Raw genomic sequence first — 115,343 nt, 5'->3', positions numbered from 1 at the left:
CTGTATCGCTGGTCTGGGTCGGGTTCCCCATGATTATGACAAGCGCGGTAACTGGTGCTGCAATCGTCGGCGGACTCGGCTTTTGGACAGGTATGCTGTCCATCCTGATCGGCAACCTGATCTTGTTCGGCTATGTAGGAGTTCTAGCCATGCTGTCTGCCAATAAAGGCTACAACTTCTCGCTGCAATCCGCGATCACCTTCGGCAGCAAAGGGGCACGTATCGTTTCCGGCTTGCTCTCTACTCTTGTTATCGGCTGGTTCGCGGTGCAAACCGGACTCACCGGCAGCAGCATGCATGAAGCATTTGGTACGAACGCTCTGGTTATTACACTCATCGCCGGCACCTTGTACATTGTTCTCACTCTTTTTGGCGTCAAAGCCCTCACTTATATCGGTGCTGTTTCCGCACCTTTCTTCTTTATCATTGGACTCTGGGCCGTCTACGATGCGGCTGCCGCCAGCGGCGTATCCTCCATTACCAGCTTCGAAGGTACAGGAGCGATCAGTATGGGAATCGCCATAACCATGGTTATCTCACTGTTCATCGATTCTGGAACGATGGCTGCTGACTTTAATAGGTGGTCCAAAAATAAAAAGCAGGCACTGGCCGCTACGTTTACTGCTTTTCCTCTAGCCTGCATGATCGCTATGGTATTTGGCGGACTTATCGCAGCAGCAGCCAGTCAGAATTCGGATCTATTCCAATACATCGCCAGCAAAGGCGGCGCTATTGCTCTAATCTCTATTCTTCTTCTATTCCTTAATCTAGGAAGTGTATGTGCTCATTGCTTATACAACGGTGCAGTAGGCTGGTCCAGTCTGACCGGACGCAAAATGCGGGAAACCGCCATCGTTCTCGGCGTCATCGGCACTATTTTTGCTGTATCAGGGGCTTGGAATCACTTCGCTGACTGGCTTAATCTATTAGGCATTATCGTCCCACCTATCGGCGCTGTCATTATCTGTGACCAGCTGTTCCTGCGTAAAGGAGCAGATATCAGCGAGTCAGTACGTATTCCTGCCTTTGCTGCCTGGATTATCGGTGCACTAATTGGTCTTGCCGTCGAGCAGTTCGCCCCCTTCTTATCAACAGCCTTTGTATCCATGCTTGCAGGAGGAGCCGCTTATCTTCTGATCTCACTAAATACAGCCAAAGCCTCTGCAGTCAGCAGCTCGGGTGCAAGCAGATCCTGATTCACTTCAACTCTCTCTTTCGATAGCTCCAGAAGAAATGAGGAATAGCTATGACTTACCCGACGATCCCCCTGCTTGAAGATGCAGAATTCACTTGTGCCGATATTCTTGAGCTCTCCCATCTGAAGGGAATTCGACTCCGTGCGGGTGCGGACGGACTTCACCATCCGATTACCCGGGTCAATGTGATGGAAGTACCCGATATTACGGATTGGGTAAAAGCTGGCGAGTTCCTAATGACAACCGGCTACCCATTTCGGGATAACCCCTCCATGCTCACAGATATGATTCCACAGCTCGTCAACAAGGGTGTTGCCGCATTAGGGGTAAAGACTAAGCGCTTCCTAGATGATATACCCGAGGAGACATTAAAGCTTGGGGACGAGTATAACCTCCCTATCTTTGAGTTGCCGCCACATACCGTGTTCTCTGATGTGCAGCGGGAGACGATGGAAAGAGTGTTAGCACAGGAAACCAAGATGCTCATTAAACTCAACAACTATGTCCAGCAAATGTCCAAGCTCGTGTTGAATGGCAGCTCACTGCATGAGCTGATCGCTTACCTTGAAAGCATACTCCATAGACCTACGGTGCTGTTTGATGAAAGCAGACGGATGTATAGCTCAGACACGGCAGACGAAATGGCAGCAAATTCAGATATGGAGCCGTACACGTTCTGGATGAAGCAGCTTGAGTCTTTAACCAGCGCTTCCCGGGCGGACGCACAAGAAGCTCCCGTCCGATTAACGCCGGTTCATGGCAGCGGGAATAACCATTCCGCTTCTGTGCTGCTTACAGCAGAGAAACATGTTCCGCACTCAGAGCTCGATACTCTTATTCTTGAAAGAGCAGGCATGCTGATTGGCATGGAGCTCTCTACGATTCGCATGCGCGAAGAAATAGAGTACAAATATTTGGATCAATTTCTTCAGGACTGGCTTCTGGGTCGCATCCCACTAGAGTCGGACATCCGAATGCGAGCGGAAGCCAGCGGAATCATATTCCCGCCTTCCCAGAAGTTATCTGTTATATTAGCCCGTCCGCTAGGCAGCCATCCAGGTGAAGAGCAGCTGAAGCAGGCGGTCATGAAACTTCGGACTGCTGTTCGTTCCGAGGGACGCGGCAGAGATACCGTTGACATTCAAGCCGTGGTCATCCGCAATGAACTTCTGTTTATCGTCCCAGAATCATCAGAAGCTATTGCTGTACGACTTGTAACAGGCGAAATCAGTCGTTTGTTCCAAGGACATAACGACCCTCCATTTTCCCTATGTATCGGGAAGCCCGTATCATCGCTGGAGCTTATTCACGAGAGCTACAAAGAAGTCATTAAGATCGCCTTCATCTCAAGGCTTGTTGGAATTGATAAGCCAAGTGTCAGCATGGAGGAGCTCGGAATTTATCGCTTGTTGTATCTGCTATCCGATGAGAAGGATGCCTGCCTTTTTCGGGATACATATATCGCACCTTTGATAGAGTATGACAGCAAGCATTCTGCGTCTCTGCTTCTTACTGCCAGAACGTATCTGGAGCACAATATGAATGCCAAAAAAACAGCCGCGGCGCTCTACACACACTACAATACGATTACGCACCGGCTTGAACGAATAAAGGAGCTACTGAACATCGATTTTGATCATGCGGATGACCGGCTTCAACTGGAGATCGCGATTAAACTTCATTTCATGCGGCAGGATTAATAGAGAATATGATGATCAATCAGCTAACGGAATCAGACAACAGCAATGTATTTTTCACAGAAAGGAACGGGCGAACAATGCAATTAAACAAATACGGAGTTTCTAATGACGTTATTCCAGAGAGATTAACGATTTCTGGATTACAGCAATTATATAAAGACCAAGCCTTGACACCACGGGAAATTATGGAGACCATCACTTTACGTGCTGAGGAAGACCGTGACATGAATATATGGATTGTCCCGCCTTCCATGGAGCGTATTGCACCTTATCTAGAGAGACTCGAAACGATGGATAAGGAAGAATACCCGCTCTGGGGTATTCCCTTTGCTGTCAAAGATAATATTGATGTAAACGGGTATCCTACGACAGCCGCATGTCCTGACTTTGCCTATACGCCTTCCGAACATGCTGCCGTTGTCCAGAAGCTGATTGATGCTGGCGCAGTCCCTGTCGGCAAAACAAATCTGGACCAGTTTGCCACAGGACTTGTCGGAACACGGAGTCCGTATGGTGACACGCATAATGCCTATAGACCGGAGCTGATCAGCGGAGGTTCAAGCTCCGGCTCCCCCGTTGCGGTAGCACGCGGTCAGGCTGCTTTTGCCTTAGGGACGGATACAGCTGGCTCCGGCAGGGTTCCTGCCGCACTTAACCGGCTGGTCGGCTGGAAGCCAAGCCTTGGCGCATGGTCCCTCCGGGGTGTTGTACCTGCGTCGGCAAGTTTGGATTGTGTTACCGTATTTACACACCGGCTGCAAGAGGCTCTTCTAATCGATGAAGTTGTACGATCTGCCGATGAGAAGGACCATTGGTCTCGATCGATCCCAATGCAGTCCTCAGCTGCACCCCTTAAGCTCCTCATTCCCGATCAGAAAGATTTATTCTACGGTCCTTTTGAAAAGGAGTACAAAGAAGCATGGGGACAAGCGAAGAACCGGCTCGCAGCACTCGGAATCCCAGTAGAACCCACAAACACCGACCTATTTATGGAAGCAGCAAAACTGCTGTATGACGATGCCTTGGTTGCTGAGCGCTGGGCAGGTCTTGGTCCATTTATTGAAGCGCATCCCGGCAGCACCTTTCCTGTAACGGAAAAAGTTCTGCGTTCCGGGGCAGGAGATGCCTATAGTGCGAGCTCCGTATTCCAGGCCATGCACCGGCTGCAAAGCTACAAACGGCAGGCTGCCGTTCTTTTGGAAAATGCGATCCTCGTTATGCCAACCTGCGGAGGAACATGGCGGCGTGAAGACGTAGCCCGGAATCCGATTGCAGCAAACAGGGATATGGGACGATATACCAATCACTGTAATCTGCTTGATTTATGCGCTGCTGCAGTGCCGGCTGACGATGCGGCAGACCTTCTTCCTTTTGGTATTACGTTCTTCGCCCTGTCAGGACAAGAGCACCTCATTGTTAATACAGCGGCCAAATTTGAAAGCCAGACAGAGGAACCTATTGAGCATCTCCGTTCTCCCCTGACAAAAGAAGAAAGCCTTCCTGATAACTCCGGAACTACACAAGTTGCCGTATGCGGACTTCACATGAGGGGATATCCACTGGAAGTGCAAATGCAATCCGCGGGTGCAAAATTCATAAAAGAGGCACGGACCGCACCAAAGTATCAGCTAGTAAAGCTGAATACATCACCGGCTAAGCCCGGTCTGATCAAAGTGAATGAAGGAGGCGCCTCTATTCAGCTGGAAGTATGGGAAATACCGCTTGAAGCCTTTGGTGAATTTACGGCATCCATCCCTGCTCCCCTTGGTATTGGAAAGATCGAACTGGAGGACGGGACTGAAGTGCCAGGATTTATCTGCGAGGTTTATGCAGCAGAGGGTGCAGAAAATATCACCGAAGCCGGGGGCTGGCGAAAGGCGGTCCCTCTCCCATAAAGTGTTTCTTCTATTGTAAATTGACAATGAGCCCTACAACGATGAAGTTGTAGGGCTGTCTGTAGTTTTTATCACTTACTTTGTCATCGCAACAAACTCTTCAAAGGCATCCGCTTCCTCCACAAAAGGATTATGGTTGCTATATTCAAACGTTCGGAAGACGGAGCCTGGAATTAGATCTGCAATTTCCACACCATACTCGTAGGGACACTGTGCATCGTGGAGACCTGCATAAATATAGTAAGGGATCGAGAGCTCGCTTAATCGCTCACGAACGTCATAATTTCGGCAATCGACTTGTATAAAATAGTTCAAGCGAGCACCCACTGTTCTCCCACTATTCGGTATCTTTAAAGACTCTCTCAGTTTCTCTTCACGATAGTATGACATCATTGCCCATTCAAAACCAAGCGCTTGTCTTTGGTCCTGGGTCGTTTCAGGTGAATTTAAGGCGTTCATAATCTCACTAATGCGTCTAAAATTCATATTACCTTTACAGTAAATACTCTTTGGATTCTGTATGTACTCCTTACTTGCACACGTACCGCCAGCAATGATCTTCGTCAACGCTGCCGGATATTCAATAGCATAAGTTAACGCCAGCATCCCACCAGTTGAATGACCTGCAAAACCCCAGCGCTCTATTTGAAGTGATTTACGAATTGCTTCCAGATCTTTAATACTCTCAAGCATTCCATATTCACTTTTTACTTTTGCTCGATCTGAGCCCCCACAGCCTTTAAGATTCACTAAGTATACGCTGTAATGACTGGTGAAAGGATTGGCAAATGTATTTCCTCGCTCATCATATGCACTATACAAATGAGTGACGCACAATGCTGATCCCTTGCCCTTTTTAAAATATTCAAAGTATCCTCTCTCCGTTTGAATACTGCACTTCTCCCAATTCATATACGCCTGTCCCTCCTTGATTAAGAGTCGCTGCCATATCCTCTCCAAGCCTGATCTAAATCAATATATATATAGTAGAGAGTAAATTGAAGCCAAATCGCAACAATAGGAGTAGTATTGAAACTAGTTTCATTTGATATAATGCTAGTAAGAAGAAGAGGGAAGGAACAATGCTCATGTTTAATCAAATTGATGCTCTTCGAACAGAAGTGGACAAGAAACGTCCCATCGACCCAAAGCTGATGAGTACCATCGCTCAGAAATTTCGTGAAGAGTGGACTTATCATACGAATGCAATTGAAGGAAATACTTTTACTTATCGTGAAACAGCATTCTTCTTAAGAGAAGGACTGACGGTCAAGGGGAAATCTTTAAGAGAGCATCTTGAAATAATAAACCATGCGGAAGCAATTGATTATCTTCACGAAGCCATTCAACAGAGAGATTTAACAGAGCGGATTATTAAAGATTTTCATGCCATTCTTTTTCAGGGAGTGAGAGATATTGACTTTTCTCCTGGTGACTACAAAAAGATGGATAATCATGTGCTCACGATTTCGGGGAATATCCATCAATATGTTCCTGCAGTCCAAGTACCTTATGAAATGGAACGCCTAATACAATGGTACACCGAAAATTCAGACATGCATCCCGTGAAGCTTGCATCATTACTTCATCATAAGCTCACAGCGATCCATCCATTTACAGATGGTAACGGGAGAGTCAGTCGGCTTGCGATGAACTTTGTGTTGCTAAAGCATGGTTATCCTCCTGCCATCATTCGTAATGAAAAGCGCCAAGATTATTACTCCGCACTGGAGCAGGCAGATAACGGGGAACTAGAACCCTTAATTGATCTCATCTCTGCTGAAGTTAAGTCTAATCTAGAACTAATGCTATCTGTCACTTAAACCTCACTTATACCATCTAGCAAAGGAGCGATACTTATGAAATATACATACCTCGGACGCAGCGGCATGCAGGTCTCTCTTCTCGGTCTTGGCACTAACTCCTTCGGCAAAAGAGCAGATGAACAGACTTCAGCCCGCATTCTTCATCATGCGATCGACAGCGGAATTAACTTTATCGACACCGCCAACATCTACGCCGGAACAGAATCCGAGCGCATTATCGGTCAAGCGCTAAAAGGAAAAAGAGACCAGGTTGTGCTCACGACCAAGGCCGGACTCGTCGCCAGAAATGACGCTCCGAATGGACGCGGTTCTTCCCGTTATCATCTGCAGCAGGAGCTGGAGAACAGCCTGAAGCGGCTGCAAACCGACTATGTGGATCTGTATCAGATTCATACATTCGATCCGAATACACCGCTGGAAGAAACACTGCGAACACTCGATGACATGGTTCGTGCAGGCAAGGTGCGCTATATCGGTGCCTCCAACTATGCGGCTTGGGAGCTGATGAAGGCACTCGGCATCAGCGATCTGAGAGGCTATGAGCGTTTTGTCTCCAATCAGGTTAGCTATTCACTGGCAGACCGAACGCCGGAGCGCGAGCTCGTTCCCATGTGCCTGGACCAAGGTGTCGGCATCATTCCTTATTTCCCACTAGCCGGCGGCATTCTTACTGGAAAATATACAGAGAAGTCCTCTGCTCCCGCCGGCTCCCGGGCAGAAACAGATCCGAATTTCAAGCGATTCTTGGAGGATCATAATGTAACACTTGGACAGCAGGTAGCTGAGCTTGCCGCGGAGACCGGACATGCTCCAAGTGCATTGTCCATTGCCTGGCTCATGAACCAGCCTGCTGTATCCACCGTCATCGTCGGCGCAACTCGTACGGAGCAGCTGGATGACAACTTGAGAAGTCTCGACATCGAGATCAATACCGAGCTCGCAGAGAAGCTGGGTGAGATCAGCGAGCGATTTATCTATTCGAAACCTTTTGCCACCTACCGCATAGAATAATACAAAGGCTGGACCTTAAGCTTTACGCCCCCCGTAAGCTCATCGTCCAGCCTTCCTTATGTCTGCTTGCTCCCCAGCCTCACCGCTTGAAGCTTCAATAACGCTCAGCTTCACTCTCCACGTTCTGTGTCCATGCCTCCGAGCTGGCGATATTCATGCGGAGATACGCCCTCCAGCTCTTTAAATACACGGGAGAACTGCTTGCTGTTCTCAAAGCCCACCGCGAGGCTGATCTCCGCCATTTTCATGGTAGATTTGTTAAGCAGCAGCTCCTTGGCCCGCTGGATACGTACCTTTTTGAGATAAGACACAAAGTTGTCTCCCGTATATGCCTTGAACGCCTCGCTGAAATACGAATAATTAAGCGATACATGATTGCTGACCATCGCCATATTCAGAGGACGCTCGTAATGCTCCTGTATATAACGGATCGCCTCTTTCATATCCGCATGCTCACTATGCGCCAGCCGTATACGGGACACATAATCATTTACGCTGACCAGCAGGTATTCCAGCTTTCTGTAATACTCGTTAAAGCTCTGGAAATTGTTCAGGCTGCCGACCAGCCTATACATCTTCAGTACTTCCACCGAGGACTCCCCGTATTTCCTAAACACCTCATCGAACACATTCTCATTGATTAACCCGCTTACCTTCTCAAGATAAGTCATATCCATCTGCTTCAGATGATCCAGTTCAAAAATAGAGGCGAGCAGCCTCTTCATCTCATCCACCCTATCCGTTCCCAGCATATTTCCGAGCTTCCGCAGGCTGCCATACGGCAGTGGAGGATTCATCCGATTCGTGAGCGTTGCATCATATTCGATATAATAAGCGCTTGGATGCAAGAACGTATATCTCAGCGCAGCCTGTGCCTCAAGATATTGCTCCCGAACCTGTGCCAGATCGCTCTGCTCCGTGCTGATTCCGATCCGAAATCCGTTCCATCCCTTCTGTTCTGCCTGTCTCGCCAGTGCCTGATACCAGTCTGCGGTATTTCCTGCGAGAATAAGCCTTCCTTCTATATCCGTGAGGACAAGCTCTGGCCGAACATCCATCGAATGACTAAGCCGTTCGACCAGACGCTGAATTTCCCCTGTAGGCATAACGGACCCATCTACATATCTGCACAGCACCATCGCGACAGCATAAGAGCTTGCTGGTATAATATGAGCTGCCTGCTGGAGTTCTTCTTCCATCACAGGCCCTCTGCCAAATAGAAGCTGCCTTAAACAATTCTTGCGCTGCTCCATCTGCAGCTCATTTTTTTCCTGAGTTCGTTCCAGATTCGCGGCTTCTAATTCGCTCAGTTCCTTATCCACCCGATTCAGCATATCAAACAGCTCGGTTCGCTGAATCGGCTTCAGCAAATAATCCTTCACCTTGTACCGGATCGCCGTCTTCGCATATTCAAAATCATCATAGCCGCTCAGCAGCACGACGGCCGGCCTTCTTCCTCCCGGCTCCCGATCCAGCTCTTCCAGCAGCCGGATGCCATCGAGTACAGGCATGCGGATATCGGTTAATATCAGATCTGCACGAGATGCACGGTTCATCTCAAGCGCCATTTGTCCATTCGAGGCCAGTTCAATATGATAGGCTGATGGATATTGCCGCTCAATCATCGTTTTAAGTCCCAGGCGAATATTCTTCTCATCATCCACGATTATGAGTTTCCTCACCTTCATCTCCCCCTGTCATGACCACTGTTGGCAAAGTAATGGTAACGATCGTACCCACACCCTGTGTACTATGGAGCATCAGACCGTATTGTGCTCCAAAAAAAAGCTGAATCCGCTGATGCACATTCATCAGCCCAATCCCAGCAGATCGATCCGATCGGCTGACCTCGTTCACTGCACTCGAAGCAGGAGCTTCTCCTGAATTCACCTTCTCGCAGCTTGAGCTGTGGAGCTGATTCCTTAGCAGCTTCAGCTCTTCCTCCGCCATGCCCGTTCCGTTATCCTGGATCCAGATTTGGCATTTGCCGCGGACTGCCTCTGCCCGGATGATAATCGTCTTATCCTTGGATCCGGTCACCTCGGCTTCCTCATACCAGCCATGCTTGACGCTGTTCTCCACAATGGGCTGAAGCGACATCTTCAGCACTTCGGCTTCCAGCATTACATTCGGTACATCTACAATCAGCGTAATCGGTGTATCGAACCGGATATTCATGACTTCAATATAATTTCGGATATGCCTCAGCTCATCTCTCAGCTTCACATAATCCCCTGACCATTTAAAGTTATATCGCATCATCCCCCCAAGTGAGGTGAGTGAATCCGCAATTTCCCGCTGATCCTCCATCTCGGCCAGCATTCGGATATTCTCCAGCGTATTGTACAGAAAATGAGAGTCAATCTGATTATGGAGTGTTCTGAGCTCGGCTTCCTTGGACATCGCTTCTTTACGGACAGCCACAGCGACCAGCTCGTTAATCTTGTTCATCAGCTTATTGAAATGAAAAGCCAGCTCGCCAATCTCCCCGCCGCCCCGGATGACGACTCCTGTATACAGCTCGCCCCGGCGTGCCTTTTTCATCGCATCCGTAAGTCTGACGAGATTCTTCAGAATGAAGGAGTTCAGTACATAAGCAATAATTGTAAAGATCACAATAAACAAAATATTGATCCCGATCGTCGTGTTACGGATCTTGGATATTTGGGCCAGCACGTCCTCCATGGACAGCACATTCAGCAAATGGGCGTTCAATCCCTCTAGCGGGACGCTCAGAAAAATATAGGATTTGCCCGCCTCCTTATACTCCATCTGCCAAGGTTCGCCATCAGACAACGCTTGGAATTTAGCCTGAATCGCCTGCTCCATCATGGGAGCATTGCTGAGCAGTGACTGTTTCGCGCGCGAGAAGATCTCTCCTTCCTCATCAACCAGAAACAGCTGGGACTGCTCATCCTGGACCGTAAAGGTTCGGGGTGAGAATTCCGAGAGCAGCATATCAACCTGAATAATACCGGAATGCTCTCCACTAATGACACTGATCTCACGCAGCAAAGATACCTTCGGCTCCTGCTCTACCGTTCGTTTAATAAGATCTCGGTCGGTGTGCTGAAAGGACCACATCTGCAGATCGCCAAGACCATACGTATCCTTGTACCAGATCTCGTCCTTGATTCGTCGTTCATTGTAAATAATCGGCCATATTTCATAGGCATACGGATTGTCCGTGAACAGATGCAAATGCTCGATGTTCGGATTGTTGAACTGGATTCTTGTCAGATTTACAAAAGCGCTCATATTAAAATCGACCAGCTCTCCCAGAGGAGGCTCTGTCTTCCTCGTTAAATAATTCAGCACCTCTTTGTCTGAAACAGCAAGCTGCGCCGAACGCTCCATGGACTCAATCTGGTTCATGATATGCAGCTTCTCCATATCGAGAATATAGGCACTCTTGTCTACCGCATCCTTCATATAAGTCTCATTAATCGCACGAAAAGAAACGATGGATACGAGCAGGCTCGGCACCAGTATTATGGCAATATACGCTGCAATCAGACGACTCTGCAGGGATCGGTGCTCCCACCAGGAGACAAAGCCCTGCACCAGATTGCTTCCTCTTCTCATCACAATAAATCCATCCCATTTCTGCTTGTATTTGCAGGTAAAAGCTCGAAAAACCCGCAGTCTGCGGGTCATTCGAACCATCTCATTACATATTTATACAGCTAGTCTGGACTTGTCAGCCTATTTCAAGAACTCAGCCAGCTTCGTAACGTTCTCTTCGTATTTCTTCTGCTGGAAGGCCAGAACCTCGGCAAGTCCTTCCTTCTCGCGCTTCTCTTGATATTCCGTCCAGACGGAATCAAACTCTGCTTCGGATTCTGCCATCAGGAGCTTCGGCAGCGTCTTGCCCCACAGCTGAGCAAGCTTCGTATTAATAATCCCTTCCGGCGAGTTCCCTGTCGGATTGAGCAATTCAAACTCGGAAGCGCTTACTGTTTTGCCCTTGGTCCAATCTTCCATTTGTTTGAACGGCTCAACGGACGGCGGAGTCCACTGTGCAGTAATATTCGTGTTCATCAGCATCCAGAAGGTAAATGAAGCACCGTACTCTTTGTCGAAGGCGGAACGATCCTTATTCAGCAGTTCTAAGGCTTCCGGCTTAAACTGATCCTTGCCGTCAATCGTATCGTAGGTGACACCTTTCTCACCTAGGTAGAGATCCTTGTTGCCTTCTTCACTGTTCAAGTAGCTCAGGAAGCGGATCGCACGTGCCTTATCCTTTACATTCTTGGAGATCAATGTCACCGTCCAGCCTGAAATTCCCGGTCCATCCAAGGTCGGTGTATCCAAGTTGGTGTTGGATGGTCCATCTACCGCGATGTATACAGAATTTGGATCGTTTGCATACAGCGTATTTTGCTGGGCAGCAAGGTCACTGCGCTGATAAATCATAGCAAAGTATCTTCCTTGAGCAATTTTCTCTTCCATCTGCGGACGTTTATCGATGAAGATATCCTTGGATAACAGCCCTTTTTCATTTGCCGTACGCAAGGTCTTAAGCCATCTCACATACTCAGGATCCGTTGCCCGGTCGTAGAGCTTGCCGTCCTTCTCCTTCGGAATCGCAAGGAGATTCTGAATATAACCTTCGAGAGAGTAGTTGCCGTTCTCTGTAAATTCATGCATACCGAGTGGAATGAGCGGCTGACCATTTACATCAGGGAACTTCTCTTTGGCCGCCTCAAGTGCGGCAAGGAAGCCTTCCGGAGTTCGCATATCCGGACTGCCGATCGCTTCATACATGTCTTTTCTCACGAGAAAGACCTGGTTAGATACATAAGTGTCACCATACTGCTCATAATCCTTCGGTGAGGAAGAAGCATTCGGATAAGCATATACTTTACCGTCCGGCTGTGTATACCAGGACAGCTTTGCTGCATCCGATGCAGTAAAGAAGTATGGATCATATTCTTCTGCGAGCTCATTCAGCGGAAGCACCAGCCCTCCGTCAATCATCTTCTGAACGGCATCGTCGCCTTTATCGAGCGTAATGAAATCCGGGAGTTTACCGGATGCTATTAAAGTATTCATTTTCTCGCTTTCATTTCCTGCTGGTACGATAAAATTAAGACTGACACCTGTTTTTTCTGTAATATATTTCGTGGTAGGATCTACGCCCCACTGGTTTGGAAACCAGGAGAAATTCAAGTACCAATCAAATGTAATCGGTGAAGTATCCACCTTCCAACCCGGATCATCCTTCGTCAGCTGAACCGCTGGCGTCTCTGTGTCCGGTGTCTCTGTATCGGTCTCTTCTGCTCCTCCCGAGGAAGAACATGCCGTGGTAAAGATAAGTACGAGTGAAGCCAGTAGAATCAGAACTCTTTTCATGCCCCATGTTTGGTTCATGCATTTTACCCCTTTTCGGCTTATTTGTATACCGTTCCTATACTGTGCGTTACGCTTAACCCTTGATTGATCCGATCATCATCCCCTTTACGAAGTACTTTTGCAGAAATGGATATACGAACACAATCGGAAGCGTCGTGACGACCATGGTCGCCAGTTTAATCGACTGTGAAGTCACCGTCTTGGTTGCTGCCGTTCCCTGCACAGCCGCCACCATCTGATTAGAGCTCGACTGGGCAACGACGCGGTACAGATAAGTCTGTATCGGCTGCAGATCGGTATTATTGATATAGATCATCCCGGTAAAATAATCATTCCACTGATAAACGCCATGAAAGAGAGAAATCGTCGCGATGACAGGCAGGGATACCGGGAGCACAATTCTCAGGAAGATCGACCAGTCATTGGCACCATCAATACGTGCAGCTTCCTCCAGTCCTTCGGGAATTTCCCGGAAGAAGGTCATAAAGATAATGAGATCGAAGAAGCTGAACATCACAGGGATGATGTAGACGAGAAAATTGTCCAGCAAATGCAAATCCCGAATGAGCAGGAAGGTCGGAATGAGTCCTCCCCCGAAGAATAAAGTGACGGTACCCATCAGAATATACAGCTTGCCTCCGATCAAATCTCTGCGGGAGAAGGCATAAGCCACCATCGCGGTAAAAAAGACGTGCACGGCAGTACCAACCACCGTCTTCGCAACGGTAATGCCCATTGCGGTCATAATGCCGGGGCTATCGAACACCGCCTTGAAATTATCAAGACTGAACTCACGAGGCCACCAGTAAATCCCGCCGCGCATGGCATCCGTTCCATCGTTGAAGGCATTTACAAGAACATACCAGATGGGATACATCGTCAGAAAACAAACAATGAGCATAATCAGGGTATTAATCGTATCAAAAGCGAACTCCCCTTTGGTTCTGCGATTAAGCGTCCACAAGGCTATAGACCCCTCCTTTCTCCTTAATAAAGGGATGTTCCGTTAATCTTCTTCGATACCTTGTTAGCAAGCAGCAGCAGAATGAGCGCAATGACCGATTTGATCAAGCCGACTGCCGTCGAATAAGAATAACGCCCGGACAAAATCCCGGTCTGGTACACATAGTAGTCGATGACATTACTTGCACTGTCGTTCAGGGAGTTGCGCAGTACGAGAATCTGGTCAAAGTTAGAATTCAGCACACCGCTCACCGCGAGAATAAACAGAATTGTAATCGTTGATTTGATGGAAGGCAGCGTAACGTACCACATCTTCTGGAATCGTCCAGCGCCATCTATCGTTGCTGCCTCATACATTTCAGGTGATACGCTGGATATAGCTGCCAGATAGATAATTGCAGACCAGCCAAGCTCCTTCCATATATCAGAGGCAATAATGATCGACCAGAAATATTTGGGCTCGGCCAGATAGCTGATCGGCTCTTCAATGATATTCAGTGCCATCAAAATGTTATTGATTATCCCGATATCCGACAGCCATGTCGCGAGGATCCCTCCAAGAACAACCCATGATAGAAAGTGAGGCAGGTAGGAGATCGTCTGCACCGTGCGTTTGAATTTAATGCTTCTCAGCTCATTGAGGAACAAGGCGAACAGGATCGGAAGCGGAAAACCGATGATGAGCTTGAGCAAGCTCATCCCGAGCGTGTTTCGAATCACATTGCCGAGACTATCATCATCCAGGAACTCTCTAAAGTGCTCCAGCCCTACCCAGGGCGCTTCGGATATGGAGCCGATAATGTCGTACTCCTTGAATGCGATAATAATGCCGTACATCGGGATGTAGTTGAATATGAACATCCAGGCTACACCAAGCAGAGCCATTGTCTGTATGTGCTTCTGTCTAAGGAATTTCTTTCCCAGCTGGAGTGCTGCTGAAGCTCGGGGAGCCTTGGCATTCTTAGCAGAAACGGATGGTGCTTGGCGAGGTTCCATGTCCATAGAGGAGCCCCCTTCATTTTGTAATATTCATGTGTAAGCACTTACATTTGATAAATACATCATACTTTCAATTCAAGAGGTTGATAAGGTGTCAAATTTCGTTTTTGGTGCTCATTTTTCGGGTTGATCATCAACACGTACCATGTTATGTTTATTAGAAAAATTTTCTAGGAGGGGCTGCTATGAGCAACACCAAGTTCAATCCGATTCTGCTCAATTTCCCGGACAGTGTAGATAGTGAAAGGCTGATCATTCGTGCACCGAGACCGGGTGACGGTACGCTAACGAACCAGGCCGTTAAAGAAAGCCTCGCCGAGCTGGCACCATGGATGCCTTGGGCCCAGACGGCCCCGACGATAGAGGAATCCGAAACACAGATCAGACAGTCCGCAATTCGCTTCGCAGAGCGCACGGATCTGCAGCTCCTGCTGTTTAAGAGGGATACCGGCAGTCTCATCGGCAGCAGCGGACTGCACCGGATCAACTGGGAGACCCGGAAGTTCGAGATCGGCTACTGGGTTCACAGCGCCTATGCCGGACAAGGCTATATTACGGAAGCGGTGCATGCCGTTACCCAGTTTGCAGTGAAGGAGTTCGGTGCGAACCGAATTGAGATCCGCTGTGATGCCCGGAATACGAACAGCGCTAATGTAGCCAAACGCGCAGGGTTTGTACTGGAAGGGACACTTCGGGGAGACAGCATTGGGGTAGACGGCACGATTCGTGATACCTGTGTGTTCTCGAAGGTTCGGGGGCAAGAGTTTTAAGATAATAATGAATGGTTCACATTCAAAGAACCTTACAATAAACAGGCCGGGTCACTTTACAGCGACCCGGCCTGTTTTACTGAAATTTGTCATCATCTAAATGCTAAAAAGAGAGGAGCGTCAGCTCCCCTCTGCATGCAGCAGGCTTCGAGCCTGGTTGTTCGAGGTTGGAATTTCAATAATTACACCTGTTCCTTTTCCTACTTCACTTTCAATGTGTATGGTTCCTTGGTGATTCTGGATAATCTTATAGCTGACCATGAGACCCAGACCCGTTCCCTTATCCTTCGTTGAGTAGAACGGTTCTCCAATTCGAGCCAGCTTGGCTTCCGGTATACCTGCACCGTTATCCACGAAAGAGATTACGATATTGCCATTATCGTTCAACTTGACGGCAATATTAATTTTCCCGCCGCCCGGCATGGCTTCAATCGCATTTTTCAAGACATTAATGAATACCTGCTTCAGCTGATTCTCCACACACATGACTTTGAGATTCTGTTCATACATTACAGTGATCTCCACATTATTCATGATGGCCTGTGTCTCCAGCAGCATGATGACATCCTGAATGATCGGTTCCAGCTCATGCTCTGTGAACTCTACGGCCTGAGGCTTCGCGAGCACAAGCAGCTCGCTTACAATCTGCTCAATCCGGTTGAGTTCGGTCAGCATAATTTCGATGTAGGCATTCCCATCCTCTTTTTTAGAGAGCAGCTTGGTGAAGCCTTTCAAGGCAGTCAGCGGATTACGGATTTCATGGGCAATGCCGGCTGCAAGCTGTCCTACCGCCGAGAGCATTTCCGTCTTGCGCAGCATCTCCTCCGCATTTTTGCGTTCGCTGATGTCCTCGGATAACTTCACGAAGTGAATAATTTGGCCCTGCTTATCTGTAATCGGAATGATCTTGACCGATTCCCAGAATTCCTCTCCGTTCTTGCGGTAGCTTAAGATTTCCCCTTTCCATGTTTCACCGTCCAGAGAAGTCTTGAACACATCCTTCATTGAAAAATCACTATAGCTGTAGCAGCCTAGATCATGACCCTTCGCTTCCTGCAAAGAGTACCCTGTCACTTCGGTGAACTTCGGATTCGCATATTCAATCTTACCTACGACATCGGTAATGATCGTCATGCTCGGACTCTGTTCAATGGCGTAAGAGAGCTTCGTCAGTTCTTCATTCACAGCCTTTAAATCTGTAATATTGACAAAAGTAAGCACGACACCGCTGGTGAAGTTATCCTCTGTCCGATAAGGCAATATTCTCATGCTGTACCAGGTGCCGTCTGTGCTTTGAATTTCCTTCTCCAGAGGCTCTAATGTCTTCAGCACATGCTGCGCATCATCCACAAGTCTCTCATATCGAAAGTGATGTGAAATATGCTGAATAGGACGTCCATAGTCCACATCCATCAGATTAATCTCCTTCGTAATGGCAGGCGTAAATCGCCGGATACACATTCGCTTGTCCAGGAAAATGGTACCGATTCGGGTGCTCCCCAGGAAATTATTCATATCATTGTTGACATCCGTAAGCTCTTGGATCTTGAATTGAAACTCGGTATTCACCGTTACCAGCTCTTCATTAACCGATTGCAGCTCTTCGTTTGCACTCTGCAGCTCCTCATTTGCAGCCACCAGCTCTTCATTAGTAGCCTGCAGCTCCTCATTGGAAGTCTCGAGCTCCTCTACCGTCGCCTGCAGCGTTTCCTCGGATCGCTGCAGCTCCTGCTCCAGCTCAAAGATACGCATCTTCAGTGTATTATCAATATGCACAGGCTCCATGACGACATCTTCAGCCTGCTTTAAATGCTGCGGATCCTCAAACAGGAGCAGTACATATTTCTCGTATGCCTTGTTCTTTCGCGAAAAAGGACGGATATGCAGATCGATCAAACGGTCCCCCTGGTTCGTCTGGATACGGAGTGCAGGGTATACCACATTTTGCATTGAATCACGCACCTTCTGAATTCCAGTGGATACGGTCACCGCGACATTCTGATCAATCATTTTGTACAGATTCCAACTGGGTTTACCTTGAGACAGCACTAAATACTCATTTATGGCTCCAACCAAATGAATCACATCATTATGATGATTAACGACCATCCCGGGGGAGATATGCTCCTCTGCAAGCATGGTATACAGATCGCCAGATCGTTTAACATGGACCTGTTCTCTTGGCTGAACCGCAGCTGCGGCTGTTCTTCGATAGGAATGCTGGCTGGAGCTTCTTTCTTCCATAGAGAAAGACTGAGCTTCGGATTCGGGATCAGAGGACATTTTACCACTCTTGTGACAGAAGATATTCCATCTCCGGTCAAAGGCATCGAATTGATTCGCAAATCTCCCCAATGTTTCACTCGGACCCAGGAAGAGAAAGCCCTCCGGATTAAGTGCAAAATGAAATAACGATAACACCTTCACTTGCATCTCCGGCTGCAAATAAATGAGCATATTCCGGCAAGTAACCATATCTAAATTACGGAAAGGCGGGTCTTTAATAATATTTTGAGGCGCAAAAATAATCATCTTTCGAATATCCTTGCTCACATGGAACATATCATCATCTTTGATAAAGAACCGCTCAACATCCTCTTCCGACAAATGATGAATGTTGCTCTCCGAGTATATCCCTTGACTCGCATACTCTATGGATTCCTTGTCCAGATCAGTTGCAAAAATCTTTATATTATAATCATCGTCCAGCTGCTCCTCGTACTTCTTGAGAAGGATAGCCATAGAGTAAGCCTCTTCTCCAGTTGAACATCCAGCCACCCATACCCTGATTTCCTTAGAATAGCTCTTCTTCTCAAAGATACGGGGCAGCACCTGGTCATAAATAATTTGAAAGGCCTCTGCATCCCGGAAAAAGTTCGTAACGCCTATAAGCAGATCCTTTCTTAACGAAGTAAGCTCATCCCGATGCTCTTCAAGATAGGTCATGTACTCCTGAATGGAGCTGACATTGTTCATCGTCATCCGGCGTTCAATCCGGCGCAGCACACTGTTTCGCTTGTAATATGTGAAGTCAATGCCGCTCTCTTCTTTTATTTTCTCAAAAATCAGTTGAATAAATTGCTCCGTACTCATTCTTTCCTGCTCTCCTACAAGCGGGTATACTCCAAATGTGCGTATATGCTGGAGAAGCTTCTCCGACATGTCCTTGGGATTTAATATATCATCGACCTTGCCGGTCATTTTGGCAGAGCTTGGCATGCCGTCAAATTTGGCTGACTGCCTGTCCTGGACGATGACAAGACCACCTGCTTTTTTAATTTCTATGACGCCCTTGGAGCCGTCAGTTCCGGTCCCGGACAGAATAACACCAACAGCTCTGTTGCCGTATTCGGCAGCCAGAGAGACGAAGAAATCATCAATGGACAAATGAATAGCGGATTGCTTAACTGCGTCTGCCGGCTGCAATCTACCATTCCTGATGGTCATCGTCTTACGAGGAGGAATCAAGTAGACATGATTAGGCAGGATCTCCATTTCATGCTCTGCGACCCGTATGGGCATCGTCGTATACTTTGACAAAATCTCTGACATTAAGCTCTTGTAGTCCGGCGATAAATGCTGGACCACGACAAAGGACATGCCCGAATCCGGAAGCATATGATCAAAAAACACTTCTAATGCTTCAAGTCCGCCTGCAGAAGCACCAATGCCTACTACACATACCGGAGAGGAGGATTCCAATTGCTTGTGATCCCCCCCTTCATTCATCGAGATGTTCCAAGACTCTCGTTCCATGCGCTTACTCCCCTTCCATGTCCTTTCATAAGTTACGTTGTTTACGAACTGTTACGGACTATTCAATACCGGGCTCAAGCTGGGCGATTGCTGCGATCAGACAATAGCGATAGAAATCTAATGTAGGTTCGTCCAGATCTTCAAGCAAATAAAGAGACTCGGAGATATAACGAAAGTTATCTGTTAAGTGACGTGTTTGCATCCCATGAATGACAAGTATCCCGTTTAGCCATACGGCATAATCAATAAATAAGTTAGGATTACGCAGTGCAGATGCGGTATGAAGATGCTTCATATGATGGAGATTATCTTCTCTGCATTTCATGATTCCCTGTTCCCCATATCTATCCGCCAGCTCAGGCGCATTTGCATAGATCTTTGAAATGACCTCAGCTACAAGATGTTCATAGTAACGTGTTCCATCAGTCATCAATCATCACCTTATTATTTGATTAAACCGGAAGAATTTGATGTAATTAATTAGAAGTGTCATTATTCTCATATAAACGACGATATCTATCAGTATATCAGTGAGTCCCTCCATCATATAGGATATTTTTGAATATGGGTCAATTTCGACAAAAGCTTCTACCAGTCCCTTTCTTTCTCGCTAGTTCTTTCTATTCATTTATACTAAAATGAGTTACATTATACCCAATATCCGAAGAAGGTGTCATGTCATGCATATGGAAGCAGAACAATTTGCAGAAAATATGTTGCAAGGAAACACAGAGACTTGCTGGGAAAACTTACTTCAACATGTCGAGTCCGGCCGAAACAGTCTCTTCATATTTGAACAATTGCTTGCACCCGCCATGCGTTACGTGGGTTCCTTATGGGAAACGAATCAGATTACTGTAGCTGATGAACATCTAGCTTCTGGGGTATGTGACGTTCTCCTGTCCAGATATGCAGCACTCAAAAAAAAGCCTGTCACCCATGGATACCGTGCTATGCTGCTATGTGTGAAGGGTGAAGCTCATTATTTCGGGCTTAAGATGGTGAATACCATGTTCGAAGAGAACGGGTTCGATACACGCTTCTACGGACCTAATCTGCCCTTGGAATATGCGACTCTAAGCGCACTCAGCTGGAAGCCGGATGTTGTTGCTCTATCCGTCTCAATCGTCTATCATCTGCCAGCCTTGCTGGAGTACGTTGAAGCTTTTGAGAAGCTCATCCCCCAGCCTGTCATAATGATTGGCGGTCGCATCATTGAAAAATACAGTGTCCATGAGGCTGTAGATGGCAGAGCGGTCTTTCTGTCCGATATCTACGAGCTTGAGCAGTGGATCATGTCTTACAACAGATCCAATCAGCAGCAGTACGTGAGGTGAGTCTTCTTCTTGAATCTATCCAATCCATCTAATATCCCCGTCCCTTATATCGTGATCGACGCAGAGCTGAGCATCCTTTCCTGCTCCGACTCGGCGTCACATATATACGAGCAAGCAGTACATTTCACAGATTGGCTGGACGAAGGTTCCATCAGCAAAGCTAAACATTACATTTCACCCGTTCACTCTGGCACAAGAGTCGAACTCATTATGAACACGAGGAAGCAGCCCTTCTCCCTATACGATATTTATCAGCAGTGGGATGAGCAAGGCAACGGGCATCTCATCTGTATAGAACAGCTCCAGAACATACAGCTCCTATCCGACAAGCTTCAGCTTCTTCATGAGGACCTGCAGCAGCTCCCATCTCCTATCCATCAGGAGGCGGACAGACCGCAGGCATCCAAGACCAGAAGGCGATCTGCCAGAGAGCGGGAGCTCCGATCCACGCTGGAAACGATCCGCGATCTGGTCGACATGCTCTACCCCAGCTTAATTGAGATCGATCGGACCATCTATGCTGACATTATCAAGAACCAGATTGAGGAGGCACTCGCTGAGCCAGCAGCAGACAATGTACACCCTATTTCCAGCAAATTCAATGATGACCGTCCGCGAAGCAAGAATTGATCAATAGAAATAGCGATGTCATATGTCAGATCTACCTGCCGGTACCGCTGCTGAAGCGGTCCGGTTTTTTTGTATGATCAACGATTTTGCCTTGTTTTTCGCTTGCCGTCTTACTTTTACTCCTTCCGTTAGAGGGTAATAAAGTGTAAACCACTCTAACGCAAAAGGAGGAAGGCGCATGAAGAAGCAGTTAAGTGTCATTCTATCGGTGACTGCCGCACTTGCATTAACTTCATGCGGGAATGATCCGACATACCGTCAGACTGGAAGCAGCAGTACCGTTGAGGAACAGATCATGGTTAGTCAGAGCCCTACATTATCTGTTAAAGAACAGAAACGTACAGGTTCAGATTATGAAGGTAAGCCGCAGCATATAACACAGACGCAGGAAGTGGATGCCACGGACATTCGTTCTATACGGATGGCAGAAGGTTTTGAGGGTAATATTTTCGTCAAGATGGAACCGAATGCAGATCGCATCACCGCTACACTTAACATTGAGCATGGGTCACAGGAGGAGCAGCCACTGCTGTTCGTTAACACGGTGGATCAGACCTTGACCACGGGAATTCGATATCCGGAAGGAACGACGAGTGAGCAATTGAATCATACTAGCGGCAATGCAGCAGTTCAAAAGAGTGCGACACTCTCCATTATTGTGCCTGAGAAGCTGTATGAAGAAATGTCACTCACGACGAAGAGCGGCTACATCACCGTGGAGCGAATGAACGCTGCATTCATGCAGGCAAAGACCGGAGCAGGAAATCTAGATATGAAGCAGGTCAATGCCGAGGAGCTGGACGGTGAGACAGGAGCCGGTGATGTGTTCTTCAAGATCAGCGAGCCGAAGCATTATCAATTCATGGCCAAGACTGGGAGCGGCAAGGTCGAATTGCTGGGGGAGGTTTACGAGGATGACGGCCGCATGATCGCCAAGGGAAACGGCTTTAATGAAGCCCAATTAGTAACAAGCAGAGGGAATGTGAGGGTCTATGAGTAAACTGAGATTTGCAGTTAATGTATAGAAGCCTGGAGCGGTTAAATCCAGGCTTCTTACTGTTGAGTTCTCCCGCTATATTAGCGTTATTTATTTTCTATGTACGCTTCAATTTAACTACACTTTTTGTCGATTCTATTCATTTGCAGCGGCTATTACATCATTAGAGTCTATCCTCAAGCTGTCTGATGCGTTCCTCCAGCATACCTATACGTCGGTTCATTCGGTAAAATAACGGAGTTACTCCGACTATAACAATCAACAGTATGACAACGAGCACTTCCATCGCACCCCTCCAGTGAACAGTTTATTCACTTCTTCTTCCGATTAACCAGATAGAGTCCTAATGCACAGATGATGATCGCTGTGATGGACAGCATAACGTTGCTTGACGACATATCGGTGATGAGCAAGCCCAAGATGGCGATAAGGATCAGCACCGAATACATCATATTAATAATTGCCTTCATTAAACTCCTCTCCTCCTGTTCTAAGGTAATTTCTTACAAGTCATAAAAAGCACTAAGCTATGTATAGATTTTGGACGATATATTTAAAGATTGAATCCATTTCATTGCTGCATAGAACGATGAATGTGATTTGGCCGATAATGTTTATCTTAACATTTTTACAAGATACCAGGCCATTATTGGAGCAATATTCTTTTGTGAAAAGATAAACATCCAACTCTATTTTTCTATTACAGGAGGAACATGAATGACGCAAGATTTACTCGAACTTCACAAAAGAAACGGTCTGCTGGTATTACTGCTGTGGATATGCACCATCCTTGGTATCGTATCGACAATCGATTCGCTGGATGGGGTATTGTCAATCGCCTATCCAGCCTTTCCTGTTTGTTTATTAAGCACCTTCCTGTATTGGAAAAAGCTCTTCATACCGCAAATTAGATACTTAATGGTAATCGGTATTAACATTATCAGCTTCTCGATTATGTCGATGGGTTCAGCTGTGACCAATTCTCTCGTATTATACTTGGGACTGTCCTTCTGCTCCCTCTATATGGATCGATTTATTATGATTGTCAATGGAATCATTGGGCTGGCCTTGTTGAATTATTTTGCCGCTACTGCCTATATCAATGTGGATGTCATCAGCCTTAACACATTCTATATCGTCGTTCTCCTGACCTTAATTGGACAGAGTACGGTCGGAACCCGAATGCTGAAAAATATGGACGTCAGCATGAAAGAGGCGAACGATGCCAAAGAACGGGTTGAAGTGCTCATTAATGAAGCAAGAACAGTCTCTACGACGCTGAATACATCAGGCACAGAACTGAATGAAAATGCCGTCATGGCTGAAAAGATCAACGCTGAGGTTCTCGCTGCATTTCACGAGATGTCTGCAGGTATCGAATCCCAGGCAAGCAGCGTTTCGGATATCAGCTCTGCGATGGAGAGTCTGAATGATTCGGTGCAGCGCACCTTTGCAGCCTCGGAGACAACAAGTGAAAAGGCCAACAAGGCTGCCGAGCTGACAAAGGAAGGCCAAGACCAGATTACCGATCTTGCAGCCAAAATGCATCAGGTCTCTGAGCTCGTTGATAATACAGCCGTGATTATGGGTAAGGTCAATTCGGAAAATGTTAAAATTGGCGGCATCCTCTCTTCCATTGAGGAGATCGCCAAGCAGACCAATCTCCTGTCCTTCAACGCTTCGATTGAAGCGGCTCGCGCAGGAGAACACGGCAGAGGCTTCGCTGTTGTCGCCGAGGAGATCCGCCAGCTTGCTCAGCTGACACACCTTGCTTCATCAGATATTGCAGGTATTCTATCTTCGATTCAGAATAATATCAGCTCAGCTGCGGTCCGCATTTCAGAGGGCCAGACCGCTTCCCGCTCTGGTGCGGAATCAGCGGATATCATCACCGCTTTATTTCAGGAGATCAATGCAAATACGAAGGAGGTTATGGATCAGGCAGATCATCTGCTCGATCTGAATATACAGCTCCAGTCTGCATCCACTCAAATTACCGATGAGATCGCCTCCGTATCCTCCGTTACAGAACAATCTGCCGCTTCCGTCGAGGAAGTGCTGGCAAGTGCCGAGCTGCAGCAGCATCGGGTGAACGAAATTGTGGCAAGTATTCAGAAGCTCAATGAAATCGCTCAAGCTATCGACAAGACCTTGCAGTAACGTTAACGGTAACAGTAACATTGATTCTTCAGACTAACCATAACCATTTCAGTGAACCACTCATATAATAGGAAGCTTCCCTGCGTTTTAAACGATGACCCGGTGAGTTGTTTAATGAACAGCCAGAGAAGCTTCCTTTTTCTCGTTTATGGATAGAGGGGTGCTTCCTCGTGTCAGCCTTCCTCTTGGTGAAACACAGCCCAATTCCAGCGACTTATCAAAAAAAGCTGCCGGCTCATCTCCTCGAAGGTCCAGTCCTTCCTTCCAGATCGCACATAGAATGTATAAATGATCAGGAAGAAGTGAATGGACATGATCCTGCAAGAAATTCAAGGTGCCTATGATTGCTACGTAAGCCTAGGAAGCTCATGCGAGCCGGCAGCCCACTTGCGGCGGAAAGGGCTTCGCACCTTCTCTGCCCCGCTCGACTGGTCGGTCTCCTTATCACTGACTGATGTAAATCGGCTGCTGCAAAATCGTTTCCAGGGATACATGGAGCTACCCAACATGGGACTGATCGACGGATACGCCACCTTTGTGGACAATGAGAAGGTGACACCGCTGAAATCCTATTTTGTGAAAGACCACTATTATAATGTCATATCGGTTCATGATTTCCCCGTCGTCGAGGGGCAGGCATGGACAGCAGTCTATCCCGAGTTCAAGCAAAAAATCGACATGCGCAGCCAGCGCCTGCTGGAAGTATTAAGCACGAGCAGAAGAGTGCTGTTCATCCGCTGGGGCAGCACATATGAGGAAGCGCTTCAGCTGCAAAATATTCTCCGCCCCCTTACTGGCGGCAGCTATAACATTCTGATCGTGAATGGTATGGATGGACTGACATCCGTCGTCGATAACGGCTGGGCGCTTCCTGGCATCTGCTCTCTTGGCATTCCGAACCGGGCTGGCGATGATGCAACATGGGATTATTTGCTGAACGGGTTTAGTTTGCAGACATAAAAATGGAGGGACAAATCTTCATTACCAAAAAAAAATAAAGGCAGCTATAGGTGAGATGATTCTCCACTATTGCTGCCTTTATGAATTGAAGGAAATTGAAAAATGGTTAAGCGCCGAAGGCGAGAGTTACAGCGCTTTTGGCTTCCATTTGGAAGCTTAGAGCTTCTTCTGTACCTGGCATCTGGACCTGTACATTATTCGCTTCCTCACTATCATTAAAGATTACGACGGCGATGGAGCCGTCCGTATTCCTGAACGCGACGGAACGAACGGTTTCATTGCTGCTGGAGCCGATGCGCACCGCCTTCGGGCGAATATGCTTGCTGAAATGGGCAAGCGCATAATAATCAAGCGTGTACGTCAGCTCGCGGGTCTCCTGATGAACCGTCACAATTCCGCGGCAGGTGCTCTTGCCAAAGCCCGGTACTGCCGGTCCATTGTTCTCATCGAGTGCCATATTCCACAGCACAAACGATTTGCTGTAATTACGCAGGATTTCGATGCCTGTACGCATGACATTGGAGAAGGCCTGCTCAAATGGCGGAATCCATTCCCCGCCGGAGCCTTCCGTGAAGTGCACCTCTTTGCCCGGGAAGGCCTGGAATACATCGGTCTGTGCGCCAGGACGGCCCCCATACCAATGCCATGCAACACCGTCCACAGCTTCCAGCGCCTGGTCAAGCACAGTTAAGGGGTACTCTGGCTTATCCCAGTTGTGATCGTAGCACAATATCTTGGTATCTATTCCATTTCTGATGAAGCTTGGCTTCAGATGCTCCTTAATGAACCGTGCCTGATCCTCCGCCGGAAATATCATTCCCGGGTAGTGACCGGGCGAATACAAGGATTCATTCTGCGGTGTAATCGCATAGACTGACAAGCCATGCTCCGCATATGCCTTAATATACCGTACAAAATATTCAGCATATACCGGATAGTATTGCTCGATCAGCTCGCCGCCGATCATGGAGCCGCTTGTCTTCATCCAGCCCGGCGGGCTCCAGGGGGAGCCCATCAGCTTGAGCTGTGGATTCAGCCGCACCGCTTCTTTCATGAGCGGAATAATGTCCGCTTCATCATGCCGGGTAGAGAATTTTTCAAGCTCTGGGTCAGTGTCTCCCTCCGGCAGATCATTATAGCTGTAGAAGTCCCGGGCATAATCCGAAGCTCCCATCGGATTCCGTATAACGGACAACCCGATCCCTTCTGCAGCGTCAAACAGCCGGCGCATCAGCTCCTCACGCTGCTCAGGCGAGAGCACCTGATGAATTAGATAGGCTGCCGAATCAGTGAAGGATGCTCCGAAGCCATCCATCTCCTGATACTGCTCGCTGTCATCGATAATAATGCTGTACGTTTGTGCCTCAGCGTCCGGCGGTGTAAGCTCTGCTCTCGTTTTGTTTACAAACAACGATTGTTCTCCATTTGATTCGTAGATGTTCAGGTCCTTCAAGTTCTGCATGCTGTTCTCCTCCGTGACCCCGTACTTTATTCGTTCTTCGCTGTATGCTCTAAGTTCAAACTCCATTAAAGTCCAAGCTTTTCTTTGTTCGCTTTCATCTTCTCACTGCGGATTTCTACGATCTTCTCCCAGCTGTTCGCATCGAGGAACTGCTTGTATTCATTCAGTACGGCTTCGAATTGGGTATCGTCCTTCGACCGGATCATGCTGACCATGGAAGTGTTCCACTTCGTATTGATTGCTGTAAGAGCACGCGCTTCCGGTGTCCCTTGATCCGGGTCGATATTTTCAAGGATAAAATGCGGTACGAGCTTGCCCTCACCCCATGCCTGCATCTGCTTGATTGACTCAGGGAAAGCATCCTCACTCAGTGTCTTGTGCTTGTCATGTCCGAAGAACATGAATTCACCCATCCGGTATTCCTTCTTGAACTGATCTGCATTGTTCTGCTGGATTTCTTTGACCTCTGGTGTAAACTGTACGGTTCCATCCGCGTTCTTCTCATAGGTCTCGCCTTCAATGCCGTAATTCATCAGCATTTGCCCTTCCTCACTGAGGAGGTAGGTGAACAGCTGCATAGATTTGGCAGGATCGGCGTTTTGCATCGTAATGAAGCTGACCATCCAGCCGGAGATCCCGGATTGATTCAGCTTCGGCGCGTTGCCGACGGTGCTCTGCGGTCCGTCAATGGCGATATACTCCTTGCCCGGATTGGCCGTCATGAAGATCTGGAGATTGCCTCCCTGCTGCGGTGTGCCATCCAGCATAATCGTTGCATACTTGCCGGATTTTACTTTTTCCTCAAATGCCGTTCCATCATCAGCAAAGCTGTCATCGCTAATGTTGCCGTCACGATATACCATATTGAATGTTTTCAACCAAGTGAGATAATCCTCATCCAAATTACGGTTGTAGAAGCCGCCGTTCTCATCCTCCAGCGGTACGCCGATGAAGTCCTGCAGCACGTCGCCAAGAGATCCAGTACCTTCGCCAATCGAGTTAAAGCCGAGTGGAATAAGCTCAGGGAACTGTGCCTTGATGTCCTTCATGACAGCCTGGAATTCCTCCGGTGTGCCTACGCTCGGACTGCCGAGCGCTTCATACACATCCTTGCGGATAATGAAGGCGGTCTTGGCCGGAATCGTTCCTTGATCGTAGTCCTCCTGCGTATTGGAGTAGTTCGGGTAGCCATACGTCTTGCCGTCTGCGAGCTGGAACCAGTTCAATGTATCCTGCGCCGCCACGGTGTTGAAATAAGGATCGTATTTCTCAGCCAGATCATTTAGCGGAAGCGCCCAAGTCGAAGCCTTCTGCACGACGGGGGAATTGATGCCGAAGGTCGTAATGAGATCCGGCATATCGCCGCCCGCAAAGAATGTATTCAGCTTCGTATCATCTCCTGTGATGAATTTGATGTTAATGTTCAGGTCTTCCTTGATCTTCTTCGTTACGACATCATTGCCGTAATCGGTGTTCCACCAATCCGCATTCACGTACCAGGTCAGCTCTGTAGTCTCTTCCTTGGTATCAAGCTGCCAGGCCGGCTTGCTTGCATCCGGTGTATAACGATCCTCAATCGAGATCCAGTTGGCTTCCTTGGAGCCGGAGCCTCCCCCGCCGCAAGCACTGACCAGAAGCATGACGGACAGCAGCAGCGCTGTCAGCGTAAAACCTTTTTTGCCATAACCCAATGTTCTCTTTGACATATTTCATACCCTCCTCTTGATATTGAAGCGCTTACCAAAAACAGATCTTTTCAAATCTATGTTGTGCTACTTGTGATGCCGTTGTTTTGCGGTACAGGTTGCTGTAGTAATGGCAGAATGACTTGCGCTGCCGGATACCTTAAGCTTTTCAAGATGTCTTAGCTGAAAAATGTCTTATAACTGAGCGGCTATTCCTTATTCCTTGACTGCCCCGAGCATCATGCCGGAGATGAAATAGCGCTGCAACAGTGGATAGATAATGACAATTGGCAGCGTGGTGATGACGATCGTCGCCAGCTGAACGCCTTTGGTCGCCGTCTCGATGACCACCGATCCTCCGATATTTTGCATGGACTGTGTCTGCGACTGCACAATAATCTCATACAGCTTCATCTGCAAGGGATAGAGCGCTTCATTCGTGACATACAGCTTGGTTGTCATAAAGTCATTCCACTGCCCGACTCCGTTAAACAGCGCAATCGTCGCCATGGCCGGCATGGACAGCGGGATAAAGATTTTGAGAAACACCTTCCAGTCACCGGCTCCGTCAATCTTGGCCGATTCCTCCAGCGCTTCCGGCACACCCCGGAAGAAGTTCATCAGAATGACGACATCATAATAGCTGAGCAGCGCCGGAATGATGTACACCCAGAAGCTGTCGAGCAGGCCGAGGTCCTTGATGAGCAGGTAGGTAGGGATCATGCCGCCGGAGAAGAACATCGTAATGACACCCATGGAGACGTAGAGCTTGCGGCCGCGTACATATTTTTTACTAAGACCATAAGCGACCATCGCACAGAAGAATACATGAGTGACCACCCCGATGACGGTCTTGGAGATCGATATGAAAAATGCCTGCCAAATCGATGAATCCCGGAACACTGCCTGATAATTCTCCAGTGAGAGCTCGGACGGCCAGAAGATGAAGCCCCCCTCTGCCAACGCTCTGCTGGAAGCAAACGATGAAACGAGGACATTCCAGAGCGGAACAATGATCACTATCATCGTAATCACAAGCAGCGTGGTATTCACCGCATTAAAGATCCGGCTGTCGATGTCTCCTTTAATTGCTTTTGAGTTCACAAGTATTGCCCCCCTTATATAAAACCTTAAAGCACGGATTGATTATCGTTCAGCCTGCTCGTGATCTTGTTCGCCGTCAGCAGCAAAATAACCGAAACGATCGATACGCCAAGACCCACTGCTGTCGCGTAGGAGAAGTCCCCCTGCGTCATCCCCATCCGGTATACATAGGAGTTAATGACCTCTGCAGTTTCGCGGTTCTGTGAGTTCATGAGCACAAGTGTCTGATCCAGATTCGATCCGAGCAGTCCGCTCACGGTTAGAATCAGGTTCAAGCTGATGATCATCTTCATGTTCGGAATCGTGATGTTCCATATTTGGCGAAGCCGGCTGGCTCCATCGATCTTGGCAGCCTCATAATAGGTAGGATCGATCTTCGACATGACTGCCAGGTACAGAATCGTCCCCCAGCCCGCTTCTTTCCAGATGTCAGACAGAACGGCGATCCACCAGTACTTGCTTGGGTCGAGCAGGATGTTCTGCGGCTGTGAGATCAGACCGAGAGAGAGCAGAATCTGATTGAACAGACCTGTCGTTGACACCCAGGTGATGAGCATCCCGCCCAGCACGATCCAGGAGAGAAAGTGAGGGAGATAGGATACGGTCTGGACGAACTTTTTGAATCGACTCCCGCTTAGTTCATAGATCATGATCGCTAGAATGATAGGTACAACAAACCCGATGGCCAGCTTCAGGAAGCTGATGCCAAGTGTATTGATGACCGATTCCCAGAAATACTGATCCGTCATTATAATCTTGAAGTTGTCGAGCCCTACCCATGGTGCGCTGTCGATCGTGTCAATGACCGTGTAGCTCTTGAAGGCGATCGTGAGTCCATAGATCGGTATAAAATTGAAGATAATCATAAATAGTACGCCCGGAAGAATCATGGACTGAAGCTCCCACTGCTTCACGTAATCCACGCAGAATTCCTTGATCCGCTGCCCCATGGGCTTCTTGGCTGGCGTCTTCCTCATACGGGACGAGGCATCCGCAGGCTGGATCAGAGCTGGTTTGCTCATGTGCTTCTCTCCTTTTTGCTCCTATACTCTGGATCAGAGCAACAAAATAGTGTTCATGAAATGGATTCAGTCAATGCAGAAATTTGATATTTTCACCGAAAAATAAAAACGTTTTTATTTTTGGTCAAAAAAATATGGTTCTTTTTTAGAAGAATGACTGCTGAAATTCTGGATGTCTGCCTCAGCTAGACTGACGATCCTAATGGGCAGATAATGAGTGCAGCCCAATTTAACTGAAGCCTAATTTTGTAAGCGTTTACTATTAAGCTGGACGGGAACTCCCCCTTTTATAGTAAAGCGTAAAAGGTTAGTCCCGCACCATTTTGATCTGCGTCGAGCCTCTAACGATGAGCTCTCCTGGCAGCTTCTCATGCCTTCCTTCTTCCTTCTCCTGGATCATGCGAATCAAATGGTTGACGACCAGGATTCCCTGCCTAGCAATTTGGTTGCGCACGGTAGTCAGCGAAGGCGAGAAATACTGCGCAATGTCAATATCGTCAAAGCCGACGACACTTGTATCCTGGGGAATCTCGTATCCGAGGGATTTGAGTGCCCGCATGGCCCCGATCGCACTAAGGTCATTCCCTGCGAGGAATGCATCCGGCAGCTTGCTGCCATGTACATTCACAAATGATTTGACTGCGCCGTACGAGCCTTCCTCTTCAAAATAACCTTGCAGAATATAGTCCTCGTCTGCCTTCAGCCCGTAATCCCTCAATGCCGCCAGATATCCGGCCTTCCGCTGCTCGCTGTCGAACATCGTCTCCACACCGGCGATATAGGCGATGTTCTTGTGGCCCAGACTGATCAGGTATTTCGTTGCTTCGTACGCATCCACATAGGAATCGAAGATAATACTGCCCATGTTTTCGTTCTGTATCTCGCGGTCCAGAAATACGGCCTTAATGTTGTTCTGCTCCATAATGGCGATGTCATTCTCGTCTATTCGCAGCTCTTCATAGACAATGACCCCATCGACCCTTCCGCCGAGAATGTTGCTCATAATGACCTGCTTATCCTTGGTTACGAAGATGTTCAGACCGTAGCCGTGGCGGTCACATTCCCGTGACATCGTCTCGACCAGCGTATAGAAGTACGGTCCTGACACGCTTGTGGTGAAGAAGCCCAGCATCTTCGATTTGCCCGATTTCAGCAGCTTGCCGTTGATGTTCGGGACATAGTTCAGGCGCTTCGCGACGTCTAGAATATGCGACTTCGTCTCCGGATTCAGTACGTCCACATCGTTCAGCGCATTGGAGACCGTCGAGATCGACACCCCCGCCTCCCTTGCCACATCCTTGATCGTTACCTTCCTCATCTGCTGTCTTCCTTTTTATAAAAACGTTTTTATGAACTGAATATACTATACGTGTGATTTTATGGCAACTGTTTTTTATTTTCAGATAAGAATGCCAGTTTATTTCTTTCTTTTTGACTGAATAGAGCGCTGCTCCAGTACATAACCAATGCAAAGGATCAGCAAACCGGGGTACAAAGTGAAAAAATAGATATGTTGTGAAGCAAGACCCATCGGGTACAAGACTCCGCCACACATGACTATTAAACCTAAAAATTGAACCATTCTATAAAGTTTCATTTTAATCACCCTTATCTTTATTAATAATAATTAGTTTGATTATTAGATTGAAATTAATCATACCTCCAACACTCCCTAACCACTAAAACCACTCTTATATCAATGCACTCCATGCATATTACCCATTTCCTCACGAATATTTGAAGGATACAATAAATCCTTTTTAAATTCCATATTTTACATATTACTATTGGTTAATATAAACAATATAATATAAATATTAACATCTAGGGAGTGTACATAAATGAAAAAGAAAATGTTGCTTTTAATTATGATTTGCAGTCTTGTTTTCCCGGCATTTGCCATTCCGACTGCGTCTGCTGCGGCTGCCCCAGTAGTCTATCTGGATGGGGAAAAACTATCCTTCAATACGAACCCCATTATTAAAAACGGTTCCACGCTCGTTCCTATGCGGCTTATCTTTGAAAAACAAGGAGCCAAAGTAAGCTGGAACAACACAACAAAGACCGTCACAGCGACTAAGGGAAGCACTACTATTAAATATACGATAGGGCAGAAAAAGGCTGCAGTAAATGGTAGTACTTTTACCTTAAATACGCCAGGAGAAATCCTTAAAGGCTCTACATTGGTTCCATTGCGGTTTGTAAGTGAATCCTTGGGAAACAGTGTAGGATGGTTTAACAAGAGCAAAACAGTGACGATCAGCTCCGCATCCATGCTGAAGGCAAAGGTAACGAAAGTGACGGACGGAGATACTATAACGGTAAAATTGAACGACGGTACCGAGGAGAAGGTTAGATTCATCGGAGTGGACACTCCTGAATCTGTCCACCCTGATGCAGATCGCAACACAAGTGAGGGTGTCGTCGTTTCTGAATATACAAAGAAACAGCTTCTCAATAAAACGGTTATGCTGGAGCTGGATGCAGGAGAAAGAGATAACTACGGCAGATTGCTCGCCTATGTCTACTTAAACGGTATGATGTTCAACGCAAAGCTGGCTGAAGAAGGCTATGCTACACAGATGACTTACCAGCCCAATGTCAGATGGGTAGATCTTTTTAGTGCTTTGGTTGCCAATGCCCGAAGTAATGATCGTGGACTCTGGGCATACGATGGTGAGAATGGAAGCAGCGTAAAAGGCACTACGGGGAAATTGGTAATTGAGAAAGTAGACTACCAGAATGAAATTGTAACCATTAAGAACAAAGACAGTAAAACGATAAATCTCACAGGCTGGAAGCTGGTTAGTGTGAAAGGAAACCAAGTATACACATTCCCTGAGGGCTATACTCTGGCACCTGGTAAGACTGTATACGTGACCAGCGGCAAGAATGCCAAGGCAGCTGCCGGCTATCTGAAATGGACGACGGCGAATGTGCATAACAATGATGAGAATGATCCTGCTGAACTGTATGATATGAATAACAAGTTGATTAGCAAATACTAATCATTAATATCACCGCAGCTCCTGATTGGGAAACAAATAAGATTGAACCATCGATGGTCGCTGCATAAAAATAAGAACCTTAGTGAAGCCAATGCTCCACTAAGGTTCTTTGTTTAATTCCTATTACCTGTTGTTCTTCGGATCAAGCGCATCACGCAGCGCGTCGCCGATGAAGTTGATCGACAGCACGGTCAAAATAATGAGCACGCCTGGTGGAATCCACAGCCAAGGCTGTGAAGTCAAGATAGTAAGCGACTGGGCGCTTGTCAGCATATTGCCCCAGCTTGCCGTTGGCGGCTGTACGCCGAGTCCCAGGAAGCTGAGTGCAGCTTCATCTAGAATGGCAAGTGCAACACCCGATGTCGCATAGATCAGCACCGGCGCCACTGTCACAGACATGATATGTCCGAACAGAATACGCGGCGTGCGGTAGCCGAGTGCAACAGCGGCCTTGACGTAATCCATCTGCTTCACTGCGAGTACATTTCCCCGCACAAGTCTCGTCACACCCGGCCAGCCCAGGAAGCCTAGAATTAAGATAATGTTCAGCAGGCCTGGGCCAACGATGCTCGATACAACAAGAATTAGCATGATGTAAGGAAACGACATAAAGATATCGGTAATTTTCATAATCAGACTATCAATCCAGCCGCCAAAATAACCGGAAACGAGACCAAGCACGGTACCGATAATGGACGATATCAGTACGGAAAATATCCCGACAGCAAGCGATACTCTGGCTGCATAGAGCAGCCGTGTCAGCTGATCGCGTCCGATCTGATCTGTGCCCAGCGGATGCTGCCAGGACGGCCCTGCGCCAAAGGCATCCGTAACCGTCGTTGGCTCATACGGGGTCAGCCATGGCGCAAATATCGCACTGAGCGTCAGCAGCAGCATGAATATGACTCCTGCTACGGCGAGCTTATGCCTGCGAAAGCGCCGGAAGAACATCACCGGCCCGCTTGACGGCAGGCTTGCCGCCAGCTGCTCTGCATCCAACGTCTCCGGATCAACGGAACGTCTTCCAAAATAATGTCTCAGCAGTTTCATGATCTTGCCTCTCCCTGGTAGCTGTTTTTTATCCGAGGATCGACAAGCGCGTACACGATATCCGTCAGCAGGTTGGCCGCAATGACCACGACCGCCGCCAATAGGTTAAGCCCCATAATCGTGGAATAATCCCGGCTCATAATGGAGGACATCGTCAACTGACCGATACCAGGCCAAGAGAAGATCTGCTCGATGACGACCGCTCCGCCGAACAGAATCGGAATTTCAAGTCCGATCACCGTAACGATGGGAATCAGTGCGTTCCGCATCGCATGGCGATTGACAACAAGTGCTTCCCTCAGCCCTTTCGCTCTGGCGGTCCGCAGAAAGTCCTGATTCAAAATCTCAAGCATACTGGAGCGGACATACCGGATATTCCGACCTGCAACCGTCAGTGTCAGCACGATCCCCGGCAGGATCATGTGCTTCAGCACATCGAGGAACCCGCCTTCGCCGCCCAGCTCCGTCATCCCGCCGGAAGGCAGCAGATTCCATTTTATCGAGAAGAAATAAATGAGAACCATCCCTAGGAAAAAGCCTGGAATCGAGATTCCGAGAAAGGAACCGGTAACCGCAATATAATCCAGCTTGGAATACTGCTTGACAGCACTAAGCACCCCGATTGGAATTGCAATGGCAATGCCGAGGATTAGTGCCGTGCCCATCAGGAGCACCGTTGGCCCGACATGCTCCCAGATCAGCTGGCCGACAGGCTCATACGTAATCATAGAGAAGCCCAGGTCGCCGTGAAGCACCAGATTCTTCAGCCAATTCCAGTATTGAATATAGACTGGATCGTTAAGTCCCAGCTCCAGCCGCTTCGCTTCCTGTGCAGCCTCCGGCAGCTTCGGACTAACGAGCATGTCCACAGGATTACCCGGTGCCATTCTCATAATGATGAAATTAATAATCGTTACGCCAAACAGAACGGGGATGGTCGTCCAGATCCGGCGCAGTATATAGTTAAACAATGTAAGCACCTCACATCAAGATGAGTAGAGAACGCCGAATGAAGAAAGTAGTTTGGAATGTACGAATTTACAGATTCGTCGGATTCGTCGGATTCGTCTGATCTGCTGAATTCATCGGATTTGCTGGGTTCACCGAATCCAGCACCTCATCCGTCAGTTCAATACGTTCCCTGTTTCGCCTGCGCGGGTCTGGAACCGGAAATGCATCCAGCAGCACCTTCGTATAAGGATGCTTCGGACTCCGCAGCAATTCCTTCGTATCTCCGATCTCGACGATCTTACCTGCGTTCATGACAGCAATCCGGTCACTGATATATCTTACCGCCCCTAAACCATGGGCGATGAATAAATACGTGAGTCCCAGCTCCTTCTGCAGCTCCTTCAGCAGATTAAGCACTTGGGCTTGGATCGACACGTCCAGCGCAGAGACCGGCTCATCACACACAATGAGCTGCGGCTTCAGCGCGAGCGCTCTGGCAATCCCGATCCGCTGGCGCTGTCCGCCGGAGAATTCATGCGGGTAGCGTGATTTGCTCGTGGAAGGCAGACCTACCGTTTCGAGCAGCCGGTCCACTTCCTTCTGTACCTCCTGTCTCGGTACAATCCGGTGTACATACAGCGGCTCAGCAATCTGATCGCCGACGGTCTTGCGGGGATGCAGGGAAGAATACGGATCCTGGAACACGATCTGGAGCTTGGTTCTCAGCTGGACCATGTCCTTAGTCGATCTCCCTGCTATGTTGTCTCCTGCAAACAGGATCCTGCCATCTGTCGGCTGCTCTAGTCCAACAATACATCTGCCGAGCGTTGATTTGCCGCAGCCGGACTCGCCAACGAGACCCAGCGTCTCTCCCGGATAAATGGTCAGGTCCACACCGTCCACCGCTTTGACATGGCCGGTAACACGGTTTAAGATCCCGCCGTGAACCGGGTAATGCTTCTTCAGTTGATCAAGCACGAGCAGCGGAGAGGCCGTAGCTGTATCAGGAATCTGTTCATGGTTACTCATACACGACCTCTCCTTCTCTCATATTCTCTGGACCTACTTCCCAGCAGCGTGCCAGATGCCCTTCCACCTTCGGCTCCAGCACCGGGGTTACTTCCCTGCAATGCTCTGTCGCGAGCGGGCAGCGGTTATGAAACCGGCAGCCGTTCATGAATTGATACCGGGCCGGAACGGAGCCGGGTATGGAGGCCAGCTTCGCATCATCATCCGGGTCAAGACTGGGCACCGATTGCAGCAGTCCCCGGGTGTATGGATGCATCGGCTTCTCAAACAAAGTATATACATCCGCCTCTTCAACAACTTGACCGGCGTACATGACCAGTACCCGGTCTGCCATCTCCGCCACTACACCCAAATCATGGGTGATTAGAATAATAGCGGTGCCTGCTTCCTCGCACAGCTCCTTCATTAATCGCATGATTTGCGCCTGCACGGTTACATCGAGCGCGGTTGTCGGCTCATCTGCGATCAGCACCTTCGGCTTGCAGGCGAGCGCCATCGCGATCATCACACGCTGTCTCATCCCGCCTGACAGAGCGAATGGATAAGACTTCATGATTTGCTCTGGACGGGGAAGCCCGACCTTGCGCAGCATTTCGATGGCTGCCTCACGTGCTTCCTTCTTGCCGAGCTTCACATGCAGCCGGATTGCCTCCATCAGCTGATATCCAATCGTAAATACCGGATTCAAGGAAGTCATCGGCTCTTGAAAAATCATTGAAATCTGATTGCCCCGTACATCCCGCATACGGGATTCATCCAGCGCAAGCAGATTCGTTCCATCAAGCACAACCGTTCCATGATCAATACGGCTGCTCTTACCGAGCAGCCGCATAATGGAGAGAGCTGTTACACTTTTGCCGGAGCCGGATTCGCCCACAATCGCGAGCGTCTCCCCGGCCTTCAGCTCAAAGCTGACGTCATCGACACTGACAACCTTCCCCTGATCCGTATCGAAAGCGGTTTGCAGATGGCTGACCTTCAGTAAGCTATTCACTTTTATCAACCATCCTTTATCTCACCAAGATTTGTTCATCCTATATAAACTCTTACTGTTACTCTTACTGTACATCCCACTCGTGCACGTTAATAAACATGCCAAAGTCTTGAGGTGTTGCTCCTGTTACACGCTTATTTACCGCCCCAAGTGCCTTGGTTGCATAGATCGACGGCATGGGCACATCTTCCTTCAGGATCGCCTGAAGCTGGCTGTAGTCGTCCATAATCTTCTCTTCATCCACCTCAGCGGACAGCGAGTTCAGCAGATTGTCTACTTCTTCATTCTTATAAGCATTCGGATTGCCTTCGGACAAGAAGTATGCGATATCCGGCAGCGGATTGACCGGTGTTAGGGATACCGTCAGAATACCAAGGTCATACTCCATCTTCACGATACGATCGAGCAGTGTCGCCAGATCCAGCATTTGAATCTGAACCTTCACACCAACTGCATTCAGGTTCTCTGCCACAATGTTTGCCGCTTGCTCCAGCGTTGCATCACCGGACAGAACAGACAGAGTTAATGTCTTGCCGGAATCCCAGCCGGATTCAGCAAGCAGGCTTTTTGCTTTTTCCGGATCATATGCGACTGGCTGCTGGCTCTCATCTTTATAAGGACTGTAGCTAGTAAAGAAATCATCAATCACTTCACCAGAGCCCTTCAGCAGATTGTTCACAATCATCTCACGGTTCATTGCATACGAGATGGCTTGTCTTTGCTTCGCGTCAGGTACGGAGTTCTCGTTAATGTACATAAACTGTGTAGCAATCGGAGGTCCGTCTACGGTTGTCACATGCTCCAGCGCCTTCACATTCTCATAATCGCTGATCGGAATAACACCGGCCGAAGGAATGTTCATGTCGATCTCACCGCTTTGCAGCTGTGCAGCCACTGCCGTTCCTTGAAGCACCTTAAAGTTCAATTGCTCAATCTTAGGAGCGCCCTTGAAATAGTCCGGGTTTGCTTCCATTTCTACAAAGTGATCACGGTTATAATTCACCATTTTGTAGGGACCGCTAGTAACCGTAGGGTTTTGCATAAAATCACTTGTATTAATATCCTCTGGTGCAATATCCTTCAGTGCCGCCTGTGGCAGCGTCATCAGATTACGTCCAATGGTATCTTTGAAAATATCAAGCGTCGTTGGTGCTTTGGTCTTGATCGTTAGTGTATGGTCATCCACCTTGCTGACACCGGATATTTCATCTTCACCTTCCGGGAGATATCCTGCATCATCCAAGCCTTCAATCGTTGCAAAAATATAAGCGTAGTTGGAAGCAACCTTTACATTACTCATCAGCTTCAGCGTAAAAATAACATCGTCTGCCGTAACCGGAGTTCCGTCTGTCCACTTCGCATTTTCATTCAGTTGAATAGTAAAGGTTGTATTGTCCTCTGTCTCAATGGAATCCGCGAGCATCGGCTGATATTCCAGATTCGAATCCAGCTCGACCAGCGGCGGGAACATCAGACCTGCTACATATGTAGAAACAAGTCCCACCGGGGACAGCGGATTAATACCGCTTGGTGCATAAGTTACTCCGATATTGACGGCCTTCTTGCCGCTGTTATCCGTACTGCTGGTACCGCCTTCATTATTGTCACCGCCACCACTGCTTCCACATGCGGATATAATGACCAGCAATGCAGTAAGCATAAACGCTAAAGCTCTTCTGTGTGTCTTCTTGATCGCCATTTGTGCACCCCTTATTCTAATTCCTATTATTCTACTCTGTTTTAATTAACTATCAGATTTTTCGAAAGTTTTGTCAATGCACAGTTTTTGTATGTTGTATAATTATTAATCTCTCCAGCTAACAGTTAATGACAAAGAGAATACTCAACAAATCATATTACTATCATTTAACGCGTCATTCAAATAAAATCTGACGTTTTTCAATGTTATTTTTTATTTTTCGATATTTAACCTCTTGATTTAGACATAAAGCGACATTTATTTGGTGGGTTGTACAAAAAAAGAAGACAGTTTTCGCTGTCTCCTTCTTCTTTATATACTAAAGAATGAGAACAGCTGGCTGTCTCCTTCTTTCTTTATACATTAAAGATTGAGACAACTGGCTGTCTCCTTCTTCTCTATATACTAAAGAATGAGAACAGCTGGCTGTCTCCCTCTTTCTTTATATTCTTTCATTTACGAAACCGCACTTGCTTCTCTCCTGCTGTAATTCGAAATGGCAAGCGGTTATGCGAAGGCGGCATAGGGCAGTTGAAATGAGGTGAAAAAGCGCACGGAGGCAGGTAAGCATAATTGAAATCCAGCTGTACCGTACCGTTCGCCTCCGGTATAACATTAACCATGCGCCCCATACCATAGGTCTCCTGCCCATTCGTCCGGTCGCCGAATACGATAACCAGCGTATCTCCAGAGGCAAACGGCGTCAGGCGATATGCTGCTCCCTCATACTCGAAGTGGATGTCACCGGGGGACTGATGCATACGCCCTGCGCCTTCCTGATCCGACACATGCGCGAAGGCTGCGGTGCGGCCTTCCTCTTCCTGAATATAGGTTCCTGTCATACACCAGCTTGGGTCATAAGGGAATACGGAGAGCCCCTCATACTGCTGCACGGCATCAGCCTTCGCATCATATACGGCCAGCAGATGATCGGAGCCCGGCTGGGACGTAGCAACAAGCGTGATCCGCTCAGACAGGCGAACAAGCGTATGATCTGCTTCGAGAATAACGGTACCGTCTACCGGCTTCCCCTCGATCGTCAATCCGTCTGCTGCGGCAGCGGTCAGCTTGAGACCCGGGGTTCCAGAAGTGAGCGGCTCCCATACCCCTGGAATGTCTTCGAAGGTCGTCGTACCTTGCACGAAATGCAGCTTAACGAGCGCTAAATCCCCTTGAAATTCAGCAACTGAACGTTCCCGCTCCGCTCTCCAAGTCAAGATATCAATCATTGCTGTTCTCCCTCGATGTTCAGAAAGGCAAGCACACGCTTCAGGAACGCTTCATTCTCTTCTACATACGGACTGTGCCCGCTGTGCTCAAATATAACGAGCTCCGAGTTCGGAATGAGCCGATGCATCTCTTCCGCCTGGGATACGGGCGTAATCCAGTCATATTTTGCCCCAACGATTAAGGTCGGCATTGTAAATGCTGGCAGCTTGTCCCGTACATCGTACTGAGGAATCAGATGCTTAAAGGTATAGTTCGCCACTTCCATGGAACCGATGGGACGGTTTCCTGTCTCACGCATGATCTTCTCGTCCTTCACATGGAAATACAGATCGTAGTTCAGATCCCACCAGCGAATAGCGTGCTCCTCATCCTCAATCCGGCCCTCGAACAGCTCCGGAATCATAGCCATTTGTTCTGGTGTCGCGATGTGGCTGGCGAATTCCAGGGCAGCGGGATAGAATTCCTTGCTTGGTGCCGTATCCACCAGCAGCAGCTTGTCCAGCGAATCCGGGTAACGGCTTGCAAATACCTGTGATACAAAGCCGCCAAAGGAATGGCCCAGCAGATTGATCCGGTCAAAGCCCAGATACACCCGTAGTGCCTCAATATCATCAGCCAGCTGCTCCAGCGTACACGTCGCCGGATCTACCCGCTCCGACTGTCCATTGCAGCGCTGATCCAGGTACACAATCTGCATATGATCAGCCAGCGGCGTAAGCCATGGCTTAAAATCCGAATGATCACTGCCCGGGCCGCCATGAATGGCGAACAGCACGGGGCGTTTTACCATTTTCTCTCCTTGTGGAACATATGCCGAACCCTCAATATCGAAATAGAGACGCGTTCCATTGATCGATGCAAACATGATATACACTTCGCTTTCTGTTAAGTCTAATGATGCTGTTAATTTCTAATTATCTCTGCTCAAAAAGATGAAGTCAAACCAAGCTTGTCCAGTGCTGTATGATTAAATGTAGAGAAACATCAAAACAGCCCAGTTTCCTGTAACAGGAGCTGAGCTGTTTTTCTTCACTATATATAGCTTATGCAGGCTCCGACTTGCTCATTCGATCCGTGATGATCGCAATCGCACCGTCACCCGTAACATTCGTTGCTGTCCCGAAGCTGTCCTGGGCAATATATAGCGCAATCATCAGAGAAGTAAGCGTCGTATCGAAGCCGAGCATGGACTCCAAGAGACCGAGTGCGGCCATGACCGCACCACCGGGAACGCCAGGCGCAGCCACCATCGTCACACCCAGCATTAAGATAAACGGAAACATAGAACCGAAGGTAATCGGCATCCCTGTCAGCACCATAACGGCCATCGAGCAGCTAACGAGCGTAATCGTACTGCCGGATAAGTGGATCGTCGCGCACAGCGGAATAACGAAATCAGCTACCTTTTCCTTGACCCCATTCAGCTTCGTCTGACGAAGCGTCACCGGAATCGTTGCAGCCGAGGACTGTGTCCCTATCGCTGTAAAGTATGCGGGAATCATATTTTTAAGCAGAGTGAATGGATTCTTACGCCCAATCTGTCCTGCCACCACATACTGTATGACCAAATATAGAATGTGCAGAACGATAATCATAACGAACACTTTCACAAATACAGACAGAATCATCGTCACTTGTCCACCATACGTCAAATTGGCAAACACACAGAAGATATGGTAAGGAAGCAGCGGAATGATCACCGAAGCGATTAACTTCTCGACAATGGCTCTAAAGTCAACCATGACATTTTGCAGAGCTTGTCCCTTAATGACCGCAGCCCCAAGCCCCAATGTGAAGGCCAGCAGCAAGGCAGTCATGACCCCGAATACAGGCGGCATATCTACGGTGAAGTAAGGCGCAAGCAGTGCCTCTTCCGGATTGCTGAATGACTGGGTAAGGCTTCCCGCCTCCAGTATATACGGGTATAGCAAGGTTGCAGCAAGAAAGGCCAGCAAGCCCCCTATAATGGAAGAAACATAAGCAAGTCCTGTCGTCATTCCAAGCAGGCGTCCTGCTCCTCTCCCCAACTCGCCGATTCCCGGCGCTATGAATCCGATAATAATTAAAGGTATGGCAAAGCCTAAAAAATTACCAAACAATCCGCTAAAAGTGGCAAGTCCAGCAACAAGCCACTCCGGCGAGAACGAGCCCACCGCAATCCCGAGCAGAATGGCAATCAATATCTTCGGCAGCAGGCCGAGCTTCATCTTATTCATGATGTCATCACCTATTAATGTCATATTTTAATGTCCACTGCACAAGGACACTAGTCCTCTTAACGCGGAATTCTCAAAAATATATCACATAATAGTATAATTGTCATGCCCTAAATGTATGAAATTTGAGTATTATTAAATAATTTCCCTAATTTATATTTCTTTGTCTTGTGTGAAGGTATCCTTGGACCAACAGCGTCCGCTAAAAAAAGAAACCTTGACGGCAGCATGCCATTCAAGGTTATTTGTTTCTCTGGGATTATCTGATGTTTATACATTAAAAATGCCGTTTAATGATGCTGCTCAATCCACCACTAAACTTTCAGCAAACCGCGGAAGCCTCTGGCTCCATAATAGGAATCTGCCCCATTGTGGTACACAAACACCGTATCATATCGGTAATCACAAAATATCGCCCCACCCAGTTTACGAATATTCGGTGGCGTAAGGACCCAGCTTGATGTTTTGTTATCAATCTTTCCAAGCTTCTGCTGAAGCTCCCGGAATTGTTCTTCTGTCAGCATTTCAATGCCCATCTCAGCTGCCATGTTCACCGCACTGTTCTCTGGCTTATGCTGCTTCCTGGACTCCAGTGCTTCATGATCGTAACATATACTTCTACGGCCTTTTGGGCTCTCTGCGGAACAATCACAGAATGTGTATTCCCCAAGCTCTGCGTCATAACCAATTACGTCCGGTTCACCGCCGGTTCTCTCCATTTCAGATAGCGACCACAGTTTTTCCGGCTGGGTGTGCAGCCTATCTTCTATTGCGCTCCATTCGATTCCCTCATGGCGATCCATATGTTTCTCAAAACGCTTTTTTAATATCGACAGGATTTCTTCCTGCTGCTCCGGTGTTAATGTCCTCTGTTTATTTTCCATTAAAATATAACCTCCAGTGCTTGTTTTAAAATGATGGCTATCACGTACCGTCCTCGGGGATCTTTATTGCATGTTCTATACTCTATCTTCTTATTTCTTTCCATTTCTATCAAGAGTAAGCATCATTTCGTATTGATGTCCAATCGTTTCAAATCCTACTTTATCCAAAAACAGTTTCATACCCTCACACGCATCATCTACATTAATCACTCGCAGTTGTTTGCCGTTCGAATGATTCATCAATGTGTCTACTATACTCGTCGCGATCCCTTTGCGCCTGTATACAGGATGCACCGCAATTTGCGGGACATCGCCTGTTGCTGAGTCTACGATGCCGTAACCAATAATCTTCTTCTCCAGCCGTACGACTGCATAGACAAACTGCTTCTGCACAGCGCGAATGGAATCGATCGAATTTTGCCAGGAGGGGCTGAAATCCCACAACATTTGCAGTTGCTCCCATGTATCCGAATCAATTTCTGTCAGGTACTCGATGGTATAAGTCAGCTCTTTTGCATGGTAACGGCTCTGCTCCAGCTTATGGAATGAGAAGTTTCTTGTAATGGACAGCCCTTGCTTTTTGTATAGCTCAAAGGCAGCTTCATTGTTTTGAAGAACCTCCAGCAAATACTGCTCCACCTGATTCCGCTTCAGCTCTTCGCGTACCGATTGGAACATGCGGCTTGAAATCCCTTGCTGTCTATGTAAAGGTGTAACGCCGGTGCCAAGGTCGTATGCGGTTCGTGCTCCATTCCACTTTCTCAATCCATTCAGGATAAACCCAACTAGCTCATGTCCAGGTTCTGTAAATGCACCGATCGAAATCTCCGGAGAATATCCTCTTCTTACAAGCATCTTCTGAAACGCTTCAAGTGATAGATTGATATTCACCTGATAATCGGAAAAAGCCTCTAGAAACGCGTGGTGCAAGGTTTGAGTATCTATGTTATCTAGTGTTTCGTATGTGTACATGAGCTCAGTCCTCCTATTAAATAGACACAGATAATGCAGCAGTCTTTATGTAGGCACACTGGATCAATAAACTCATAGATCATATAATGCAAGATTTAATTTTGGCTTCAATATCTTTGTTCATTCCGTAAACTTCAAAGTATGAAGTATCAAATGGACGAATTTCCAATTCTGCTTCGTGGTGTTGTAATCCTTCACTTTCTTCTGTTTCCGGTAATAAATGAGTGTCCCAGTCTATTTTTTTACCTTTTTCAATTCCAATGAACACTCCGGAATGGAATTGCACTATTTTTTCCACTTTTTTGATGAGTTCATCTGTACTCAGGATTTCAGAGTAAGGCTTCGGAAACAACACCTCTGAGGGCTGAGTACTGCTACCAAACACATCAAAAGCAAATCAAGTAAGATTGGAAGTTTCATGCTGAATACAGGTTAATATTTGAGCAAGTTGTTTTCCTAAACAACCTATTTCATTTTCAAAGTACTCCCCACTTAATCTAAGTGTAAATGTAGGTTCCTTTAGATAAGTATCTTCCATCCCTCCTACCTCCATTCGCGATTATTCGTATACTCAGAATGCCGAAATCCTTATACGGTCATAGCTTACCAAATTCTAAAATTCAGAATCGTCGGCTACAACAGGGATTAATGGAGACAAAAATGGATCGTCTTTTTCTTGAATGCTTCCCCTCGCAAGAACGTAAACTTTAAATTCATTAAAATGTTTAGGGTGCTCATCATTAAAAACATAGAGCATTCCATATGAGCCAGGTGCAAGATCCCCTATGTTCCGCATTATTTCCACTGGATTATAATTTGAAGAAGGCTCTCGATTCCACAACCCCGTCATCCAAAGATGATATTGTCCATTTATTGCCTTCATTTCTATAACATCTACATTAGGTTGTAAACCCTCAATATACACTTTAATTGATTCCAAAATGTTTATTTCCTTTTCCTTATTCGTCTCATCGTTAGTATTTTCTAATACAACTGCCCATCCATGATATTGATACATGTTTAGCTCCTCTCTAGTCCTTTATTTTAATGAAGAGATATCGATAACAATTTCAACATTATACCTCTTTTCATATTCCTTTAATTGTCTAATTACTTTATCTGCAGGTGCAGTCTCAAAATGAAAATATGCCTTCCCACCTGTTTCAATAGAAGCTTCAATGGTAGCCTTTGCCTGTTCCCTAAATTGTGAACTCAAACTATTCATTGAAGTTTTGGTCTGACCAATATACTGTTCAGAAATCACATCAAACTCTCGACCTTTTGGATCATTATTGAATATCATTCGAGACTGTCCACCAATTTTTTTTGCAAGCAAATCTGCATTTACATCTTCCTTATTCGCTTGTTTTAGTCCACCTGAATACTGGGTATAGATACCTTTACCGCTAATGAAGTTAGAAGCAGTGTCACCCTTCCCTACAGCACTATTCTTAGAACTTCCTCCGTCACCACCTGTATCCGCTTTATGATTCGGTCCTCCCTTAATCCCAATCCTACTAACCAGGAAGGAGCCTAACATTACACCTGCCTGTTCGCCAACAAAGTTAGCTTTTCCGGACTCGTTCGCTTTCATCTGAATCTCTTTTAGAAAGGCTTCACGTTCTCCTTCATCCATAACCATGTTTTTGCCCCATGCAGCGAAACCAATTACATCTTCGGCGGTTCCTACAGTTGCATTGTAAGCCATGTCCCCTAAAGTCCCGATGGGATTCTTAACTATGGCTGCTCCCGTATCCTTTAAGGATTCGACTACACTTCCCAGCCCTTTTTTGAGTCCTCCTGCCAGATCCTTTGCGGTGTCCCCGACTTGATCTATGAATGATTTAGGCGGTTCGCTAATGTGATTTGTCGTACTTAGTTTAGCGAAGAGCTCCATCCGCTGTTCTCCCATAAAATCCTGCAGCTGATCCGCATCCATGAATCGTACGGCAATTCCTTTGAGTTCCTGACTGATCACATGCATACGCTCTATGGTTACATTCATCTGTTCATACGCTGTCTTAAAATCCGTTTGAAAAGCCGTCCCTCTCTGACCATACCAATTGGACATCAGCATAAAAATTTGCCGGAGAAGGTTCTCATTGATCATCTTAAGCTGGTTAGATGCATTGTCGAATTGATCAGATACCGATAGCAGCACATCGATAGGAACTTTGATTCTTGTCATAAGCTACCTCTCCATTTGATAGATAGGTATAATTTTACTTATATATCACCCTGTGGAAAAGGTACCCATGTCCCTTCAAAGAATACGTCGATTCGACCTTCATTAATGAGCATGAATGACAATGCGTGGTGCACGGCGGACGGAGTCAGTCAGTATACAAAAAAGAAACCTTGAAAAGCCCGCAGCCAGTCAAGGTTCAAACAATTTTAGTCCATCAGAAATTCCACATTAATTCGGTCAACCTGGAATTCTACAGCTTTGCCAATTAAATCAGGATAGTTAGCAAAATATTCGTCATCGTCGGAAATAATGATCCCTGCATCAATTGAATCTTCATTAAGAACACCACGAATATATTATTTATAGCTTGTACCGATTCGTTCAAGTTCTTTTTGACTAGCACATATTTCATGAATTGCAAATCCCGTAAACTCTATCCCTTGTACTTCGAGTGTAACTTTCTGTTCAATATGTGGGTCTAATCCTTTAACTCGAGCTATATACCTCATTTTTGTTACCTCACTTGGCTAATCACATGCATACGATGGATCGTAAAGTTCATTTGCTCATATACGGACTTAAAATCCGTTTCAAAGAGCTTCTCTCTGGCCGTACCAATGCGACATGAGTATGTAAATTTGCCGGAGCATGCTCTCATTCATATCATTTCCAAGTAGTGTAGATACTCTATTGAACTGCTCTCAGACAGATAGAAGCACCTATGCCAGTACTCCGATCGTAGTCATAACCAACCTCTCACGTCCTACAATGCCAAGACTTAACTTGTTAGAACTTTTCTATCTGAACATGAGATCTACTGCATCCTCTAAATTAAATTCTTCCTCACCAAGCTCTACTAAACAAGTATCATCATCTGTTGCAGGCTCAAACCCAAATCTAATTTTAGGTATGTTGAATTTATCTTTTATGACTGTAAGATATTCTAGTATTTTTTCAGCTTTTTGTCTTACCTCTAATCTTTCACCTTCGTATAGTTCATTTTCCGAAAAATTAAATGTTACATCTCCTACATCTTCATTAAAGGAGAATATAATCATTACATCATTTACTTGGCTCCCTATTTCTAACTGTTTAAGATATAAATTTCCCGTTCCAATCGGTGAGAGTACATCTGAGAAACTTTTAATTTGATAAAATTCAATATCTGAACCACTATTGTGGTCATAGAAATGGGATGACTTAACTTCAGATGAGCTAACTTTAAGTTCATTATATACTAACTTGTCTAACTCAATTTTTGGAAAGTCTTCTATAATAATCTCCAGATTCTCCAAACTATCACTCCTTTTATTGATCGATGAACCCCTTAAATGTTCCGTCTTGATTAAACCTTATTCCACGTCCTTCAGCTAATTTCTTTTCTAGGAATGTGATTCCCCTACCGTTTGTAACTTCAACGAAATCTCCTGGGGCATCATGCCTTATCCTTTTCCGTTTCTTCATCACTCATAATATATTCTATATCTTCATCTGTGAATTCGTTCCCCTCCGATACTGGATGTCCATTAGCATCTAACATACCCATTACTGCCTTATCTGGGTCTGATACTATTAGAGTATAGTCCTCAAATAAAAATGGATTAGGTTCAAGATCAACCGTTACTCTCCAAGCTGGCCGTATATCATCATTCTCTCTATCATCTGGGTTTATCTTAAATGTATAGGCTTCATCAAAGAGTAAGCTTTCTATTCGTTCATCAACCGTTCCATCTAATACATGCTCTTGATGATATCTTTTAGCGAGATCAATGGCTTCTCTTGGGGTTAATACTGTATCTACCGTGATTTCTTCTACTTTACGATGATGTCTTGGAAAATCTTCTTCTACAAATTCAATTATCTTATCAAGCTCTTCTTTAGTTCGATTGTATTTTCTCATTTCGGTTTCTCCTTTCATCTAAAAAGGATAATTGAGCTACTGAAGAAAATGAGCTCATCCGTCAGCGAGTTCAGCGGCTTGAATAGGAGATGACATTTCAAAGGCTCACGATTCGATCCACAAACCCATTATTTAAAGAGATATATTCCAATGATTCTTAATCCAATAGAGCAAAAACATGATCTCCCGTTCTAATCTTTGAGAAATTATCTGAATCATATACGGTTACTCCAATATTTATCATCCCAGATATAGAAGTTGAGAGATCCATATTTTTCACTTTAAATTCTAATTCTTCATTTGTAGTTCTAACCATAATATGTTTTTCAGTGAGATTTGGTATATTTGTATGGCCAGAGGAGAATGATGAATCAACCCCCCCTACAATAATACAGCCTAATTTTTCATGGTTTATACTGTATCCTACTTGCATAATATGTGTATAACTCATTGTTAGATCTCCTTATCTTTCAAAAATATCAAGTGATTGTTTGACATCTCTCAATTTTATTCCTTCATTCCGTAATCGCTGAATAGCATCTCTTGCAAGCATCATTCTTTCGGCTTGGCTTAACTCGGGTGCAAAGCGTGCTGCTCTAATACTAGCTTGTGCTTCATCTAGGGCAGTATTTATTGGATTTGGAATCATTTCATTGTTAATCAAGTCAAATTGATCAAAAGCTGTTCCTTTCTTTACTGTCTCATAGTGTCCGACAATTTCATGTGCAATAGTACCTTTACCACTAATTAAAGAGTTTGGATTTCTAGTTGGTAAATTGGTTGGTAAAACATCATTGTTAATAAACAGTATTTCTCCATATGCTATGCTTGTTTGAGTGGTAGTTATCTGATCGGCGATAATAATTTGATTCTCTGGAAACCCCAATTGTTTAGCATAACTAACTACTTCATTTATTTGTTCCTGAGTAAGTGGAGTATCATTCCTAAATCCTTTTGTATCAATAAAATTTTTAGCAAGATCAGTCTTATTAAAGCTCTCTTCATAACTACTTCCATTTCTACCTGATTCAGTCTTTAACTTCGAACCTCCCTTAATTCCAACTCTACTAATTGCTGCAGAACCTAAAATAACCGCTGCCTGTTCACCTAAATAGTTAGGAACCCCCCCGGATTCCTGGATTTTGGCCTGTGTGCCGTCCCAGAATGCTTCTCGCTTCTCATCATCCATGACCATATCTTTGCCCCATACAACAGCACCTTTTATGTCTTCTGCCGTTCCTATAGTAGCGTTATATGCCATGTCACCCAGTGTCCCTATCGGATCCTCGTATAAGTTAGTTGCTGTGTCTTTTAATGAATCCCCCAGATCTCCAAGGCCCTTTTTAACCCCACTGCCAAAATCCGCTGCGACGTCTCCCGCTTTTTCCAAGAATGATCTAGGAGGCTCACTGCTGCTTGTTGTACTAAGTTTATCGAATAACTCTAACCGCTGATCACCCATAAAATCCTGCAGCTGATCCGCATCCATGAAGCGTACGGCAATTCCTTTGAGTTCCTGACTGATCACATGCATACGCTCTATGGTTACATTCATCTGTTCATACGCTGTCTTAAAATCCGTTTGAAAATCAGTCCCTCTCTGACCATACCAATTGGACATCAGCATAAAAATTTGCCGGAGAAGGTTTTCATTGATCATCTTAAGCTGGTTCGATGCATTGTCGAATTGATCAGATACCGATAGCAGCACATCGATAGGAACTTTGATTCTTGTCATAAGCTACCTCTCCATTTGATAGATAGGTATAATTTTACTTATATATCACCCTATGGAAAAGGTACCCATGTCCCTTCAATGAACACGTCGATTCATACGGAAGACCTTCATTAATGAGCAGGATGGCAAATAACCCACAAATCTGCCCCTCGCCTGATTGGCAATGCGTGGTGCGCGACGGACGGAATCAGTCAGTAATACAAAAAAGAAACCTTGAAAAGCACCAAGGCTATCAAGGTTAGATAAATTAGTCTTCACTACATGGATAATCTGTTTAGGAACTGTTTCAACAACCAGCACTTCCGAGAGATATAACTTAAGAAGCGTATGACGTTGTGTCAGGAAAAACTCCATCTCCTTCTTTGAGTATTCTAATTAGTTTTGATGCCGCTGAAAAATAATAGAAATTACTAGTCGTGCCCGGTACTTTTTCAATCTCCTCAGGTTCTGCACTAATTTTGTTTAGCCGTAACCTCCCCAAATTATTTTTATCAGGGCCAAATTTATACACTACAAACTCTTCAGTTTCTTCTTCTTTCACCAGCAAAACGTACGTAGCCAAACCTATCTCCTCCTCAATCTTCATATATACTATCCGACCAATTATAATACTTTTGAGCTTCCGCATGTCCTTTTTCATAGGTAGCCCCATGCTTTTTCATGTAATTAGATTCAAACAATTCGTGATTGAGCAAAAGGATGTCATTCTTATTGTAGTTTCCTTGCACCATTCTTTCCCATGCCATAGCTTGTTGATAATTTGGGTCAAACAATTTTACTTGTCCATTGTCAAACTTATGTTTTTCTATGAACAAATGATTCTTAATCTGCTGAATATCAGCTTCTTTCCAACCTGTATTCTTTGCAATATCACTGATATGATTCTTCATAGTTCTAAAGCTTGCATATTTATTATTTGCAATATCTTCTTGTTTCATATACTCAGGTATAGAAGTGAGTTTCACTTTAGGTATGTCTACATTATCAATCCGTTCACCTTTAGCATTATGTGTTGGGTTTGGCGTCCCATTTGGATGAAGATCACCTGTCCCCTCATTACTGTCCTTACGGCTACCACCATCTCCACCTGTATCAGGTTTACGATTAGGGCCTCCTCCCTTAATCCCAAGCTTTCCTACCAGAATCGAACCCAACATTACTCCTGCTTGTTCGCCAACAAAGTTAGCTTTTCCGGATGCGTTGACCTCCTCCTGTATTCCTTCCAAGAATGCTTCACGTTCTCCTTCATCCATAACCATGTTTTTGCCCCATGCAGCGAAACCAATTACATCTTCGGCGGTCCCTACAGTTGCATTGTAAGCCATGTCCCCTAACGTCCCGATGGGATTCTTTACAATGGCTGTTCCTGTATCTTTTAATGATTCGACTACGCTTCCTAGACCTTTTTTGAGTCCTCCTGCCAGATCCTTTGCGGTGTCCCCGACTTGATCCATAAACGATCTAGGAGGCTCACTGCTGCTTGTTGTGCTGAGTTTAGCGAACAACTCCATCCGCTGTTCACCCATAAACTCTTGCAGCTGATCCGCATTCATAAAGCGAACAGCAATACCCTTCAGTTCCTGACTGATCACATGCATACGCTCTACGGTTACATTCATCTGTTCATACGCTGTCTTAAAATCCGTTTGAAAAGCAGTCCCTCTCTGACCATACCAATTGGACATCAGCATAAAAATTTGCCGGAGAAGGTTCTCATTGATCATCTTTAGCTGGTTAGAGGCATTGTCGAATTGATCAGATACCGATAACAGCACATCTATAGGAACTTTGATTCTTGTCATAAGCTACCTCTCCATTTGATAGATAGGTATAATTTTACTTATATATCACCCTATGGAAAAGGTACCCATGTCCTTTCATTAATCACGTCGATTCATACGGAAGACCTTCATTAATGAGCAGGATGGCAAAATAACCCACGAAGCGTGGTGCGCGACGGACGGAGTTAGTAATACAAAAAAGAAACCTTGAAAAGCCCGCAGCCAGTCAAGGTTCAAATAATTTTAGATCTTCAAAAATTCCACACTAATTCGGTCAACCTGGAACTCTACAGCTTTGCCAATTAAATCAGGATAGTTAGCAAAATATTCGTCATCGTCGGAAATAACGATCCCTGCATCAATTGAATCTTCATTAAGAATACCACGAATATAATAATTATAGCTTGTACCGATTCGTTTAAGTTCTTTTTTACTATTACATATTTCACGAATTTCTAATCCATCTAATATCATAAATCCTATGGTAACAGGGTATTCTTTTCCTACTTCAATTTCATAAGGGCATATAAACGCAAATCCCGTAAACTCTATTCCTTGTACTTCGAGTGTAACTTCCTCTTCAATATGTGGGTCTAATCCTTTAACTAGAGCTATATACCTCATTATTGTTACCTCATTTCGCTAGAGTCCGTTTCGAAGAGAGCTTCCCTTTGGCCGAACCAATGCGACATGAGTAATGAAAATTCCCCGGAGCAGGCTCTCATTCACATTTCCAAGTTATGTACTATTCAGGTACTCCGATCGTAGTCATAACCAACCTCTCACGTCCTACAATGCCAAGTCTTAACATGTTAGAACTTTTCTATCTGAACATGAGATCTACTTTATCCTCTAAATTAAATTCTTCCTCACCAAGCTCTACTAAATAAGTATCATCATCTGTTGCAGGCTCAAACCCAAATCTGATTTTTGGTATGTTGAATTTATCTTTTATGACTGCAAGATATTCTAGTGTTTTTTAACTTTTTGTCTTACCTCTAAACTTTTACCTTCGTATAGTTCATTTTCCGAAAAATTAAATGTAACACCTCCTACATCCTCATTAAAGGAGAATATAATCATTACATCATTTAATTGGCTCCCTATTTCTAACTGTTTAAGATATACATTTCCCGTTCCAATCGGTGAGAGTACATCCGAGAAACTTTTAATTTGATAAAATTTAATATCTGAACCACTATTGTGGTCATAGAAATGGGATGACTTAACTTCAGACGAGCTAACTTCAAGTTCATTATATACTAACTTGTCTAACTCAACTTTTGGAAAGTCTTCTAGTATAATCTCCATATTTTCCAAAAATATCACTCCTCTTATTGATCAATAAAACCCTTAAATGTTCCGTCTTGATTAAGCCTTACTCCACGTCCATCAGCTAACTTCTTTTCTAGGAATGTGATTCCCCTACCGTTTGTAACTTCAATGAAATCTCCTGGGGCATCATGCCTTATCCTTTTCCGCTTCTTCGCCACTCGTAATATATTCTATATCTTCGTCTGTGATTTCGTTACCATCCGATACTGGATGTCCATTAGCATCTAACATACCCATCACTGTCTTATCTGGGTCTGATACTATTAGAGTATAATCCTCAAATAAAAATGGATTAGGCTCAAGATCAACCGTCACTCTCCAAGCTGGCCGTATATCATCATTCTCTCTATCATCCGGGTTTATCCTAAATGTATAGGCTTCATCAAAGAGTAAGCTTTCTGTTCGTTCATCAACCGTTCCATCTAATCCATGCTCTTGATGATATCTTTTAGCGAGATCAATGGCTTCTCTTGGGGTTAATACGGTATTTACCGTGATTTCTTCTAGTTTACGATGATGTCTTGGAAAATCTTCTTCTACAAATTCAATTATCTTATCAAGCTCTTCTTTAGTTCGATTGTATTTTCTCATTTCGGTTTCTCCTTTCATCTAAAAAGGATAATTGAGCTACTGAAGAAAATGAGCTCATCCGTCAGCGAGTTCAGCGGCTTGAATAGGAGATGACATTTCAAAGGTTCACGATTCGATCCACAAACCCATTATTTAAAGAGATATATTCCAATGATTCTTAATCCAATAGAGCAAAAACATGATCTCCCGTTCTAATCTTTGAGAAATTATCTGAATCATATACGGTTACTCCGATATTTATCATCCCAGATATATAAGTAGAGAGATTCATATTTTTCACTTTAAATTTTAATTCTTCATTTGTAGTTCTAACCATAATATGTTTTTCAGTGAGATTCGGTATATTTGAATGGTCAGAGGAGAATGATGAATCAGCGCCCCTCCAATAATACAGCCTAATTTTTCATGGTTTATACTGTATCCTACTTGCATAATATGTGTATAACTCATTGTTAGATCTCCTTATCTTTCAAAAATATCAAGTGATTCTTTGACATCTCTCAATTTTATTCCTTCATTCCGTAATCGCTGAATAGCATCTCTTGCAAGCATCATTCTTTCGGCTTGGCTTAACTCGGGTGCAAAGCGTGCTGCTCTCAACCTGGAACTTTACAGCTTTGCCAATTAAATCAGGATAGTTAGCAAAATATTCGTCATCGTCAGAAATAACGGTCCCTGCATCAATTGAATCTTCATTAAGAACACCACGAATATAATAATTATAGCTTGTACCGATTCGTTCAAGTTCTTTTTTACTATCACATAATTCACGAATTTCTAATCCTCTTGTGGGTCTAATCCTTTAACTCGAGCTATATACCTCATTTGTATTACCTCTTTTCATATTCCGCAAGTTAATTACAGTAAATAGAGTTAATGACGAGGGAAAGAGGTTCATTTAACACTAGGTCAGCTCTTCATCAACGCTGTTGTTTGAATCGATCTCTCAACGAAGCAATCTTATCAATTTCATATTGATAATTACATTTACCTTTAAAATACTCCTCCATACTTTTAAAAAATTCCTCTGCTCCATCTAATAAGGCTACAATCAATTCATTTTTGGGAAGTACAACTTTAAAGTGGTGCCTACCCTCTAACTCATACTGCACTTTATCCCTAGATATTGATTTAATCGTAGCTTTACAGGTTGATCGGGAAAGTAAGTCTCCCCTTCTCCTAAATTCATCAAATTTTCTATAACATTTAAAATATACGCCCATAATTGGTCAACTAAATCCCATAAGGTAACATCAAGTAAAGACTCTTGGAAATACTTTAAAGTAATTGCTCCATTCAAATATTTAAAATCTAATAAATCTTCGAGATTCAATATCTCAGGAGCATTTTTAATCTGGACAAAATATTCTTCGATATTAGATTCCAAAAGTGATAGGTCGTTAATTTTTCTGTCAGGTCTACTAATAAAGGTATTTACATGAAACAATTTGCTCACCTACTATTCAGGATAAAATTGACCAACTCTGCCTTTGTTAAAACCAACTACATACTCCACTCCATGATAACATTCCTTCCAGAAAAGTTTCTCGTTCTCCTTCATCCATATGCTGCTGATATACATCGAAAATTCTACATTTATAGAAAACATTCGTTTCACCACCTTTTATCCATTCCAGCATTTTTCTGTATTCTCGCAGTTGTTGAATTGTATCTCTGGTCTCAGTTTTCGGGCCATATGCTTTTTTGAATTTAATTAGCTTTTCTTTAGCCTCAATTCCCATCTCTATCATAAAACTAATAATACTCGTCAGATTTAAATTCCTAAAATTCCTATACTGAAATTTTATATACAATGCTATTCTATGATTAGGCTGAACAATACAAAATCAAATGTAATAATCTCAATAAAACGATATAATAATAAAAAACAAATATCTTTGCTATCAAAGAAGTAACCTCTAGTGATAGAGTTCTTAAACTATAAGGAGCAATAATTTATGAATACTTCTACACAATCATTTGATCATCTGATTAGAATAATCAATAAATCTGCAGGTACTATCCAACGTAATCGTGGTACTTACTTTGAACAGTTAGTACAGATATATTTGCAAAATGAACCAATTTACAAGAATCTATATTCTGATGTTTGGCAACTAAAAGATGTACCAGAAGAATATTGTATACCTAAGAAAGATACTGGCGTGGACTTGGTTGCCAAAAACCGTAATACAGGTGAACTAACTGCAATTCAAGCCAAATTTTATCAAGGAAAAGTCGGCAAGGCTGAAATCAATTCATTCATTGCAGAACTTGGTAAAAGTTATTATAGTGCGGGCATGATTGTTTCTACTACTGATGAGTGGAATCAAAATGCACTTGATACAGTTGATTCGCAAACCAAGCAAGTACAAAAAATTGGATTGTCTGACTTACGACACTCAAAAGTTGATTGGTCTTCTGTCGATTTTGAAAAACCAAAGGAAATTATTATAAAATGTCACAAAAAAACACGTGACTATCAAGACAAAGCAATTGACCTTGCGAAAGAATACTTTAAGACTCATGATCGAGGAATGCTTGTTATGGCACCAGGAACAGGCAAAACCTTTACCTCACTGAAAATGGTAGAGCAGTTTGCTAAAAATAGTAATCAAAAAGTTTATAACGTCTTGTATCTTGTACCGAGTATTCAACTCTTAACACAAACACTGTTTGGTTGGAATGCTGATAGTTCTGACGATTTCAATCTTAATTCATTTGCTGTTACATCCGATAGGAAAGCAACAAAGAAAAAAGCGAATGACGATGATGCTGATATCTTAGCAACCGATATTGGTTTCCCAGCTACTACGAATGCGGTTGAAGTTGTAAAAAATTATCATTCTTTGAAATACAAAGGAGACAAAGTGACGTTGAACGTCATCTTCAGTACTTATCAATCAATAGATGTCATTCATCAAGCGCAAGAACTTGGCTATCCTGAATTTGACTTTATTGTGTCAGATGAAGCACACAGAACAACAGGTTTTAAGGAACAAGGTCAAGAAGATAGTACTTTTACAAAAGTTCATAGCAACGCTATCGTTCAAGGTAAACTTAGACTTTACCAAACAGCAACACCAAAAATTTATTCAGATAATGCCAAATCAAAAGGCGTTGAAAAGTCTGTTGTTATCTCCTCTATGGATGATGAATCTATTTTTGGCAAAGAAATTTTCCGTCTAGGTTTTGGTGAAGCGGTTGGACGTGGCTATCTGACTGATTACAAAGTAATGGTCTTGACTGTTGAAGAAGAAGCTATGACCAAAAATTTGCAACAAACCCTTGCTGATTCTGAGAACGGATTAAATATAGACGATGTCGGACGTATTGTAGGAGTTTGGAATGGAATGATTAAACGCGAAGGTGCCACTGGTAAAGTTAGTGGTCAACCGATGAAACGTGCCATTTCATTCATTGATACCATCGCGAACTCGAAGAAAATTGCTGAAAAATTTAATTCCGTAGTGAATGAATATCTTGGTGATAGTGCTGAAGAAAGTTTCCAAATTGATGTTCGCCACGTTGATGGTAGTTTGAATGCTTTACAAAAGAAAGAAGCACTTGATTGGCTTGCTGGTGAAATTGATAATAATGAAGCTCGTGTCTTGTCCAATGTAAAATTTTTGACTGAAGGAATTGATGTTCCAAACCTCGATGGAGTTATCTTCTTTGCACCAAAAAAATCACAAGTTGATATTGTTCAAGCTGTTGGGCGCATCATGCGTAAATTTGATGGTAAGGAATACGGCTACATCATCTTACCAATCGTTATCCCTGCTGGTGTGACGCCTGAGAATGTTCTTGATGACAATAAGACTTATGCAGCTGTTTGGCAGGTATTAAATGCTTTGCGTGCTACTGATGAACGTTTTAACGCTATTGTTAATCAGTTACAGCTTAATAAAAAGAAACCAGGAAATATCAATATCATCAATCCAGGTAAAGGACGTCCAAGAAAACCGTATGTAGAGGGTGAGGATGGACAAGGTGTCGACGTAGAGCAACCAGTTCAAACAGAGTTACAACTTTGGGATGAGATTGAAGATGCAATTTTCGGTAAAATAGTCCAGAAAGTTGGAGATAGACGCTACCTTGAAGATTGGTCAAAAGACGTTAATGAAATTGCTAAACGTTATATCAGATGGATAAATGAACGACTTATTGATAAAGACAATCCTATCAAAACTGAATTTACTAAGTTTGTTCATGGCCTACAACATAATATCAACGAAAGTATTACACAAGATTCTGCTGTTGAAATGCTGGCCCAACATTTAATTACAAAACCAGTGTTTGAAGCTCTTTTTGACGAATATAGCTTTGTCAATAATAACCCTGTATCGCAAGCGATGGAAACCATTGTTATTGAATTGCAAAAAGCTGGCTTTGAGAAAGAACAAGAAAAACTCGCACCATTTTATGAATCTGTTAAATTACGTGCGAGTGGTGTTGATAATGCAGAGGGTAAACAAAAAATCATTATCACGCTTTACGATAAATTCTTCTCAACTGGTTTCAAATCAACTACTGATCGATTAGGAATTGTCTTCACGCCGATTGAAGTGGTGGACTTCATTGTTAAATCTGTTGATGACGTACTAAAAAAACATTTTAGCAAGTCTCTTGCCAGTCAAGGTGTCCATATCTTAGACCCGTTTACTGGAACAGGAACATTTATTGTCCGCACGCTATCTTATCTCAAAACACAAATGGATAAAGGCAACATTACACTTCCGGATATTACGCGTAAATACACGCGAGAACTTCACGCCAATGAAATTGTGCTTTTGAGTTATTACATTGCAGCTATTAATATTGAAGCAACTTTTGATGATATTAAAGGGGATGAACAAGGTTATGCACCGTTTGAAGGTATTGTTTTGACCGATACTTTTGAATCGACCGAAAAAGAAGACACGCTAGATGATAGCTTTTTTGGAATTAATGATGAGCGCTTGAAACGTCAACAGGAAGTACCAATAACAGCAATTATTGGTAACCCTCCATATTCTGCTGGTCAGAATTCTGGAAATGATGATGCTCAAAATTTGAAATATCCTAAATTAGATACAGCTGTTGAACGTACTTATGCAAAAAACTCAACGGCAGTAAATAAGACATCACTATATGATTCATATATTAAAGCAATTCGATGGTCATCTGATCGATTGAATCAGAATGGTGTTATTGGCTTTGTAACCAATGGACAATTTATTGATAGTCGTGCAGCTGATGGCCTCCGTAAATCACTTTACGAAGAATTCAATCATCTGTATATCTTTAATTTACGTGGTGACCAACGTACACAAGGTGAAACCTCACGCCGTGAGGGAGGTAAAATATTTGGGTCTGGTAGTCGTACGCCAATTGCGATCAGTATCCTTGTTAAAGATGGTAGTGGTGACCATAAATTACATTATCATGATATTGGGGACTATCTTAGCCGTGATGAGAAGCTTGCTATCTTGCGTAATAACCAATCTATTTTAGGTATTGATTGGCAGACAATTGTCCCTGATAAGAATAATGACTGGATTAACCAACGCGATGAGAATTATGACAAGTATTTGTCTATTGAAGAATTTTTCATAAATCGAGCAGCTGGTATAAAGACAAACCGTGATAGTTGGACATACAATTTTTCAGACAATGCGGTTAAGTCTAACTCTGAAAAGATGATTGCAAGGTATAATTCTGAAATAGATCGTTTATCAAATATTGCTAACATTGCCGAACGTCAAAGGAAAACAAACAAAGATGAATCTTATATTAAGTGGACTCGTGCACTGTTCCAACGCTTTGATAGGTCGGAGAAAATTGTAGCTGATGGTAAAGTAGTTGTAAGTATGTATCGTCCCTTTACTAAGAAATGGTTGTACTATAAGCGAGAGATCATTGAAAGTACTGGAAATATGAATAATATATTCAATAGGGAAAATATAGGAATTATTATTCAAGGTGCCGGAGAAAAATCAAGCTTTTCTGCTTTAATTACCAATGAAATCCCAAATTTTCATTATGTTGCTACAGGCAAAGGTTTTTATCTTAAGAATAATGATTTCGCTGGTTTGATTTCGGATGAATACAACGTCAGACATAAATTCGAATTGAACTCAGAAGATACTTTTTATTATATTTATGGTGTTTTCCACTCAACAGAATATCGTAAAAAGTACGCTAATGATTTACAAAAGGCATTACCTCGTATCCCTTTACTCAAAAATAAAGAAAAATATGTTGAAATCGGACGCAAACTTGCAAATTTGCATTTAAACTATGAAAACCAACCAAGTTGGGACGGCGTTGAAGTTCAAATCACAGGTCCCGAACTAAATTATCGTGTAAAGAAAATGAAACATCCAAGGAAAGGTATTTTGGATACGATTATTTTTAATGAAAATATCACGATTAAAAATATTCCTGAGGAAGCCTATGAGTATGTCAGCAACGGCCGTCCTGCGATTGAATGGATTATTGACCAGTATCAAGTGAAGAAAGATAATAAGTCAGGTATCACTGATGATCCGAATGAATTCAGTGATGATCCAAAGTATATTTTGAATTTGTTGCTGTCTGTGATTACGGTTAGTATGAAGACGATTGATTTAGTTGATCAGTTACCTAAGTTTGAGGTGGTTGATTATAATCAAACCAATCGTGCTGAAATTTATCCAATTGGGAATAATAATGATTTACCAATGGTCGCAGAAAAAAGTGAAAAGAAATATAAATAATTTAAAAACTGACCTGCCATAATTTTGGCAGGTCAGTTTTTATAATTAAATTGGGTGAAATTGGATAATTATTAATCCAATTTCACCCAATTTTACGTTAATTTTTCGACTTTGAATCACCGTTAAGGTTTCAAAGCACTTTTTTTACCTTTTGGAATTATAGATGATTATAGTTTTTAATTTATGTTTGATATAGAATTTTCATTTTTTCTTTTGGCTCTGATTCTGTTCTCATTAAAAAATTGCAATTCTATCCGAAATTATAAAACTAAGCATTTAATTGAATGGCTAGTCGTTATATTTATTTCAACTATTTCCTAAAATACTACATATCCATTCCTTTCCGAACATATAAAAATAAATCTTTTATATTAAAGGAACTTTCAGAAAAAATTTGCTATTAACAGTGCCGGAGAAGGTCCTCATTGATCATCTTGAGCTGGTTAGATGCATTGTCGAATTGATCAGATACCGATAGCAGCACATCTATAGGAACTTTGATTCTTGTCATAAGCTACCTCTCCATTTGATAGATAGTTATAATTTTACTTATATATCACCCTATGGAAAAGGTACCCATGTCCTTTCGTTAATCATGTCGATTCATACGGAAGACCTTCATTAATGAGCAGATAATTGCTCGACAAAAGGGATATCTGCTGGAGCAAATGAATATCCCGCCATCTCTCCTACTTGGATCCATCTATATTCATCATGATCTGATAACTCAATCGTCCCTCCCCGCATGTTTGCCTTATATGCAATAAGTCGTATCGTCACCGTTTCATAAGCATGCTCATTTACAGCAAAAAAAGCATACGGCTCAATTTCGATATTCATCTCTTCCTGCAGTTCTCTAACCAAGCACGCCTCCGGTGATTCACCAACCTCAATCTTGCCACCTGGGAATTCCCATAAACCCGCTTGAGACTTCCCTTCTCGTCGACGTGCGATGAGGATACGACCATCCGTGTCTTCAATTATGGCTGCTGCTACTTCGATCATCTTGATCACCGTCCTAAATTATAGTACTAATGATATTCTACGGTACATTAATATTCTTCGCCAAATCCTCTACCTTCCGATACTACATCTCCATTAGCATTTATTAAATTCATTACCAACTTATAATGGCCCGCCCAGTAAAAAAACACCTTGAAAGGCATGATGCCTATCAAGGTGTTATGAGTAAAAGATCAACTCCTTACCATGGAAGCTAACATTGCTTCACCTGCCTATTCATCCACCCGAATGTCTCTAACCTGCTGAGCCAAGTCCACCTGTGTATGATCCAGTTCCACCTTCACTTTACCCCGACGTCTCTTCTCCCGCCATTCTCTTAACTGTTCTTCCGTTTCCAATCTCAGTTCAGCAATTTCGGTTGCCCGGTCAAAGATGTACTTGGAGGTATACAATAGCCTGTATATTCCAAGTCCACCGGATACAATGGGCTGTGTTCGCTTCGTCCATTCCTCGATCGTGAATTTTACATACAGCTGATCCTCGGTCCCAGGTCGTGCAGGACGTTCCTTGATCTCCCCTCTTCTCAGCACTTTCCAATCCTTCACTTTGCCAACGTAATGAATTCCGGTTTCACCCGTGTCCGCAAATTTTCCAATGGATTGATATACTGCTATATATTCAATTTGCGTAAGTATTCGGTGATCTGCGATATTACTCAGCGGCAAATGATAGTACTTGTACTTTAACGAACTCTCTAATTGAGCCACTTCTCTCAACGATCCAACGAGTACATTCTTGCCCGCAAGCTTGTTTTTATAGTATCCCTGTGTACCACGTGGTCTCGTAGACCTCTCATATGCTTTTTCCGGGCTATCCATAATAATCTCTTCCAAGAACTTATCCATCAGCTCCGTCGCATTCGGCAAGAAGGGAAAGGCCCCGACGTTGACCATCTCAATGCTCTTATAGAATTTATGCTCTTGGTAATTCTGCTCATCATGATATGGAAAAAGCACGTAAGCACCAAACATACTACGCTCTAGCTCCTGCCCACCCTCACTGTAGACAATCGCATCCCGATAGCGGTGCATCGTATTAATATCCTCCTCCACCGGCCCGGGCTGCTTATACTTCTCATAATAATAGGAGCCTTCATAGGCAGGATCAATCCGGTACTTGGCATCAAAAATATATTTATACTCCATCGTGGAGTCGTTCTTCTTCAACGTAAGCACATTATCCGGTCTTTGGCCTAACGTCGCACTCCGGTCCCCACTTGGCAGCCTATTATAATAGAGCGTGAAGATTTCGCCATTCCTTGGGTTGCGGTACACCATCCTTGCGGACTGTGATTTGTCGAGTGTAAAAAACACGCCCGTCCGATTCACCTTAATCATGTCCTGCTTCAATAGCTCATACTTCTGACCAAGGAGCTCGTTCATCTTCAGGAAGCACCAATACTCATATAGCTGGGCTAAATCCTTCATAGACAAACGAAATAGATCACTTTGCACGCTCAGTCCCTTCATTAGCATTAAATAACTCCGATATACCTCGCGATATCCCGGCGCCATCTGTAGTACTAATGAAACCGATAGCTGCTTCATCTCACCAACCTTCAAGAAATCAAGCTGTAATAAACGCTGCAGCTGATTTTGAATCGAGGTAATCTTCTTATCCAGTACGGGGTCCTGCAGTTTACCTGAGCCGCTCAGCTTTCTCTTCATCTCCTGCAGCTTCTTCGATACCCGGATCAGCACCCATCTCACAAATCGATTCTCCATTGTATCAAATTGAACCTCGCGTTTCGTTTCAAGTGCATGGGATGGATTCAGACGCTGCCCCTGGTGTGGAATAAATCCATGCGCTTCATGATGCGTCAACAGGTACGGACGTTTGGCGAGAAACGCGATATTTTCTTTCCCCGCCTTCCTAACCTTAGCTGCATCCACGATTTTTTGCTCTTTAACTAGGCTGTAATGAGGGCTCATGTGAATTCGTTCTACGGCTTGTCTTAGCTGATCAAACACATGCTGCAATATCGTAAAGAACTCCGTTAGACTCTGATTGCGTGTCTCCTTTAACCCTGTCAGATGATAGGTCTTTCTTAAAAAATCAAAGGATAAATTATATATCTGCCGATTAATGTCACTCAGAATCATTTGGTAATCCCTTTTGTAATCCATCTTGGAAGGATAGATCTCGATTTGCAGCTGGAATACAGGCTGCCCCTGCTGACGAAGCTCAAGCTCGGTTAACCCTACCTCGTTCTGAAAATTCAAAATACCAGAAAGAATTGATTGCCCGAGTGGCTTAACGGCTTGCCGTATATATAAGTTGTCATGGTAGAACGTTAGATCTGTTCCTTGTTTCTTCTCCACAACAAGCTCATATGACTGTGTTTCATAGAATAATGGATAGCTCTTCTCTCCCGTCTGCCATGGAACCAGCTGTCCCTGCTCAGGCGAAAAAACAAATAGGTTCTCCACCACAAGTTCACTAGAAGAGATACTCACCTGTAGCGTGTTCGAATCCATCCAAGCTCCAGCATTATCCCGATGAAGCTGTAAGGATTCTACCGTCGGATGATAGGGCTTGCCCTGAATATAGAGGTTAAAAAGATTCGTCTCAATCCGGATCAGCTCTACACTCTGATTAAGAAAGCCAATAGGAGGTGAACCCATCTTCCTCTAACCTCCGTATCATGAAGGCAAGCTTCCGTGCAGACTGTGGATACTTCACTTCCTCGGCCTGCTGCTTACTGCCATATTTTATATATAAATCAGAAGCGTCATCCAAGAGATCCCTAACAGAAATGGACTTGCCAATGGCTTCCTGCATTAAGAGGAGCAATACCTTTTTGACGGATAAGCTACTTCCTTGAATGCGAGGCAGGATCTTCTGGAGTAGCTGTCCATCAAACGCATTGTCCTCTGGTAATAGCTCAAAGCGCTGATTATATGCCATGTAAAAGCAGATGGAGTCCCGAATCCGGAAGCCGACATGTGAATGAATCTCCTCTAAAATGTTGTTGATCTTCACCAGTTTATCTGTCGTCGAACCCACAAGCTCTGGATAGGCGCTATACATATCGGTTAGCTGCAAATATTCGCTCCGCAAGAAAGCATTATTTGTACTTGAAGATTCAAAGTCGTCTATCTCTACTCCATCAGATGGAAATTGCTCTAGATTAATATAGTTGAATTCAATCGTGTTCGCGCGATCCAGCACCTTTTTGCTAAAAGGATGGGTTGTCTCGTCCATGTTGACCGTTCCAATTACATACACATTATCCGGCAGAGTCAGGCCACCATATAGAGACTGGTCTTCCTCTCTTAATGACTCCGGTCCAATGAGTGCAGAAGTAACGATTCGACTTCCCTGCCATTCTTGGGTTTCCATTACACTCAGCAGATCACTGAAATAATATTCCACGCGCGCTAGGTTCATCTCATCCAGACAGATAAAATACGGCTTGTTCTTATTCTCTGGTTTAGATGCCTCTACTAACACTTCCGTTAAACGCCCAGGTCTAAACACACCCGAAAGATCCTTATACCCTAACAGATCCGATGGATCACTCCAGTCTGGTCTTACCGGGATTAAAGTGAACTGTCCGTTCGCCATTGTTGCTCCCAAAGCTTCTGCAAAGAGCTTCACCAGCTTCGTCTTCCCTGTTCCTGATACCCCGGCTAGAATGACGAAAGGCTTGGTCTTGAGGGACAAATAGAAGTTCTCCATGAGACCATCCGGGTAGAGGAAGCCTTTGTGGTGGATATATTGTTTGACTTGTTCCAATTGGTCTCGCACATGGATGGTCACTGGAGTTGGCTCCTCCTCTGAAGTAGTTGCATCTGTTCTATTTTGTAACACGATATCTACATATTGCTTGTAGTTAGACACGAGGCTCTCAAGGTCTTGTAGGAGTACTTCATCCTCCGGCAGCGAGTCTCTGTTGTATTTGATATAAGCAACCGTAGAGACTTGGTAATCTCGGCCCAGGCCGCTTTTTTCCATGAGATAAATATCCTCGTCCTTATGTAGTCCGTCTAGTGGGATAAGGCTACGGATTTCTTGAGTTTTTTGCTTGAGGTACTCGTATCCTCTGAGCTTGCCTTGCTTTAAGGGTTCAGTAACACCTTGTATGAATGTAAGGTACACTGACTGCATATCCTCGGAGAACAGGTATACGATATATTCACCCTGCTGGGTTGTCTGCGTGATTCGCTTGTCCATAAGTGCAATCCAAGGAATGGTGGCCCAGTTCCCCTGTCCAACAGAACCTTGAACCTTGTATTGCTCATTTAATGATAATAGGTGCTTCAACTGGCTCGGTATAGAATTTCTAACTAAGGTACCCAACAGGTGCTGAGCAAACGGTTCCGTTTTCGCTTGTAGATAAGTGTTCATGATCTGCGATAATGCACCGTGTAAGGAGAAAGACGACGGAGTCGTTCTATTCAGTTCCAGCTTCCTATTGTAATTGTCTAGCTCTTGCATGGCGTATTCTTTAAGCTCCTTAAGTGTGTCCTCCTTGAACCACTCTGGATTGGAGAAGGTAATGGTTTGATTAGCAGGGTCGAATGTGAGAACAGAGGATAGGGCATCGATTGGTGTTTTTAGTAGGGATTTGGTTTGGCTTAAGGTGAATTCATTCCATCCCGAAGCACGTTGTTCTGGTGGTGAATCTACTATGTTTCCTAGCTCGCTTTCGTCTTGGAAGTATTTCTGGAACTTTTGAGCTATTTGATCTAATGGAGCTTGGATCGATTGAGTTTCTTCATAGAATTCAATGATGGATAGGATAAGGACCATTTTGTATGATTTTTGTTTGGAACGGAATATAGTTGAAAGTGATTCTGGTAGCATGATAACCTCCGTGAAATGACTAGGTAATTTTAGTATAAAAGAAATAAAAGCAGCTTCCAAAGCACGGAAACTACTTTAATTATGATTTAAATTTCTGAGTTTAGCTTGTACTTATTAGGCTGCTCAGCTGCCACTGCATTTGAATTGCTTAATAAATATTCGTCATTTCTTGTTAAGTTTGCTAATCGATTGATGAAATACTTTTCTAGCTCTCTGTCTGTACAAAATATAAAACATCCTTTTTGGCCTCTTGTAAGCAAAGTACGATACGTATTTCTAACAATCTCATCGGCCAATTTCAATGCTTTTTGAGGATTGTCTCTATAAAGCTTCTTAAGCCCTTTTAGGGAATTATCCGTTTTAGCTCGCTTAGTAAAGTCAGTCTCTACACTTCCTTGCTTGCAAAACATATCGTCTCCTATAATGACACCAACGTAATCGAATTCTAATCCCTGTGATGTGTGAATACAGCCGATCTCATTTACGGAATCCTCATCTATTGCCCAACTGTCCGTATTCGCCAGATTCCAGCTCATCCCAAACCCATGCTCTTCTATCTGAATATCATGTATATCTGAATTGTATTTTCCTTCCTTATTCCAATTCCAACAATATCCTGCCAATAGTCGTGCCTTGTTATTTATTCTATTCAGTCTTACAATCTCATCTCTCATCTCGGACGGATCTGAATAAATTCGAAAGTCATAATCCTTGTCTATCATATCAGCATTTGCCGTTTTTCTAATTTGTAATACATCATCAATCCAGGCAAGATAACCATCAGATCCATTACAACGAAATTGCGACTCAAGTTCCCTTACTGTAATTGCTGCTTTAGATTCAGATGCGAAATGCTGGATAGCTTCAATACTTCCTGCATCTTTCAGAGTAACACGCTGCCGTTCATCTATAAAAAATACAGCAAGTTTTGCCGCATTAATAATTTCTTTAATTTGGTTTTCTCCAAGATTACTGAACATTCCGGATTTCTCATTTAGTCTGTGAGCTTCATCTACAATTAGTACATCAATTTCGTTCGGAGGAGCTTCTATATAGCTTCCGGAGCTTTTAAATAAATTATCTATGTGTCCCTTTCTGAAATCTCTTTTTAATTTTTTAGCATAAACTGATCTAGGAGCTGCATTCTTAGTTACATATTGGCACACCATGTTCTGAGCAGTTAGTTGGGCTAGAAGATTTATTGCTAACACTGACTTGCCGGTTCCAGGTCCTCCTTTAACAATAAGCACTTGTTTTTTATTCGAACGAATAGCCTCACTAGCAAGTGACTTTGCTGTCTCAAAAATCACTTTTTGATCATCAATCATGACAAACTCATCATTTCCCTTCAGCATTCCCAGAAGAGAATCTTGAAGAGATTTGGATGGTCTGATTTTCCCTTTTTCTACCTTATATAGGTTAGATTTATTGTCGCCATACTTAATATATTGTTTAATAAAACTTCGTAATCTTTCTGATTCATTTTTAACAAAAACAGGTGCCTTTTTTATATAGAATTGGTATTTTTCATGATTAATTGGATCATCTGTCCCTAAGCTGGGGTAGTTGTGCAAATATGCGCAAGGATACAATTCAATTTTCTCATCCTGTACATTTGAATTATAATCTTTGATCAAGGCTGCATATGACCACGCTTGATAGGATGGATGGACAGTCTCTCTTATCCCACCTCCTAACGCTGTTCTTACAATAGCCTCTTTGTTATCAACTTTTTCTGCCTTTTCCCACTGCTTTAGTTCAATTATCACGATATTCTCACTAGCTTTACTTCTACCTGAGATTATAAAATCAACTCTCTTGGAAGAGTAAGGAATTCTAAATTCAATAGCTACTCCCGCATTTCCAGGAATTTCAGGATCACTAAGAAGACGGTACATATAGTTCATGGAATTTTCCCATGAACGAAGCTCATTCTTACCAATGCCACCAACTTTATCACCGAAATTAGACATTAAGTTATCTACTAGTTTATCTTTAAAAACATCTGTTAAGAATTCGCTCTTCAAAGCTTCATAAACAATCAAGTTTATTCGTACCCCCTGGGCTATACAATACGCTTATATTATAGCTTATCCTACATCTAGATGTTCAAATGTCTTGGCAAATTTGAGATCACACTATATTAAATTAATACTTTTCTATTGGAAGCAGCCTTTGCCCCTTTTACATGCTGCTGCCTCAAATTAGGATCTACTATATTTAACTCTTTCAGCTTCTCTACTATTTCTAAAATCTCAGTCTCAGAAAGGACGGGTCTCTTTTCTTCCATACTCAATCTATTAATCTTCCTCTGAATAAACTCCGAAAGCTCAACGTCATATATAATCAGCTCATTCGACTGAATCTTCCTCAGCTCCGGATCGACATTAAATCTACAACGCATCGTAAAAGAAATCATCGAAACATAGGGAACCTTAAATTCCGGAATATGTGCTTGTATCGCTTTAATATGCCCATAGTTCTGTCTGAGTGGATTGTAGAGCTTAAACCGGTTGCTGACGCTCCATTCCCTGTCTTCCTTCTTTCCCTTGATCTCTCCGTTATAATTCTTCGTTTCAATCACGAATATAGCATACGGAGACACAACAACATGATCGATTTGAGAGTATCCAGAGCGCGACTTGGAATTCACTAGCATTAAGTCGCTGATATACTTGCACTCTTTTGGAAGCTGATCCAGCTGAATATTGATCTTGTGCTCCCCAAGCTCACCAATACGCGTGGGGGCTACTTTCGGCTTTGCTTTTACTGATGTGCTCTTCTTTTCCTTCTTAACTTCCTTCTCTACTGTCTTCTTAACTTCTTGCTTCTTCTCACTCTTAAACCAGCCTAATATCTGCTTGAGAATTTCCTTCTCCTCCTCAGCTCGTGTACAACCGACTCCACTTCTCCAGCCGTTCCCTCATCACGTCCCGGTAACTTACCGGCTCCAGGATCTCGGCATCTGGACCGTACTGGCTCAGCCAGTTTAGAAACTCTCGATCGTGATTGAGCGTTACCTCGAATAAGAGACTTCCATCTTTCATGTCTTTCATCTTCGGACTAATAAACAACTCTTCTTCCTTTATGTATCTTGCTACATCGGCCGAGAACTTTACTTTAAAATGGATCTGCTGCTCTCCGCGCTCGATGGACCATGTGTTCTTCATATAACTCTTTAGATTGAAATCTCTGCGGTCGAAGTGTGTCTCTGTCATCTCCATGGAGCGAAAACGGCTTAACCGAAATGTGCGGATCTCCTCCGCTTGATGACAATATCCAATGAGATAAAAGCGCTGATCCCGTGGGACCAGATAATACGGAGCGATCTCTCGTTCTGTCAGCTCGTTGCGGCTCTGGGTATGGTATTGCACCTTAACCCTTTTTTCCTCCAGAATCGCCTGAATGACCTGCAGCAAGTAATTCGGAGAATTCTCTCTATATGCAGGTGACCCCATCTGGATGATATCCGTGACATTCTGGAGCAGCTCTGCATCTTTTCGTTTCTTCCGATAATGGGAGGACATCACTTTGTCGTAAGCACTGTCGAATCCCGGCGGCAGGTTGGTCTGATCCACGAACGAAGGAAGCATCGTAAACACCAGTTCTTCTTCATCGGTCCAATTAAATGGAAACATTGCGAAATTTCCCGTAAAAGCATACCCCTTGCCATACCCGATATTCGTAATAGGAACCAGTGTATCCAGTGCCCGCAAATCCCGGTATATGGTTCGTTCATTCGACTCGCATTTCTCAGCCAGCTCTGGTGCCGTAATACCCGGCCTGGCTTGAATCGCATGTATAATCTTAAACCAGCGAAAAAACTTGTCAGACATAGAACTATACTCCCAGCCATTATAGATTTATCCAAACCACGTAATTCAAAAGATTCATTTATAGTTCATACTTCAGAACTATACTCACTATTATATAGAACAATATGGGAATATGTCATATATTTTTGCAATTAAATGAAAAAAAAGGATGGATTTTTGGTGTAGATCCTAATTTTCTTCCATTCATCCCTTCGTTATTATGAAAAAAAATCACCCTGTAGGAGGTTGAACTTGTCGACATTCTTCTCTGGCTGGTCGGCTTGATCTCTTGTCAGCGTCCATTTTGTTCCTGGTTATGTCTTTTTCTTTCGTTCAACATCATGATCAGATAGCTAAGGACAATGACTGCCATAAGAATATCCATGTAAAGCTTATAGTCCTCCAAACAGAATTCCATAATGGTAAACACACAATTCAGAACCGTATACCCGACTAATAGAAAAGAAAAAGCCATATTTAAAGGATTAACGATAATTTCATTCCACCTTGAATCCTACCCTCTACCTTCTCTCATAAATAGAACGACATTAACCAGTGTACACACGATAATTGTCAAGTTAGTCAGAATAAAAAACTCTTCACGCATCGAACGAACTCTCCTCTTTCATCGCAATATTTCTCTCCATTATGGCTGGGGCAAGTGACACTATTCTGTCAGCAAACATGCGTTCTATAAATAAAACAAAAAAGCCCTGATTCATCAGGACTATATGGTATAATATGGGTTGTACAATACGCCTAGGTGGGCGGGTCTTCCTCCAGAGAGGAGGTGAGGCTCATGCACTTCTCTTTTGCCGATATGTTATTGTTCGCTGGCTTTATCATAGCGCTACTGACATACATCGATTCAAAAAAGAAGTGACCCCTTAGGTTTGGCACCTGGGTCACTTCTTCCGACTTAAAACATCACTCGGAGGAATTCCCACCAAGCTATTGTGCTGAGGACGGACCGCCATCCGTCCTTATTTCTATTGTTATGATAACATAATTGGATTATACAGGCAATTTTGAATCAGAGATCGTGATTCCAGCATCATTTTAAAAAGGAAGTCATTCGTTAAATCATGTCTTATCCTCTAATTTAGGAATAACAGGTGAAAGAAACGGATCCGCATGCTCAGTAACAGTTCCTCTAACTAAAGAATGAACCTTAAACTCATTATAATATTCGAGATCATCACTATCTCTTACATACAAAATCCCGTATGAACCTGGGGCTAGGGTTCCTATCGTTGAAAAAACTTTTAAGGGATGGTGTTTATCTGTAGGTTTATGGTTATTCAAGCCTGCTATCCAAAGTTGATATTCCCCGTTAACAATCCTTAAATCCAGCACGCCATTAGGCCACTGCAATTCATTTATATATTCTTGAATCTTCTTAATAAGGATTGCAAGGTTTAGTTCATCATCTTCAATTGAAGAGCTCTCCCTAATAGTAGCCCATCCATGATACTCATACATAATGAATCTTCCTTTCTATTTCAAAGGCTCTGTATCTATAATGATTTTAACATTGTATCTTTCAGCATATTCATTAAGTTGTCTAATTACACGATCATTTGGCTTACCTTCAAAATGAAAATACGCTGTTTTTCCAGCAGTAATGATCTAGAAGAACGAGAATCAGACGATCTTCCTTTTCTATATAATGGATAATCCGTCTTAATTCCTTCACGAACAGGAAATAATTTTAATCAGATAGATTCCTGACCCTTAAAATAAATGACAAGAAAAAAGCCCTGATTTCTCAGGGCCGAGCTATAATAGGGGTTGTACAATACGCCTAGGTGGGCGGGTCTTCCTCCGGAGAGGAGGTGAGGCTCATGCACTTCTCTTTTGCCGATATGTTATTGTTCGCTGGCTTGATCATAGCGTTACTGACATACATCGACTCAAAAAAGAAGTGACCCCTTAGGTTTCGCCACCTGGGTCACTTCTTCCGCTCTAGCTTTACTCGGAGGAGTATCCACCAAGCTATTGTACTGAGGACGGCCGCGAACCGTCCTTATTTCTATTGTTATGATAACATAATTGGATTATACAGGCAATTTCTTACGGGTTACATCCTACCGATTGAAGACCACAAAATGCACTGATCCATCAGATCATATGGTATAATATGGTTTGTACAGTACGCCTAGGTGGGTGAGTCTTCCTCCAGAGAGGAGGTGAGGCTCATGCACTTCTCCTTTTCAGATATAATTATCTTCGCTGGGTTTGTCATAGCGTTGCTAACATATATCGAACAAAAGAGAAAGTGACCCTCTAGGTTCGCGCCTGGGTCACTTCTTCGATACTTAGTAACACACTCGGAGGAGTACCCACCAAGCTATTGTACTGAGGACGGTTTAGCGGACCGTCCTTATTTCTATTGTTATGATAACATAACTGGATTATACAGGCAATTTCTTAGTGCCATCGGATCTCCATGGCTACACCATCAAATCCCGCTTACGGAAGGCCGTATAGGTGATGACCAGCAGGACTCCAATGAGTAACACGGACAGAAGGACGTAGATGAGATCGAATCCTCCTCCGTACATCATCTCCTTCGCCTCAAAATACTTGAATGGCGTGAAATACTTCAGACTTTCAAGTCTCTCATTCAGATCAATAGCAATCGATAAGATGAACGCAGCGAGCAATATACCGGAAGAGATAGAAGCCGCCTGCTTTACATGCTTGGATACGGAGGCGAGCGCCGTTCCGACGAGGAGGAAGATGATCTGTAGAATAAGCATCCCGATCATCAGAACGGCAATATCATCATTTACCTGCTCTCCGTTATTGTACAAGCTGACAATCATAACGCTCGATGCCCAAGTGACCAGGTTAAGGATGAGGATCTGCAGCAGAGCAGCTGTTATTTTGGCGGTGATGACCGCGTCTCTGGTCAAGGGCTTGGTGAATAGGAATTCTGCCGTTCTGTCCTGCTCTTCTTTGGCAATCATGCTGGCCCCGAGCGTTACGGCATGAATGGTGACGGCGAAGAACAAGTACAACATGAGCACTCCATAATACCCGCTGGCCTTCGACAGATCAAAGGCTCCCGCCCCCATCAAAGCCTGAAGGGATTCGGGCATATCCGCAATCACCTGGTTCAGCTCCCCTCCGGCAGCCGTCGCTTCGTATTTGTTCATCCCGCTCACCAATAGAAGCACAATGCCGATACACCAGAACAGCAGGGACTTCCGATAGCTCTTCATTTCTCTCCGAAATATGTTCATGAACTTCCCCTCCCGTAACGCTAGGCAGAAATATCTCTTCTTATATAAATGTAATAACAGACAGCGGTACATATCACCATGATCCCTGCTGCGGCCGTCATGTAGGGTACTTCATAGCTTGCCGTCTCCAGGACCTTTTTTGTGTCAAAATACTTGAACGGAGACAAATACCGCTTCATTCCTCCCTCGTCTCCAGCCACAAGCATCCCGAGTATATAAAAAACAAGCACGGTCGTCAGCGATACAGGAAGAATGGCTTTGATTCTCGGCAGCAGTACGGAAACGAGGAGACCGATCCCAACAAACATCAGCTGGACGAACAGAAGGGTCATCGAGAGCATGAAGTACAATTTGACATCATACGCACCCGTTTGAAGCTGTTCCGCCATAAGCCAGGCCCCGGCAAGATACAGTAAATTGGTCAGCAGAATAGATGCGACCGCTGCCAGCAGCTTGGAGGTAAGTACTTTGGTTCGCGTCACGGGCTTGGTCAGGAGAAAATCGGCGGTTCTCTCCCGGGTTTCCCGTGATACGACCGACATGCCCAGCAGCATGGCCTGGATGGCTCCGCACAGCGTAATGTACATCAATATATAAGTGTAGAACCCGAGAAACGTGCCCATACTTTCAATCTGAATACCGAACGCCTGCCTGAACGGTTCCGGATATCCCTCAAGAATGCGCGCAAAGGCATCAAACTCTCTGGAGATGGATGGAAATAAGGACAGCAGAAATACCATGATACCAATGATGGACAAGGACCAGATCAGCAGTGATTTTCGATAAGATTTCAGTTCAAAAAGAAACATGTTCACCCCGAATCAAGCCTCCCTGTCATAGTAATGCATGAAGATTTCTTCGAGATTCGGCTCCTCGATCCATAGATTATCCATCTCTATATGGGCCAGCCTCTGCAGGATCTGATTCAAATTCCCCTTGAACAAAAACCGGGTAATGCTCCCCTCCGCCGTAATATGACTTACACCGTCGATATCCAGCTGCTGCGGGTCCAGAGGAACGGCCGTTTCAATCGCAAACTTTTTATAATTAGACTCCTTCAGTGCGCTGATCTTCTCTACGGTGACGATTCTTCCTTCTTTAATAATCGCAACCCGGTTACATAGCCGCTGAACTTCGCTCAAGATATGGGAGGAAAATAAGATCGCTGCCCCGCGTTCATTCTCCTCCTTCAGCAATTCAAAAAACGTATGCTGCATCAGCGGATCGAGTCCGCTCGTCGGCTCATCGAGAATAAGCAGCTGGGGACTATGGAGAAGCCCTTGCACGATGCCCACCTTCTTCTTGTTGCCCAGTGACAGGCTCTCAATCTTCTTGCTCAAGTCCAGGTCCATCCGCTCCGCGAGCTCCTTCATGCGTTTCGTACAATCCTTCTTGTAGAAGCTGGCCGAATATTTGAGCAGATCCACAACCCTCATATGATCGTAATAAAAGACCTCCGCAGGCAGATATCCGATCTCCTTCTTAATCTCCGCGCTGTGACGAATGCAGTCCTTGCCGAAGATGGAGGCCGTGCCGCTCGTGGGATAGATGAGAGCAAGCAGTGTCCGGATCGTTGTTGATTTGCCTGCCCCGTTTGGCCCGATAAAGCCAAAGATTTCACCTTCCTCAATCGAGAAGCTCACATCAATAATCCCTCTAGCCTTGCCGTACTGCTTGGTCAGATGCTCAATCTCCACGGCATTCATGCGCCATCCCCTCCGCTCTATTCCTGCAACTTGGTTTCTGATCAAATCATACGGGATTGCCGCAGCAGGGTAAAATCAGACAGTCAGCAAATTTGCATTGATTTTCGCCATTAGAGTAGATTTACACCTGAATTATACAGAAGGTACTGATGAATGAAAGCTATGCTTCATCTTGCTCTACTTCTCACAGGGGAATGAGATTTATTTACCTCTATCCATCCGATTCTACTTCTCTTATTCATACCGAAGCTGAGTTGTCATCTGCTTCAGTACCGATGCCACCTTCTGGTTCCCTTGCTTCTCTGCGATCTGCAGAGCCGTCTCTCCATCGGCTGTAGGACGGCTCACCTCTGCACCTTGATCGAGCAGCAGCTGAAGGATCTCTGTGCGATCCGTATGATACGCAGCCGAATGCAGTGCCGTATGGCCATCGCTGTCCACTATGTTCGGATCTGCCCCATGAGACAGGAGAAGCTTAATGACGTTAAGACTTCGTTCACCGGCAATCGTCGCATGCAGAGCCGTGTTAGACGGGATGTAAGCAATTTTGGAATGGGTCACAGCGTTGACCTCTGCCCCATGATCTAGTAATGTCTGAACTATGTCTTCAAATCCCAGATGTCCTGCATAAGCCAGTGGGGTTAATCCATCTTCATTCTCAGTATTCGCGAGCTGAGGCTGCTCTGTCAGCAGTTCGGATACACGTTCCTTATCTCCTGCGATCAAAGCTTCAAATAGTGCTGTTACTTGTAGTTTAGCATTCTCCATTTCTTATCCTCCTCAGGTATTATAATCCGTGCTTTTTGCTCCATTCTTTTTCCATGACTTTCCTCGCCATCTGCTATATGATGAATACAGAATTCACTCATAAAAACCCTTACATAAGGAGTGTCCTGACATGATGTACTTCGGGAGGAATCTCTTGCTGCCTCTACTTGTTCTAATCACGAGCATACTATATATCTTCTTTATTCCGGAAGAGCCATTTGAAATTAAATTGCTCTTCAAGCTGATTCCGATGGCACTTATTATATTGTACGCCTTCCTGCGCATGCGAACTGGCCGGCGTTCGGCGCACGCTCTGCTGCTGGCCGGCTTGTTCTTCTGTATGCTGGGTGACGGCCTGCTGCCGATATGGTTCGTATACGGCCTGCTTGCTTTTCTGATCGGTCATCTATTCTATCTGACTGCATTTCTGAATCAATGGCGCTTCTCTTGGATTCGGCTGTTGAGCATCATCCCCATCGGCATCTACGCCTGGATTATGGGCGGCAAGCTTGCACAACATATTGCAATGTCAGCCGATTTGAAAGGACTGGTCATTCCCGTTATTGCGTATGTCACCGTCATTTCACTTATGCTCTGGTCTGCAGTTATGACAGGGAATGTGTGGGCCAGTATCGGAAGCCTGCTCTTTGTCATTTCGGATTCGATCCTGGCATGGAACAGGTTTGTCGAAGCTATACCTTACGCGGGTGTCCTTATTATGGCAACGTACTACGCTGCCCAGTTTCTAATTGCATGCAGCATCGGTGCTGCTGCACATAGAAGAAGCTCGCTTCTCAAGGTGAACATCAAATATTAATGGAGATAGCTTAGGAGTATACAAAAACACCTCTCCATAACTTCCATGAAGAGGTGTATTTTTCTTAGGATAACTTCAATATTATTGAGCTGTAAAGCCGCCATCGATGGGAACAACGACCCCGTTAATATATTTGGCTTGTCCATTCAGCAGGAATGCAACCAGTTCAGCAATTTCCTCCGGTTGTCCAATTCTGCGCTGCGGAATTCCGGCCACGACGTTCTCAAATACTTCCGGATGATTCTCACGATACGACTTCACCATTGGTGTTTCCGTTGTACCCGGAGCGATTGCATTAATCTGGATCCCTTCGCGTGCATATTCTGCCGCAATAGTCTTGGTGATTCCCACAATACCATGCTTCGTTGCAGAATATGTACCCACGGTTTCTTGTCCAACCACACCGGCAGTCGAGGACGTATTCACAATAGAACCGCCGCCATTTTTCAGCATGACTTCCAGCACATATTTTACACCGTAGAGCGCGCCGAGCAGGTTAATGCCCACCACCTGGTTAATTTGTTCAATTGTATTTTCCGCAAAGCGTGTGCCTGGCCCGGAAATACCAGCGTTATTGAAGAACATGTCAATGGTGCCAAAGGCTTCGACTGTCTTGTCTACGTAATTCTTCACATCTTCGGCTTTACTGACATCTGCTTTGACGAAGATGGCTTTTACACCTTTTTCCTCCACTAGCTTCACGGTTTCGTTACCCGCTGCTTCAGAAATATCAATGACACTAATGTTGACTCCCTGCTCTGCCAGCTTTAGTGCCGCCGCACGGCCCAATCCACTGCCGCCGCCTGTAATAACTGCAACTTTGCTCATGTTGATGTCTCCTCCTCTGGATGTAACTATCTAAAATTCAGTAACCATATTTTATTCTACATCTATATGTAGATGCATTCAATATTTGATAAGATCTCCAGCATCTCATCCAGCACCCGCTCGATCTTTTTGGTATCTGATCTTTCAACCAACAAGTCCAGTGCTTCCTCCTCATACCTGATTGTTGTAAACCACATGGAAGCCGCGACTGCATAAATATCATTTGCCAATTCTTGCTCTTGGATACGAAGCTGTCTTGTCTCTGTATATCCATTTAAGAAGGCATGGAATAACCGTGGACGGTCATAATCGCTTAGTCCTTCTGCCAGATCCATTTCATTTGCGACGAGAAGACCTTCTACGATCAGGTCCCCAACAAGTGTTTCGTCACCCGCAATATTGTAGTCAAAAATACCGATCTCAATGATTTCTCCGATATTTCATAAGATTCAGTTGTCCTGCCTCACCTAACTCTCTGAACCGCTCGTATCCACTCACTTCGTTATATCCGACAACATTAAATATAGAGTCCGCCTTAATATGAGCACCTTCTTTTTCCGAAATAGCATGCATCCTTCCCATTAATTGCCCCGCTTTACCTGCGATCTCTATATCTATCGTTTTAATTTCTTCCCCTAGATATTCCTCGACCGTAACATCCAGCGATAGATCATTAATTACATAAGAAATACAGTAGTGCTCTCCAGCTATGTACCTCTTGGGTGTTAAAATGCCATTCCTTCTCATAAGCTCTGAAAAAATACTTTGCTGTTCTATTATTAACCTTGGATGCTCCTCCTGCTGTACTAACTTCATGACGACGGATTTGTGATCTAGAAAATCAACACGGAGGATAAACTTGGCACGAAAAGTCGGATGATCTCTGTATTGCTCGATATAATGATGTGTATCTACGATCCGTGCGCTAATTCGATATTCAGACAAGATTTCTTGGATATGCTGTAGAGTGATTTTCATATGTTAGCCCCCAATACTCGTTATACGGATTCCCCATTAAATCAATACAAAATGAATTATCATTAGAAATCGTGCTTTTCTAAATTTTTAACAAAACATGAGGCGGATGTATACATTAGGAAGAACAATATAAAAGGTGTGAACTATAATCATGATTTGCTGGGCAACGGGACCGATCGAGAATAGGATATCCCTAGTCACAAATGAAAGAAGTACACAACGAATCACGGTACAAATTGAGAATCAAAGCACCATAAGCAGCTCTATTATTGAAATTCAAGGATATTACCTAAATGCTACACGGACTCTTTATGTCAATGATATATTCAGTATTCAGCCAAACCAAGTGATAACAAGAGATTATTTTGCTAATTTGGACGGTTTGGAGTTTATTCTTCAAGTTAATGGACCAGATGAAAAGTTGGTACAAGTTTCTATGTGGGGCAAAAATTCTTTCGGTCAAATCGTAGCTGCCCATCGGCTTGTATCATCTGAATTACTTAGAAATACAAATGAATTCAATGGCGTAACTGGATCTACCGGGGCTACAGGTGCCACTGGAGTTACGGGCGTCACCGGAGCTACTGGGGTGACTGGTTCCACTGGTACTACCGGAGTTACTGGTGTTACTGGTGTTACTGGAATTACCGGAACTACTGGCGATACTGGAGTCACCGGAGCTACAGGTGAAATTGGAGTTACTGGTGCCACTAGTGCCACTGGTGCCACTGGAGCTACAGGTGTCACCGGAACTACTGGCATCACCGGAGCTACGGGTGACACTGGAACAACCGGAATCACTGGTGTTACTGGTGTTACTGGTGTTACTGGTGTTACTGGAATTACCGGAACTACTGGCGATACTGGAATTACCGGAGATACTGGAGTCACCGGTGAGACTGGAGCTACGGGCGACACTGGAGCTACGGGCGACACTGGAGCTACAGGTGAAACGGGAACTACTGGTGCCACTGGAATTACTGGTGCCACTGGAGATACTGGCGTTACTGGAGATACTGGCTTTACTGGCGTTACTGGTGCTACCGGAGATACTGGAATCACTGGAACTACAGGCGATACTGGTGCTACCGGAGATACTGGAATCACTGGAACTACAGGCGATACTGGTGCTACCGGAACTACTGGCGATACCGGAGTTACCGGATCTACTGGCATCACCGGAGCTACAGGTGAAGTTGGAGTTACTGGTGCCACTGGTGCCACTGGCAATACTGGTACTACCGGAGATACTGGAATTACCGGAGCTACGGGTGGCACTGGAATTTCTGGCGATACTGGAGCTACTGGAATTACTGGAACCACTGGAGTTACTGGAGCTACCGGAACTACTGGCATCACTGGAGCTACGGGCGACACTGGAGCTACCGGAGTCACCGGAGCTACGGGCGACACTGGAGCTACCGGAGTCGCCGGAGCTACTGGTTCCACTGGTACTACCGGAGCTACCGGTGAGACTGGAGCTACTGGTGATACTGGCGTTACCGGAGTCACTGGTGCCACTGGAGCTACCGGTGAGACTGGAGCTATGGGTGACACTGGAACCACCGGAATCACTGGTGTTACTGGGGACACTGGAGCTACGGGCATCACCGGAGCTACGGGTGGCACTGGAACCACCGGAGACACTGGAATTACTGGCGATACTGGTGCTACCGGAGATACTGGCGCTACCGGAGTTACCGGATCTACTGGCATCACCGGAGCTACAGGTGAAATTGGAGTTACTGGTACCACTGGTGCCACTGGCGATACCGGAGCTACTGGAGTCACTGGTGCCGCTGGAGATACGGGCGTCACCGGAGCTACTGGAGCCACTGGTGCCGCTGGAGATACGGGCGTCACCGGAGCTACAGGTGAGATTGGAGCTACTGGAGTCACTGGTGCCACTGGCGTTACTGGTGCTACCGGAGATACTGGAGCTACTGGCGATACTGGAGTCACCGGAGCTACTGGAGTTACCGGAGCTACCGGAACTACCGGAACTACTGGCATCACTGGAGCTACAGGTGCCACTGGAACAACCGGAGCTACTGGCATCACTGGAACAACTGGAGCTACTGGAGCTACTGGAGTCACCGGCGTTACCGGTACTACTGGCACAACCGGTACTTCTCAACCTGCGATCTCTTCTTTCTTTTTCAGTAACCAAACTGCTGCAATTCCAATCCCCCTAACAGGAGAAACTACAATTCAAACGCTGAACGTACCTGTAACTGCTGGTCAAGTTTTAAAGATCGATAACAGTACCCAGATAGCCATCGTCACTACTGCGAACTGGAATGTCTCCTATTTTGTCCGGCTGCGGAATAATGGTGTGCTGATTAATGAGATTAATTTGACGAGATCTGGCAATACCGCAGGAACTGTACGTTTCTTATCCGCGAATACCTTTGCAGATACAGCAGCTGCTACAGGAACGAATGTCTATACGGTAAATATAGCATTTGCTACTGCCACTAGCGTAACAAGTGCTTCCGCTGAAGTCAGGGGTATTAATATAATCCGATTTAGTTAATTACAGAATATAAGCAGTCATCATCGAAACCTTCATATACAAAAAATTACTAACTCAAACTCAAAAGAACCTGAATTAGGAACGTTCCTAATCCAGGTTCTTCTTACTAAATATTAAATCAGCTTCCGGCTGTACCACTTCTCGCCCCGGAACCTTAGCCAGAAGATAAGGCCCCGTACGCCCCATTCAACCACCATCGCGATCCACACGCCCATGATACCGTAGCCTAGCGTAATGCCAAGCACAAAGCCAAGAGCGATGCGCAGCAGCCACATGGATAGAAGTGATGTCATGGACGTAAAATTGGAATCCCCTGCCGCACGAAGCGCAGAAGGTAGAATAAAGCTTGTAGACCACAGAAATGGCTGCGCAACAGCAATCAGCAGCGTCAGGCCGAATATAATCGGCACAATCTCCTCAGGCGGCGAGAACAGCTGCACCACAAACGGGAACAACGGCAGCAAGATGGCTGCAATGACAACGAAGAAGATGCTCGACAGCCAGAGCAAAGATCTAATAAATTTGCGGGCATCCTCAGTATTCTTGTTGCCGATACATTGCCCGACGATCGTGACGATCGCGATGCTCAGCGCGCTGCCGCCGATCTGGAACACAAGTGATATCGAGCCGGCAATGGCATTCGCTGTAATGGCGAACGTCCCGAGCTGAACAATAAAGGTCTGCGTTAGCAGCTTCCCACCATTGAAGAACATCTGCTCTGCGGCGAACGGAATGCCGACGGTCATAATTTTCTTAAGAATGGAAAAATTAAGCTTCAATAAGTTCTTGATACGGAACAGCAAGGACTGATTGATCTTCACGAGATAATACAGCGAGGCTGCTGCCCCGATCACTCTTGCCGTCAGCATGGATATAATGAGGCCCATTACACCCATATCCAGCACGGTGATGAACAGAATGTTCAGCCCAAGAAAGGTCAGGTTCATGATAAGCGATAAAATAAGACACGGTCTAGTCTCCGCCACACCTCGCAGCACACCGGTAACTGCCTGGAATATGGCAATAAAAGGATAGGACAAGCAGCTCCCGATCAGGTACAGCCTCGCACTATCAAATACAGCGGCTTCTGCTCCGCCAAATAACAGATTTAAGATGGGTGTATGAAAAGCGATTACGAGTACACATAGGAATATCGATAGAATGGCGACAGCGGATATAGCCTGTGAAGCGGATTTGGCTGCCATCTGGGAATTGCCGCTGCCCTTGTACTGGGCAACAATGACGGTTCCTCCCGTCGCAACGGCGACAAATACGTTAATGAGGAAAATATTCAGGGAATCGACCATGCTCACCGCACTGACGGCAGCGACTCCAGAGGAGCTGATCATGGCCGTATTTAACAGACTCATCAAAATAATAAAAGCTTGATCCACAAATATCGGAATAATAATCGCGATCATTTGCTTATAATCAAGCGTGTTACCAGTAAAATATTTATTCAGCAAGCCTGCTGAGGTCGATTTGGGTCGTATATAGGGTTCGGGTGAATTCAAAGCTCATCATCTCTTTTTCAGTGTATTAGAATCAATTGCCACACTATTATAGCACCTTCACAGCTCTTGCATAGTGATAACGGTCCTTTTTCTCATTTAATCTTTCTGATTGAATCAATTAATGGAATGAAGGAAATATAAATTGATTCTTGTAAATCGGTTTCCACTCCTCTATACTAATACCATCATCTTAATAGTAAACAGGTGTTCATTAATGCAAACATTAAAAGAAGAGATCAAAGACCGCATTCTTGCCGCGGCCCTCTCTGAATTCGAGCAGTATGGCTATGCTCAATCCTCGATGCGGCGAATCGCCAGCTCGGCAGGTATTACCACTGGTAATATATATCGGTATTTTAAGAATAAAGACGACCTCTTTCATGCTGTGCTTGAACCGACCTACGTCCAGTTCATCAAGTATACGATGGATATTAAGAAAGCCATTGATGGTACAAATACAATTGATGCGTTTGAAACACTCAACTGTATTCAACTCGTAGACGATACGATCGTCGAACTGCTGAAGGAGTCGAGCATTGAGATCAAAATCTTGCTGACCCTAAGCCAGGGTTCTGCCTATGAACAGGCCAAGCAGGATTTGATCGAGATTGTTGCACAGATCCTGGAGAAGGTCATGCTGATTGCAAAGGACATTCCGGCCCTGCATGACCCGAAGGACCCATTGTCTATTCAGATGTTTGCGACGACGCTGATCGAAGGCATATGCATCATTCTGCGTGATTATGAGGACGGCAGCACCATCAAATACCTGGTAGATGAACAACTGTACGTATTCGGGGAAGGATTCGCGAAAAAATTAAACCGGTGATGTCATCATTGGTTTTTTTTGCTCGTAAAATGAACATGTGTTTACTAATCTATCTATAGAAAAAAGGAGTCAGAGAGAATGCAAAGAATCGTCAAATGGCGGGTGCTCATTCTAGTTGTGTGGCTTGCACTGGCAGGTCTGTTGACCGTATTTCAGCCCGATGTGAATGCCATTCTGCATGAGAGAGGACAGGATCCGCTGACAGAGGACAGTCCTTCCAAAGTCGCCAGCGAAATGCTGAAAAAAATTGACGGCGATAAGGGAACGAGCAATATTATTGTTTTTCATAACGAAAACAAATTATCAGACACCGAGCTTACAGACATTGAAACCGGCATTAACAACATCCGTGATAACATGTCTGGCCTTGGCATTACCGAGCTCCTGGATCCGTTTGGAACACCGGAAGCGAAGTCCTCGCTCATCTCGGAGAACGAAACCACACTTATGGTCAGCTTCAGCATTGATAAGGGCGACCGTGAGGTGAAGGACATCAAGCAGGAGCTTGAATCCGAGCTGTCCGGCGTGGATACGGATTTTTACTTAAGCGGTGAAGATTTCATTCAGAACGACTACCTGGAAGCAACGATGATCGGGGTAGAAAAAAGTGCAGCCCTGACCGTCGCATTTATTCTCATCGTCCTCATTGTGATGTTCCGGTCTGCACTGATTCCGTTCATCTCTCTGCTGACCGTCGGGATTACTTATCTCGTCTCGATGGGAATCGCGGCGCAGATTATCGACAAGCTCGATTTCCCGGTGACCAGTGTAACGCAGATGCTGCTTGTTCTTATCCTCTTTGGGATTGGAACGGACTACAACATTCTCTTGTTTAATCGTTTTAAAGAAGAACTGTCACATGGGGCAGGCGTCGATGAGGCGATATCGACAACGTATCGTACAGCAGGCAAGACGATTTTTTACAGTACGCTTACGGTGTTCATTGCCTTCGCGGCACTCAGCTTCTCCAACTTTGGTATTTACCAATCTGCCAATGTCGTAGCGATCGGTACCGTGATTTTGATCGCTCAAATTTATACATTAACACCGTTCTTCATGAAGACGCTAGGACCAAAGCTGTTCTGGCCTTCGAAGCAGGATACAGGTCATAAGGACAGCAAGTTCTGGGGCAAGCTGACGTCCATTTCCGTACGTTTTCCGGTCCTTACGACCGTTCTCATCATTCTCGTGATGATCCCTGTGCTGATGTTCAGCAAGCAGACCTTGTCGTTTGACCAGCTGAAAGAGCTTGGCAATGGCTATCCATCAACCAAAGGCTTCAGCCTTGTTGCTGACAATTTCAGCAAAGGTCAGGCGCTGCCAACCAATGTCGTCATTGAATCGGATGAGCCGATGGATAACAACGAAGCGCTCGCTGCGCTGGATCAGGTCACGAATACTTTGAAGAGTCTACCAGGTGTAGAACAGGTATCCAGCGTGACACAGCCTCAATTTGAACCGATCGAGGACTTCTATGTTTCGAGTCAAGCCGAAACCATTACGGGAGGGATTTCAGCCTCCAAAGACGGAGTAGACCAGATCAGGGATGGTCTGAATCAGATGGAAGAAGGCTTGTCTACGCCTGACTTCTCTCAGGTCGATGAGCTTGTATCCGGATCAAGCGAGATTGAGTCCGGCTACCGCCAGCTGACTGATGCAGTAGGACAGCTTGGAAGCGGGCTTGATGAAGGCGCCGCTGGTGCTGACGGTATTGCAGCAGGTATTGCGGAGATCAAGAATGGACTCGGTGCCATCGTATCCAGTACTGGAGAGCTGTCGAGTGGACTCACGGAGATTCACAGCCAGTACGAAGCCCTTCGCAGCGGATATACTGCACTCTCGGAGCAGCTTCCAGGCATTCAAACCGGTATGGCAGGCATCAATACTTTAGTCTCGGCTCTTGGCGACAGTCACACGGAACTGCAGCAAGACGAGACATACAATCAACTCAAAGCCCAAGGCGCTGCGCTAGAAGGCGGACTTGCTCAGATTACAGGCGGGTTAAATGAATTGAATGAGAATTACGGCAAGCTGAACAGCGGCTTCGATACCGCTGCAGGCGGCTTGTCTCAAGTGAACAGCGGCCAAGAGCAAATTCTGGCTGGCCTGAATGAATTGGAGCAAGGAGCGAAGCAGCTCTCTTCCGGTCTATCCGAAGGTGCTGACGGCTCATCTGTCATTACATCGAACATGGATCAGCTGAATGATGCACTTGCTCAGGTCAATGCGGGACAACAAGAGCTCACCAGCGGATTATCCCAGCTGTCAAGCGGTATGGGCAGCCTGAAGGACGGCCTTGGTCAGAGCGGCAATGGTCTAAGCGACATTTCCGAAGGTCTTGATCAGACAGGTGACTTCTTGTCGCAATACGAATCGGCGAAGACCTTCTTCATTCCGAAGGAAGCCTTGGAAGCAGAAGAATTCAAGACATCACTCGATACTTTCATGTCCGATGACCGCAAGGTTACGAAGTTGATGGTTATTCTCAAGGAAGACCCTTATTCTATGGGAGCAATGGACACGATTGAGGACATTAACGAAACACTGGCTGCAAGTCTTAAGGGTACGGTGCTTGACGGGGCTGCTTATGGGGCTGCCGGACCAAGCTCCTTCACTTATGACACGAACAAGGCACAGCTTGAGTCCTTCAACAGTACAGCCATTCTCGTTATTCTCGGGGTATTTATCGTACTGCTGTTCGTCATTAGATCACTGCTGCCATCCATCTACATTATTTTGGCGCTGATTGCTTCCTATTACACGGCCATGGCTGCAACGAATTTTGTAACGTATCAGATCTTGGGGGCTGACGGGGTATCCTCTTTCGTTCCATTCTTCTCCTTCATCATCATCGTCGCCGTCGGCGTCGATTACAGCATCTTCTTCATGATGCGCTATAAGGAGTATGGAGATCTTAACCCGACTGCAGCACTTGTTCAGTCCGCGAAAAATATCGGCGGAGTCATCATCTCGGCGATGATTATTCTCGGCGGTACGTTCGCTACACTGATCCCATCCGGACTTGTTCTGCTGATTGAGCTGGCAACGGCCGTAATGGCCGGACTGATCGTGCTGTGCTTCATTCTTCTGCCTATGCTTGTACCGGCACTCATTGTGCTGCCACAGAAATGGGGTAAGAAAAATAAAGCTGCTGCTGATCAAGTATCCCATCAAACGTTTGATTCATAAGGATTGCTGAATCATACCAGTAGGATAATCGTAACCAAAAAAACAACCCCGATTCTTCATGGATAAGAATCGGGGTTGTTTATGTCTATATGCTAGCCTTGCGCTGCAATCCTATCTGCCTGTTACACAAACAGACCGGCGATGATACTTGTAATAATGGATGCAAGTGTCGCAACAAGCAGTACCTTGAGGCCAAATTTGGCAACCACGGCGGCTTTTTCACCACTGATCGCTTGAATCGATCCACTAATAATTCCGATGGAGCTGAAATTCGCGAATGACACCAGGAAAGTAGAGACGATCGCAACCGTCTTGGGACTAAGCTGCTCGATCAGCGGCTGAAACTCGAGCATGGCTACAAATTCATTCGTCGCCAGCTTCATTCCCATAATGGAGCCCGCCGTTACCATTTCACTTGCCGGAATTCCCATAATCCAAGCAACAGGACTAAAGATGTAGCCTAAAATCTGTGTAAATGAGATACCGAATATTCCGCTGAGTGCCCCGTCCAGCAAAGCAATTAGACCGACGTATGCAATCAGCATCGCACCTACAATGAGGGCAACTCTACCACCATCCAGTGCACCCGCCGAAATGGCCTCGAAGATCGATTTGGTCTGGGAGACTTCCCGTACATCAATCTTCTCATCCTCACTCGGCTTCGAAGGAGCGACCATCGTTGCTATGATCAGGGCAGACATCGCGTTCAAGATCATGGCTACAAGGACATATTGAGGCGGAATCATCGTCATATATGATCCCATGATGGATGCGGACACCGAACCCATGGCAGAGGCACATACAACAAACAGTTTGTTATCATTCATCTTCTGCAGATGATGCTTGATTGCAATCAGTGACTCGGATTGACCGAAGAAGATCGAGTTCACTGCATTAAAGGTAAGTACATTCGACAGTCCCGTAATCTTCGCAAGGGCCCCTCCGATATACTTGATTGCCAGCGGCAGCACCCGAATATGTGTCAGTATGGACAACAGCGTTGCCGTAAAGATAATGAGCAGCAGCACGTTGATAAAGAACACGCTTGCTTCTGGCGGAGCCCATCCCCCAACGACAAATTCAATTCCTTGATATCCGTAGGACAGCACCTTCGTTACAAAATTCGATACCGTCTCGACAATGCCCACACCAATGCTCGTCTTGAACATAAATAGGGCAAGCAATATTTGAAGAACGAACAGCACTCCAATGGCTTTGAAGTTGATATTCTTCTTATCGTTGCTAAGCAGGAATCCAAGTCCCAGGGTCAGTACAAGCCCAAGAATTCCAATTACAATTGACATCACACACATAAACTCCCTTTTACTTATGATTAATGCGCATTTACGCAAAATTGCGCGCCTTGTCTACATTACACAGTTGCGTAACCTATTGCAAGTCAGCTTTTTCCTCTGGCGAAAGCCAGTCCTGTTTTGCGCATATACTCCGAACTTCTATTTATAAAAGCAATTTCTTAAACTTTACCCCTTTTTGCAACGTTTATTCATATAATGGAAAATAAGCGTTACTATTACTCCCAAGTCATAGTAAAGGAAAGGATACTGATGAAAATGAAGAGTAAACGGTTCAAACTGATCGCAGGCTTCACCCTATCCGCCCTGTTGACAGCCGCTGTACTATGGCGAATTCTGTCACTGCATTATGCCTCGTTCGATGAACTGGTACTGGATTACGTCAAAGAAACAGATACATATTATATGATTGATATTACCAAGCGAACCGAGGACTATGAGGATTGGGAACGTGTTGAGATTATAGATCCATCGGAGATTCAGGGGCTCATCTCTCATTTCTCCAAGATGAAATTGGAATCATCCCGTGACGGCGGCCTCCCATGGGAATACTATACTGTCCGGATCCAGCTGAAGACCGGAGCCCATTTTGATATGCACCTCTATAATGATCAATATATTCGTATAGAAAATTCACGCAGACCAAGGGATAAATATAACGGAGGCGAATTTAAAATTTCTAACGGATTTGATACCGCGATTCTGGAACAATATTTCAAGTAGCATGCAATGGAATTAAGGAGAACCCATTTAGATGTTTAAGAATGACGAGAGAACTGGTTACAATCTTCGATATATCAACTAAGAAGTGATGTAAGGAGGTTACCAAATGTTTTACTATGATGTACGTTGCTATAATTGTAAGAATACATTCAGGGTATACGAAGGTTCACAAAAATATAAACAAGCTAAGGAAAGAAAGGATAAGCTTTTTTGTTGCGAAGATTGTGCTGATAAAATACGCATTGAAGCAATCATGAATTTTATGCGCGAAATGAATCGTTAGTAATTTGGAAAAAAAAGAGTCTGGCCAACCGAATTAATCGTTAGCCCAGACTCTTTTTTTTCATTCCATCATTTTAGTTTAAGGGGAATCCTGAAAGCCAGACTACATTTACAGCTGCAGCCCCATCGCTCTGTACATAAAGGCGGCAAATTCACCGCGCGTAACGGTATCCTGTGGTCTATAATTGTCCAGCTCGACCGTTATTCCGTGCTGAGCCAGGATCATAACATCCTCTTTGTGTGCGGTCTTCACATTCGTCATCACTACCGTGTGCGGACTGTTGGACAGCTTGGGCAGATCAAAGGCTCTTACCAATACAGACGCCATCTGTTCTCTCGTCAGTGACTGCCCACCCATAAACAAATCTGATCCGCCTAGGAGAATTCCTTCACGGTATACTGCAGCTATTACCCCCGCATACTCATCCTCGGATGAAATATCCTCAAAGCCATCAAGTAGGGTACCCGCATTGTCCGGAATATTCAGATGCAAGCCCTTTGCTATAATATCAGCTGTTTCCGCACGGCTAATCGGCTCATTCGGCAGAAATTCGGATTGATCCGCATCGATCGCTCCGGCAGCTGCCAATGACATCACAGCAGGGAAATAGGGGCTATTGGGTTTAACATCGGTATAATCTGCAGACTTCTCAATTAATACGGGCTGCTCCCGATGATGGGTTGCCTGTTCGTAATCATATGCCATTGCAATAAGCTCGGCTTCTCCCCACATCTCTCCAAAGAACGCGAGGCCAAAGGGTGAGCCATTCTCGTAATAGCCTGCAGGCACCGTAATTAATGGCAGGCCGCTGATATTAATCTCGGGCACCGTTGTCGCGCCAATATCGCCTTCGCCCAGCTTCGGAATCCGGTTAGACATTTGTGGATACACAAACCCATCCAGATCATGCTCTTCCATGACACTGTCCAAGATTCGCAGATACTCTTCTCTAACTTCATTGAACTCCGTTAAATCTGGCGTCTTCTTCGCGTCGGTAATTGCCGTATCGATATCCTCAAATCTTCCTTCCATAAAACTGAGCGGTCCGCCTTTGACCCAAGGAAGCTCACCGGCCTCTTCAAATACACTTTGAATAGATAAGGTATCGTCTTCAGGATTTAAGTTCTTCAAATAGCTCTCCAGATCGTAGAAGAACGTCTCCATACCGACATTTCCCGTCTTCTTCACATACTCTTTGAAGCCTGATCCGGCAAAAGGATCCTCTACTACAACGGCCCCTTCTTCCTCCAGTTCCTTCACGGCTTGCTCATACAGCGCTGCTGTTTCTGCCGACAGCTCACTATCACGCCAGCCCGGTCCATACAGACCTAACCTCTTGCCCTTCAGTGCCTGATCACTCACGGCTGCTGCGTAGCCTTCTTCAGGAATATGGCCAATGGCAGCCTCTGTCTTCTCATCCTTCTCTGAATAACCGGCCATGACATCGAGCATCACTGCCGCATCCAGCACAGTACGGGCATGCGGTCCGAGAACGTCCCGTGTGCTTCCGGCAAGCGGTGTAACTCCCGTTGTCGGAATAAGTCCGAACGAGGGCTTGATACCGACAATCGCCTGCGCTGCCGCCGGATTCTGGATCGAGCCTCCCGTCTCCTCGGCAATTCCAAGGACGGCCAAATTCCCCGAGATCGCCATTGCTGTCCCGCTGCTGCTGCCGCCCGGTGCAATTGAGGGATCAACTGCATTATACGTAGGTCCAGCCCAGCTCGTATTCGCATGCGTTCCTGTTGCGCTGAAGGCCGGAATATTCGTCTTCCCGATGATGATGGCCCCTGCTTCCTTCAGCCGTGACACGACCGGAGCATCCTCAGCAGGCATCAGTTCAATGCCACCCGCTGATTTACTAAGGGGTGCCCAGCCAAATGTGCTTGGGAATCCAGCGACATCCACCGCTTCCTTGATAACAACGGGTATACCCGCAAGCGGACCCAGCTCCGCTCCTTCACCCCGAAGACGGTCAATCTCCTCCGCCTCTTGCAGGGCGTTATCATTCATGAAGGTGAACGCGTTATATGTATCCTCATACTTCTCAATTCGATCCAAATAAGCTTGGACGATCTGCTTAGCTGTATATTTTCCACTGTTGTATCCCTCAGTCAATTCACTGACTGTCATCTCTTCCAATCGAATCTGTTCCTGCGCATGCACGGTTGAAGGCGTTCCCGCCAGCTCAGGTATAGCTCCGATCAACATTCCGGAAATGACGAAGGACATGGTTCTTTTTGCTAGAATGGTCATTCTCATGATCATAACTCCTTTCTCTCTCGTAGTTAGTAACTCTCGAAACCTATTTTATACTTCATTTGCTAGATTTCAATTTTTTGTCATATGATCTGACATTACAATTTTTTATAAGTCTTATGCCTTGTATATCTTCAGCTTCTATTCATTGACTTCGCAGCAATATATATATCTAGATTTTCAACGTTTTTTTTGATAGGTTGAAGTCAAGTATGATGAGGAGGAATGCAGATGCTGCAGCTTATCGCCCAATCTGGATCTGTAGAAGACTATTTATGCGAAACAAAGGAAGTGAATTACTCACATCCTTCCATTCAACAACTGGCAAATGAGTTGTACAACTCTTCGGTAAGTGAAACCGAACTCGTGAAAATCGCCTTTGAATATGTTCGGGATCAGATTGCTCACTCCTGGGATATTCAGAGCTCACGCATTACGTGTATCGCATCGGATGTATTGCTATATCAGGAAGGTATATGTTATGCCAAGTCCAATTTACTCTGTGCCATATTGCGGTGCAAAGGAATTCCGACAGGATTTTGTTATCAGCGTTTAACGCTTGGAGATACCCCGGAAATGGGGTACTGCATCCATGCATTAAACAGTGTTTATCTTTCGTCCATCGGCAGATGGATCAGACTTGATGCGAGAGGGAATAAGCCGGGTGTGAATGCGAAGTTCTCATTAGATGAAGAGCATCTTGCATTTCAGATACGCGATTACTATGAAGAAATGGATTATCCTGTGATGTACACAGCTCCTCATCCCAAAACAATCGATGTACTACGCCGACATTCCGATTGTATTCAGATGTATCTTCACGGCTTACCGACAGAAATTTAGTTCCATATACAGCAAGAGGTGCATTGATGAGGCAAGATTCGGCAGCAGGATTAGTTCTACATACAATTTATACCCACACATTCAGCACAGAAGAGGACCCTTCTTATACTTCTCAGAAGGGTCCTCTTCGTAATGTATTTATGGCAGAATCCTAGATTTTAAATTGCTGAACCAATTCCTGCAGCTCTTCAGCAAGCTTGGACAAGGAAGCCGAAGCTGCACTGATTTCCTCCATGGATGCCAGCTGTTCTTGTGTTGAGCTTGCCATATCTTCGGATAAGGATGCATTCTCCGTGGACAGCGTCAGCAGGTTCTGAGCGGTAGATGTGACCTGCCCCGCACTTGCTGCAATCTGTTCAGACAGGGTCGCGACCTCTTCTACCTGGACAGGAATTTCCTGAATATTTTGAATGATGGAAGAGAAGGTTTCTGTCGTATTGAAGGAAATGGTGAGTCCACTCTCTACTTTTTCTGCAGCCAGCTTCATGCTCTCCGCTGTGGTCTCCGTTTCCTTAAGGATGTGCCCGATCAGTTCGATAATTTGCTTCGCAGCCTCCTCCGACTGCTTGGCCAGATGACCGACTTCCTCAGCTACCACGGCAAATCCTCTGCCGTGCTCGCCCGCTCTTGCCGCCTCAATGGAAGCGTTAAGGGATAGCAGCTTCGTCTGCCCAGCGATACCGCCGATCAGATCGACAATGACAGCGATCTCTTGAGAACGCTGCTGCAGCGATTGCAGCTGTTCATTAGATTTATTCACTGATTTGTATATCGCATTCATCTGATCCATCGTCTTCAGCACGGAATCATTCCCGTCCGCTGCCTGCTCTGCTGCATGCTTCGTCAAATCCGAGACATGAACCGCATTCCCGGCTACCTTCTGAATACCCAGGCTGATCTGAGTAAGAGCTTCTACCGTTTGGTTCAACTGATCGTTCTGCGTTTCCGCCCGGCTTGCCACTTCCTGAAGCGAAGAAGCTACATATTCTGAAGCCGTGGCTGTTTGCATTGAGCTTGCGGTAAGCTCCTCTGATGATGCAGCAACATGCTCTGATTTGGAGCCGATTTCCTGGATCAGCGTTCGCAGGTTGTGAGACATTTGATTAAATGAGCCTGCGAGGTCTCCAAGCTCGTCGTTATTTTTCAGCTGAATCTTCTCGGTCAAATCTCCTTCACTAATCCGGGCTGCTGATGTGCGCAGCGCTTGAAGCGGCTTCGTAATAGAGGCAATAAGGAAGAATACTAGTAATAAGCCGAGCACAATGGCAACAACAATAACGATACTCGTTGCAATAAGAATGGGCTGAGTAATGCCTTCAATCTCGGTATCAAACACAATACCGCCGACCTTCCAGCCCGTCAGCTCATTCGTGGTGAATTCCATGCGTTTCGAATCCCCTTCATAAGTGAAATCGAACTCGCCTTGTTCTGATGCGAACATCTGATCAAAGAAATCCTCACCTGCTCTTATACCTAGCTCCATCGTAGGATGAACTACGATATTCCTTTGCTGATCCAGAACGATCGCATATCCCTCTGTACCAATGTTTACTTGACCAGCGACTTGACTCAAGTTCTGCAGGTTAATGTCCATGCCGACAACACCCGAGCCATCCTCGGTCATTTTTGCTACCGCGACGACCAGATTGCCGGTTGCTGCGGATACATAGGGATCGGTAACGACGACCTGCCCCTTGTTCTCCATCGCCTTTTTATACCAAGGTCTCTGACGTGGATCGTAATCCTCAGTAAGCTGCTTTCTCGGAACCTGAATCATGACACCCTCTTCTGTTCCGACATACATGCTGTCTAAATCTCTATGGAATTGTATGTAGTTATCGAACTCGGCTCTAATATCAGGACTATCGACTCCATCATACCGCGTTGCGTTGACATGGTTGGCGAAGATTACAACATCTTCTCGTTTAGGAGCAATGACATCTGTGATGACTGCGTTGATGACGTCCACGCTCTCGCCCGCACTGCGCATGAATTCCTTATCCAGCACATGCTTCGCGGATTGGTACGATAGGGTCCCTATAAGAGAAGATGGGATAATTAGTACGATAAGAAATACGATCATCAGCTTATACTTCACGGTTAATCTCAGCTTGTTTTTGTTGGGCCACTTCAGCTTGCTCTTGTCGAACCACTTTAGCTTCTTACTTAACTTGCTCACTCAAAAAAACCTCCAGTTCATTGGTTAAGCCTTGCTCATTTACTGCATTTTTAATTGCCTATACTCCGCATAAAGTTAAAAGATTTACATTTATTCATCGGTCAAGCGGGATGATTTATTTAACATCACATGTAAAATAATTATTGCTGCTGTGTTATATGACACACTTTTTCTCAAGCAGCAGGCAATAAAAAAAAGCCCAATCCGGACCTTATTCGCAGGATTTATTGGGCTTACGCACATATTTACACTCTTTTCTATCCGTGTCAGATGCCCCATTATCCCTAGCTAGACTAGTGCACTAACGGACTTCATCAGCCATCATATCCTAAGGTAGAAAGGGGATGAGAACCTGTGAAGAAGAAAATGCACTATACAAGCACAACCATCAAGAGCAAATGGACCAAGACCAAATGGCTCGACAAAAGCCCTGAAGTACAAGATTATCTTCCAAAAACGATGCCGTTCAGCCGAAGTAATCTGAGCAGCATGCTGTCACAGTACTCGACGGTCTTTTTTAAGCCGGAGAACGGTACTGGAGGCTACAACATTATAAGAATCAAGAAGCGCGATAATGGATACCAGTACCAGCACAACTCGGTCAAGAAGCAATTCACTACGCTTGATAATTTATATAATGAATTAAAAAAACGAAATAACCGTGAGCCGTACCTGCTTCAGCAAGGCATTCAGCTTAAGAAAACCAACGGCAAACCGTTCGATATTCGGGTGATGGTTCAGAAATCGAGCAGCGGAAGCTGGAAATCATCTGGTATTTTTACCAAGATCGGTACGCCGGGTAAAGTAGCTACCAACTATCAGCAAGGCGGAAGCATCGGATTTATTCGCCCCACCCTATTAAATGCTGGCTTCTCTAACACCACAGCAGAAGAGATTGAAGCAGAACTCAAAAAGCTCGGAAAGTCTGTCGGCAAAGTATTTGATTCCCACAAGAATGGCTTCCATGAGCTGGGTCTCGATGTTGCGCTGGATAAGAATGGCGGGATCTGGATTCTGGAGGTCAACACAAGACCTCAGTTCTATCCGCTGAAGAATATGAAGGATAAGAGTCTATATCAGCACATTCTGACTAACGCCAAGAAATATGGACGTAAGAGATAGTAACAGATTAGAGGATTTAGGCACCTTGTAATTGTCCCAATGCCTGATATTGACGAAGTCCAAAGGAGACGTTCACATGATAGTTCAGCTCGATTTCCCGTTCCGTAAATGCTAAGTGATATGTCACCATATAAGGTGTTTCGATATAGAACAGTGTCAGCTGCAGAGTATCACTGCTCATCCACGAAGCACAAGCTACAACCTCCTGTAAATGAAGGGATAGATCCTTATGGAATATTCCTTGCTGTGTCACCGGTCTGTTGAGGTCGAAGGCAAGCAGCTGATCCCGCTCATCTCCATATTGCATTTGAAGCTCCAATCTGTCCCCTATGGAACGAAATTGGATCGAGCGCAGTCCTTCAGGATGCTCGTCAAACCTATAACATCTCCCATCTATCTCTCGAATGCCCGTCGGTACCTTCATAGGCTCCACTCGCTCCGGAAGCCTGGAACTTAGGTGAAGCTTCCTCTCCATCTGATTTAACTTATTGTCGTTTTTCACGAAAGGGCTCAGCACATACGTATAGATCAAATCCAGCAGCGTTTGCAGCGGCTCCATGCTCTTGAAGCTGGAATTTACCGCAAGCACAATGCCTGCGGAAGGTGCAACGAAGCACAACTGGCCAAAAGATCCATCCCCTCTATAGCAGCCTTGCCTGCACATATGAAACTGGTATCCATATCCTTGCTGCCAGTCTATCCGATCCTTTCGATCCGCTGTGTCGCTATGCTTCGTCGTCGCCAGTTCAATATATTGTTCGGATACAATGCGCTTGTCTGCATACATTCCTTTATCCAGCAGCATTTGACCGAATCTTGCCACGCTGTCTGTCGTCAGACTGAGCCCTATGCTTCCTGCAGTGATACCCATGGGACAGGTCTCCCATATTGGGCGCGGGATATGCAGCGGATCAAACAATGTCGGCATCAGGAAATCTACCAGATTACGTCCTGTGACACGCTCAAGGATTGCAGAGAGCATATAGGTGGCATGTGTGTTGTACAGATGATGGGTTCCCGGTTCATACTTTACTTCTAAGGAGAGGAAGGCTCTTACCCAGTCCTGCTCCCTGGCGATTTCTGCATAAATATCATCGTGATGCCCCGTGTTCATAGACAGCAGGTGATGAATCGACATCTTGGCCAGGTTAGGAGAGATCACGGGAGGAAGTTTATCAGGAAAAAAGGAAATGACCGGATCATCTAGACGAATGAGCCCTTGATCCCAAGCAATGCCTATCGCGATGGAAGTAAAGCTCTTGCTTAATGAATACAGCAGCTGAGGGCATCCCTTACGATAAGGCTCCCGGTAGATCTCAGCCTTTATCACTCCATCCTTCATAAGCACAAGACTATTTACCTCTAGTTGTAATTCTTCAATTTTGGCGATTATCGAGGTCATCTCGCCTGTAGTCCGATCACAAATATCCAGAATACCTGATGTGTTGTCCTTGTCAGGCGTATCCTTCTTCCAACTCATTGACGTTTAACACCAGCCTTCTCCTTGTTCTCCATCACCCTATACTTCACGATCCTGCTGATTAGGTCATACGGAAGGGGCTGGTCCATTGGAAATTGCACAGAGCCCTTGGCCCCCTTGTACTTCGATAATTCATCCTTAAATACAGTGATACCACTTAAGCCCGGATAAAAACCGATATGGTGCTTGAAGGCTGAATAATGAACCAGATTGCCTGCCAGTACAAACGTCGGCATCTGGTAGCTTATCTTCTCCTTCGCCTCAGGTGCAGCTTCTCTAATGACCTGTCTCAACGTCTGTAATTTACTCTGAACCTCAGGCGGGAATTGTGAAATGAAGGTGTCAATTAATTCACTCTCTGATTTATCCGTTGATTGGTTTGTCCCTTCATTATTTTTCATATGCTCGCTCCTTTAACGTTGAGATCTATAAATGATTTGAGTAAGGAATGGTTTACATAGGAACCTTAACAGGTTAATCTTCTATACAATAGCCTCGGCAATGAAATGATATGTGAAATTAATTTATAGCCGATGAGGAGTGATTTTATTGGAATCTGCAAAGTTTAAAACATTCTATAATCTCTCTATAATTTTAGGAGTTATATTAATTGCTAGTGGTCTCATTCTTTTTATACCTAGAAGTGTTAGATCCGATACTCCCGATATTTATTTTTATAATATATATATTTTACGCTATGTACTACCAATTTCGGGAATTCTTCTTATCATCATCGGGTCATCTATGTATTCCATATATCGAACGCTAAAAGAAGAAATAAATGCACTCACAGAGAAACAGAACAGGTTAGAAAAAGAATTAAGGAAATAGAAAGTTAAGCGTACAAGCCAATTCATTAAGTATTAAAAAGAGGGGGTACCCTGCCTCAATATCATTAAGTTCAGACTTCACTCGATGATATTGGGCATCTGCCCCCTCTTTTCTGCATTCAATTTATAATTTTCTTCGAATAAACTTACTTCTCAAACTTAAACCAGCCAAAGTCAAAGTTACTGCCCGGCAGGAAGATGAATGTCACCTTCTGCTTACCTGTTACTGTCTCCAGCTCAAATACCTGTTCTTCGTATCCATTGGACTGCACAAACTCCACAAGCTGATTGCTCTCGCCATCAGGACCCGCAAACCGGATATGAATCGTATTCTTGTCAATCGGTGAGCTGCCGTAGAATACAATTCTTGAAGTACCTTCCACTGTAAAGTCCATATCACTAAATTCCAGTGATACGTTATTACCGATACCCTCTACTTGATCTCCCGAGACTGTGAAGGTGTCACCATAGATGTGATCGCACTGTGCAGCTGCATTCTGCTCGAAGGCTCTATTCTTCTTCTCGAACGTAAAGCCCTTGACGTGAATCTTCTGATTCAGCACGAAATAGATGGACGTGATCCCATTCAAGCGTTTCGACAGGCGGTATGTCTCCTCTTGATACACATTCCATTTGGATTCCTTCTGGTACACTACATCCGCTAGCAGGGTACTGCCTTCTTCCTCCGGCAGGCCCTCCCAGATCTGAATGAAGTATTTCTCATTCGAGAGTGCAAAGATCGGAATCGTCATCGTGTCCGAACCGTAAGAACCAAAGTCGATGTTCTGGAAGCCAACAACGGTCTTCCCGTCGCGGCTCGTAGCGAACCCTTTCTCATTCCCGTTGCTGACATCGCCTATCGCATCATCGTACAGACCTCCGGTAATAAAGCCATACGGATCTTTGAAGGCGGTGCCAAGCCCTTCGGCTCTGAATTCCAAGTGGGAGATCAGCTTGGTCTTGTCGGTTCCGTTCTTGCTTGTGGCGCGTACCAGGAATTCACCATCACCAAGTGCGCTGATCGTAGCGGTATGCCCGTCCGCCTCAATCTTCGCGATGTTGGACTCAATACCGGCATCGTTAACGACAGACCACTCAAGATCCGTATATGAAGTATTGACCGGATACAGATTCGCTGTCACCGTTAACATGGTATTGGACGGATTCAGCACCTGACCTTTACTACTAATGAGCTCGATTTTGCGCAGCGGAACCTCAGCCGCCCTTCCCATCACAATCTCCATTGCCTCGTTCTTCGTGTTTGCATCGATGCTGCCAAGCTGTACTTCATCCGCTGCAGGAACAGACTGGAATTCGGCGGATTGTCCTATAAGACCCTCAGAGGTCACCTCAATCTTGATCGCTCCCGGCTCCTTCGTCGCACCAATAATCGCCATCAGCTTGCCGCTGAACAGTCGTTTGCTCTGTCCTTTGTATTGATCATAATCTGTGCTGTCCCCGCTATCGAGACCAATAAGGCGTCCTGCTCCGCTTACGCTGACATTCACACGATTATTTGCATTCTGTACCACGTTCCCTGCTTCGTCTTCCACATTAATCTCTACGAAAATAAGGTCTGTGCCGTCGGCAATAAGCATGCGCTTATCCGGCAGCAGGCGAATCTTCGCTGCATCCGCGTAAGATCTTTGCACATCTGTCGCAATCACATGGCCATTCTCGTCATATGCAATCGCCTTAAGCTCACCTGGCTCGTAAGGCACCTTCCACCAGCCGACCAGCTGCGTACCGTTCTCATGATCAATGTCATATGTTCCGATAGTGCTTCCGTTCAGCTGCAGCTCAATCTTCGGTGCATTGGAGCACACGCGTACATCAATCATTTGACCAGGGCTGAAATCCCAATAAGGGAAAATGTGAACCATTGGTGCTTTCTTGTAATCCGTCCACGCGGATTGATAGATGTAATAGGAATCTTTCTTGAAAGTAGCGGTATCCAGCTGTCCAAAATAAGAGTTCTTCGTATGATACGGCGTCGGCTCACCAATATAATCGAAGCCGGTCCACAAGTATTGTCCAAGGGAGTACGGCGTGTCTCTTTCGGCCAAAATACATGCCTCCGCCGACTTCGCTCCCCAGCTGGTCGTACTGTTGCCAAGCGCAGAGCACTGCTCATCATCGTCGGCCAGGATCGCTTTTTCAAACGGGAAATGATAGATTCCCCGGCTCTGTACGACCGAAGCCGTTTCGCTTCCGTAGATGATCCAGTCCGGATGCTCTGCATGATGCTTGTCATAATACTTCTCCGCATAGTTGTAGCCCGCCACTTTCACGATGTCGGCACATTTCTGCGCATTCTCCCATGGCATGTAGTTAGAGCCGATCGTAACGCGTCCATTCTGCTTCGGATCAAATTCCAGCACATAGTCCATCAGCATTTGAGTCACTTCTTGCCCGCGCTCATCTGCATGTGTATCATAAATCTCGTTCCCGATACTCCACATAATAAGGCTTGGATGATTGCGGTCCCGCATCACCCAGCTCTTCACGTCCGTATGCGCCCATTCCGGGAAGAACCTCGCATAGTCATAAGGCGTCTTGGATCTCTCCCACATATCAAACGCTTCGGAGACAATCAGCATTCCCATCTCATCCGCCAGCTCCATAAACGCCTTCGCCGGCATGTTGTGAGCTGTACGAATCGAGTTCACGCCCATCTCCTTCAGCAGCTCGAATCTTCTGCGCAGGGCAGTCACATTAAATGCAGCTCCGAGAGCTCCCAAGTCATGATGCTCGCACACGCCGTTCAGCTTCATCTTCACACCGTTCAAGCGGAAGCCGTCGTTCGGGTCCATACTGACCGTGCGGAAGCCTATACTCTGAGTCACCTTCTCAACCGTTTCCCCAGCCATCTTCAGTTCAGTGACCAGCTGGTACAGATGCGGCTCATCGGTACTCCACAGTAGAGGATTCTCGGCCGTTATCTGCTGACGGCTTGTCACTGTGGATTCCGTCCCTGCCGTAAGCCGATCTGAGGAAGCAGCGATAACCTTCCCCTGATCCATGATGGTGTGAACAAGCTCACCGTCCTGCTGGATATGTGCATCTGTCTCCACTTCAACCAGCCAGTCCTGTCCCTGCGGAGTCGTAGATACATAGATCCCGTTCGTCACGATATGATCGTTCGCTCTTGTCTTAAGCCATACGTCCCGGTAAATTCCGGCTCCAGAATACCATCTGCTGTTCGGGCTTTGGTGTACGACCTTGACGATAATTTCGTTCTCACCGGGTACCAGTGCCTGCGTGATCTCATGCTCAAAGGCAGAATATCCATACTTCCATTCGCCCACGAGCTGTCCATTTACATAGACAGAGGAATCCATATAAACACCGTCAAAAGCGAGGAGAACCTGCTTCTCACCCTCGTTGTATGTAAATTTCTTGCGGTACCAGCCAATGCTGTTCTCATACAAGTCCAGCGAGTTATAGATTAACCAGTCATGCGGAAGATCCACCGGCTCATAAGAAAGCCCAGCCGCTGCCGCTGTATTCAGTTCACTCGGATCTTGTCCTGCTGCCCCGGCATCCTTTGCTTCAAGGTGCATCTTCGCAAATTCCCAGCCGTCATTAAACAATATTTGTTGATTCATGGGTCACCTCTCACATTTACATATTTGATCATTATGATTGCGTTTACATATATAGGTACTGGCAGGCAAAAAAAAAGAAGAAGCAAAAAAGGTTCCGCCTCCGTACCTCATTCACTTCCCCATTGTATCATGAAAACGTTTGATTTCTTACCCGATTTCTTCGCAACAAAAAACCGCAATAATTCGACATTTACTCTATTTCACGAAGCAAATCCCGTGTATCTTCTCCCAGTTCACCAAGCCGCCATATAGCATATTTATGAATCCCCTCACGGCCTGCTTCCTCCATCCAGCCTTGAAGTGTCTCGTGATTGGCGTACCACACCGTATGGGGTGCTCCATCCTCATCCGTGTAATTAAAATACAAGCTGCCGCTCTTCGTATCTCGTTCAGGAGTGATCTCATATCTATCCAGCAAATCAGCAGCTGCCTTCTCCGTAAGAGAGACCGTGCTGCTGCCTTCGGACCAATCAAATCCACCCGCCGAGAAAGCCATGATGGGATCACCTGGTAGATGACTCATCCTCGCAGCAAGCTCCTTAATAAATACCATATCTGCTTTGGGACCTGGACCGCTGTGCCCCCCGTACAAATTGTAGGCCATCATAACATACTCCGGTCCCTCAGGCAGCTTCAGCTCCTCAATAGGTGCCTTGGGTTCAAGTACAATACGCAGAGACACATTCATCTCGTCAAGCTCAAGAGCCAGCTCCTCATAAAACCGGATCATATTCGGCCAATCCTGATCTTTTATCTGCTCGTAATCAATCTCGATTTGATCCAGGCCGTATCGCCCTACGATCTTCGTAATGCTCTCCATATGCCGTGCTCGCGATTCGTTCGTTGAGGTAAGTCGTGTCAGCAGCTCAGGGTCCTTCTGGACCGTACTTCCATCGTCATGAATGATATCATTGACCAGCGTGAGTCCAATCCGTGCATCAGAATCTGCTTCAACACCCGTCAGCTCATGCAGCCGGGGAAGAGCATTCGACATCGTCTCTGTAAAATACAGCTCATCCCGCTCATCAAAATAAGCTGCAAACAGCTGTAAATCAACGGTCCCCTTGTGCAGGGCAGACCAATCCTCAATGCCCGCTTCCCACTGCCAGTCGGTAATCCAGACAGACAGCTCCTGAGCGGGCAGCTCTGAGGCCTGCCCTGGAGCTTTAACTGGAGCCTGAGCATTCTTGTTCTGCAGCAGGAAGAACAGCAGGGCAGCGAGTAAACCGATCACCAGGAGGACAACAAATACAAATGCCGGCTTCCCATACCGTCCACGTCGCCCACGATTTCCACGTTTCCTGCGCTTTCCATAGCTTGTCCTAACCACATCGTATCTCCATTCTATAGCTCGTCATGATTGATCGCAGCTCATCAAAATGTTTCGACAGCCCAATCAATGGCTGAATTGAAAGCATTTCTTACCGTGTAGGATACTCTCTCCCAGCCTGTTGGAATATTGCTGTACAGCTTGGAAGGCTCCTCAGCATCCGGTTCACTTACATATACTTCAATCTCTTTGAAGATCCCATCATAGATCGTGTCCTTCTTGTTCTGCTTGTGATAAGCAGCATAGAGCATGAGCTTACCTTCATCTATGGAAGGATCAACAGGCAGTTGCTTAATCCATTCTGCATCATCAACAGTGACACTAAGCTTGTCCTTCTTCAGCGATATCTGAATTTGACGTTGATCCGCAATATTAATCGGATATTCCTCATCTCCATCCCGATCTCCCGCCGTTGTCTGCTCCTTGGTATACACAGAGGCCTTATCATACGTCAGGTCTTCATGGGACCAGATCACCGGATCCAGCTTCTCTTCATAGATGGTTTCTTCCTCATGACCTGCTGTCTTCTGTACAACACGCAGACTGTTATTTACAAGATCGACCCGCAGGTAGCTCCCCTTCTCTTCATCGTTCCGTAAGTACACTCCCTGACGACCCACTACATTGCCTGCAGCCTGGAAACGAATCGAAACGTCGTTAGAGCCAATCGAATCAAGCAGCGCAAGTCTGCCCATCCCCCCGGCGGGCGAAGTGAGAATGATCTCGCCTTCTTTAAATTCAGCGGCCCCTGTTATTAGACGCCAGTTCTCTGCTTCGCGCTCATCTCCTTGGACGAACTCCAGAGACTGACCCGAATCCTGCACGATCTTCATCAGCAGATGATTGGTCGACCAATAGGGTGCGGGCTGAACCCGGCTTAGATTATACACCTGATCTGCCTGAGTATTCAGCGCATTGCCCTCCCGGTTAAAGTGAAGGTCATACAGCGCTCTGATCTGCTGCTCATTGGCATTCGTCACCAGCCTGTTCATCCCGTTTCCCATCGCATTGGCGTGCATAATCATATATACGCCGGGAACATAACCAAGCGAATCCGTATATATATTTTTCATCAGATCATAATCGGCCTTAATTCTGGCTTCCATCTGCGTTCGGTCTTCAACAGGGATCATATTCTTGTCCCTTATAAAATCCATCAAATAATGATTGTAGTATTCGATATCTGATTTATCAGGCAGCTCGCTCTCATCCTTCTCTCCGATGAACCGGCCTTCCTCCATCAAATACGTTAATATAACTCAGCCGGTAGCCGTTTGACCCCAGTTCCCAATATCCCGTCTCCGTCATCTTCAGCATTTCCTTCGGCTGAACAAATTTCCGTTCGCTGTTGCCGACCTTGTTGGCATAGGAGAGAAACGTTGCCTTGTAATTAAACCTCTCTAGCAGAGGCTGAGCGAATAAGCTGGAATCGTTCCGACCATCTTCGAAGGACAGAAACAGCGCCTTCTCCGGCAGAGACTTCCCTTCATGGTAAAAATCAAGGATGTCCTGCTGCGATATCGTTACATACCCCTGATGATACAGTGCCTCCAGCTGATCCTTCAGCTGATCCTTATCCACAAGCTTGGCTGTACCTGATCGTCCGACTCCAAAATAGGATATCGCTATAAAACCGTCAGTCCCCGTCCAAGCAGCCCGGTCAGGCTCCTCGTACTTATCCATATTAAACAACGTTTTTATGAGCAGCAGGGCCAATAGAATTAGAACAATGAACTGGATAATCGACTTGCGCAGCTTTCGCGCATTCTTCCGGTGAACATCCATAGCGGCAGTCTTATGCTTATTGATCATCTAGGCCTGCCATCCTTTTTTCATTTTTCGTTTGTTCTTGCGCTCTTCCTTCTTCTTCCTTGCCTCAATGTCCTGTGGTGTCTCCCGCGTACCCCAAGTGGACTTCCAGAAGGTGAACCAGGCCACAGGCATCTGCCACAAGAGAATGAACTCATAAAATACGCAGAACACAAATCCGAACACCCACAGCTTGCTCTTCCTGAACAAGAGGTGTGCAAGACTCATCAGCAGTGCCATCATGAACAGTCCCATCAGAAAAGTAAAGGGAAAGACATGATGAACAACCGGTACATAGACGAGGTTATAGAGAACAATAACAGGCGCCGCAATCGGAACAATGACTCCAATATAAAAGAATAATGCCATGAACGGTTCCTTGCGCCATATAAAGGTTCCTGCACGCAAGGACTCACGCAGCCACGAGCGCTTCCATCGCATCTGCTGCTTCAGGAAGACATCCATTTTAGACGGAACGATCGTCGAGCATATGGCCGTATCCTGATAACCTGTTCGATGGGTTTTTAGAATATAGTTCGTCATGCTTCGATCATCGCCAAAGGTCGCAGGCTGCCCCAGGAACTTCTGTGTCAGCCAAGCATCCGCGTGCTGTAGCACCAATTCCTTGCGATAGCAGGACAACGGACCGGACAAGCAGGTTACACTATCGAACCAGGATTCCGCTGCCTTCATAATACGAAAAGCGATAAAATAGCGAACGGTCTGCAGCTTGGTGATCGTGTTCGTATACGTATTCTCCACATCCGTTCGACCAGCAACGCCGCCCATCTTCGGATCCTGGAAAGGCTGCACCAGATGGCGAATAGCCGTTGGCTCAAGAAAGCTGTCCGAGTCAACAAAGACGACAAGGTTATGCTTTGCCATCTTTACTCCTCTGACCAGAGCTTCCCGCTTGCCCCCATTCTCTTCAAGCACGACATAAGAGAGTCTCTCTGCGGTCCCATACCGTTCCGCCTCTTGATGGATCATCTCAATGGTCTCCTGGATGCGTTCTACCGACCGATCGGTAGAGCGGTCATCTACCACAATGACCTCCAGCTTGTTCACCGGGTAATCCTGATTGATACAGCTAAGGATCGTTCGATGAATCCATTCCTCTTCATTGAAGCATGGGATAATAATAGACACACCCGGCGTATACAGCGGGTCCACCTTGACATCCCTGTACATCGCGCCGAACAAGTACCGGGTCAGCAAGAAGGCTGCCGCAATCAGACTATATAAATAAAGAACTATATTATATTTGAAATAGATGATACTCTCTGCGCGCATCAGCATGATCAGCAGCACCGCGAATAGGAGGATGGCACTGGCTGAATAGACTGAGTATCCCCAGCGCTTTTTCTGAAGATAAGAGGTCAGCGGCTTCTCAAAATCAAGGGCGATCTGCACACTGCCTTCTGAATCCTCGGTTTGCTCCTGTGTGACAATACGGACCACCTTGGCATCCATATGGACGGTCGATTCGAATCCCTCCGGCATAGCTCCCGGCGGGATCTTGAATCTGGCATTCACCCGGCTCCCTACCTGTAAATGATGCTTCGGATGGGACAGCTTCATTAACAGTCCGGTCGAAGAAATATCGATTGACTTGCCTCTAACCGAATGCCTGCTCTTTCGGCCTTTTGGTATGACGTTCACTTCAAATTCGGCCAAATAACGCAGGCTGAGCTTACGCAGCCGATTAATGTAATCAACATCTATTCCTTCCGTTCCCTCAGCCGCCGCAATACCTCTCCGATCTGTTGAGCCCCGAACCTTCTCGGGATCCGGCACATAGGACAGCTTCCGCCTGTCTGGGCGGGTCTTGGTCAGCTTTTCTCTTGTCAGCTTTTCTTTTTTCTCTTTGATCCTGTCTTTTCTACTTATCATAAAGAAGCTCCTATCTGTGGACTACAAGCTCCAGTAGAGAAATCCGCTCTGCTCATACATGTGTCTGTCATATATCCCCTTGATATCAAACATGATCTTCGGCTGTGTATGGCTGTATAGCTGCTGCACCTGGTTGAAGCTCATTGCTCTAAAAGATTCGTGGGCTACAGCTACCACTGCGATGTTTAAATCTACTAGATGCGCAGGATCGGTAAGCTCCACTCCGTATTCCTGATAGGCAGTAGCCGCATCGACATACGGATCGGCTACCAGCGGGGTAATCCCATATTCGCTTAGCTCATTCAGGATATCCATCACCTTGGAATTGCGGATATCACTGCAATTCTCTTTGAAAGCAAGTCCGAATATGCCGATGCGCGTATTTCTCAAGTCCATCTGCTGCTTGACCATCATCTTGATCATATTCTGGGCAATATACTTGCCCATCCCGTCATTAATCTGCCGTCCGGCCAAAATAATTCGCGAATGATAGCCGCTGTCTTCCGCTTTGTATGTCAAATAATAAGGGTCAATACTGATACAATGGCCGCCGACCAGGCCCGGACGAAACGGGAGAAAATTCCACTTGGTCCCTGCGGCTCTGAGAACGGCATTCGTATCGATATCCATCTCATGAAACAGCATGGACAGCTCGTTCATGAAGGCAATATTAATATCCCGCTGTGCATTTTCGATGACCTTCGCTGCCTCGGCTACCTTGATGCTCTCGGCACGATGAACCCCGGCCTCGACGATCAGCTCATACAGGCTGGCCACGGTCTCCAGTGCCTCCTCATCATTGCCGGATACAATCTTCATAATGTTCTCCAGCCGGTGGACTTTATCTCCCGGATTAATCCGCTCTGGTGAATATCCCACCTTGAAATCCCTTCCGCACGTTAGTCCCGAAGCTTCCTCGAGAATGGGTATGCATACCTCTTCCGTGACCCCGGGATACACCGTAGATTCATAGACAACGAGCGAGCCTGGTGTCAACCGCTCAGCTACAAGCCGGCTGGCCTTCTGCACCGCCTCCAGGTCAGGGACGTTGCCGCTCTTGACGGGTGTTGGCACGGCAACAATATAGCAGCGCACCCCGGCAAGCTGGTCTCTATCTGACGTAAAGTCCACGCCGCAATGCCGCACAGCTTCATCCCCGATCTCACCGGTCAGGTCCATTCCATCCTGATAGGCTTTTATTTTTTGACGATTCACATCAAATCCAATAACATTCAACTTTCTGGCAAAAGCAGCTGCAATTGGCAGCCCGACATAACCAAGTCCAATCACTGCGAGCTTCTCGTTCCCAGCAGCCAGTTCCTCAAACAATCCCATTATTTTACCTCATCACTGTTTATCCATGTTTTGTTCTGTTCCATTAAATCTACCAAGCTGACAAATGTGTACCCTTTGGCTCGCAGCTGATCAATAATCCTTGGAAGAGCTTCGACAGAGTGAATACCATCGAGAATGTGAAGCAGAATAATGCTGCCATTTTCCGTTTGGTCCATAACCATATTCACAATGTCGTCAGCAGAATGGGATACGTCCCAATCCATTGCTGTCACATCATACATCGCAATGTGCTCATATCCCGTCGCAGCAATCACCTTGGCACTCTGAGCATCAATCGCTCCCGTAGGCGGCCGGAAGAGCATCAGCGGCTGCTGTTGAATCGCTTCCGTCATCACTTCATGAGCTGTCACGATTTCCTTCTGCAATTCCTCTGCTGTCAGCGAGGTAACAACCGGATGGGTATACGTATGATTGGCAACATCATGTCCCTCTTCAATGATTGCACGAGCCAGATTGGGATTATCTACTACGCCTCTGGCTCGAAGAAAAAAGGTAGCATGTACTTTTTTCTCGGCCAGGATATCCAGAAATTGGGTTACTGTCTTGTCGGTTGCCCAGTCATCCAGTGTCAGAGCCACCTGCTTCTTGTTGGTCTTGACCTTATATATCAGCTCGTATTCGGCATTCTCGTAATCCGGATTGATCTTAACTGCATCATAGCCGGGTATCTCCTCAAGCGGCTTACGGACTCCGCCATTCTCTGCCAGTTCTCTAAGTGGAATCAACTTGTAGCCGATATCCTCCGCTGCTGCCGCAATATACTTAATTGATTCAACAATCTCAGGATTAATATCGGTATTTAAAGAAATAATCCCGCCTCGATGAATATAACGCTCTACATATTCACCAATCTCCTCTGCGCTCTTCATATCCCGATCCTTCGGATTAATACTGTAGCTTACCACTGCCTTCATCCCCAGATGAGCCGCAGCCAGGGCGAGATCGTCAGGAACATCTCCGGATCTGGTACGAACGTAGACGGGCTCAGCACCCGTGTGCTCCTTAATCACCTCATTCGCGAGCTTAACCTCCTGATAAATATCGTTGTAATTCATATCGGTGATATCTAGCTGATTCAGCAGATTATTCTCAATTTCATGTCCCCTGTCCAAGATCGACTGTGCAATGTCCGGCTCCTCTGCTACCCGCATGCCGGGCAGGAAGAAGGTAGCCTTAATCTTGTACTTGTCCAGCTCATCCAGCAGGCGATCCATCGTTTCCCTGTCACCCATTCCATTAAAGGTCAGTGAGAGCTCTCTGCGTCCTGTATATACATAGGGAATCTCCTGACTCTTCTCTCCTTCATAACGCTGCACGACAGGATCCGGATCTACATTCGGATCGTTCGTAATCGTCTCTGCCTCGTTCGCAGCACTGCATCCTGTCAGCAGAACCAGCAGGGACAGAATGATCAGTCCGGCCTGCCTGTAATATGTAGCTGTACTTGGCATCTTGCTTTGCTCCTTTTCATTATTCGACACGCTTGTCTAGCATATATAGAATACAATTACCCACTTACATTTCCATGAAATTCTATTCTTCTATTAACCAGACTTGAAGCCTATGCTTACTTGCTAACTAAGTACATTGGATTAATAATTTTCTAAAAAATGCCACTACTTCAGAACTATTATAAAACAAAATCACGCATGATATATTAACAATTTTGCGATTTTTGGACATGAAATTAGTGGATTCATCATTATTTTTGTCACCTGTAATATATTAACATTTTAATATTAATATAATTAGTCCTTTATTTTAATATTGCGATGATGTTCGTTCTATACAGTAGGCATATTCTGATCTCAATGGATGGACAACAGGGAGGACTAGAGATGATGGTAGATCAAATTTTGAGAGAAGTACTTGATAGAAGATCTCAGGAGATTGTGGAGATTTGTGAAAGGGAGCATCTCGAGCTCTATAAGCTTTTTAGCGAAACACTGGAAAATATGAGGGAGCACATGCCCGAGCATTTATATCATAAAACAGGACTGCTGGAGGATCTCTTTCTTCACAGCAATATTCAGCTGATTAAGACTGCGCACAAGCTTGGTTATCAAGATGCGCAGTCGCTCAAACAATGGAATGATCATCTTGATTCTACTGCTATATAAAAAGAGCCGATACACGTGATCTGGAAGCTACGCAGCCAAAAAGCTATTGTGAATGCTCCTCTCGAAGTGCTCCGTTCGATATGATATGATGATTACCATTGAAACGCATATAGACGGGACAGGTGAAATTATGGAGCATTTAATTAGACCGGAGGTTCGCAGCATTGAAGTATCCGGTATACGAAAAATGGCCAACATGGTCAGTCAATATGAAGATGTATTGTCACTCACGCTCGGGCAGCCGGATTTTCCAACGCCACAGCATATTCTGGAGGCAGCCAAGCAAGCCATTGACAGTGGAGAAACGGTGTACACGCCGAATGCGGGGACACTCAAACTGCGTACAGCGGCAGCCGAGTTCATGGCACAGAAGTACGGACTTACATATGATCCTGCGGATGAGATCATCGTAACCACTGGCGCGAGCGAGGCAATTGATGTAACTTTCCGAACGATTCTTACGGAAGGCTGCGAGGTACTACTGCCAGGCCCGATCTATCCGGGATATGAACCCATTATTCGTATGTGCGGTGCACAGCCGGTACATATGGATACGACTGGCAGCGGCTTTAAGCTGACCGCCGATTTGATTCGTCAGCATTTGACAGAGCGTACTCGCTGTATCGTGCTGGCCTCCCCTTCCAATCCGACAGGCTGTACACTGAGCTCCGAGGAGCTTAACGAGATCGCAGACCTGGTTCGGGAGCGTGAGCTGTTCGTCCTGTCAGACGAGATCTACAGCGAGCTTGTATTTGACGATACGCACACTTCCATTGCGGCTCTGCCGGGCATGCGTGAGAAGACCATTGTAATCAACGGCTTGTCGAAGTCGCACTCGATGACTGGATGGCGCATCGGGCTGCTGTTCGCTCCGGCTTATCTTGCACGTCATATTGTGAAAGTTCATCAGTATAATGTCACATGCGCCAGCTCTGTCAGCCAAGCAGCCGCGGCCGAAGCGCTGACTGTGGGCATAGATGACGCCCTGCCGATGCGTGAGGAGTACGCACGACGCCGTGATTATGCCTATGAGCGGCTGGTCAGTGCTGGCTTTGAGGTCACACAGCCAAACGGGGCCTTCTACATCTTCCCTTCTGTAGCTAAATTCGGACTCGATTCCACCACGTTCGCCCATCGTCTGCTTGAAGAGAAACGGGTTGCGGTCGTGCCTGGAGCCGCGTTCGCTCCCTTCGGCGACAACTATATCCGCATCTCCTATGCCTGCTCCATGGAGGTGCTTCGTGAGGCGCTGGATCGAATCGAGTCCTTCGTACAAGGATTGTCCAGCTAAACTCGGAGGAATGCCGCAAAAAAAACTGCTTCTGCGCATGAGCGCAGAAGCAGTTTTTTGGTATGGTGACCTCCCTTATGAAGAACGATGACGCAAATAGTTAGATACAACGTCAATGGCCACGCCAATCGCTTCTTCCTGTGGCTCCAGCTTCGCATGATGCAGTCCATAGGGCGTATCAACCCCAAGCCAAAACATCAAGCCAGGAATATCGCGGAGGAAGTATCCGAAATCTTCGCCCGTCATGGCTTCCGTACATTCAATCAGTTCCACACCTTCAACATGTTGAACGAAGTTCATAAATCGCTCGGCTTCTTCTTCATGGTTGTACACTTGATAATAATTGGAGCCATAATCCAGCTCGGTCTTACAGTTAAAGCCAGCCTCTATGCCTGTCAGCAGCGCTTCAATCCGGGCTTTTACATCTGCCATAGAATCGGCTGACAAGGACCGGATCGTGCCTTCCAGACGAACCCGTTCTGCAATAATGTTCTGTTTGGTTCCACCTGTAATTTTGCCAAGTGTCACAACCACAGAATCTAATGGATCGACATTGCGTGAGACGATAGACTGCATCTGCATGACCAGACTCGACGTCGCAACGATCATATCAATGGCCCGATGCGGATAAGCGGCATGGCCGCCTTTACCTGTCAGATCAATAAACAGCTCTGATGTGTTCGCGAACAGGATGCCCGGCTTTGTAGCAATCGTTCCTACCGGGTATTCGGGAGCAATATGCAGCCCCATCATGAAATCAGGCTTCCACGCCTTAAATTCCTCGCTGTCCAGCATCGGTAATGCACCGCCCGGCCCCTCTTCCGCCGGCTGAAACACGAACAGCACATCATCATTAATGGGCTCTCTCACGATTTCTGTGAGCACCCCAAGACCGATAGCCATATGCAGATCATGCCCGCAAGCATGCATGTAACCCGGATGCGTTGAACGGAATTCATAGCTCGTCTCTTCATCGATGGGCAGCCCGTCCATATCCGCCCGGTATCCCAAGCACCGCTCACCAATCAAACCCTTCACTCGAACCAAAATACCTGTACGCCAGGTTTTGACCTCCAGCCGCTCCTGCGGTAGTCCGCTGATGTATTCCAGCAGCAAAGCCTGTGTCTTGAACTCTTCAAAGCCCGGCTCGGGAATTTGGTGCAGCCTACGTCTTAACTCTACAAACTCGCTCATTCGATCACTCCTCAAGTCACTCATTAAGCCTTTTCGTATTCGGTTATATGCGCCTGCTAACTTAAGCTCACGCTCAAGCCGCTCATAAACAAACACGCGCCACTGTTGATGGCGCGCGCTTGGATTACTTTTAACTTGCTTATTTCAGGTTACGAAGACCTTCAATAATTGTAGTCTTGGACTTGGTCTTGTCGTCAACCATTTTGATTACACGAGCTGGAATACCCGCAACGACTGCGTTCTCAGGCACATCTTCAATCACGACTGCACCCGCAGCGATTACAGCGCCTTTGCCTACACGCACACCTTCGAGAACGACAACGTTTGCACCGATGACAACATCATCCTCAATAACAACCGGTTGTGCAGAAGGAGGCTCGATAACGCCAGCGAGTACCGCACCTGCGCCAACGTGGCACATCTTGCCGACTTGAACGCGTCCGCCAAGCGTTGCATTCATATCAATCATCGTGCCTTCACCGATCGAAACGCCGATATTGATAACCGCACCCATCATGATAACGGCATTGTTGCCGATCTCTACTTTGTCACGAATGATCGCGCCAGGCTCGATACGTGCATTGATTCCCTTCAGGTCAAGCATCGGAATTGCAGAGTTACGACGATCATGCTCCACCTCGTAAGACTCAATTCCTTTGTCGTTCGCAAGCAGCTCTTGAACTTCTGCCCAATCGCCGAACAGCACGCCGCCGTCACCGTAATCAAATACTTTAACGCCTTCTACTGGAGAAGTGATTTTACCGTTGAAATACACCTTTACAGGGGTAACCTTTTTGCTATCTTTGATGTAATTAATGACTTCCATTGTTTTATCCATGGCTGGTATGTTTTTCTCCTTTTTCTTCAAGCTTATTTTCCTTGCGAACATTGTAGCATACGCGCTCGAACAGAGTCTACTTTTCACACCGCTGGTCTCGACCACACATTCGCTTCAAACTTACTTCTCAGACTAGATCCACCTGGTGTATGTACTACTGAATTGGCAATGTCAAAAAGTAAGAATAAAATTCGTCATCGATAACATATCCGTGCTTCTCATAAAGCGTCCGTGCTGCCTTATTGTCCGGCGCTGTAGATAACGCGACTCCTTTAGCCTGTGTTGCCATCGCAAACTCCCGTACCTGCTGCAGCAGCAAGTCCGCAACTCCTTCTCTGCGATGTGCTTCCATTACATATAGATCATTAAGGATCCATGAACGCAGCATAGAGATGGATGAGAAAGTGGGGTACAGCTGAGCAAACCCAGCGGCTTGTCCATCAGAAGCTGCACGCACGATAAATATGACCGACTCCCCATGATTAAAGCGGTTGAACAAGAACTCCCTTGCACCCTCAGGATTGGATGCTTGCCCATAAAACACACGATAAGAATCAAATAGTGGAACCAGATCATCTAAATCATGTATCGTTGCCTGGACGGCAGAATACTTCATCGTCATTTTGAGAAAGGCTCCTTTTCTAAAAATTCACCTATACCGGCAGCCCTCTGTTCACTTTACTTCGTTAATGGAGCGCATTATCAAATTATATCTGGATTTTTAATTTTCATCCACGGTCTTTTTCAGTTTAAATCACCCGAATCACGAACCAGAACAGGCCAAACAGCATGATCACTCCAGATATCAGGGCATTGCTGTACGTATAGACTTTCTTGAATCTTCTCAGCCACAGGAGCAGCGGAATAACCACAGCCAATACTGACAGCTGACCGATCTCCACACCGATATTAAACGAGATCAATGCAAGCACAATGGAATCCACAGGCGATTCCTGCAGCACCTGGGCAAACCCGAATCCATGGATCAGACCGAACAGCAGCGCAATAAGCCAGCGCCGATTCACTTGCTTGCGGAAGATGTTCTCTACAGCTACGTAGGCAATACTGAGGGCTATGAACGGCTCCACGAAGCTTGATGGCAGACGCACTATGTCCAGTGCAGCCAGTGCAATGGTCAAGCTGTGCCCGATGGTAAAAGCCGTCAGAACCTTCACATAGTCCCATGGCCGCAGCTTAGCCAACACGAGCGCAAGGATAAACAGCAGATGGTCAATCCCAAACCAGATGTGCTGGACTCCGATCACCAAGTAGTTCCAAGCCGTGACGGCCCAGCCCGGCAGCTCAACCGTCGTGCTGCTGCTTCCTTCCGCTGTAATTTCACCGGCAGCCACTTGCTGTCCATTGGTAAATACAATATCCTTCGAGGCCTCTCCCATTCGAATTGCAGCGAAATTCTGATGATTGGCGTCCATATCAAAGAAAAAATTATAGTTAATGGAATAATCATCCGCCGCTTCTGCAAAATCATATCCAAGCACCATATGCAGATAGCCGGTGTCATTTCGTTCCACAATCCTGATATCATCTATGGTTGCAAGCTCGGCAGCCTGGCCTTCTCCTTCTACAATTAAGGATTCCTCAATCAAGGATCTGAGCTCGTCCTGTGTCCATGCGACCTCGCCCTCGGGCGGCTGATTGTCTCCCCCCAGTATGAACA

The 115,343-nt window shown here is 45.5% G+C and carries 95 protein-coding genes and 1 pseudogene (2 of these 96 running past the window's edge); 24 read left to right on the top strand and 72 right to left on the bottom strand.

What is annotated here, in order from left to right; all coding sequences use genetic code 11:
* From ACFSVM_RS01000 to atzF, 3 genes are all read left to right on the top strand, one after another.
* Positions 1-1,196: the 3' portion of a cytosine permease gene (locus ACFSVM_RS01000; protein ID WP_076312320.1), read on the top strand. The gene continues 82 nt to the left of window position 1, outside the view; 1,196 of the gene's 1,278 nt are visible here — the last part of the coding sequence; its start codon lies beyond the left edge, outside the window; the stop codon is at positions 1,194-1,196.
* A gap of 50 nt (positions 1,197-1,246) precedes the next feature.
* Entirely contained in the window at positions 1,247-2,896 is a 1,650-nt protein-coding gene (locus ACFSVM_RS00995) for a PucR family transcriptional regulator (RefSeq protein WP_379259933.1), read from the top strand.
* 77 nt (positions 2,897-2,973) lie between these two features.
* Positions 2,974-4,791, top strand: coding sequence for an allophanate hydrolase (gene atzF / locus ACFSVM_RS00990; RefSeq protein ID WP_379259931.1), 1,818 nt, complete (start codon positions 2,974-2,976; stop codon positions 4,789-4,791).
* 75 nt (positions 4,792-4,866) lie between these two features.
* On the opposite strand, the gene ACFSVM_RS00985 is transcribed toward atzF, so the two are convergent.
* Positions 4,867-5,703, bottom strand: a complete 837-nt coding sequence (locus tag ACFSVM_RS00985; protein WP_379259929.1) for an alpha/beta fold hydrolase — start codon at positions 5,701-5,703, stop codon at positions 4,867-4,869.
* A 176-nt stretch (positions 5,704-5,879) separates the two neighbouring features.
* Here ACFSVM_RS00985 and ACFSVM_RS00980 point away from each other — a divergent pair, with 176 nt between their 5' ends.
* Positions 5,880-6,614: a Fic family protein gene (locus tag ACFSVM_RS00980; protein ID WP_047912966.1), complete on the top strand. Its 735-nt coding sequence runs from the start codon at positions 5,880-5,882 to the stop codon at positions 6,612-6,614.
* Between the two features lie 36 nt (positions 6,615-6,650).
* Complete coding sequence (locus ACFSVM_RS00975; protein WP_379259927.1) at positions 6,651-7,628, top strand: aldo/keto reductase; 978 nt, start codon at positions 6,651-6,653, stop codon at positions 7,626-7,628.
* Positions 7,629-7,738: 110 nt separating this feature from the next.
* On the opposite strand, the gene ACFSVM_RS00970 is transcribed toward ACFSVM_RS00975, so the two are convergent.
* From ACFSVM_RS00970 to ACFSVM_RS00950, 5 genes are read right to left on the bottom strand one after another with little or no spacing between them, the layout of a single operon-like run.
* Complete coding sequence (locus ACFSVM_RS00970) at positions 7,739-9,316, bottom strand: response regulator (protein WP_379259925.1); 1,578 nt, start codon at positions 9,314-9,316, stop codon at positions 7,739-7,741.
* Entirely contained in the window at positions 9,285-11,285 is a 2,001-nt protein-coding gene (locus ACFSVM_RS00965; protein ID WP_256702764.1) for a cache domain-containing sensor histidine kinase, read from the bottom strand. Before ACFSVM_RS00965 ends, ACFSVM_RS00970 begins: the two co-directional genes overlap by 32 nt.
* 48 nt (positions 11,286-11,333) lie before the next feature.
* The gene (locus ACFSVM_RS00960; RefSeq protein ID WP_379259923.1) at positions 11,334-13,001 is read right to left on the bottom strand and encodes an extracellular solute-binding protein; all 1,668 of its coding nucleotides are present in this window, start codon (positions 12,999-13,001) and stop codon (positions 11,334-11,336) included.
* 55 nt (positions 13,002-13,056) lie between these two features.
* On the bottom strand, positions 13,057-13,947 hold the full coding sequence (locus ACFSVM_RS00955; RefSeq protein ID WP_379259921.1) for a carbohydrate ABC transporter permease: 891 nt from the start codon (positions 13,945-13,947) through the stop codon (positions 13,057-13,059).
* A gap of 23 nt (positions 13,948-13,970) precedes the next feature.
* A complete protein-coding gene (locus ACFSVM_RS00950; protein WP_256209867.1) occupies positions 13,971-14,948 on the bottom strand; it encodes an ABC transporter permease in 978 nt (325 codons plus the stop codon).
* Positions 14,949-15,130: 182 nt separating this feature from the next.
* Between ACFSVM_RS00950 and ACFSVM_RS00945 the strand changes: the two genes are divergently transcribed.
* Positions 15,131-15,715: a GNAT family N-acetyltransferase gene (locus tag ACFSVM_RS00945; protein WP_379259918.1), complete on the top strand. Its 585-nt coding sequence runs from the start codon at positions 15,131-15,133 to the stop codon at positions 15,713-15,715.
* Positions 15,716-15,835: 120 nt separating this feature from the next.
* Here ACFSVM_RS00945 and ACFSVM_RS00940 read toward each other — a convergent pair whose 3' ends face one another.
* Both ACFSVM_RS00940 and ACFSVM_RS00935 read right to left on the bottom strand, forming a co-directional pair.
* Positions 15,836-19,471 carry a CheR family methyltransferase gene (locus ACFSVM_RS00940; protein WP_379259916.1) on the bottom strand — a complete coding sequence of 1,212 codons (3,636 nt, stop codon included), beginning with the start codon at positions 19,469-19,471 and terminating at the stop codon, positions 15,836-15,838.
* Between the two features lie 58 nt (positions 19,472-19,529).
* Positions 19,530-19,901, bottom strand: a complete 372-nt coding sequence (locus ACFSVM_RS00935; protein WP_076312330.1) for a hypothetical protein — start codon at positions 19,899-19,901, stop codon at positions 19,530-19,532.
* A gap of 250 nt (positions 19,902-20,151) precedes the next feature.
* On the opposite strand from ACFSVM_RS00935, the gene ACFSVM_RS00930 reads away from it, so the two are divergent.
* The 3 genes from ACFSVM_RS00930 (at position 20,152) to ACFSVM_RS00920 (ending at position 22,438) form a co-directional block, all read left to right on the top strand.
* Positions 20,152-20,808, top strand: coding sequence for a cobalamin B12-binding domain-containing protein (locus tag ACFSVM_RS00930; protein WP_379259914.1), 657 nt, complete (start codon positions 20,152-20,154; stop codon positions 20,806-20,808).
* Between the two features lie 9 nt (positions 20,809-20,817).
* The gene (locus tag ACFSVM_RS00925; protein ID WP_379259912.1) at positions 20,818-21,438 is read left to right on the top strand and encodes a hypothetical protein; all 621 of its coding nucleotides are present in this window, start codon (positions 20,818-20,820) and stop codon (positions 21,436-21,438) included.
* A gap of 178 nt (positions 21,439-21,616) precedes the next feature.
* A complete protein-coding gene (locus ACFSVM_RS00920; RefSeq protein WP_379259911.1) occupies positions 21,617-22,438 on the top strand; it encodes a DUF4097 family beta strand repeat-containing protein in 822 nt (273 codons plus the stop codon).
* A 160-nt stretch (positions 22,439-22,598) separates the two neighbouring features.
* Here ACFSVM_RS00920 and ACFSVM_RS00915 read toward each other — a convergent pair whose 3' ends face one another.
* Both ACFSVM_RS00915 and ACFSVM_RS00910 read right to left on the bottom strand, forming a co-directional pair.
* Entirely contained in the window at positions 22,599-22,721 is a 123-nt protein-coding gene (locus ACFSVM_RS00915; protein ID WP_256209865.1) for a hypothetical protein, read from the bottom strand.
* A gap of 25 nt (positions 22,722-22,746) precedes the next feature.
* A complete protein-coding gene (locus tag ACFSVM_RS00910; RefSeq protein WP_177178810.1) occupies positions 22,747-22,905 on the bottom strand; it encodes a hypothetical protein in 159 nt (52 codons plus the stop codon).
* 247 nt (positions 22,906-23,152) lie between these two features.
* Between ACFSVM_RS00910 and ACFSVM_RS00905 the strand changes: the two genes are divergently transcribed.
* Entirely contained in the window at positions 23,153-24,595 is a 1,443-nt protein-coding gene (locus ACFSVM_RS00905; RefSeq protein ID WP_379259908.1) for a methyl-accepting chemotaxis protein, read from the top strand.
* A gap of 306 nt (positions 24,596-24,901) precedes the next feature.
* Positions 24,902-25,555 (top strand): DUF1796 family putative cysteine peptidase, encoded by a 654-nt coding sequence (locus tag ACFSVM_RS00900; protein WP_379259906.1) that lies wholly within the window; start codon positions 24,902-24,904, stop codon positions 25,553-25,555.
* A gap of 106 nt (positions 25,556-25,661) precedes the next feature.
* Here ACFSVM_RS00900 and ACFSVM_RS00895 read toward each other — a convergent pair whose 3' ends face one another.
* From ACFSVM_RS00895 to ACFSVM_RS00875, 5 genes are all read right to left on the bottom strand, one after another.
* On the bottom strand, positions 25,662-27,017 hold the full coding sequence (locus tag ACFSVM_RS00895; protein ID WP_379259904.1) for a glycoside hydrolase family 30 protein: 1,356 nt from the start codon (positions 27,015-27,017) through the stop codon (positions 25,662-25,664).
* Between the two features lie 65 nt (positions 27,018-27,082).
* Positions 27,083-28,723 carry a sugar ABC transporter substrate-binding protein gene (locus tag ACFSVM_RS00890; RefSeq protein ID WP_379259902.1) on the bottom strand — a complete coding sequence of 547 codons (1,641 nt, stop codon included), beginning with the start codon at positions 28,721-28,723 and terminating at the stop codon, positions 27,083-27,085.
* A gap of 195 nt (positions 28,724-28,918) precedes the next feature.
* On the bottom strand, positions 28,919-29,806 hold the full coding sequence (locus ACFSVM_RS00885) for a carbohydrate ABC transporter permease (RefSeq protein WP_083655790.1): 888 nt from the start codon (positions 29,804-29,806) through the stop codon (positions 28,919-28,921).
* 26 nt (positions 29,807-29,832) lie between these two features.
* A complete protein-coding gene (locus ACFSVM_RS00880; protein WP_379262824.1) occupies positions 29,833-30,783 on the bottom strand; it encodes an ABC transporter permease in 951 nt (316 codons plus the stop codon).
* A 352-nt stretch (positions 30,784-31,135) separates the two neighbouring features.
* Positions 31,136-32,146, bottom strand: coding sequence for a LacI family DNA-binding transcriptional regulator (locus tag ACFSVM_RS00875; protein ID WP_047912898.1), 1,011 nt, complete (start codon positions 32,144-32,146; stop codon positions 31,136-31,138).
* A 523-nt stretch (positions 32,147-32,669) separates the two neighbouring features.
* Between ACFSVM_RS00875 and ACFSVM_RS00870 the strand changes: the two genes are divergently transcribed.
* A complete protein-coding gene (locus ACFSVM_RS00870; RefSeq protein ID WP_379259899.1) occupies positions 32,670-33,836 on the top strand; it encodes a stalk domain-containing protein in 1,167 nt (388 codons plus the stop codon).
* A gap of 123 nt (positions 33,837-33,959) precedes the next feature.
* Here the strand turns inward: ACFSVM_RS00870 and opp4C are convergent, their stop codons facing one another.
* The 26 genes and pseudogenes from opp4C to ACFSVM_RS00740 all read right to left on the bottom strand — a co-directional run bounded on the left by opp4C (position 33,960) and on the right by ACFSVM_RS00740 (position 56,145).
* Entirely contained in the window at positions 33,960-34,886 is a 927-nt protein-coding gene (gene opp4C, locus ACFSVM_RS00865) for an oligopeptide ABC transporter permease (RefSeq protein WP_379259897.1), read from the bottom strand.
* Positions 34,883-35,857 (bottom strand): ABC transporter permease, encoded by a 975-nt coding sequence (locus ACFSVM_RS00860; RefSeq protein WP_076312347.1) that lies wholly within the window; start codon positions 35,855-35,857, stop codon positions 34,883-34,885. The genes opp4C and ACFSVM_RS00860 overlap by 4 nt, the downstream gene beginning before the upstream one ends.
* Positions 35,858-35,924: 67 nt before the next feature.
* Positions 35,925-36,866, bottom strand: coding sequence for an ABC transporter ATP-binding protein (locus tag ACFSVM_RS00855; protein ID WP_379259894.1), 942 nt, complete (start codon positions 36,864-36,866; stop codon positions 35,925-35,927).
* On the bottom strand, positions 36,859-37,860 hold the full coding sequence (locus tag ACFSVM_RS00850; protein WP_090726611.1) for an ABC transporter ATP-binding protein: 1,002 nt from the start codon (positions 37,858-37,860) through the stop codon (positions 36,859-36,861). The genes ACFSVM_RS00855 and ACFSVM_RS00850 overlap by 8 nt, the downstream gene beginning before the upstream one ends.
* Before the next feature lie 64 nt (positions 37,861-37,924).
* Complete coding sequence (locus tag ACFSVM_RS00845; protein WP_090726610.1) at positions 37,925-39,559, bottom strand: ABC transporter substrate-binding protein; 1,635 nt, start codon at positions 39,557-39,559, stop codon at positions 37,925-37,927.
* Between the two features lie 452 nt (positions 39,560-40,011).
* Entirely contained in the window at positions 40,012-40,788 is a 777-nt protein-coding gene (locus ACFSVM_RS00840) for a DUF1684 domain-containing protein (RefSeq protein ID WP_076312351.1), read from the bottom strand.
* Positions 40,785-41,654, bottom strand: coding sequence for an alpha/beta fold hydrolase (locus ACFSVM_RS00835; protein WP_076312352.1), 870 nt, complete (start codon positions 41,652-41,654; stop codon positions 40,785-40,787). The genes ACFSVM_RS00840 and ACFSVM_RS00835 overlap by 4 nt, the downstream gene beginning before the upstream one ends.
* 178 nt (positions 41,655-41,832) lie before the next feature.
* Entirely contained in the window at positions 41,833-43,005 is a 1,173-nt protein-coding gene (locus tag ACFSVM_RS00830; protein WP_379259891.1) for a dicarboxylate/amino acid:cation symporter, read from the bottom strand.
* 314 nt (positions 43,006-43,319) lie between these two features.
* Positions 43,320-43,889 (bottom strand): DUF4256 domain-containing protein, encoded by a 570-nt coding sequence (locus ACFSVM_RS00825; protein ID WP_076312353.1) that lies wholly within the window; start codon positions 43,887-43,889, stop codon positions 43,320-43,322.
* A gap of 90 nt (positions 43,890-43,979) precedes the next feature.
* The gene (locus tag ACFSVM_RS00820) at positions 43,980-44,861 is read right to left on the bottom strand and encodes a GNAT family N-acetyltransferase (RefSeq protein WP_379259889.1); all 882 of its coding nucleotides are present in this window, start codon (positions 44,859-44,861) and stop codon (positions 43,980-43,982) included.
* Positions 44,862-44,940: 79 nt separating this feature from the next.
* The gene (locus ACFSVM_RS00815) at positions 44,941-45,147 is read right to left on the bottom strand and encodes a hypothetical protein (protein ID WP_379259887.1); all 207 of its coding nucleotides are present in this window, start codon (positions 45,145-45,147) and stop codon (positions 44,941-44,943) included.
* A gap of 111 nt (positions 45,148-45,258) precedes the next feature.
* Entirely contained in the window at positions 45,259-45,399 is a 141-nt protein-coding gene (locus tag ACFSVM_RS00810; protein WP_379259885.1) for a hypothetical protein, read from the bottom strand.
* A gap of 75 nt (positions 45,400-45,474) precedes the next feature.
* A complete protein-coding gene (locus tag ACFSVM_RS00805) occupies positions 45,475-45,879 on the bottom strand; it encodes an Imm7 family immunity protein (RefSeq protein ID WP_076312356.1) in 405 nt (134 codons plus the stop codon).
* Positions 45,880-45,900: 21 nt separating this feature from the next.
* The gene (locus tag ACFSVM_RS00800; RefSeq protein WP_379259882.1) at positions 45,901-47,049 is read right to left on the bottom strand and encodes a WXG100 family type VII secretion target; all 1,149 of its coding nucleotides are present in this window, start codon (positions 47,047-47,049) and stop codon (positions 45,901-45,903) included.
* 206 nt (positions 47,050-47,255) lie between these two features.
* Positions 47,256-47,558 (bottom strand): annotated as a pseudogene (locus tag ACFSVM_RS00795) (hypothetical protein).
* A gap of 288 nt (positions 47,559-47,846) precedes the next feature.
* The gene (locus ACFSVM_RS00790; RefSeq protein ID WP_076312359.1) at positions 47,847-48,344 is read right to left on the bottom strand and encodes a hypothetical protein; all 498 of its coding nucleotides are present in this window, start codon (positions 48,342-48,344) and stop codon (positions 47,847-47,849) included.
* 140 nt (positions 48,345-48,484) lie between these two features.
* On the bottom strand, positions 48,485-48,949 hold the full coding sequence (locus ACFSVM_RS00785; protein ID WP_379259879.1) for a hypothetical protein: 465 nt from the start codon (positions 48,947-48,949) through the stop codon (positions 48,485-48,487).
* Between the two features lie 157 nt (positions 48,950-49,106).
* Complete coding sequence (locus tag ACFSVM_RS00780; RefSeq protein WP_076312361.1) at positions 49,107-49,400, bottom strand: hypothetical protein; 294 nt, start codon at positions 49,398-49,400, stop codon at positions 49,107-49,109.
* Between the two features lie 12 nt (positions 49,401-49,412).
* On the bottom strand, positions 49,413-50,687 hold the full coding sequence (locus tag ACFSVM_RS00775) for a WXG100 family type VII secretion target (RefSeq protein ID WP_379259877.1): 1,275 nt from the start codon (positions 50,685-50,687) through the stop codon (positions 49,413-49,415).
* Between the two features lie 316 nt (positions 50,688-51,003).
* A complete protein-coding gene (locus ACFSVM_RS00770; protein ID WP_076312364.1) occupies positions 51,004-51,249 on the bottom strand; it encodes a hypothetical protein in 246 nt (81 codons plus the stop codon).
* A gap of 13 nt (positions 51,250-51,262) precedes the next feature.
* A complete protein-coding gene (locus ACFSVM_RS00765; protein ID WP_379259875.1) occupies positions 51,263-52,489 on the bottom strand; it encodes a WXG100 family type VII secretion target in 1,227 nt (408 codons plus the stop codon).
* Between the two features lie 222 nt (positions 52,490-52,711).
* On the bottom strand, positions 52,712-53,092 hold the full coding sequence (locus ACFSVM_RS00760) for a hypothetical protein (protein WP_076312366.1): 381 nt from the start codon (positions 53,090-53,092) through the stop codon (positions 52,712-52,714).
* Between the two features lie 345 nt (positions 53,093-53,437).
* The gene (locus ACFSVM_RS00755; protein ID WP_256702765.1) at positions 53,438-53,788 is read right to left on the bottom strand and encodes a hypothetical protein; all 351 of its coding nucleotides are present in this window, start codon (positions 53,786-53,788) and stop codon (positions 53,438-53,440) included.
* 141 nt (positions 53,789-53,929) lie between these two features.
* A complete protein-coding gene (locus ACFSVM_RS00750; RefSeq protein ID WP_076312367.1) occupies positions 53,930-54,394 on the bottom strand; it encodes a hypothetical protein in 465 nt (154 codons plus the stop codon).
* A gap of 1,096 nt (positions 54,395-55,490) precedes the next feature.
* Entirely contained in the window at positions 55,491-55,841 is a 351-nt protein-coding gene (locus tag ACFSVM_RS00745; protein ID WP_083655791.1) for a hypothetical protein, read from the bottom strand.
* Between the two features lie 46 nt (positions 55,842-55,887).
* Positions 55,888-56,145, bottom strand: a complete 258-nt coding sequence (locus tag ACFSVM_RS00740; RefSeq protein WP_076312368.1) for a hypothetical protein — start codon at positions 56,143-56,145, stop codon at positions 55,888-55,890.
* Positions 56,146-56,352: 207 nt separating this feature from the next.
* Here ACFSVM_RS00740 and ACFSVM_RS00735 point away from each other — a divergent pair, with 207 nt between their 5' ends.
* On the top strand, positions 56,353-61,134 hold the full coding sequence (locus ACFSVM_RS00735) for a DEAD/DEAH box helicase (protein ID WP_083655792.1): 4,782 nt from the start codon (positions 56,353-56,355) through the stop codon (positions 61,132-61,134).
* 621 nt (positions 61,135-61,755) lie between these two features.
* Here ACFSVM_RS00735 and ACFSVM_RS00730 read toward each other — a convergent pair.
* The 6 genes from ACFSVM_RS00730 to ACFSVM_RS00705 all read right to left on the bottom strand — a co-directional run bounded on the left by ACFSVM_RS00730 (position 61,756) and on the right by ACFSVM_RS00705 (position 70,802).
* Positions 61,756-62,139 (bottom strand): (deoxy)nucleoside triphosphate pyrophosphohydrolase, encoded by a 384-nt coding sequence (locus ACFSVM_RS00730; protein WP_379259870.1) that lies wholly within the window; start codon positions 62,137-62,139, stop codon positions 61,756-61,758.
* A 230-nt stretch (positions 62,140-62,369) separates the two neighbouring features.
* Complete coding sequence (locus tag ACFSVM_RS00725) at positions 62,370-64,781, bottom strand: DUF2357 domain-containing protein (RefSeq protein ID WP_379259868.1); 2,412 nt, start codon at positions 64,779-64,781, stop codon at positions 62,370-62,372.
* Positions 64,753-66,966: an MrcB family domain-containing protein gene (locus ACFSVM_RS00720; protein ID WP_379259866.1), complete on the bottom strand. Its 2,214-nt coding sequence runs from the start codon at positions 66,964-66,966 to the stop codon at positions 64,753-64,755. The genes ACFSVM_RS00725 and ACFSVM_RS00720 overlap by 29 nt, the downstream gene beginning before the upstream one ends.
* Positions 66,967-67,052: 86 nt before the next feature.
* On the bottom strand, positions 67,053-69,011 hold the full coding sequence (locus ACFSVM_RS00715; RefSeq protein ID WP_379259864.1) for a DNA/RNA helicase domain-containing protein: 1,959 nt from the start codon (positions 69,009-69,011) through the stop codon (positions 67,053-67,055).
* A 98-nt stretch (positions 69,012-69,109) separates the two neighbouring features.
* Positions 69,110-69,703: a nuclease-related domain-containing protein gene (locus ACFSVM_RS00710; RefSeq protein ID WP_379262822.1), complete on the bottom strand. Its 594-nt coding sequence runs from the start codon at positions 69,701-69,703 to the stop codon at positions 69,110-69,112.
* A gap of 145 nt (positions 69,704-69,848) precedes the next feature.
* Positions 69,849-70,802 (bottom strand): helix-turn-helix transcriptional regulator, encoded by a 954-nt coding sequence (locus ACFSVM_RS00705; protein ID WP_379259862.1) that lies wholly within the window; start codon positions 70,800-70,802, stop codon positions 69,849-69,851.
* 778 nt (positions 70,803-71,580) lie between these two features.
* Between ACFSVM_RS00705 and ACFSVM_RS00700 the strand changes: the two genes are divergently transcribed.
* The gene (locus ACFSVM_RS00700) at positions 71,581-71,664 is read left to right on the top strand and encodes a putative holin-like toxin (RefSeq protein ID WP_370510365.1); all 84 of its coding nucleotides are present in this window, start codon (positions 71,581-71,583) and stop codon (positions 71,662-71,664) included.
* Positions 71,665-71,864: 200 nt separating this feature from the next.
* Here the strand turns inward: ACFSVM_RS00700 and ACFSVM_RS00695 are convergent, their stop codons facing one another.
* From ACFSVM_RS00695 to ACFSVM_RS00675, 5 genes are all read right to left on the bottom strand, one after another.
* Positions 71,865-72,263 (bottom strand): Imm7 family immunity protein, encoded by a 399-nt coding sequence (locus tag ACFSVM_RS00695; RefSeq protein ID WP_379259859.1) that lies wholly within the window; start codon positions 72,261-72,263, stop codon positions 71,865-71,867.
* A 971-nt stretch (positions 72,264-73,234) separates the two neighbouring features.
* Positions 73,235-74,029 (bottom strand): ABC transporter permease subunit, encoded by a 795-nt coding sequence (locus ACFSVM_RS00690; RefSeq protein WP_076312377.1) that lies wholly within the window; start codon positions 74,027-74,029, stop codon positions 73,235-73,237.
* Between the two features lie 20 nt (positions 74,030-74,049).
* A complete protein-coding gene (locus tag ACFSVM_RS00685) occupies positions 74,050-74,838 on the bottom strand; it encodes an ABC transporter permease subunit (RefSeq protein ID WP_379262819.1) in 789 nt (262 codons plus the stop codon).
* A 12-nt stretch (positions 74,839-74,850) separates the two neighbouring features.
* The gene (locus tag ACFSVM_RS00680) at positions 74,851-75,735 is read right to left on the bottom strand and encodes an ABC transporter ATP-binding protein (protein WP_379259856.1); all 885 of its coding nucleotides are present in this window, start codon (positions 75,733-75,735) and stop codon (positions 74,851-74,853) included.
* 234 nt (positions 75,736-75,969) lie between these two features.
* Positions 75,970-76,503, bottom strand: a complete 534-nt coding sequence (locus tag ACFSVM_RS00675; protein ID WP_379259854.1) for an ankyrin repeat domain-containing protein — start codon at positions 76,501-76,503, stop codon at positions 75,970-75,972.
* A 130-nt stretch (positions 76,504-76,633) separates the two neighbouring features.
* On the opposite strand from ACFSVM_RS00675, the gene ACFSVM_RS00670 reads away from it, so the two are divergent.
* On the top strand, positions 76,634-77,320 hold the full coding sequence (locus tag ACFSVM_RS00670; protein ID WP_379259852.1) for a lysoplasmalogenase: 687 nt from the start codon (positions 76,634-76,636) through the stop codon (positions 77,318-77,320).
* An 81-nt stretch (positions 77,321-77,401) separates the two neighbouring features.
* Here ACFSVM_RS00670 and ACFSVM_RS00665 read toward each other — a convergent pair whose 3' ends face one another.
* From ACFSVM_RS00665 to ACFSVM_RS00655, 3 genes are all read right to left on the bottom strand, one after another.
* Positions 77,402-78,148 carry an SDR family NAD(P)-dependent oxidoreductase gene (locus tag ACFSVM_RS00665; protein ID WP_076312381.1) on the bottom strand — a complete coding sequence of 249 codons (747 nt, stop codon included), beginning with the start codon at positions 78,146-78,148 and terminating at the stop codon, positions 77,402-77,404.
* Between the two features lie 62 nt (positions 78,149-78,210).
* A complete protein-coding gene (locus ACFSVM_RS00660; RefSeq protein ID WP_076312382.1) occupies positions 78,211-78,483 on the bottom strand; it encodes a hypothetical protein in 273 nt (90 codons plus the stop codon).
* Positions 78,484-78,568: 85 nt separating this feature from the next.
* Positions 78,569-79,126, bottom strand: coding sequence for a hypothetical protein (locus ACFSVM_RS00655; protein ID WP_379259849.1), 558 nt, complete (start codon positions 79,124-79,126; stop codon positions 78,569-78,571).
* A gap of 151 nt (positions 79,127-79,277) precedes the next feature.
* On the opposite strand from ACFSVM_RS00655, the gene ACFSVM_RS00650 reads away from it, so the two are divergent.
* Positions 79,278-81,662, top strand: coding sequence for a collagen-like triple helix repeat-containing protein (locus tag ACFSVM_RS00650; protein ID WP_379259847.1), 2,385 nt, complete (start codon positions 79,278-79,280; stop codon positions 81,660-81,662).
* 113 nt (positions 81,663-81,775) lie between these two features.
* Here the strand turns inward: ACFSVM_RS00650 and ACFSVM_RS00645 are convergent, their stop codons facing one another.
* Complete coding sequence (locus tag ACFSVM_RS00645; RefSeq protein ID WP_379262817.1) at positions 81,776-83,083, bottom strand: MATE family efflux transporter; 1,308 nt, start codon at positions 83,081-83,083, stop codon at positions 81,776-81,778.
* A 307-nt stretch (positions 83,084-83,390) separates the two neighbouring features.
* Here ACFSVM_RS00645 and ACFSVM_RS00640 point away from each other — a divergent pair, with 307 nt between their 5' ends.
* Both ACFSVM_RS00640 and ACFSVM_RS00635 read left to right on the top strand, forming a co-directional pair.
* Positions 83,391-84,005 carry a TetR/AcrR family transcriptional regulator gene (locus tag ACFSVM_RS00640; protein ID WP_076312386.1) on the top strand — a complete coding sequence of 205 codons (615 nt, stop codon included), beginning with the start codon at positions 83,391-83,393 and terminating at the stop codon, positions 84,003-84,005.
* A 78-nt stretch (positions 84,006-84,083) separates the two neighbouring features.
* Positions 84,084-87,194 carry an MMPL family transporter gene (locus ACFSVM_RS00635; RefSeq protein ID WP_379259845.1) on the top strand — a complete coding sequence of 1,037 codons (3,111 nt, stop codon included), beginning with the start codon at positions 84,084-84,086 and terminating at the stop codon, positions 87,192-87,194.
* Positions 87,195-87,316: 122 nt separating this feature from the next.
* Here the strand turns inward: ACFSVM_RS00635 and ACFSVM_RS00630 are convergent, their stop codons facing one another.
* Positions 87,317-88,498 carry a NupC/NupG family nucleoside CNT transporter gene (locus ACFSVM_RS00630; RefSeq protein ID WP_076312388.1) on the bottom strand — a complete coding sequence of 394 codons (1,182 nt, stop codon included), beginning with the start codon at positions 88,496-88,498 and terminating at the stop codon, positions 87,317-87,319.
* A 267-nt stretch (positions 88,499-88,765) separates the two neighbouring features.
* On the opposite strand from ACFSVM_RS00630, the gene ACFSVM_RS00625 reads away from it, so the two are divergent.
* Positions 88,766-89,230 carry a hypothetical protein gene (locus tag ACFSVM_RS00625; RefSeq protein ID WP_143042144.1) on the top strand — a complete coding sequence of 155 codons (465 nt, stop codon included), beginning with the start codon at positions 88,766-88,768 and terminating at the stop codon, positions 89,228-89,230.
* Between the two features lie 106 nt (positions 89,231-89,336).
* On the top strand, positions 89,337-89,513 hold the full coding sequence (locus ACFSVM_RS00620) for a DUF2197 domain-containing protein (RefSeq protein ID WP_076312390.1): 177 nt from the start codon (positions 89,337-89,339) through the stop codon (positions 89,511-89,513).
* Between the two features lie 108 nt (positions 89,514-89,621).
* On the opposite strand, the gene ACFSVM_RS00615 is transcribed toward ACFSVM_RS00620, so the two are convergent.
* Entirely contained in the window at positions 89,622-91,775 is a 2,154-nt protein-coding gene (locus ACFSVM_RS00615) for an amidase family protein (RefSeq protein WP_379259841.1), read from the bottom strand.
* A gap of 231 nt (positions 91,776-92,006) precedes the next feature.
* Between ACFSVM_RS00615 and ACFSVM_RS00610 the strand changes: the two genes are divergently transcribed.
* Positions 92,007-92,615, top strand: coding sequence for a transglutaminase-like domain-containing protein (locus ACFSVM_RS00610; RefSeq protein ID WP_379262815.1), 609 nt, complete (start codon positions 92,007-92,009; stop codon positions 92,613-92,615).
* 151 nt (positions 92,616-92,766) lie between these two features.
* Here ACFSVM_RS00610 and ACFSVM_RS00605 read toward each other — a convergent pair whose 3' ends face one another.
* Entirely contained in the window at positions 92,767-94,794 is a 2,028-nt protein-coding gene (locus ACFSVM_RS00605; RefSeq protein ID WP_379259838.1) for a methyl-accepting chemotaxis protein, read from the bottom strand.
* 354 nt (positions 94,795-95,148) lie between these two features.
* On the opposite strand from ACFSVM_RS00605, the gene ACFSVM_RS00600 reads away from it, so the two are divergent.
* Entirely contained in the window at positions 95,149-95,916 is a 768-nt protein-coding gene (locus ACFSVM_RS00600; RefSeq protein ID WP_379259836.1) for a YheC/YheD family protein, read from the top strand.
* Between the two features lie 16 nt (positions 95,917-95,932).
* Here ACFSVM_RS00600 and ACFSVM_RS00595 read toward each other — a convergent pair whose 3' ends face one another.
* From ACFSVM_RS00595 to ACFSVM_RS00555, 9 genes are all read right to left on the bottom strand, one after another.
* On the bottom strand, positions 95,933-97,396 hold the full coding sequence (locus ACFSVM_RS00595; protein WP_379259834.1) for a serine hydrolase domain-containing protein: 1,464 nt from the start codon (positions 97,394-97,396) through the stop codon (positions 95,933-95,935).
* On the bottom strand, positions 97,393-97,797 hold the full coding sequence (locus tag ACFSVM_RS00590) for an iron chaperone (RefSeq protein ID WP_379259832.1): 405 nt from the start codon (positions 97,795-97,797) through the stop codon (positions 97,393-97,395). Before ACFSVM_RS00590 ends, ACFSVM_RS00595 begins: the two co-directional genes overlap by 4 nt.
* A 575-nt stretch (positions 97,798-98,372) precedes the next feature.
* The gene (locus ACFSVM_RS00585; protein WP_090726559.1) at positions 98,373-101,834 is read right to left on the bottom strand and encodes a glycoside hydrolase family 2 TIM barrel-domain containing protein; all 3,462 of its coding nucleotides are present in this window, start codon (positions 101,832-101,834) and stop codon (positions 98,373-98,375) included.
* Positions 101,835-102,024: 190 nt separating this feature from the next.
* Positions 102,025-103,164 carry a glycosyl hydrolase family 18 protein gene (locus ACFSVM_RS00580; protein WP_256209859.1) on the bottom strand — a complete coding sequence of 380 codons (1,140 nt, stop codon included), beginning with the start codon at positions 103,162-103,164 and terminating at the stop codon, positions 102,025-102,027.
* A gap of 44 nt (positions 103,165-103,208) precedes the next feature.
* Complete coding sequence (locus ACFSVM_RS00575; RefSeq protein WP_379259829.1) at positions 103,209-104,408, bottom strand: hypothetical protein; 1,200 nt, start codon at positions 104,406-104,408, stop codon at positions 103,209-103,211.
* A complete protein-coding gene (locus ACFSVM_RS00570) occupies positions 104,371-104,976 on the bottom strand; it encodes a polysaccharide deacetylase family protein (RefSeq protein WP_379259827.1) in 606 nt (201 codons plus the stop codon). The genes ACFSVM_RS00575 and ACFSVM_RS00570 overlap by 38 nt, the downstream gene beginning before the upstream one ends.
* A complete protein-coding gene (locus tag ACFSVM_RS00565; protein ID WP_379259825.1) occupies positions 104,977-106,866 on the bottom strand; it encodes a glycosyltransferase in 1,890 nt (629 codons plus the stop codon).
* A gap of 21 nt (positions 106,867-106,887) precedes the next feature.
* On the bottom strand, positions 106,888-108,201 hold the full coding sequence (locus ACFSVM_RS00560) for a nucleotide sugar dehydrogenase (RefSeq protein ID WP_076312399.1): 1,314 nt from the start codon (positions 108,199-108,201) through the stop codon (positions 106,888-106,890).
* A complete protein-coding gene (locus ACFSVM_RS00555) occupies positions 108,201-109,673 on the bottom strand; it encodes a polysaccharide deacetylase family protein (protein WP_379259823.1) in 1,473 nt (490 codons plus the stop codon). The genes ACFSVM_RS00560 and ACFSVM_RS00555 overlap by 1 nt, the downstream gene beginning before the upstream one ends.
* Positions 109,674-110,060: 387 nt before the next feature.
* Here ACFSVM_RS00555 and ACFSVM_RS00550 point away from each other — a divergent pair, with 387 nt between their 5' ends.
* Together ACFSVM_RS00550 and ACFSVM_RS00545 are read left to right on the top strand one after the other, a co-directional pair.
* A complete protein-coding gene (locus ACFSVM_RS00550) occupies positions 110,061-110,342 on the top strand; it encodes a hypothetical protein (RefSeq protein WP_076312401.1) in 282 nt (93 codons plus the stop codon).
* Positions 110,343-110,472: 130 nt separating this feature from the next.
* The gene (locus ACFSVM_RS00545; protein WP_076312654.1) at positions 110,473-111,633 is read left to right on the top strand and encodes an aminotransferase A; all 1,161 of its coding nucleotides are present in this window, start codon (positions 110,473-110,475) and stop codon (positions 111,631-111,633) included.
* 75 nt (positions 111,634-111,708) lie between these two features.
* On the opposite strand, the gene ACFSVM_RS00540 is transcribed toward ACFSVM_RS00545, so the two are convergent.
* The 4 genes from ACFSVM_RS00540 to ACFSVM_RS00525 all read right to left on the bottom strand — a co-directional run.
* The gene (locus ACFSVM_RS00540; RefSeq protein ID WP_143757702.1) at positions 111,709-112,827 is read right to left on the bottom strand and encodes an N-acetyldiaminopimelate deacetylase; all 1,119 of its coding nucleotides are present in this window, start codon (positions 112,825-112,827) and stop codon (positions 111,709-111,711) included.
* A 139-nt stretch (positions 112,828-112,966) separates the two neighbouring features.
* The gene (dapD, locus tag ACFSVM_RS00535; protein ID WP_047912844.1) at positions 112,967-113,665 is read right to left on the bottom strand and encodes a 2,3,4,5-tetrahydropyridine-2,6-dicarboxylate N-acetyltransferase; all 699 of its coding nucleotides are present in this window, start codon (positions 113,663-113,665) and stop codon (positions 112,967-112,969) included.
* A 154-nt stretch (positions 113,666-113,819) separates the two neighbouring features.
* A complete protein-coding gene (locus tag ACFSVM_RS00530) occupies positions 113,820-114,287 on the bottom strand; it encodes a GNAT family N-acetyltransferase (RefSeq protein WP_379259819.1) in 468 nt (155 codons plus the stop codon).
* A 127-nt stretch (positions 114,288-114,414) separates the two neighbouring features.
* A protein-coding gene (locus ACFSVM_RS00525) for a HupE/UreJ family protein (protein WP_379259817.1) crosses the window boundary here: on the bottom strand, positions 114,415-115,343 show its 3' portion. 277 nt of this gene lie beyond the right edge of the window; 929 of the gene's 1,206 nt are visible here — the last part of the coding sequence; the start codon falls outside the window, past its right edge; it ends in the stop codon at positions 114,415-114,417.

Source organism: Paenibacillus shunpengii, from assembly GCF_042684905.1.
Taxonomy (GTDB): domain Bacteria; phylum Bacillota; class Bacilli; order Paenibacillales; family Paenibacillaceae; genus Paenibacillus; species Paenibacillus shunpengii.
This window is presented reverse-complemented; position numbering and strand designations above follow the sequence as displayed.

Excerpts from the sequence above, each read along its gene's own strand:
- ACFSVM_RS00975 (WP_379259927.1), top strand. The coding sequence starts at position 6,651 with ATGAAATATACATACCTCGGACGCAGCGGCATGCAGGTCTCTCTTCTC.
- ACFSVM_RS00845 (WP_090726610.1), bottom strand. The coding sequence starts at position 39,559 with ATGGCGATCAAGAAGACACACAGAAGAGCTTTAGCGTTTATGCTTACT.
- ACFSVM_RS00840 (WP_076312351.1), bottom strand. The coding sequence starts at position 40,788 with ATGATTGATATCTTGACTTGGAGAGCGGAGCGGGAACGTTCAGTTGCT.
- ACFSVM_RS00675 (WP_379259854.1), bottom strand. The coding sequence starts at position 76,503 with ATGGAGAATGCTAAACTACAAGTAACAGCACTATTTGAAGCTTTGATC.
- ACFSVM_RS00980 (WP_047912966.1), top strand. The coding sequence starts at position 5,880 with ATGTTTAATCAAATTGATGCTCTTCGAACAGAAGTGGACAAGAAACGT.
- dapD (WP_047912844.1), bottom strand. The coding sequence starts at position 113,665 with ATGGATAAAACAATGGAAGTCATTAATTACATCAAAGATAGCAAAAAG.
- ACFSVM_RS00705 (WP_379259862.1), bottom strand. The coding sequence starts at position 70,802 with ATGTCTGACAAGTTTTTTCGCTGGTTTAAGATTATACATGCGATTCAA.
- ACFSVM_RS00895 (WP_379259904.1), bottom strand. The coding sequence starts at position 27,017 with ATGCAGAACTTGAAGGACCTGAACATCTACGAATCAAATGGAGAACAA.
- ACFSVM_RS00735 (WP_083655792.1), top strand. The coding sequence starts at position 56,353 with ATGAATACTTCTACACAATCATTTGATCATCTGATTAGAATAATCAAT.
- ACFSVM_RS00985 (WP_379259929.1), bottom strand. The coding sequence starts at position 5,703 with ATGAATTGGGAGAAGTGCAGTATTCAAACGGAGAGAGGATACTTTGAA.
- ACFSVM_RS00590 (WP_379259832.1), bottom strand. The coding sequence starts at position 97,797 with ATGAAAAATAATGAAGGGACAAACCAATCAACGGATAAATCAGAGAGT.
- ACFSVM_RS00630 (WP_076312388.1), bottom strand. The coding sequence starts at position 88,498 with ATGTCAATTGTAATTGGAATTCTTGGGCTTGTACTGACCCTGGGACTT.
- ACFSVM_RS00700 (WP_370510365.1), top strand. The coding sequence starts at position 71,581 with ATGCACTTCTCTTTTGCCGATATGTTATTGTTCGCTGGCTTTATCATA.
- ACFSVM_RS00560 (WP_076312399.1), bottom strand. The coding sequence starts at position 108,201 with ATGGGATTGTTTGAGGAACTGGCTGCTGGGAACGAGAAGCTCGCAGTG.
- ACFSVM_RS00690 (WP_076312377.1), bottom strand. The coding sequence starts at position 74,029 with ATGAACATATTTCGGAGAGAAATGAAGAGCTATCGGAAGTCCCTGCTG.
- ACFSVM_RS00940 (WP_379259916.1), bottom strand. The coding sequence starts at position 19,471 with ATGGAACGAGAGTCTTGGAACATCTCGATGAATGAAGGGGGGGATCAC.
- ACFSVM_RS00775 (WP_379259877.1), bottom strand. The coding sequence starts at position 50,687 with ATGACAAGAATCAAAGTTCCTATCGATGTGCTGCTATCGGTATCTGAT.
- ACFSVM_RS00965 (WP_256702764.1), bottom strand. The coding sequence starts at position 11,285 with ATGACCCGCAGACTGCGGGTTTTTCGAGCTTTTACCTGCAAATACAAG.
- ACFSVM_RS00915 (WP_256209865.1), bottom strand. The coding sequence starts at position 22,721 with ATGGAAGTGCTCGTTGTCATACTGTTGATTGTTATAGTCGGAGTAACT.
- ACFSVM_RS00810 (WP_379259885.1), bottom strand. The coding sequence starts at position 45,399 with ATGGAAGATACTTATCTAAAGGAACCTACATTTACACTTAGATTAAGT.
- ACFSVM_RS00900 (WP_379259906.1), top strand. The coding sequence starts at position 24,902 with ATGGACATGATCCTGCAAGAAATTCAAGGTGCCTATGATTGCTACGTA.
- ACFSVM_RS00695 (WP_379259859.1), bottom strand. The coding sequence starts at position 72,263 with ATGTATGAGTATCATGGATGGGCTACTATTAGGGAGAGCTCTTCAATT.
- ACFSVM_RS00620 (WP_076312390.1), top strand. The coding sequence starts at position 89,337 with ATGTTTTACTATGATGTACGTTGCTATAATTGTAAGAATACATTCAGG.
- ACFSVM_RS00950 (WP_256209867.1), bottom strand. The coding sequence starts at position 14,948 with ATGGACATGGAACCTCGCCAAGCACCATCCGTTTCTGCTAAGAATGCC.
- ACFSVM_RS00635 (WP_379259845.1), top strand. The coding sequence starts at position 84,084 with ATGCAAAGAATCGTCAAATGGCGGGTGCTCATTCTAGTTGTGTGGCTT.
- ACFSVM_RS00875 (WP_047912898.1), bottom strand. The coding sequence starts at position 32,146 with ATGAGGAAGGTAACGATCAAGGATGTGGCAAGGGAGGCGGGGGTGTCG.
- ACFSVM_RS00670 (WP_379259852.1), top strand. The coding sequence starts at position 76,634 with ATGATGTACTTCGGGAGGAATCTCTTGCTGCCTCTACTTGTTCTAATC.
- ACFSVM_RS00540 (WP_143757702.1), bottom strand. The coding sequence starts at position 112,827 with ATGAGCGAGTTTGTAGAGTTAAGACGTAGGCTGCACCAAATTCCCGAG.
- ACFSVM_RS00780 (WP_076312361.1), bottom strand. The coding sequence starts at position 49,400 with ATGAGTTATACACATATTATGCAAGTAGGATACAGTATAAACCATGAA.
- ACFSVM_RS00785 (WP_379259879.1), bottom strand. The coding sequence starts at position 48,949 with ATGAGAAAATACAATCGAACTAAAGAAGAGCTTGATAAGATAATTGAA.
- ACFSVM_RS00945 (WP_379259918.1), top strand. The coding sequence starts at position 15,131 with ATGAGCAACACCAAGTTCAATCCGATTCTGCTCAATTTCCCGGACAGT.
- ACFSVM_RS00825 (WP_076312353.1), bottom strand. The coding sequence starts at position 43,889 with ATGGAAAATAAACAGAGGACATTAACACCGGAGCAGCAGGAAGAAATC.
- ACFSVM_RS00855 (WP_379259894.1), bottom strand. The coding sequence starts at position 36,866 with ATGAGTAACCATGAACAGATTCCTGATACAGCTACGGCCTCTCCGCTG.
- ACFSVM_RS00640 (WP_076312386.1), top strand. The coding sequence starts at position 83,391 with ATGCAAACATTAAAAGAAGAGATCAAAGACCGCATTCTTGCCGCGGCC.
- ACFSVM_RS00740 (WP_076312368.1), bottom strand. The coding sequence starts at position 56,145 with ATGATAGAGATGGGAATTGAGGCTAAAGAAAAGCTAATTAAATTCAAA.
- ACFSVM_RS00555 (WP_379259823.1), bottom strand. The coding sequence starts at position 109,673 with ATGCCAAGTACAGCTACATATTACAGGCAGGCCGGACTGATCATTCTG.
- ACFSVM_RS00585 (WP_090726559.1), bottom strand. The coding sequence starts at position 101,834 with ATGAATCAACAAATATTGTTTAATGACGGCTGGGAATTTGCGAAGATG.
- ACFSVM_RS00680 (WP_379259856.1), bottom strand. The coding sequence starts at position 75,735 with ATGAATGCCGTGGAGATTGAGCATCTGACCAAGCAGTACGGCAAGGCT.
- ACFSVM_RS00835 (WP_076312352.1), bottom strand. The coding sequence starts at position 41,654 with ATGTTTGCATCGATCAATGGAACGCGTCTCTATTTCGATATTGAGGGT.
- ACFSVM_RS00920 (WP_379259911.1), top strand. The coding sequence starts at position 21,617 with ATGAAGAAGCAGTTAAGTGTCATTCTATCGGTGACTGCCGCACTTGCA.
- ACFSVM_RS00760 (WP_076312366.1), bottom strand. The coding sequence starts at position 53,092 with ATGAGGTATATAGCTCTAGTTAAAGGATTAGACCCACATATTGAAGAG.
- ACFSVM_RS00765 (WP_379259875.1), bottom strand. The coding sequence starts at position 52,489 with ATGACAAGAATCAAAGTTCCTATAGATGTGCTGTTATCGGTATCTGAT.
- opp4C (WP_379259897.1), bottom strand. The coding sequence starts at position 34,886 with ATGAAACTGCTGAGACATTATTTTGGAAGACGTTCCGTTGATCCGGAG.
- ACFSVM_RS00935 (WP_076312330.1), bottom strand. The coding sequence starts at position 19,901 with ATGACTGATGGAACACGTTACTATGAACATCTTGTAGCTGAGGTCATT.
- ACFSVM_RS00880 (WP_379262824.1), bottom strand. The coding sequence starts at position 30,783 with ATGAGGAAGACGCCAGCCAAGAAGCCCATGGGGCAGCGGATCAAGGAA.
- ACFSVM_RS00530 (WP_379259819.1), bottom strand. The coding sequence starts at position 114,287 with ATGACGATGAAGTATTCTGCCGTCCAGGCAACGATACATGATTTAGAT.
- ACFSVM_RS00905 (WP_379259908.1), top strand. The coding sequence starts at position 23,153 with ATGACGCAAGATTTACTCGAACTTCACAAAAGAAACGGTCTGCTGGTA.
- ACFSVM_RS00645 (WP_379262817.1), bottom strand. The coding sequence starts at position 83,083 with ATGATCGCGATTATTATTCCGATATTTGTGGATCAAGCTTTTATTATT.
- ACFSVM_RS00970 (WP_379259925.1), bottom strand. The coding sequence starts at position 9,316 with ATGAAGGTGAGGAAACTCATAATCGTGGATGATGAGAAGAATATTCGC.
- ACFSVM_RS00870 (WP_379259899.1), top strand. The coding sequence starts at position 32,670 with ATGAAAAAGAAAATGTTGCTTTTAATTATGATTTGCAGTCTTGTTTTC.
- ACFSVM_RS00890 (WP_379259902.1), bottom strand. The coding sequence starts at position 28,723 with ATGTCAAAGAGAACATTGGGTTATGGCAAAAAAGGTTTTACGCTGACA.
- ACFSVM_RS00625 (WP_143042144.1), top strand. The coding sequence starts at position 88,766 with ATGAAGAGTAAACGGTTCAAACTGATCGCAGGCTTCACCCTATCCGCC.
- ACFSVM_RS00595 (WP_379259834.1), bottom strand. The coding sequence starts at position 97,396 with ATGAGTTGGAAGAAGGATACGCCTGACAAGGACAACACATCAGGTATT.
- ACFSVM_RS00650 (WP_379259847.1), top strand. The coding sequence starts at position 79,278 with ATGATTTGCTGGGCAACGGGACCGATCGAGAATAGGATATCCCTAGTC.
- ACFSVM_RS00545 (WP_076312654.1), top strand. The coding sequence starts at position 110,473 with ATGGAGCATTTAATTAGACCGGAGGTTCGCAGCATTGAAGTATCCGGT.
- ACFSVM_RS00565 (WP_379259825.1), bottom strand. The coding sequence starts at position 106,866 with ATGATAAGTAGAAAAGACAGGATCAAAGAGAAAAAAGAAAAGCTGACA.
- ACFSVM_RS00550 (WP_076312401.1), top strand. The coding sequence starts at position 110,061 with ATGATGGTAGATCAAATTTTGAGAGAAGTACTTGATAGAAGATCTCAG.
- ACFSVM_RS00820 (WP_379259889.1), bottom strand. The coding sequence starts at position 44,861 with ATGTACACATACGAAACACTAGATAACATAGATACTCAAACCTTGCAC.
- ACFSVM_RS00960 (WP_379259923.1), bottom strand. The coding sequence starts at position 13,001 with ATGAACCAAACATGGGGCATGAAAAGAGTTCTGATTCTACTGGCTTCA.
- ACFSVM_RS00930 (WP_379259914.1), top strand. The coding sequence starts at position 20,152 with ATGCATATGGAAGCAGAACAATTTGCAGAAAATATGTTGCAAGGAAAC.
- ACFSVM_RS00830 (WP_379259891.1), bottom strand. The coding sequence starts at position 43,005 with ATGAATAAGATGAAGCTCGGCCTGCTGCCGAAGATATTGATTGCCATT.
- ACFSVM_RS00910 (WP_177178810.1), bottom strand. The coding sequence starts at position 22,905 with ATGAAGGCAATTATTAATATGATGTATTCGGTGCTGATCCTTATCGCC.
- ACFSVM_RS00995 (WP_379259933.1), top strand. The coding sequence starts at position 1,247 with ATGACTTACCCGACGATCCCCCTGCTTGAAGATGCAGAATTCACTTGT.
- ACFSVM_RS00725 (WP_379259868.1), bottom strand. The coding sequence starts at position 64,781 with ATGGGTTCACCTCCTATTGGCTTTCTTAATCAGAGTGTAGAGCTGATC.
- atzF (WP_379259931.1), top strand. The coding sequence starts at position 2,974 with ATGCAATTAAACAAATACGGAGTTTCTAATGACGTTATTCCAGAGAGA.
- ACFSVM_RS00685 (WP_379262819.1), bottom strand. The coding sequence starts at position 74,838 with ATGTTTCTTTTTGAACTGAAATCTTATCGAAAATCACTGCTGATCTGG.
- ACFSVM_RS00730 (WP_379259870.1), bottom strand. The coding sequence starts at position 62,139 with ATGATCGAAGTAGCAGCAGCCATAATTGAAGACACGGATGGTCGTATC.
- ACFSVM_RS00615 (WP_379259841.1), bottom strand. The coding sequence starts at position 91,775 with ATGAGAATGACCATTCTAGCAAAAAGAACCATGTCCTTCGTCATTTCC.
- ACFSVM_RS00805 (WP_076312356.1), bottom strand. The coding sequence starts at position 45,879 with ATGTATCAATATCATGGATGGGCAGTTGTATTAGAAAATACTAACGAT.
- ACFSVM_RS00665 (WP_076312381.1), bottom strand. The coding sequence starts at position 78,148 with ATGAGCAAAGTTGCAGTTATTACAGGCGGCGGCAGTGGATTGGGCCGT.
- ACFSVM_RS00750 (WP_076312367.1), bottom strand. The coding sequence starts at position 54,394 with ATGAGAAAATACAATCGAACTAAAGAAGAGCTTGATAAGATAATTGAA.
- ACFSVM_RS00655 (WP_379259849.1), bottom strand. The coding sequence starts at position 79,126 with ATGAAAATCACTCTACAGCATATCCAAGAAATCTTGTCTGAATATCGA.
- ACFSVM_RS00570 (WP_379259827.1), bottom strand. The coding sequence starts at position 104,976 with ATGATCAATAAGCATAAGACTGCCGCTATGGATGTTCACCGGAAGAAT.
- ACFSVM_RS00660 (WP_076312382.1), bottom strand. The coding sequence starts at position 78,483 with ATGGATCTGGCAGAAGGACTAAGCGATTATGACCGTCCACGGTTATTC.
- ACFSVM_RS00800 (WP_379259882.1), bottom strand. The coding sequence starts at position 47,049 with ATGACAAGAATCAAAGTTCCTATCGATGTGCTGCTATCGGTATCTGAT.
- ACFSVM_RS00720 (WP_379259866.1), bottom strand. The coding sequence starts at position 66,966 with ATGCTACCAGAATCACTTTCAACTATATTCCGTTCCAAACAAAAATCA.